108 protein-coding genes, 6 tRNA genes and 1 riboswitch (2 of these 115 only partly in view) are annotated in these 113,730 nt (G+C 62.4%); of the genes, 73 read left to right on the forward strand and 41 right to left on the reverse strand.

Translation table 11 applies throughout. From position 1 onward, the window contains the following. Positions 1-162 carry the end of a TIGR02452 family protein gene (locus tag C1717_RS03440; protein ID WP_102371860.1) on the forward strand. 780 nt of this gene lie to the left of the window's left edge, so only the last 162 of its 942 coding nucleotides appear in the window; the start codon falls outside the window, past its left edge; it ends in the stop codon at positions 160-162. Positions 163-182: 20 nt separating this feature from the next. Here the strand turns inward: C1717_RS03440 and C1717_RS03445 are convergent, their stop codons facing one another. Further along, positions 183-773: an HdeD family acid-resistance protein gene (locus C1717_RS03445; protein WP_102371861.1), complete on the reverse strand. Its 591-nt coding sequence runs from the start codon at positions 771-773 to the stop codon at positions 183-185. Between the two features lie 130 nt (positions 774-903). Between C1717_RS03445 and C1717_RS03450 the strand changes: the two genes are divergently transcribed. Both C1717_RS03450 and C1717_RS03455 read left to right on the forward strand, forming a co-directional pair. Further along, positions 904-2,010: an IS110 family RNA-guided transposase gene (locus tag C1717_RS03450; protein ID WP_102371612.1), complete on the forward strand. Its 1,107-nt coding sequence runs from the start codon at positions 904-906 to the stop codon at positions 2,008-2,010. Between the two features lie 490 nt (positions 2,011-2,500). Then, the gene (locus C1717_RS03455; RefSeq protein WP_146003654.1) at positions 2,501-2,959 is read left to right on the forward strand and encodes a hypothetical protein; all 459 of its coding nucleotides are present in this window, start codon (positions 2,501-2,503) and stop codon (positions 2,957-2,959) included. A gap of 12 nt (positions 2,960-2,971) precedes the next feature. Here the strand turns inward: C1717_RS03455 and thiD are convergent, their stop codons facing one another. Continuing rightward, the gene (thiD, locus tag C1717_RS03460) at positions 2,972-3,787 is read right to left on the reverse strand and encodes a bifunctional hydroxymethylpyrimidine kinase/phosphomethylpyrimidine kinase (RefSeq protein WP_102371863.1); all 816 of its coding nucleotides are present in this window, start codon (positions 3,785-3,787) and stop codon (positions 2,972-2,974) included. Between the two features lie 358 nt (positions 3,788-4,145). Between thiD and C1717_RS03465 the strand changes: the two genes are divergently transcribed. Next, positions 4,146-5,657, forward strand: a complete 1,512-nt coding sequence (locus C1717_RS03465; RefSeq protein WP_102371864.1) for a YfcC family protein — start codon at positions 4,146-4,148, stop codon at positions 5,655-5,657. Positions 5,658-5,865: 208 nt separating this feature from the next. On the opposite strand, the gene thiE is transcribed toward C1717_RS03465, so the two are convergent. The 3 genes from thiE to thiC form a co-directional block, all read right to left on the reverse strand. Next, a complete protein-coding gene (thiE, locus tag C1717_RS03470; RefSeq protein ID WP_102371865.1) occupies positions 5,866-6,558 on the reverse strand; it encodes a thiamine phosphate synthase in 693 nt (230 codons plus the stop codon). A gap of 1 nt (position 6,559) precedes the next feature. Next, positions 6,560-7,393, reverse strand: coding sequence for a hydroxyethylthiazole kinase (thiM, locus tag C1717_RS03475; protein ID WP_102371866.1), 834 nt, complete (start codon positions 7,391-7,393; stop codon positions 6,560-6,562). A 130-nt stretch (positions 7,394-7,523) separates the two neighbouring features. After that, positions 7,524-8,903: a phosphomethylpyrimidine synthase ThiC gene (thiC, locus tag C1717_RS03480; protein ID WP_245859409.1), complete on the reverse strand. Its 1,380-nt coding sequence runs from the start codon at positions 8,901-8,903 to the stop codon at positions 7,524-7,526. After that, positions 8,893-9,009, reverse strand: a riboswitch (TPP riboswitch). (Overlaps the previous gene by 11 nt.) 206 nt (positions 9,010-9,215) lie before the next feature. Here thiC and C1717_RS03485 point away from each other — a divergent pair. The 19 genes from C1717_RS03485 to C1717_RS10680 all read left to right on the forward strand — a co-directional run bounded on the left by C1717_RS03485 (position 9,216) and on the right by C1717_RS10680 (position 27,882). Further along, entirely contained in the window at positions 9,216-10,004 is a 789-nt protein-coding gene (locus C1717_RS03485; protein WP_102371867.1) for an ADP-ribosylglycohydrolase family protein, read from the forward strand. Positions 10,005-10,110: 106 nt separating this feature from the next. Continuing rightward, the gene (locus tag C1717_RS03490) at positions 10,111-10,302 is read left to right on the forward strand and encodes a hypothetical protein (RefSeq protein WP_102371868.1); all 192 of its coding nucleotides are present in this window, start codon (positions 10,111-10,113) and stop codon (positions 10,300-10,302) included. A gap of 1,141 nt (positions 10,303-11,443) precedes the next feature. Next, positions 11,444-12,085, forward strand: a complete 642-nt coding sequence (locus tag C1717_RS03500; RefSeq protein WP_102371870.1) for an IS3 family transposase — start codon at positions 11,444-11,446, stop codon at positions 12,083-12,085. A gap of 45 nt (positions 12,086-12,130) precedes the next feature. Further along, positions 12,131-12,640 (forward strand): ATP-binding protein, encoded by a 510-nt coding sequence (locus C1717_RS03505; protein WP_102371871.1) that lies wholly within the window; start codon positions 12,131-12,133, stop codon positions 12,638-12,640. 355 nt (positions 12,641-12,995) lie between these two features. Next, positions 12,996-14,336, forward strand: coding sequence for an IS3 family transposase (locus tag C1717_RS03510; protein ID WP_425430938.1), 1,341 nt, complete (start codon positions 12,996-12,998; stop codon positions 14,334-14,336). Between the two features lie 447 nt (positions 14,337-14,783). After that, positions 14,784-16,862: a type I restriction-modification system subunit M gene (locus tag C1717_RS03515; RefSeq protein ID WP_219722268.1), complete on the forward strand. Its 2,079-nt coding sequence runs from the start codon at positions 14,784-14,786 to the stop codon at positions 16,860-16,862. Then, a complete protein-coding gene (locus tag C1717_RS03520; protein ID WP_102371873.1) occupies positions 16,859-18,151 on the forward strand; it encodes a restriction endonuclease subunit S in 1,293 nt (430 codons plus the stop codon). Before C1717_RS03515 ends, C1717_RS03520 begins: the two co-directional genes overlap by 4 nt. A gap of 9 nt (positions 18,152-18,160) precedes the next feature. Continuing rightward, positions 18,161-21,166 (forward strand): type I restriction endonuclease subunit R, encoded by a 3,006-nt coding sequence (locus tag C1717_RS03525; RefSeq protein WP_102371874.1) that lies wholly within the window; start codon positions 18,161-18,163, stop codon positions 21,164-21,166. A 20-nt stretch (positions 21,167-21,186) separates the two neighbouring features. Further along, a complete protein-coding gene (locus C1717_RS03530) occupies positions 21,187-22,017 on the forward strand; it encodes a GIY-YIG nuclease family protein (protein WP_102371875.1) in 831 nt (276 codons plus the stop codon). Between the two features lie 190 nt (positions 22,018-22,207). Further along, a complete protein-coding gene (locus C1717_RS03535; protein WP_102371876.1) occupies positions 22,208-23,398 on the forward strand; it encodes an AAA family ATPase in 1,191 nt (396 codons plus the stop codon). Positions 23,399-23,407: 9 nt separating this feature from the next. Next, complete coding sequence (locus tag C1717_RS03540) at positions 23,408-23,989, forward strand: RloB family protein (RefSeq protein WP_180965828.1); 582 nt, start codon at positions 23,408-23,410, stop codon at positions 23,987-23,989. A gap of 94 nt (positions 23,990-24,083) precedes the next feature. Further along, positions 24,084-24,476, forward strand: coding sequence for a hypothetical protein (locus C1717_RS03545; protein WP_102371878.1), 393 nt, complete (start codon positions 24,084-24,086; stop codon positions 24,474-24,476). 26 nt (positions 24,477-24,502) lie between these two features. After that, positions 24,503-24,679, forward strand: coding sequence for a hypothetical protein (locus C1717_RS03550; RefSeq protein WP_245859412.1), 177 nt, complete (start codon positions 24,503-24,505; stop codon positions 24,677-24,679). Positions 24,680-24,683: 4 nt separating this feature from the next. Beyond that, on the forward strand, positions 24,684-25,025 hold the full coding sequence (locus C1717_RS03555) for a hypothetical protein (RefSeq protein WP_102371879.1): 342 nt from the start codon (positions 24,684-24,686) through the stop codon (positions 25,023-25,025). 50 nt (positions 25,026-25,075) lie between these two features. After that, positions 25,076-25,351 (forward strand): putative minor capsid protein, encoded by a 276-nt coding sequence (locus C1717_RS03560; RefSeq protein WP_245859414.1) that lies wholly within the window; start codon positions 25,076-25,078, stop codon positions 25,349-25,351. After that, on the forward strand, positions 25,348-25,668 hold the full coding sequence (locus tag C1717_RS03565) for a hypothetical protein (RefSeq protein WP_102371880.1): 321 nt from the start codon (positions 25,348-25,350) through the stop codon (positions 25,666-25,668). Before C1717_RS03560 ends, C1717_RS03565 begins: the two co-directional genes overlap by 4 nt. A 239-nt stretch (positions 25,669-25,907) precedes the next feature. Further along, on the forward strand, positions 25,908-26,621 hold the full coding sequence (locus C1717_RS03575) for a phage distal tail protein (protein ID WP_102371882.1): 714 nt from the start codon (positions 25,908-25,910) through the stop codon (positions 26,619-26,621). Next, entirely contained in the window at positions 26,621-27,247 is a 627-nt protein-coding gene (locus C1717_RS10675) for a hypothetical protein (RefSeq protein ID WP_219722270.1), read from the forward strand. The genes C1717_RS03575 and C1717_RS10675 overlap by 1 nt, the downstream gene beginning before the upstream one ends. Then, the gene (locus C1717_RS10680) at positions 27,163-27,882 is read left to right on the forward strand and encodes a leucine-rich repeat domain-containing protein (protein ID WP_219722271.1); all 720 of its coding nucleotides are present in this window, start codon (positions 27,163-27,165) and stop codon (positions 27,880-27,882) included. The genes C1717_RS10675 and C1717_RS10680 overlap by 85 nt, the downstream gene beginning before the upstream one ends. Positions 27,883-27,946: 64 nt before the next feature. Here the strand turns inward: C1717_RS10680 and C1717_RS03585 are convergent, their stop codons facing one another. The 4 genes from C1717_RS03585 to C1717_RS03600 all read right to left on the reverse strand — a co-directional run bounded on the left by C1717_RS03585 (position 27,947) and on the right by C1717_RS03600 (position 30,020). Then, entirely contained in the window at positions 27,947-28,366 is a 420-nt protein-coding gene (locus C1717_RS03585) for a MerR family transcriptional regulator (protein ID WP_102371883.1), read from the reverse strand. Continuing rightward, positions 28,363-28,674 (reverse strand): hypothetical protein, encoded by a 312-nt coding sequence (locus tag C1717_RS03590; protein ID WP_102371884.1) that lies wholly within the window; start codon positions 28,672-28,674, stop codon positions 28,363-28,365. Before C1717_RS03590 ends, C1717_RS03585 begins: the two co-directional genes overlap by 4 nt. 271 nt (positions 28,675-28,945) lie before the next feature. Next, positions 28,946-29,020 (reverse strand) — tRNA-Val (locus tag C1717_RS03595). A gap of 73 nt (positions 29,021-29,093) precedes the next feature. Next, complete coding sequence (locus C1717_RS03600; RefSeq protein WP_102371885.1) at positions 29,094-30,020, reverse strand: putative ABC transporter permease; 927 nt, start codon at positions 30,018-30,020, stop codon at positions 29,094-29,096. A gap of 177 nt (positions 30,021-30,197) precedes the next feature. Here C1717_RS03600 and C1717_RS03605 point away from each other — a divergent pair. Continuing rightward, positions 30,198-30,273 (forward strand) — tRNA-Gly (locus C1717_RS03605). Positions 30,274-30,314: 41 nt separating this feature from the next. Continuing rightward, a tRNA-Cys gene (locus tag C1717_RS03610) sits at positions 30,315-30,388 on the forward strand. Between the two features lie 112 nt (positions 30,389-30,500). Here the strand turns inward: C1717_RS03610 and C1717_RS03615 are convergent. Further along, positions 30,501-31,823 carry an L-cysteine desulfidase family protein gene (locus C1717_RS03615; protein ID WP_102371886.1) on the reverse strand — a complete coding sequence of 441 codons (1,323 nt, stop codon included), beginning with the start codon at positions 31,821-31,823 and terminating at the stop codon, positions 30,501-30,503. A gap of 162 nt (positions 31,824-31,985) precedes the next feature. Next, positions 31,986-32,771 (reverse strand): HAD family hydrolase, encoded by a 786-nt coding sequence (locus tag C1717_RS03620; protein WP_102371887.1) that lies wholly within the window; start codon positions 32,769-32,771, stop codon positions 31,986-31,988. A gap of 363 nt (positions 32,772-33,134) precedes the next feature. Here C1717_RS03620 and rpsA point away from each other — a divergent pair, with 363 nt between their 5' ends. From rpsA to C1717_RS03635, 3 genes are all read left to right on the forward strand, one after another. Then, positions 33,135-34,298: a 30S ribosomal protein S1 gene (gene rpsA / locus C1717_RS03625; protein ID WP_102371888.1), complete on the forward strand. Its 1,164-nt coding sequence runs from the start codon at positions 33,135-33,137 to the stop codon at positions 34,296-34,298. A 174-nt stretch (positions 34,299-34,472) separates the two neighbouring features. Continuing rightward, positions 34,473-35,165 (forward strand): HAD hydrolase-like protein, encoded by a 693-nt coding sequence (locus tag C1717_RS03630; RefSeq protein ID WP_102371889.1) that lies wholly within the window; start codon positions 34,473-34,475, stop codon positions 35,163-35,165. A 38-nt stretch (positions 35,166-35,203) separates the two neighbouring features. After that, positions 35,204-36,631 (forward strand): Sapep family Mn(2+)-dependent dipeptidase, encoded by a 1,428-nt coding sequence (locus C1717_RS03635; protein ID WP_337955150.1) that lies wholly within the window; start codon positions 35,204-35,206, stop codon positions 36,629-36,631. A 278-nt stretch (positions 36,632-36,909) separates the two neighbouring features. Here the strand turns inward: C1717_RS03635 and C1717_RS03640 are convergent, their stop codons facing one another. Then, positions 36,910-38,751: an ABC-F family ATP-binding cassette domain-containing protein gene (locus C1717_RS03640; RefSeq protein WP_102371890.1), complete on the reverse strand. Its 1,842-nt coding sequence runs from the start codon at positions 38,749-38,751 to the stop codon at positions 36,910-36,912. Between the two features lie 455 nt (positions 38,752-39,206). Here C1717_RS03640 and C1717_RS03645 point away from each other — a divergent pair, with 455 nt between their 5' ends. Further along, positions 39,207-39,974, forward strand: a complete 768-nt coding sequence (locus C1717_RS03645; protein WP_102371891.1) for a Cof-type HAD-IIB family hydrolase — start codon at positions 39,207-39,209, stop codon at positions 39,972-39,974. A gap of 80 nt (positions 39,975-40,054) precedes the next feature. Here C1717_RS03645 and C1717_RS03650 read toward each other — a convergent pair whose 3' ends face one another. From C1717_RS03650 to C1717_RS03690, 7 genes are all read right to left on the reverse strand, one after another. After that, a complete protein-coding gene (locus tag C1717_RS03650; protein WP_102371892.1) occupies positions 40,055-40,684 on the reverse strand; it encodes a DedA family protein in 630 nt (209 codons plus the stop codon). A gap of 95 nt (positions 40,685-40,779) precedes the next feature. Then, on the reverse strand, positions 40,780-41,832 hold the full coding sequence (locus C1717_RS03655) for an acyltransferase family protein (protein ID WP_102371893.1): 1,053 nt from the start codon (positions 41,830-41,832) through the stop codon (positions 40,780-40,782). An 85-nt stretch (positions 41,833-41,917) separates the two neighbouring features. Next, on the reverse strand, positions 41,918-43,822 hold the full coding sequence (locus tag C1717_RS03660) for a heavy metal translocating P-type ATPase (protein ID WP_102371894.1): 1,905 nt from the start codon (positions 43,820-43,822) through the stop codon (positions 41,918-41,920). A gap of 173 nt (positions 43,823-43,995) precedes the next feature. Continuing rightward, positions 43,996-44,214 (reverse strand): cation transporter, encoded by a 219-nt coding sequence (locus C1717_RS03665; protein ID WP_102371895.1) that lies wholly within the window; start codon positions 44,212-44,214, stop codon positions 43,996-43,998. A gap of 47 nt (positions 44,215-44,261) precedes the next feature. Next, a complete protein-coding gene (locus tag C1717_RS03670; RefSeq protein ID WP_180965829.1) occupies positions 44,262-44,600 on the reverse strand; it encodes an ArsR/SmtB family transcription factor in 339 nt (112 codons plus the stop codon). A 185-nt stretch (positions 44,601-44,785) separates the two neighbouring features. Then, positions 44,786-45,274, reverse strand: a complete 489-nt coding sequence (locus C1717_RS03675; protein ID WP_102371896.1) for a SixA phosphatase family protein — start codon at positions 45,272-45,274, stop codon at positions 44,786-44,788. A 964-nt stretch (positions 45,275-46,238) separates the two neighbouring features. After that, positions 46,239-46,988 carry an acyl-[acyl-carrier-protein] thioesterase gene (locus tag C1717_RS03690; RefSeq protein WP_245859416.1) on the reverse strand — a complete coding sequence of 250 codons (750 nt, stop codon included), beginning with the start codon at positions 46,986-46,988 and terminating at the stop codon, positions 46,239-46,241. A 153-nt stretch (positions 46,989-47,141) separates the two neighbouring features. On the opposite strand from C1717_RS03690, the gene C1717_RS03695 reads away from it, so the two are divergent. Then, the gene (locus tag C1717_RS03695; protein WP_245859418.1) at positions 47,142-48,023 is read left to right on the forward strand and encodes a class I SAM-dependent methyltransferase; all 882 of its coding nucleotides are present in this window, start codon (positions 47,142-47,144) and stop codon (positions 48,021-48,023) included. Here the strand turns inward: C1717_RS03695 and C1717_RS03700 are convergent. Further along, the gene (locus tag C1717_RS03700) at positions 48,020-48,988 is read right to left on the reverse strand and encodes a 3'-5' exonuclease (RefSeq protein ID WP_102371898.1); all 969 of its coding nucleotides are present in this window, start codon (positions 48,986-48,988) and stop codon (positions 48,020-48,022) included. The two genes, C1717_RS03695 and C1717_RS03700, sit on opposite strands and share 4 nt — an antisense overlap. 187 nt (positions 48,989-49,175) lie before the next feature. Between C1717_RS03700 and C1717_RS03705 the strand changes: the two genes are divergently transcribed. Continuing rightward, a complete protein-coding gene (locus C1717_RS03705) occupies positions 49,176-50,210 on the forward strand; it encodes a putative manganese transporter (RefSeq protein WP_102371899.1) in 1,035 nt (344 codons plus the stop codon). Here C1717_RS03705 and C1717_RS03710 read toward each other — a convergent pair. The 3 genes from C1717_RS03710 to serC form a co-directional block, all read right to left on the reverse strand. Beyond that, on the reverse strand, positions 50,187-51,458 hold the full coding sequence (locus C1717_RS03710) for a DUF1015 domain-containing protein (protein ID WP_102371900.1): 1,272 nt from the start codon (positions 51,456-51,458) through the stop codon (positions 50,187-50,189). The genes C1717_RS03705 and C1717_RS03710 overlap by 24 nt on opposite strands. Before the next feature lie 117 nt (positions 51,459-51,575). Beyond that, positions 51,576-52,739 (reverse strand): phosphoglycerate dehydrogenase, encoded by a 1,164-nt coding sequence (locus C1717_RS03715; RefSeq protein WP_102371901.1) that lies wholly within the window; start codon positions 52,737-52,739, stop codon positions 51,576-51,578. A gap of 21 nt (positions 52,740-52,760) precedes the next feature. Continuing rightward, positions 52,761-53,855, reverse strand: a complete 1,095-nt coding sequence (gene serC / locus C1717_RS03720) for a 3-phosphoserine/phosphohydroxythreonine transaminase (RefSeq protein ID WP_102371902.1) — start codon at positions 53,853-53,855, stop codon at positions 52,761-52,763. Between the two features lie 169 nt (positions 53,856-54,024). On the opposite strand from serC, the gene C1717_RS03725 reads away from it, so the two are divergent. Next, positions 54,025-54,864 (forward strand): metallophosphoesterase, encoded by an 840-nt coding sequence (locus C1717_RS03725; protein ID WP_102371903.1) that lies wholly within the window; start codon positions 54,025-54,027, stop codon positions 54,862-54,864. A gap of 63 nt (positions 54,865-54,927) precedes the next feature. Here the strand turns inward: C1717_RS03725 and C1717_RS03730 are convergent, their stop codons facing one another. Then, positions 54,928-56,433, reverse strand: coding sequence for a lipopolysaccharide biosynthesis protein (locus tag C1717_RS03730; protein ID WP_245859420.1), 1,506 nt, complete (start codon positions 56,431-56,433; stop codon positions 54,928-54,930). 338 nt (positions 56,434-56,771) lie between these two features. Between C1717_RS03730 and pckA the strand changes: the two genes are divergently transcribed. The 4 genes from pckA (at position 56,772) to C1717_RS03750 (ending at position 59,990) form a co-directional block, all read left to right on the forward strand. Further along, positions 56,772-58,361: a phosphoenolpyruvate carboxykinase (ATP) gene (gene pckA, locus C1717_RS03735; protein ID WP_102371904.1), complete on the forward strand. Its 1,590-nt coding sequence runs from the start codon at positions 56,772-56,774 to the stop codon at positions 58,359-58,361. Positions 58,362-58,608: 247 nt separating this feature from the next. Further along, positions 58,609-59,337, forward strand: coding sequence for a B3/B4 domain-containing protein (locus C1717_RS03740; protein ID WP_102371905.1), 729 nt, complete (start codon positions 58,609-58,611; stop codon positions 59,335-59,337). A gap of 8 nt (positions 59,338-59,345) precedes the next feature. Next, positions 59,346-59,672 carry an MGMT family protein gene (locus C1717_RS03745; protein WP_273384388.1) on the forward strand — a complete coding sequence of 109 codons (327 nt, stop codon included), beginning with the start codon at positions 59,346-59,348 and terminating at the stop codon, positions 59,670-59,672. 99 nt (positions 59,673-59,771) lie between these two features. Next, positions 59,772-59,990 carry a DUF6485 family protein gene (locus C1717_RS03750; protein ID WP_102371906.1) on the forward strand — a complete coding sequence of 73 codons (219 nt, stop codon included), beginning with the start codon at positions 59,772-59,774 and terminating at the stop codon, positions 59,988-59,990. A gap of 339 nt (positions 59,991-60,329) precedes the next feature. On the opposite strand, the gene C1717_RS03755 is transcribed toward C1717_RS03750, so the two are convergent. From C1717_RS03755 to C1717_RS03765, 3 genes are read right to left on the reverse strand one after another with little or no spacing between them, the layout of a single operon-like run. Then, positions 60,330-61,172 carry a Cof-type HAD-IIB family hydrolase gene (locus C1717_RS03755; protein ID WP_102372297.1) on the reverse strand — a complete coding sequence of 281 codons (843 nt, stop codon included), beginning with the start codon at positions 61,170-61,172 and terminating at the stop codon, positions 60,330-60,332. A gap of 40 nt (positions 61,173-61,212) precedes the next feature. Next, positions 61,213-62,262 (reverse strand): tryptophan--tRNA ligase, encoded by a 1,050-nt coding sequence (trpS, locus tag C1717_RS03760; RefSeq protein WP_102371907.1) that lies wholly within the window; start codon positions 62,260-62,262, stop codon positions 61,213-61,215. Positions 62,263-62,264: 2 nt separating this feature from the next. Next, the gene (locus C1717_RS03765) at positions 62,265-63,455 is read right to left on the reverse strand and encodes a glycosyltransferase family 4 protein (protein WP_102371908.1); all 1,191 of its coding nucleotides are present in this window, start codon (positions 63,453-63,455) and stop codon (positions 62,265-62,267) included. Positions 63,456-63,953: 498 nt separating this feature from the next. Here C1717_RS03765 and C1717_RS03770 point away from each other — a divergent pair, with 498 nt between their 5' ends. The 12 genes from C1717_RS03770 to C1717_RS03825 all read left to right on the forward strand — a co-directional run bounded on the left by C1717_RS03770 (position 63,954) and on the right by C1717_RS03825 (position 72,827). Next, positions 63,954-64,322 carry a hypothetical protein gene (locus tag C1717_RS03770; protein WP_146003656.1) on the forward strand — a complete coding sequence of 123 codons (369 nt, stop codon included), beginning with the start codon at positions 63,954-63,956 and terminating at the stop codon, positions 64,320-64,322. A gap of 70 nt (positions 64,323-64,392) precedes the next feature. Then, positions 64,393-64,527 (forward strand): hypothetical protein, encoded by a 135-nt coding sequence (locus tag C1717_RS10895; RefSeq protein ID WP_281255271.1) that lies wholly within the window; start codon positions 64,393-64,395, stop codon positions 64,525-64,527. 174 nt (positions 64,528-64,701) lie between these two features. Further along, positions 64,702-65,205: a MarR family winged helix-turn-helix transcriptional regulator gene (locus C1717_RS03775; protein WP_102371910.1), complete on the forward strand. Its 504-nt coding sequence runs from the start codon at positions 64,702-64,704 to the stop codon at positions 65,203-65,205. Beyond that, positions 65,202-66,113, forward strand: coding sequence for a transporter substrate-binding domain-containing protein (locus C1717_RS03780; protein ID WP_102371911.1), 912 nt, complete (start codon positions 65,202-65,204; stop codon positions 66,111-66,113). Before C1717_RS03775 ends, C1717_RS03780 begins: the two co-directional genes overlap by 4 nt. Continuing rightward, the gene (locus tag C1717_RS03785) at positions 66,113-66,901 is read left to right on the forward strand and encodes an amino acid ABC transporter permease (RefSeq protein WP_102371912.1); all 789 of its coding nucleotides are present in this window, start codon (positions 66,113-66,115) and stop codon (positions 66,899-66,901) included. The genes C1717_RS03780 and C1717_RS03785 overlap by 1 nt, the downstream gene beginning before the upstream one ends. Then, positions 66,882-67,616: an amino acid ABC transporter ATP-binding protein gene (locus C1717_RS03790; protein WP_102371913.1), complete on the forward strand. Its 735-nt coding sequence runs from the start codon at positions 66,882-66,884 to the stop codon at positions 67,614-67,616. The genes C1717_RS03785 and C1717_RS03790 overlap by 20 nt, the downstream gene beginning before the upstream one ends. Next, positions 67,616-68,590 (forward strand): ATP-grasp domain-containing protein, encoded by a 975-nt coding sequence (locus C1717_RS03795; RefSeq protein WP_245859422.1) that lies wholly within the window; start codon positions 67,616-67,618, stop codon positions 68,588-68,590. The genes C1717_RS03790 and C1717_RS03795 overlap by 1 nt, the downstream gene beginning before the upstream one ends. Positions 68,591-68,722: 132 nt before the next feature. Then, on the forward strand, positions 68,723-69,406 hold the full coding sequence (locus C1717_RS03800) for a 4Fe-4S binding protein (protein ID WP_077071245.1): 684 nt from the start codon (positions 68,723-68,725) through the stop codon (positions 69,404-69,406). A 198-nt stretch (positions 69,407-69,604) separates the two neighbouring features. Beyond that, positions 69,605-69,680: transfer RNA gene (locus tag C1717_RS03805), tRNA-Ala, on the forward strand. A 193-nt stretch (positions 69,681-69,873) separates the two neighbouring features. Next, positions 69,874-70,332, forward strand: coding sequence for an IS200/IS605 family transposase (gene tnpA / locus C1717_RS03810; RefSeq protein WP_077071246.1), 459 nt, complete (start codon positions 69,874-69,876; stop codon positions 70,330-70,332). A gap of 292 nt (positions 70,333-70,624) precedes the next feature. Next, positions 70,625-71,083, forward strand: coding sequence for an IS200/IS605 family transposase (gene tnpA / locus C1717_RS03815; protein ID WP_102371427.1), 459 nt, complete (start codon positions 70,625-70,627; stop codon positions 71,081-71,083). Between the two features lie 856 nt (positions 71,084-71,939). Continuing rightward, positions 71,940-72,827: a DegV family protein gene (locus C1717_RS03825; RefSeq protein ID WP_102371915.1), complete on the forward strand. Its 888-nt coding sequence runs from the start codon at positions 71,940-71,942 to the stop codon at positions 72,825-72,827. Positions 72,828-72,929: 102 nt separating this feature from the next. Here the strand turns inward: C1717_RS03825 and C1717_RS03830 are convergent, their stop codons facing one another. Further along, positions 72,930-73,454, reverse strand: coding sequence for a nitroreductase family protein (locus C1717_RS03830; protein ID WP_102371916.1), 525 nt, complete (start codon positions 73,452-73,454; stop codon positions 72,930-72,932). A gap of 129 nt (positions 73,455-73,583) precedes the next feature. Between C1717_RS03830 and C1717_RS10570 the strand changes: the two genes are divergently transcribed. Beyond that, the gene (locus C1717_RS10570; RefSeq protein WP_180965830.1) at positions 73,584-73,745 is read left to right on the forward strand and encodes a hypothetical protein; all 162 of its coding nucleotides are present in this window, start codon (positions 73,584-73,586) and stop codon (positions 73,743-73,745) included. An 11-nt stretch (positions 73,746-73,756) separates the two neighbouring features. Here the strand turns inward: C1717_RS10570 and C1717_RS03835 are convergent, their stop codons facing one another. From C1717_RS03835 to C1717_RS03855, 5 genes are all read right to left on the reverse strand, one after another. Further along, the gene (locus C1717_RS03835) at positions 73,757-74,809 is read right to left on the reverse strand and encodes an RsmB/NOP family class I SAM-dependent RNA methyltransferase (RefSeq protein WP_102371917.1); all 1,053 of its coding nucleotides are present in this window, start codon (positions 74,807-74,809) and stop codon (positions 73,757-73,759) included. A 36-nt stretch (positions 74,810-74,845) separates the two neighbouring features. Beyond that, complete coding sequence (locus tag C1717_RS03840) at positions 74,846-75,592, reverse strand: energy-coupling factor transporter transmembrane component T family protein (protein ID WP_102371918.1); 747 nt, start codon at positions 75,590-75,592, stop codon at positions 74,846-74,848. Continuing rightward, positions 75,585-77,390, reverse strand: a complete 1,806-nt coding sequence (locus C1717_RS03845; RefSeq protein ID WP_102371919.1) for an ABC transporter ATP-binding protein — start codon at positions 77,388-77,390, stop codon at positions 75,585-75,587. The genes C1717_RS03840 and C1717_RS03845 overlap by 8 nt, the downstream gene beginning before the upstream one ends. 79 nt (positions 77,391-77,469) lie before the next feature. After that, complete coding sequence (locus C1717_RS03850) at positions 77,470-78,039, reverse strand: hypothetical protein (protein WP_102371920.1); 570 nt, start codon at positions 78,037-78,039, stop codon at positions 77,470-77,472. Positions 78,040-78,661: 622 nt separating this feature from the next. Then, on the reverse strand, positions 78,662-79,582 hold the full coding sequence (locus C1717_RS03855) for a diacylglycerol/lipid kinase family protein (RefSeq protein WP_102371921.1): 921 nt from the start codon (positions 79,580-79,582) through the stop codon (positions 78,662-78,664). A gap of 99 nt (positions 79,583-79,681) precedes the next feature. Here C1717_RS03855 and rnd point away from each other — a divergent pair, with 99 nt between their 5' ends. From rnd to C1717_RS03910, 11 genes are all read left to right on the forward strand, one after another. Next, on the forward strand, positions 79,682-80,815 hold the full coding sequence (gene rnd, locus C1717_RS03860) for a ribonuclease D (protein WP_102371922.1): 1,134 nt from the start codon (positions 79,682-79,684) through the stop codon (positions 80,813-80,815). 82 nt (positions 80,816-80,897) lie between these two features. After that, the gene (xseA, locus tag C1717_RS03865; RefSeq protein ID WP_102371923.1) at positions 80,898-82,364 is read left to right on the forward strand and encodes an exodeoxyribonuclease VII large subunit; all 1,467 of its coding nucleotides are present in this window, start codon (positions 80,898-80,900) and stop codon (positions 82,362-82,364) included. Positions 82,365-82,493: 129 nt separating this feature from the next. After that, the gene (gene xseB / locus C1717_RS03870; protein ID WP_102371924.1) at positions 82,494-82,760 is read left to right on the forward strand and encodes an exodeoxyribonuclease VII small subunit; all 267 of its coding nucleotides are present in this window, start codon (positions 82,494-82,496) and stop codon (positions 82,758-82,760) included. 132 nt (positions 82,761-82,892) lie between these two features. Continuing rightward, positions 82,893-83,228, forward strand: coding sequence for a histidine triad nucleotide-binding protein (locus C1717_RS03875; protein ID WP_102371925.1), 336 nt, complete (start codon positions 82,893-82,895; stop codon positions 83,226-83,228). Positions 83,229-83,312: 84 nt separating this feature from the next. Then, positions 83,313-84,479, forward strand: a complete 1,167-nt coding sequence (locus C1717_RS03880) for an acetate/propionate family kinase (RefSeq protein ID WP_102371926.1) — start codon at positions 83,313-83,315, stop codon at positions 84,477-84,479. Positions 84,480-84,587: 108 nt separating this feature from the next. Further along, the gene (locus C1717_RS03885; RefSeq protein WP_102371927.1) at positions 84,588-85,532 is read left to right on the forward strand and encodes a radical SAM protein; all 945 of its coding nucleotides are present in this window, start codon (positions 84,588-84,590) and stop codon (positions 85,530-85,532) included. Positions 85,533-85,776: 244 nt separating this feature from the next. After that, positions 85,777-86,214, forward strand: coding sequence for a hypothetical protein (locus C1717_RS03890; RefSeq protein ID WP_102371928.1), 438 nt, complete (start codon positions 85,777-85,779; stop codon positions 86,212-86,214). A gap of 78 nt (positions 86,215-86,292) precedes the next feature. Further along, complete coding sequence (locus tag C1717_RS03895) at positions 86,293-87,807, forward strand: nicotinate phosphoribosyltransferase (protein ID WP_102372299.1); 1,515 nt, start codon at positions 86,293-86,295, stop codon at positions 87,805-87,807. Positions 87,808-87,839: 32 nt separating this feature from the next. Continuing rightward, positions 87,840-88,964 carry a glutamate 5-kinase gene (gene proB, locus C1717_RS03900; protein WP_180965831.1) on the forward strand — a complete coding sequence of 375 codons (1,125 nt, stop codon included), beginning with the start codon at positions 87,840-87,842 and terminating at the stop codon, positions 88,962-88,964. A 121-nt stretch (positions 88,965-89,085) separates the two neighbouring features. Continuing rightward, complete coding sequence (locus C1717_RS03905; protein ID WP_102371929.1) at positions 89,086-90,372, forward strand: glutamate-5-semialdehyde dehydrogenase; 1,287 nt, start codon at positions 89,086-89,088, stop codon at positions 90,370-90,372. A 104-nt stretch (positions 90,373-90,476) separates the two neighbouring features. Then, positions 90,477-91,427 carry a carbohydrate kinase family protein gene (locus tag C1717_RS03910; RefSeq protein ID WP_102371930.1) on the forward strand — a complete coding sequence of 317 codons (951 nt, stop codon included), beginning with the start codon at positions 90,477-90,479 and terminating at the stop codon, positions 91,425-91,427. Here C1717_RS03910 and C1717_RS03915 read toward each other — a convergent pair. Next, a complete protein-coding gene (locus C1717_RS03915; RefSeq protein ID WP_102371931.1) occupies positions 91,416-92,030 on the reverse strand; it encodes an HD family phosphohydrolase in 615 nt (204 codons plus the stop codon). The genes C1717_RS03910 and C1717_RS03915 overlap by 12 nt on opposite strands. Before the next feature lie 82 nt (positions 92,031-92,112). Further along, positions 92,113-92,484 carry a heavy-metal-associated domain-containing protein gene (locus tag C1717_RS03920; RefSeq protein WP_180965832.1) on the reverse strand — a complete coding sequence of 124 codons (372 nt, stop codon included), beginning with the start codon at positions 92,482-92,484 and terminating at the stop codon, positions 92,113-92,115. A 125-nt stretch (positions 92,485-92,609) separates the two neighbouring features. Between C1717_RS03920 and gpmA the strand changes: the two genes are divergently transcribed. Together gpmA and C1717_RS03930 are read left to right on the forward strand one after the other, a co-directional pair. Continuing rightward, complete coding sequence (gene gpmA / locus C1717_RS03925; RefSeq protein ID WP_219722272.1) at positions 92,610-93,398, forward strand: 2,3-diphosphoglycerate-dependent phosphoglycerate mutase; 789 nt, start codon at positions 92,610-92,612, stop codon at positions 93,396-93,398. 42 nt (positions 93,399-93,440) lie between these two features. Then, the gene (locus C1717_RS03930; protein ID WP_102371934.1) at positions 93,441-93,890 is read left to right on the forward strand and encodes a GNAT family N-acetyltransferase; all 450 of its coding nucleotides are present in this window, start codon (positions 93,441-93,443) and stop codon (positions 93,888-93,890) included. Between the two features lie 96 nt (positions 93,891-93,986). Here the strand turns inward: C1717_RS03930 and C1717_RS03935 are convergent, their stop codons facing one another. The 3 genes from C1717_RS03935 to C1717_RS03945 form a co-directional block, all read right to left on the reverse strand. Then, complete coding sequence (locus C1717_RS03935) at positions 93,987-95,219, reverse strand: ATP-binding protein (protein ID WP_219722273.1); 1,233 nt, start codon at positions 95,217-95,219, stop codon at positions 93,987-93,989. Between the two features lie 343 nt (positions 95,220-95,562). Then, the gene (locus tag C1717_RS03940) at positions 95,563-97,338 is read right to left on the reverse strand and encodes an ABC transporter ATP-binding protein (RefSeq protein ID WP_102371935.1); all 1,776 of its coding nucleotides are present in this window, start codon (positions 97,336-97,338) and stop codon (positions 95,563-95,565) included. Beyond that, positions 97,339-99,228: an ABC transporter ATP-binding protein gene (locus C1717_RS03945; protein ID WP_102371936.1), complete on the reverse strand. Its 1,890-nt coding sequence runs from the start codon at positions 99,226-99,228 to the stop codon at positions 97,339-97,341. Between the two features lie 79 nt (positions 99,229-99,307). On the opposite strand from C1717_RS03945, the gene C1717_RS03950 reads away from it, so the two are divergent. Then, complete coding sequence (locus tag C1717_RS03950; RefSeq protein WP_146003657.1) at positions 99,308-100,285, forward strand: helix-turn-helix domain-containing protein; 978 nt, start codon at positions 99,308-99,310, stop codon at positions 100,283-100,285. Between the two features lie 72 nt (positions 100,286-100,357). Here the strand turns inward: C1717_RS03950 and C1717_RS03955 are convergent, their stop codons facing one another. Next, positions 100,358-100,861 carry a CarD family transcriptional regulator gene (locus C1717_RS03955; protein WP_102371938.1) on the reverse strand — a complete coding sequence of 168 codons (504 nt, stop codon included), beginning with the start codon at positions 100,859-100,861 and terminating at the stop codon, positions 100,358-100,360. A 169-nt stretch (positions 100,862-101,030) separates the two neighbouring features. Here C1717_RS03955 and argS point away from each other — a divergent pair, with 169 nt between their 5' ends. From argS to C1717_RS03970, 3 genes are all read left to right on the forward strand, one after another. Next, a complete protein-coding gene (gene argS / locus C1717_RS03960) occupies positions 101,031-102,875 on the forward strand; it encodes an arginine--tRNA ligase (RefSeq protein WP_102371939.1) in 1,845 nt (614 codons plus the stop codon). A 386-nt stretch (positions 102,876-103,261) separates the two neighbouring features. After that, positions 103,262-105,433 (forward strand): transcription termination factor Rho, encoded by a 2,172-nt coding sequence (gene rho, locus C1717_RS03965; protein ID WP_245859521.1) that lies wholly within the window; start codon positions 103,262-103,264, stop codon positions 105,431-105,433. Between the two features lie 138 nt (positions 105,434-105,571). Continuing rightward, entirely contained in the window at positions 105,572-106,546 is a 975-nt protein-coding gene (locus C1717_RS03970; RefSeq protein ID WP_102371941.1) for a magnesium transporter CorA family protein, read from the forward strand. A gap of 66 nt (positions 106,547-106,612) precedes the next feature. On the opposite strand, the gene C1717_RS03975 is transcribed toward C1717_RS03970, so the two are convergent. Beyond that, positions 106,613-107,389 carry an SDR family NAD(P)-dependent oxidoreductase gene (locus C1717_RS03975; protein ID WP_102371942.1) on the reverse strand — a complete coding sequence of 259 codons (777 nt, stop codon included), beginning with the start codon at positions 107,387-107,389 and terminating at the stop codon, positions 106,613-106,615. Between the two features lie 334 nt (positions 107,390-107,723). Between C1717_RS03975 and C1717_RS10465 the strand changes: the two genes are divergently transcribed. From C1717_RS10465 to C1717_RS04000, 4 genes are all read left to right on the forward strand, one after another. Further along, positions 107,724-108,977: a hypothetical protein gene (locus C1717_RS10465; RefSeq protein ID WP_146003658.1), complete on the forward strand. Its 1,254-nt coding sequence runs from the start codon at positions 107,724-107,726 to the stop codon at positions 108,975-108,977. A gap of 1 nt (position 108,978) precedes the next feature. Beyond that, on the forward strand, positions 108,979-109,461 hold the full coding sequence (locus C1717_RS03990) for a VanZ family protein (RefSeq protein ID WP_245859427.1): 483 nt from the start codon (positions 108,979-108,981) through the stop codon (positions 109,459-109,461). A gap of 171 nt (positions 109,462-109,632) precedes the next feature. Then, positions 109,633-109,709, forward strand: a tRNA-His gene (locus C1717_RS03995). A 13-nt stretch (positions 109,710-109,722) separates the two neighbouring features. Next, positions 109,723-109,798, forward strand: a tRNA-Lys gene (locus C1717_RS04000). 355 nt (positions 109,799-110,153) lie between these two features. Here C1717_RS04000 and C1717_RS04005 read toward each other — a convergent pair. Beyond that, entirely contained in the window at positions 110,154-111,260 is a 1,107-nt protein-coding gene (locus tag C1717_RS04005) for an IS110 family RNA-guided transposase (RefSeq protein WP_102371612.1), read from the reverse strand. Positions 111,261-111,566: 306 nt separating this feature from the next. On the opposite strand from C1717_RS04005, the gene C1717_RS04010 reads away from it, so the two are divergent. The 3 genes from C1717_RS04010 to C1717_RS04020 form a co-directional block, all read left to right on the forward strand. Continuing rightward, positions 111,567-112,307: a coenzyme F420-0:L-glutamate ligase gene (locus tag C1717_RS04010; protein WP_102371946.1), complete on the forward strand. Its 741-nt coding sequence runs from the start codon at positions 111,567-111,569 to the stop codon at positions 112,305-112,307. 173 nt (positions 112,308-112,480) lie between these two features. Continuing rightward, the gene (locus tag C1717_RS04015; protein ID WP_102371947.1) at positions 112,481-113,215 is read left to right on the forward strand and encodes an iron-sulfur cluster assembly scaffold protein; all 735 of its coding nucleotides are present in this window, start codon (positions 112,481-112,483) and stop codon (positions 113,213-113,215) included. Positions 113,216-113,233: 18 nt separating this feature from the next. Continuing rightward, positions 113,234-113,730: the beginning of a GGGtGRT protein gene (locus C1717_RS04020; RefSeq protein ID WP_102371948.1), read on the forward strand. 508 nt of this gene lie beyond the right edge of the window; the window shows 497 of its 1,005 coding nt (coding positions 1-497); the start codon lies at positions 113,234-113,236; the stop codon falls past the right edge of the window.

Genomic DNA, 113,730 nt, shown 5'->3' on the forward strand with positions numbered 1-113,730 from the left:
AACCTCCCCAAGTTCGAACATGCATTCAGCGCGCTCCCCGAGGCTCCCGCCGTCACCTACGCTGAGGAGCGCGCTGCCCAAGAGGCTGAGCGCGCTCGCGATGCGGCAGCTGCCGCTGCTCAGGACGACGACGAGGATGACGATTGGCGAAAGTACCTCTAGGTGCGACGTCCTAACGAAGCTTATCGATCGATGCGCTTGATGGAGATGCTCTCTACGATGAGGGTGGCGCCTGCCACGATGAGGTATCCGGCGATGAGGTACACGAGCGCGAAGCTCGTCATCATGGGCATGAGCAGAAAGAGGATGCCGAGGATGATGTTGATGACGCCGGTCGCGGTGCCGGCGGAGGATGCGGGAATCTGGTAGAAGCTTAGCTGGCGAGCGAACGTCACGCGCTCGATGCCGCTTACGATGAGTACGAGGGCGAGCATGAACACGAGCGCGCTCGCGGTAACGAGGCTGGGCAACGCGATCAACAAGACGCCGATCAACGCGTTCAGGACGCCTGATGCCATCATCGTGCCATTTCGGAAGAACTCAGGTGTTTGGAAATAGCCTGCTATCTGCGTGATTCCGTGGACGATGAGCACCGCCGCGGTGATGGATTGAATGATTGCGTACAGGCTGAAGGGCGATAGCGCGGCGGCGATGCCGGCCACAACGAGCGCGATGCCAAGGACGACCATCCAGGTTTTCGCGTGACGAACCTTCCTGTTCCAGGCGTCGATATACTCCTCGATGTAATCGCGATTGGGGTCGAAGCTACTCATAACGAGGCCTCCTTAGAGACGATATGAGCTGAACATTGAGCCCCTCCTCCTGTCGCAGGTCCGTGGGTCGGGCGACAATGGTCGTATCCCGCAACCGTGGCCGCGCGCCACATACGACAGAGGAGGGGCCATGTCCCATTATGTCACAGCCATCGGTCTCGACGTCCACGCCCGCAGCATCAAGGCCTTCGCCCTGAACCCGATGACAGGCGAGGCCGAGCGGGCCTCGTTCGGCTACGACCCGGCGGCGGTCGCCGAGTGGGCGCTCGGCTTCGAGTCCCCGAGGGCCGTCTACGAGTCCGGGGTCACCGGCTTCCACCTCTGCCGCGCCCTGCGCGCGCTCGGCCTGGACTGCGTCGTGGGCGCCGTCTCCAAGATGCAGCGGCCCGCCGCCGACAGGGGCAGGAAGACCGACAGGCGCGACGCCGAGTTCCTGGCGCGCCTGCTCGCGACCAGGAACGTCGTCGAGGTGTGGGTCCCCGACGAGCGCACCGAGGCCGCCCGCGACCTGTCGCGGGCCCTCGCCGACGCGCGCGACGACCTCCAGCGCGCCAAGCAGCGGATGTCGAAGTTCCTGCTGCGCCACGGCCACGTCTTCGACGAGTCGACGCCGACCGGGCGCAGGAGGGGCAACTGGACGCGCGCGTACTGGAAGTGGGCCGACGCGATCGAGTTCGACGAGCCCGATGACGCCGCCGCCTACGAGCACTACCGCGACTGCGTGAGGCGCTGCCAGGAGGCGCGCGACGAGCTGGCGGGGAAGGTCGCCGAGTCGGCCGGGAGGCCGGAGTGGAGGCCCGTCGTCGACGCCCTCAGGTGCGTGAAGGGCTTCGACGTCGCCACGGCGTTCCTGCTCGCCTGCGAGGCGGGCGACTTCTCCCGCTTCCCCACCGCCCCGTCCTTCGCGTCGTGGTGCGGCCTCACGCCCTCGGAGCACTCGAGCGGTGAGACGTCGTCGAAGGGCGGGATCACGCGGGCGGGCAACGCCCACGTGCGCTCCGCCCTCGTCGAGGCCGCCTGGCACGTGCCGATGTCCTCGCGCGACCCGAAGCCGCTCGCCCCGGGCCAGGAGGTCGCCCCCGCGGTGAGGAGGCACGCGACGAAGTGCAACCGCAGGCTCATCGACCGCAGGGAGGCGATGGCGGGGGCCGGCAAGCGCCCCGTCGTCGCCAACTGCGCCACCGCGCGCGAGATGGCGTGCTGGGCCTGGGCGATAGCGAGGATGGCCGCGGAGTAGCGGCCGCCCGAGCGAAACAGGGTCCGACCCCGGGGCCCGCCGCGTTCGAGGCCGTTGGGAGGCCACTCGAGTCTCTTTTTATGGGCAGCGGGGAACCGCCACGCCCGCCATACAGACTTCGGCCGAGGCCCCCAGCCGTAGCAACGAAATGCGCAGCCGACGAGGCCACGCGCGGATATTAGAATGCCGAACGTGCGTCGAACAGACACGCCCTCAAGCGGCGGCGCCCCCGGGTGAAGATAGGTAGGCCCGACCGGTCGCGGTAGCTCCGCGGGCGGTCGGGCCGGTTTTGCCTCTTGACAATGTTCAGCTCATATTAGAAAAGCCCCGACCGCGGACCGGTCGGGAGCACGTTGTTAATTCTCTTCTACCCAGGACATGACGCGGTAGACTGTGAATCGCGTGATGTTTTGCTTAAGAGCTTGGCTGGACGATGACGAAGGGCGTGGTGCAGATGATGGGGTCGAGCTGCCAAAGCAGCCTATGGTTCATGTTGGCGGTTGCTCTTTCGGTGGTAAGGGCTGTTCTCGCGGTTCTCGATCCCGGAATCGGGATCTTTGCGCTGTTCGATGTGATCGCGCTGTTCATCACGGTCGTGTTCTACATAGCGATACGCTCGCGCATCAAGTACCTTGGTCGTGATGCTGCGAAGGCGCGGGCGATGGGCTGGGACCGCTACGGTGCCCGTGGCGCCCGCTACATGAGCGCGAAGGCTACGGTCTGGCTGTTCGTCATCATGCTCTCGCTGGTGGTTGTGGTTTCAAGCGCGGCGCTCGTCCTCGTCGCCCTGCTTGCAGTCTATCAGGGGCGCTGCATGCTCCCCGTTCAGCTCCTGCCCTTCGAGACGGCGATTCCGCTTGCCGTGGTCCATCTGCTCCTCGCAGCACCGGTCTTGGTCTGCCTTGTGCTCCTTGGACGTGCTTTGCTTGCGGAAGTAGACGGGGTCTGAGCAGGACCGCTCCTAATACTCCCACATATGGTTGACGGGGCCGGAGCCGTGGCCGAGGTCGAGGCCTGCGGCGAGTGCGCCGGTGAGATACTCCTTGGCCTGGTTAACTGCCTCGGGTAGCGTTCGGCCCTGGGCGAGCGCGCAGGCGATTGCCGAGGAGAGGGTGCAGCCGGTGCCGTGGGTGTTCTCGGTCTCGACCCGCTTGTGGCGGAACCACGTGATGCGCGGGGCGTCATCTTCATGGGCTACGGGCTCGGCTAGCACGTCGTTGGCGTCGTTCACGTTGTGCCCTCCCTTGACGAGCACGGAACAGCCAAAGCGCCGAACGAGCTCGGCGGCGACCACCTCCTGATCATGAGCGGATCCGATCGCGTGGCCGACGAGGGCCTCCGCCTCCTTGATGTTGGGCGTGATGACGGTCGCGAGCGGGAAGAGGCACTCGGTTAGCGCGGACACAGCGCCCTCGTCTATGAGACGCGCGCCCGAGGTTGCGACCATCACCGGGTCGACCACGATGTTGATGGCTCCCCAGTGCGCAAGGCGCTCGGCAATGGCCTCGATGATGGGGGCAGAGGATACCATGCCGATTTTCACAGCTGCCGGTGGAATATCCTCGAAGACGGCATCGAGCTCATCGGCTACAAAGGCGGGCGTTGCGTCGAGCACCGAGCGCACTCCGAGCGTGTTCTGTGCAGTGAGCGCGGTGATGGCAGTTTCCGCAAAGAGTCGATGCGCGGTGATGGTTTTGATATCCGCTTGGATTCCCGCGCCACCGCTCGAATCCGAACCGGCGATGGACAGGACGGCGGGTACGGTCGTGACGTTCATGCATACCTCGATTCCTCGATACGTTCCGCTTGGGGGCAGCTTTCTGGGTTTTTCCTTCGGCTCAGTCGGCCATCGGCTATGCGCCGCCAGCATCTCGCCATGCGGCGGCACCCTGCGCGGTTGCTTGGGTAGCTTTACCCGTTTATCGGCATGTGTAAGCATTCGGGCACGGTGGGTCGGTGTATCGATGGAAGCGCGGGTCGCCCCTCTCATCAAAACGCTCTTGAGTATTTGAAATGCCGAGGTAGAGGCCATTATTCCCAGCGGAATGACAACTTGTATCCCCATGCTCTGTTTCAATTTGCGAATAAAACGGATACCATGATGCACGTTTTGTCCAAAGTGGTTAGGAGCACGCATGTCTCAAAACCAAACCGATTCGAGCTCTGAGGCGCTCGAGCCGAAGGAGGGTGGCCAGGCCAAGCAGAAGGTCATGATCTCCTCGTACACGATTCTTGTGATCATTACCCTCATCGTAGGCGTGGCTACCGTGTTCTTGTCGCGAGTGCTTCCCGGTGTCACTGCGGCGTCGCTCTCCGACATCCTGGCTTCTCCCGTCATGGGCTTCCTCGACGGTATCGAGGTCTCGCTCTTCCTGCTCATCCTGGGTGGTTGCTTGGGTATCGTGAACAAGCTGGGCGCACTCGATGCGGGCATCGCCGCGCTCGTCCGTGCGCTCCACGGCCATGAGACGGTGCTTATCGCCGCGATCATGGCGATCTTCGCGCTGCTTGGTTCGACCTACGGCTTCTGCGAGGAGACCATTCCGTTTTACGCGCTGCTCTCGGCGACGTTGTTCGCTGCGGGCTTTGACACGATGGTTGCCGCCGCGACGGTTCTCCTGGGTGCCGGCGTGGGCTGCTTGGGCTCCACGGTCAATCCGTTTGCCGTCGGCGTCGCCATCGACTCGCTCGCGAGCGTGGGCATCGAAGCGAATCAGGGCATCGTGATCGTGCTCGGGTTCATCCTCACCGTGGCGAGCTACGCCATCTCGCTCTTCTTCATCCTGCGCTATGCCAATCGCGTGCGTAGGGACAAGGGGTCGACCATCCTGTCGCTCCAGGAACAGGCGGCCGCCGAGGAGGCGTATGGCAAGGATGCCACGGAGAAGGTCGAGACGCTTGAGTTCACCGGCAAGCGCAAGCTTGCGCTCGCATTGTTCGGCATCTCGTTCGTGGTCATGATCTGCGGCTTCATCCCCTGGGAAGACTTCGGTGTGAGCGTCTTCACCGCCGGTGGCGTTTACGACGCTGCGGAGGAAGCTTGGACCACCATGCCGTGGAGCGGCATCATCACCGGCAACCCGGTGGGCGAGTGGTACTTCAACGACGCTTCGATCTGGTTCTTCCTCATGGCCATCGTTATCGGCGTGCTCGGCGGCCTGCGCGAGAACGAGATCGTCGACGCCTTCCTTTCCGGTGCAGCCGACATGATCGGCGTGGCGCTCATGGTGGGCCTCTCCCGCGCCATCTCGATCTTGATGGGCGAGACGGGCCTCGATATCGTGATCCTGAACGGCGCCTCGGCAGCTCTGGCTGGTACGAGCGCGTTGGTCTTTGGACCGCTGTGCTACCTGGTGTACCTTGGTCTATCCGTGGTTATCACGTCGACCTCGGCCTTGGCCACCATCTCCATGCCCATCCTGGGGCCGCTGGCGGCGAACCTCGGCTTCTCGCCCGAGGTCATCATCGCCATCTTCTGTGCGGCGAACGGCCTGGCGAACCTTTTCAGCCCGACGGCGGTCTTCCTTCCGGGCCTGCTGCTCGCACGAGTGCAGTATCCTACCTGGCTCAAGTGGGCGCTCGTGCCTATCTTGACCATAGCTGTTGCGAGCGTGGTGATCACCACCGCCGGGCTGCTCGTGCTGTAGCGGGAGGCGTGGCTGCGTATCGCGTGGGGCTATACCGCGCGAACACTCGGCTCGAAATCGCATGAAAAAGGGGCTGACGGTCGATGTCGTCAGTCCCTTTTTCATATCGTCGCTGGCTAGGTCAGCGCTTTCTCAGCGCTGTCGGTTCAGCTCAAGGTTTCGGCTGCGGTGGTCGGAGCGGCTCGCGCAGAGGGCCTCGAAACCGCGCCTATCCAAGTGCGGCATGCAGCGCTGCATCGAGCTCGCGAACGGAGCCCGCGATGTCGTCCGAGGCAAAGATGGCCGAGACCACTGCCGCACCGTCCACGCCGGAACCGCTGAGCACCTTTATCGTGTCAGCATGCAGCCCGCCGATTCCTACCACGGGAATCGATACCGCGCTGCAGATGCGTGCAAGTTCCTCTGAGGTCACATCGACGGCATCCGGCTTGGTGGGAGTGGGGATGAGCGCTCCGACGCCGAGATAATCCGCGCCCGCCGCCTCTGCGGCGAGCGCCTCATCGACGGTTTGGGCGGAGACGCCGATGATCGCATCGGGGCCTAAGATGCGACGGGCTTCGGCGCATGCCGTGTCGCTTTGCCCCACATGGACCCCGTCTGCACCCGAACGCAGAGCGGCTTCAACATCGTCGTCGATAAGGAAGGGGACGCGGGCTGCGCGGCAGATGGGCTGGATGGTGCCGGCGAGCTCCACGATTCGGTCCGTGTCGAGATGCTTCTCCCGCAACTGCACGCAGGTGGCGCCGGCATCGACGGCATCGCGCACGCAGGAAGCGAGGGTGCGCCCATGGAGCCAGGCGCTATCGGTGACCGCGTAAAGCCACATCGCCTGGCGTATGTCCTTCGGGCTCCAAGGTCCGCGAGCCGCCTGCGTGGCGGCGCGGGCAACAGCTATTCCCATGCTACAGCTCCTCCACGCGCGCACCGTTTGCGAGCTGGTCTGCAGCCATGTTGAACGCTGCGTCGATGAGGTAGGTGCGGAAGCTCGCATTGCCGTCGAGCTCGCCCATGCGATCCTCGGCTACCTCGCCCGCGAGGCCCCAGCCGGCGATGGCGGCAACGGTGGCTTCGAGGGCGTGGTCGGGATTCGCCACGACGTAGGCGGCGATGATGGTATCGAGCATGCAGCCGGTGCCGGTGATCTTGCCCATGATGGCACGGCCGTTGCGGATGGCTACGGCTCGTTCGGCGGTCGCCACGAGGTCGATCGCGCCGGTGACGGCGACGATGCAGCCGAGCTTGCCGGCGAGCTCGCGCACGATCGCGGCGACTTCGGCAAGGTTATCCTCGGTCACGGCGTCGTCGGGGTTGGCGTCGACGCCGCGCGTGGCCGCCGCGGCACCGGTGAGCGCCTTGATCTCGCTCATGTTGCCGCGCACCACGGTGATGGGCAGCTCGTCGATGAGGGCTGCGGCGGTATCGGTGCGCAGGGGGCTCGCGCCGGCTCCAACTGGATCGAGCACAATCGGGTGTCCAAGCTCGCCGGCGACCTTGCCCGCAGCATGCATGGTCTCGATGGTGCGCGCGTTCAGCGTGCCGATGTTCAGCACGAGTCCTCCGCAGATGCGAGTGATGGCCGGGGCGTCGTCTATATCATCGGCCATGATGGGGCTGCCGCCGCAGGCGAGCAGGGCATTCGCGCAGTCGTTGACGGTAACGTAGTTGGTGATGCAGTGCACGAGGGGCGTCGTTGCACGGACGTTCTCGAGTGCTGAGGACAAAAGCTTGCTATCCATGGAAGGGTTCCTTTCTAAATGGGACTCGGCCGACGGGAGTCGGCACGAAACGGGAGTGTTGATACCGGAGCGCCGCACGAGGGCGGCATAGCTGCTCGAGCTGTGCCGCTTGGGCAACGTGTGGGAAAGGTTACTGTGCGTCGAGATCGATCGTGGTGCCTTCGAACACCTTGTTCACCGTGCGGACGGCGCACATCTTGCCGCACATGGTGCAGGTTCCCTCGGTAGATGCGGGAGAAGCCTCATAGCGCGCCTTCGAGGTTACGGGGTCGAGGGCGTATTGCCACATCTCGTCCCAGGCCAGGCGCCGGCGCGCATCGCCCATGCGGTTATCGGCCTCTTGCGCGCCGGGCACGCCCTTGGCGATATCGGCAGCGTGGGCGGCGATGCGCGTGGCGATGAGGCCGTCGAGCACGTCTTGCGCATTGGGAAGGCAGAGGTGCTCGGCGGGGGTGACGTAGCACAGGAAGTCGGCTCCGGCGCTCGCGCTGATCGCGCCGCCGATAGCGGCGGTTATGTGGTCGTATCCCACGCCGATATCGGTGACGAGCGGGCCGAGCACGTAGTACGGCGCACCGTGGCACAAGCTCTTCTCCATGCGCACGTTCGCTTCGATCTCGTTGATGGGCATGTGGCCGGGGCCCTCGATCATGACCTGTACGCCGGCGTCCCATGCGCGGCGGGCGAGCTTGCCCAGCTCTATCATCTCGGCCGTTTCCACGGCGTCGTTCGCGTCGTACAGGCAGCCCGGCCGGCACGAGTCGCCCAGCGAGATGGTTACGTCGTACTCGTGGCAGATCGCGAGGATCTCGTCGTAGTACTCGTAAAACGGATTCTCGTTGCCGGTGACCTCCATCCAGCCGAACAGCAACGAGCCGCCGCGGCTCACGATGTTCATGAGGCGTCCGGTCTCTTTGAAGGTCTTGATGACGCTCTTGTTGATGCCGCAGTGGATGGTGAGGAAGTCCACGCCATCTTCCGCATGAGCGCGCGTAACCTCCAAGAGGTCCTCGACGGTGAGCTTGACAAGCGGCTTTTCCATATAGCCGATGGCGTCGTACATGGGGACGGTGCCCACCATGAGCGGGGTCTTTTGGACGAGCTCCTGGCGGAAGAACCTCGTTTTGCCTGAGTTCGAGAGGTCCATGATGGCGTCCGCGCCGAACGCCTCGGCGGTACGGACCTTTTCCCACTCCACGTCCGCGTCGGCGACGTCGCCGGAAATGCCTAGGTTGACATTAACTTTGGTGGAGAGTCCCTCTCCTACGCCGCGTGGCTCGAGTCCGCATGCGAGATGGCGGATGTTCGCCGGGATGGCGATGCGGCCGGCTGCAACACCCGCGCGGATGAACTCGGGGTCGCGCTTCTCGCGCTCGGCGACGGCGAGCATCGCGGGTGTGATCACGCCGGCGCGCGCGAAATCGATCTGCGTGATGCAGGGCGTCCCGTCGGGGCGGACGGGCGCGGTGCCCGGAGATTCGGTTGCGGTGGCAGCTTGCTGCGTATCCATACGCACTCCCTTCGTTGGCATTACCCATATCAGGTTCCGCGGGTCGGGGCGGGCGCGCCCCCTCTCAGCCTGCCGTCCTGTCCTGCAAGCTCCCCGTTATGTTGATGCGCCCTGTGCAAGGCGCCTGTGTTGGATTATAGCGCGGTGGAGTCGCCATGGGGGATCCTCGTGCGGCTTGTTATGAAATCGCAAATCGCGGCACCTCGACTGACGGGCGCATGCCGAAGCTGGGGCGTCCATTCCATGGCGACTCCCATCCGATTTCACGATGGTAAACTTACGAGAAATCGACATCGTGCGAGGAGGGATCCCATGCCGGGCACATTGCGAGATTGCCTATACGGCCAGGCGGTGGCCGATGCTCTCGGCGTGCCTTTCGAGTTCAAGCGCCGGGGCACATTTACGTGCAGCGACATGGTGGGCTATGGGAGCCATGGCCAGCCGGCAGGCACTTGGAGCGACGACACCTCGATGTCGCTGGCCATCTGCGACAGCTATCGCGAGCTGGGGCATCTTGATTGCGAGGATATCCGCGCGCGGTTCTGCGCCTGGTACCGGGATGACGCATACACGGTTGATGGGCTGTTCGACATCGGCGGTGCCACAGCACGCGCGCTCGATCAAGGTCATGGGTGCGCCGGCCCGCGCGACAACGGCAACGGTTCCCTTATGCGCACGGTGCCGCTCGCTTTCACAGACGCTACGGACAGCGAGGTCCGCGCGGTCTCGGCGATTACCCATGCGCACCGCATCTCCACCGAGGCCTGTGTGCGCATGGTGCATATCGCCCGGGCACTTGCTGCCGGCGAGCCGTTCGAGCGCGCTATTCCAGGGTGCGCCGAGCTCTCCGCCCGCGAGTCTTCCCAAGTGCCTTCGACCGGTTTCGTCGAGGATACGTTCAATGCGGCTCTTTGGTGCCTGACGACCACTTCGTCATATGAAGAGTGCGCATGCGCTGCGGTGAATCTAGGCGACGATACCGATACCACAGCGGCTGTCGCCGGCGCCCTTGCGGGAATCGTCTACGGGATCGACGGGATTCCACAGGAATGGCTTGAAAAGCTGCGCGGCAAAGACGTCATCGAGCGATGCCTGTTTTAGCGATTGCTTGCGATGCCCCAGATAGTCCGCGGGGTATCGAATCGATGCATTCAAAGGCGATGCCAGTTCTTGTGGATTGTCGCGAAGCGCCGCGAAGGGGGGATCAATGGAGGACGGGATTTTGATCGATGTCAATCGTTTGCGCATGGCGCTTATCGATGACACGGGTTCGGCGATGTTTGTCGCGTCACCTTGGGCGGTCATGGATCTATCTGATCTTGAGCACGCTTCCGCCAGGGAATTGGTGCACGAGGCGGAGCGTCGCGGCTGGGATTTGCGGCGCTTCGAGATGCGTTAACGGGTAGTGCTAAATCGATATCTCAGGCCGAAGATCGGTTTTCCTTCTCAGTTGAGCTGCGTTACGAGAATGCATAGCACCACCCTTTTTGCCAGCTTTGCCACTTCGAGCGTCTTGGCGGTGGTAGTTTGGCAACATGGGAAGTAATCCGCGTTCTACGTGTTGTAAAACCCCATTTAGATGTATTGCGTCTATGGGGTCTACTCGGCAATCATTCGGAAAACCACCGCCAAGACGCTCGAATGTTGCGACAAGCGGTTTGTGGGGCCTACGGTGACAGCTTTCGCCATGGAGCCGGCGCGGGGTGCAGGGGATGCATTGATACCGCTACCATAAAAATCGGCAGTTAGGCTACCGCATCCCGTCAGTCGCGCTACCGCATTCTCGACATCGGCGCTACCGCGCTTTCGCCAACCGCGCTACCGGAAATATGCTTGCCCCCAACAATGGAGCCGTTGGGAGGAGCACGGTTGGAGAGGAGCGTCATGGGAGAGCTGAATTTGAATCTCCCCCGTTTCCGTTGACGCATCGAGTTCCGTTTGGGCATGATGCCGTAAACGGGGAAGGGGGGCATGGGATGGGGCATCCGTCGCCCAGGCGTCCGGCAGAGCTCGAGCAGCGGGCGGTGAGGCTGCACGGGGAGCGGGGCGGTACCTACGCGGAGACCGCCCGCGAGCCCGGCGTCGACCCGGGGGGCCTGCCGGACTGGGTCAGGAGGGCCGGCGCCGCGCGGGCGCCGGCAGGGGACAGCCCCTTCCAGATGGCGGGGGACCTCCGCGGGCCGAGGCGCGAGGACGAGCGGCTGAGGAGGGGGAACGGGATGCCTTTGAAAGCGAGCGCCCCCTCCGCCGGCAGGCGGCCGTAGGCTCGCAGGCGGAGGGGGCTAAGTCCGCGTTCGTCAAGGCCAGCGAGGGGGCCTGGACGGTCTCCGAGATGTGCTCCGCCCCCGGGGTCACCAGGCAGGGCTACCGCGCATGGAGGAAGCGGCCGCCGAGCGCGCACGACCTGCGCGACGCCGAGCTGGCCGCGGCGATCTCCGAGATATGCACCGCCAGCCGCGGCACCTACGGCGCCCCCAAGGTCTTCGCCGGGCTCGGGCGCTCCGGCGAGCGCGCGTCGCGCAAGCGCCCAGGCGCGCATCATGCGCGAGAGCGGGTGGGCCGGCGCCACCGGGGGCGGCGCCGGGCGCCCGAGGAGCGCGGCCGAACCGGCCGCCCCGCAGGCCAACACCGCGCCCGACCTGGTGCGCCGGGAATTCTGCGTGGACGGCCCGAACCGCGCGTGGTTCGCCGACATCACCTATGTGAGGACCCATCGGGGCTGGATCTACCTGGCGGTCGTCATGGACATATGGTCGCGCAGGATCGTCGGCTGGTCCATGGCGCCGCGCATGGCCGCCGAGCTCGCCGACGACGCGCTCAGGATGGCGATCGCGAGGCGGCGCCCGCCAAGGGGCTGCATCCACCATTCGGACCACGGCTCCCAGCACGCGTCGCTCCTGCTCGGGAAGACGATGCGCGCCGCGGGCATCAGGCCCTCCATGGGCTCGATATCGTCGCCGTGGGACAACGCGGCCACGGAGTCGCTCACGGGGCTCATCAAGGCCGAGCGCGTGCACGCGCGCACCTTCGAGAGCCGAGAGCGGGCGGCGCTCGAGATCTTCGAGTACATCGAGTGCTCCTGCAACAGCGTGCGGATACGCTCCGCGCTGGGGAACCTCAGCCCCGAGGAGTTCGAGCGGGCCAACCGGCCCGGGGAGGGCCGCCGACCGATGGCGGCGTAGGGGTGTAAACGGAATCGGGGTAGATTCAGATTCAACTGGCCGGCGGTGTCGTGGCCCGAGGGCCTCGGGAGAGACGACCTGCCCTCGCTCGCGTTCCTCGAGCGTCGCGAGGACCTGGTGCTGATGGGCGACGTGGGCACGGGCAAGACCCACATGGCGAGCGCGCTGTGCCAGCTCGCGTGCGACAGGAAGATCGAGGCGCGCTTCTTCACCGCCTCCTCGCTCGTCATGCGCCTGCGCCGCGCCCGGGAGGAGGGCAGGCTCGACCGCGAGATGTCGCAGATGGCGCGGGCGCGCCTGCTCGCGATCGACGAGCTGGGGTTCCTGCCGCTCGACGCCGACGGCGCGCGCCTCGTCTTCCAGGTCTTCGCCGACGCCTACGAGAGGCAGAGCGTGGTCATCACCACAAACCTGGAGTTCTCGCGCTGGGGAGGCGTCTTCGGCGACGACCAGATGGCCGCCGCCGTCATCGACCGAGTCGTCCACCACGGCAGGCTCATGCAGTTTAGAGGGGAGTCGTACCGGGTGCGCCATGCGCTCATGAAGGAGGGGTAGCCGCTCGAAAACCACCGCTCGAATCGCATGCCCATGCTGCTCGATTCCTAATGCACATTCGGGACTGCGGTGGGAATCCTGGACCAAGGCGGGACAGGAGGAGAACCGCATGTACAGCCAGGGGCAGAGGAAGCGCGCGATAGAGACCTTCATCAAATTCGACCATAGCTACGCCGACACCGTCGCAGAGTTAGGATATCCGACGAGAGCCTGCCTGCGTAACTGGTGGAACGAGTACAAGAAAACCGGTGAGGTGCCCGAGAGCAAGTTCGCCACCGATCCGAGGTACACCGCAGAGATGAAGCAGCGCGCCGTCGAGCACTACCTCGAGCATGGAAAGAGCCTGGTGAGGACGATGAGGGCGCTGGGATATCCCAAGAGCCGCGAGGTGCTCGGCGACTGGATCGACGAGATAGCGCCCGGGCAGCGCAAGTATAGGGGCCCGAACCCAAAGACGCCGCCGATTCCAATCGAGAAGAAGGTGCAGGTGGTGGCGGAGCTGGAGGCGAGGACTGGGCCCGCCGCGGTGATAGCCGAGCGTCACGGCGTGTCGAGGACCGCACCCTACTTCTGGCGCAGGGAGATGATGGGCGATAATAACGGGGGACCCGAGAAGAAGGGAGAACCCGTGAGCAAGGAGTTCGACGACCTGCCCGATGACATCGAGCAGCTTCAAGATATGCTGCGAGAGGCGAAGATGCAGCTCAGAAAGGTGCAGCTTGAGCTCGACGTACGCCAGGCGACCCTCGAGATAGTAAAAAAAGACCCGGGCGCCGACCCGGACCGCCTGGCCAACGCGGAGAAGGCGGCGATGGTGACGGCGCTGAGGACCAAGTATAAGCTCTGCGAGCTGCTCCCCGTGGTGGGCATGGCCAAGAGCAGCTACGAGTACGCGAGGAACGTGCAGCTCAAAGGCGAGACCGAGGAACACGCGTCCGCCAGGGAGGCGGTAATAGCGGCGTTCGAATCCAGCGGCGGCACCTACGGCTACAGGCGCATCGTCGCCGAGGTCAACGCCGGGTCTGGATCTGAGAGCCGAGTCGGCGAGTGGACCGTGCGTGCCATTATGGCCGAGGAGAACCTGGTCGCATGCGCCGCCAAGAAGAAGCGGCGCTACAGCTCCTACGAGGGCGAGACGTCCGCAGCGCCTCCGAACCTACTGCTAGACGAGCGGGGAAAGCACCACTTCCGCGCCGACAGCCCGAACGAGACATGGATAACGGACGTCACCGAGTTCCGCATCCCCGCCGGCAAGGCCTATCTCTCGCCAATCGTCGACTGTTTCGACGGAATGCCGCTGAGCTGGTCGATCTCCACGTCTCCCGATGCCGAGATGGCGAACTCCTCGCTGCTCGGAGCGTGTGAGTGGCTCGACGAGGGCGACCACCCGGCCGTGCATTCGGATAGAGGCGGTCATTATCGCTGGCCAGGCTGGATAAAGATATGCGAAGAGAACGGCCTGGTCAGATCGATGTCGAGGAAGGGCTGCAGCCCCGACAACGCGAGGTGCGAGGGCTTCTTCGGAAGGCTCAAGGTGGAATTTTTTTACGGACGCGACTGGGATGGGGTTACAATCGAGGAGTTCATCACCATGCTCGACGCGTATCTGAGATGGTATCGTGACATCAGGATCAAGAGCGACCTGGATTACAAGAGCCCCATGCAGTACCGAAGGGATTTGGGACTAGTCGCATAGGATGGATTTGGTCCAGGATTCCCACCGCAGTCCCTTCTGCTCAAATTACTTGACTAAACACAGGCTGCTGTAGGCGCGTATGCGAAGACCGACCGAAGCCGACGGCTGGCCGTACGGGAGACTCCCATGGGCGCGTGGGCTGCGTGTGGCACGAACGGCCCGAGCGCACACCCGGAGCGTGGGCGGCCGGGCTGCGGACAACTCGAGGTTGGTAGCGCACGGCCAGGCCAGCGGCCAGGGATGGCGGCAAAATAAACTCGAGAAGAGCAGACGCGCTTGTTTTGCTGGCTCACCAGCAGCGGATTATCCCGCCTGTGGAATCGCTAGTATAACCCGCCTATTGCCCTCATTCTCATCGATTCTTCTCGCTGGTAAAATGGTTTGGTTATACTTATTGGTTTCTGCTTGCCTCTGCGGCAGCAGTCTGTTATGGGAAGAGCGAGAGCAGTGGCAAGCGCGAGCTCCATCGACGTCAAGCGGCAGGTAGATGCCGTATTCAGCATAGCGAACAGTCTTCGTGGAACATACCAGTCGGACAAGTACAAGGACGTCATCATTCCGATGATTATCATCCGTCGACTGGAATGCGCCATGGCGGATACGCGAGACGCCGTCTGCTCCGCATACGAGAAGAACAAGCACACACCCGATGCGGTTCTACGGAAGATTTCGGGATTCCCGTTCTACAACTACAGCCGCTGGACGCTCGCCAAGCTCTTGGCTGAGCCGCAGTCGCTTGCGCGAAACTTCAAGAGTTATCTTGACTCTTTCTCGCCCAACATCAAGCAGATCATCAGCGACCTCGACTTCAAGAAGCAAATTGACAAGATGGCGAAGGGGGCCAAGCTCACGGGAGTGGTACGCAAATTCGCAGACCTCGACCTCGACCCCGATACCGTGAGCAACGTGGCCATGGGATACATGTTCGAGGAGATCATCCGACGCTTCTCTGAGAACGCTGAGGCTGGTGATCACTACACTCCGCGCGAGATCGTGCGACTCATGGTTCGCCTTGCCCTTGCCGAGGGATGCGACGACCTAACCGAACCTGGCAAGAACATCAATGTGGGGGATTTCGCCTGCGGAACGGGCGGAATGATTTCCTGCGCCCAGGAGAAGCTCGCCGAGATGTGCCCCGATGCGACGGTCTATCTGTACGGTCAGGAGGTCAACCCTGAATCGCATGCCATCTGCCTTGCCGACATGCTCATCAAGGGACAGCGCGAGGACCGCATCAAGCTTGCGGACACCATGAAGGAAGACTGTTTCCCAGGCGAGTTCATGCGCCTGTCGCTCATCAATCCTCCGTTTGGACAGCCGTGGGGCGGCAAAGATGCCTCTCAGGGCGTGGAGAAGGCCGTGGAGAAGGAGCACCTTAAGCCCAACGGGAGATTCCCGGCGGGACTTCCCGCGAAGGGCGACATGCAGCTCCTTTTCATGCAGCACGTAATTTACAAGCTCGATCCGCAATACGGGCGTGCGTGCATCATCTCGAACGGCAGCCCGCTCTTCTCGGGAGGAACGACATCGGGCGAAAGCCAGGTGCGCCGTTGGTTGCTGGAGAACGACTACGTCGAAGCCATCATCGGCATGCCGACCGACCTCTTCTACAACACCGGCATCGGCATCTACATCTGGGTTATCTCACGCAACAAGCGGGCGGAACGTCGCGGCAAGGTGCAACTCATCGATGCAACCGACATTTGGGAGCCGATGAGGCGTTCGCTCGGCAAGAAGCGCAAGTTCATTTCAGAAGAGCAGGCCGAGGAGATCACGGGGCTCTATCACGCCTTCGAGGAAAACGAGCGCAGCCACATTCTCCCCTGCGAAGAGTTCCTTTACAAGGAGTATGCGGTCTACCAGCCTCTTCAGCGAAGCTACTGCATCTGCGACGAGCGCATTGATGCTATGTGCGAAGGGCAGTTCATGCGCGCCATGCACGACCCTGCGAAGATGGAAGAACTGCGACTCATCGACGAGGCGGATCGCAAGGACAAGGAAGCAAAACTTCTAGCCGATCTCGAAGCGGCCGAGCCGGTCTTCGAACAGATGGTGCAGATTCTACGTGACAACGTGAGTGATGAAGTTTGGTACGACCACAAGGCGTTTGAGGCACACCTGAAAACGCTCTTTGCTGACGTGCCGGACTATCGAAAGGGCGAAACGTCCGCCCAGCGCAAGGCCGTCATAGAGAAGGTCATGTTTGCCCTCTCGGTCATCGACAAGGAGGCGCCGCTTCGGTACAAGCGCGATGGCAGCGTCGAGTACGATCCGGCGACCAAGGACACAGAGATTGTCCGCCTGGCTGAGCCCGTCGAAGACTACTTTGCTCGCGAGGTTTACCCGTACGTGCCTGACGCCCAATGGTTTGACGAGGAAACGCCCAAGGTCATACGGACTGGAGCGGAGTTTCCGTTCACGCGCTATTTCTACCAGTACGAAGCACCACGACCGTCCGAGGAGCTACTTGACGAGTTCCTGCAGCTGGAAGACGAGCTTGAAGAGCTGGTTGGTGAGCTGAAGTGAGTGAGCGGAAGAAACTATGGTCGGGCGATGTCCCTGAAACTTGGAAGGTGGCGCCGCTCAAGCATTGTATTGCGTTCCGCTCCGACTCGCTTTCGGAAGGTACCAATCCGGATTACTGGTTTCGTTATGTGGACATAGGCTCGGTGACCGCAAGTAGTGGCATCACTGGTTATGCGGAAATGGCATTTCGCGATGCGCCCTCCCGGGCGCGTAAACGTGTGCGACGCGGCGACACAATTGTCTCAACGGTAAGAACATACCTGAAGGCCATCGCACGCATTGAGGATGATGAAGACGTCATTGTGTCCACGGGTTTTGCCGTGCTTGATCCTTGCGAATTTGATTCCTTATATCTTACGTTCCTGATGAGCAGCGACTTGGTTTGCGAAGAAATCAAGCGACGGTCCTGGGGTATAGCCTACCCAGCCATTTCAGAGACATCGATGAGTTCAATCGTTGTGCCAATACCGCCACTTTTAGAGCAGCAACTGATTGCTGGCTACCTGCGAAGGGCCTGCACGAAACTCGATAGTGCTTGCTCGGTGCTAGAACGGCAACTACAAACTCTCGACGACTACCGAAAGTCCCTGATTCAGGAGGCGGTCACCAAAGGGCTTAATCCCAATGCAGAGATGAAGTCAAGCGGAATCGATATCGTCGGCGCTATTCCTGCGCATTGGTCAACAAGTAAGTTAAGGCACGTATGTACGCGAATATTCGATGGACCGTTCGGTTCAAACTTGACAGGTGACGATTATTCAGACGAAGGCGTTCGAGTTGTTAGGTTAGAGAACCTCAAATACCTCGAGTTCGATGACTCAAAACAATCATTTGTATCCGAAGATAAGTATCGAAGCATTTCTGCTCACACCGTTTATCCAGACGATCTAATATTGGCTACGTTTGTCGAAGACGACATTAGCGTATGTAAGCTTCCCGAATACATCGGTTATGCAGTTAATAAGTCCGACTGCGTTGGCTTGAGACTCAAAGGCGCTGTAAGCCAGGATTACCTTCACTACTACCTATCATCAAACTCCGTATGGCAGTTCCTTTGCTCGCAGCTCCACGGCGCGACTCGAGGAAGGGTTAACACGACACAGATAAAGCAAATTCCTGTTGTATTGCCCCCATTCAACGAACAAGCTGCGATAGTTGAGCATCTTAATTCCAGGATGGTCACGATTGACCGTCTTATCATCGGCAAGCGCAAGCAACTCGAAACCCTTCGTGCCCAGCGCCAGTCTCTCATCTACGAATACGTTACCGGTAAGCGCCGCGTTGTTTAGGATGCGCCCATGACTGTACAGAACCCACTTACCGAGAAAGACTTCCAGCAGCTCGTTTATGACGGGCTGGAAATGAATGGCTACATCAAACGCGGCAACTTCGAGTTTGATGCCAAGCGCGCGATGGACCCCGGCATGCTCATGGCGTTCATCGAGGACACGCAGCCCGAGACGTTCGAGAAGCTCTGGAACCTGTTCGACGGCGACATCGAAGAGGGCATCTTTAATCGCGTCGCCACCGATATTGGCAGGCGTGGACTCATCCGCGTGTTGTGGGACGGTGTCGACTTCGATGGCGTAGCCACGCTTGATCTCGTGTATCCGAAGCCGTCTGCCGTATTCGACCCCAATGCTGTCAGGCTCTTCGAGGAGAACGACCTCTCGGTGATGCAGGAGGTCTGGCACAAGGAAGACGAGCGGATTGATCTCGTAATCTTTCTGAACGGCCTGGCGATATTCACTATCGAGTTGAAATGTAACTCTGCCGGAACCAGTTGGGACTATCGCGAGGCAATACGCCAGTACAAGGAGGATCGCGATTGCACAACGAGGCTGCTCGACAGCAAGGCAGGCGCTCTCGCGCACTTTGCCGTAGACCTGAACGAGGTCTACGTATGCACCGAGCTGAGAGGCAAAGAATCGTCGTTCCTGCCGTTCAACAAGGGCTATAACGAGGGTGGCGATGCTCATGCGACCGGCCCTGGTAATCCGCCGAACCCGCGAGGGCCAAGGTCGGCGTATCTCTGGGAGGAAGTTCTTACCAAGGACTCCGTCTTCAACCTCATCTACGACTTTATCTACATGGCGACCAAGCGCAACAAGCAGGGCAAGAAGATTGGCGAGACGCGCATCTTCCCGCGCTATCAGCAGCTTCGCGCCGTTCAGAAGGTTGTCGATGACATCTCGCACAACGCTACCGCACGAAACTACCTGATAGAGCATAGTGCAGGCTCGGGAAAGACCAATACCATCGCATGGCTATCGCATAAGCTGGCGGCAACGTATCTGCCGGGCACCGATTCACCGCTGTTCGACAAGGTGGTCATCGTGACGGACCGTCGGGTCGTCGACAAGCAGCTCCAGGATACCGTGCTCGATACGGCTAAGGAATCCGCCATCGTGTGCGTAATGGACAAGGGTAAGACCTCGGCCGACCTCGGGCGTGCGTTGCATAAAAGCTATCGCATCATCGTGACGACCATGCAGAAGTTCCTGCATCTTGAGCCGGGCACCTTCGAGGGCGAGGGCAGTCACTTTGCCGTGCTCATCGACGAGGCCCATGGATCAACTTCAGGCAAGACGATGCAGGCCGTGAACAGCACGCTCGCAGAGGGCATCGAAGAGGATTCGTCGCTCGACGAGCTCTCCGCATTCGTCGCAAATGACATCGCACGTTCTGGCAAGCAGCCGAATGTCACGCTCATCGGCTTCACTGCGACACCGACCGGCAAGACGCTGCAGCAGTTTGGGCAAACCGACGCATCTGGCCAAAAGGTGGCGTTCGATCTGTACTCCATGAAACAGGCCATCGAGGAGAGATTCATCCTGGATGTGACCTCGAACTACGTGACCTACGATTCGTATTGCAGGGTCGTGAAGGCGATTGATGACGATCCCGAGCTGGAATCTAAGGCCGCAAAGCGACAGCTGGCGCGCCTCATCTCGGTCGCACCGGGAACCATCGAGGGCAACCTTTCCGTGATGGTCGACCATTTCGCATCAACGGTTGCCATGACACTTGGTGGCAAGGCGAAGGCGATGGTGGTGACCGCTGGACGCGAGGAAGCCGTACGCTACTACCTCGCCTACGAGGGGATGCGGAGGGCCCACATGCAGACTATGGGCTCGTACCGCGCCCTCGTGGCGTTCACTGGCTCTGTTTCTGTTGACGGGACGGATTACACGGAGGTCGGCATCAACGGTTTCGCCGAGGAGAAGCTGCCCGACTATTTCGATACCGATGACTACCGCATACTGTTCGTCGCCGACAAGTACCAGACGGGCTTCGATCAGAATCTCCTTGCGGCAATGTATGTGGACAAGCGGCTATCGGGCATCACCTGCGTGCAGACGCTTTCGAGGCTCAACCGTATCTGCCCGCCATACGAGAAGCGCACCTTCGTGCTCGATTTCCGAAACAGCTACGATGACGTGAGGAAATCGTTCGCCCCTTATTACGAGGACACGTTGCTCACCGAGCCACTGGCCATCGACGATGTGAGGGAGACCGAGCGCAGGCTCCTCGGCTATGGCATCCTCGACCTCGATGACGTCGAAGAGTTCAACACGCTGCTCGCGAAGGCTCATCGGACCAACAGCGAGAAGGGCCGCATGTGGGCGCTACTCGACACTGCCGCCACGCTGGTCAGGGCTATGGAGGAGGACGAGGCAGACGAGGTCAGGCGCGTCATCAGGAACTTCATCAAGCAGTACGGATTCCTTCTGCAGGCTGCGCCGTTCGTGAACAAGAACATGCACATGGAGTACAACTTCTGCGTGTCGCTCATTCGCGAGATTGACTCCGGTCATGGTGGTGGGAACGATTTCAACATCGCCGATAAAGTCTCGCTCGAAGACTTCACGGTCGAGAAGTCGGGCGAACACGTTGGTGTCCCACTTGAGCCCGAGCCTGAGGTTCATATCCCGAAGGGAACGGGCACCGGTCTTGCCGAGGACCAGTACGAGAAGCTTTCGCGCATTATTGAGGAGTGGAATGCCAGATTCGGGTTGACGCTCGATCCCGTGGTGCATGCGGGGTCGCTTGTCTCGTTGCTTGACACGCTCCGCGCCGATCCGAAGGTGCAGCAAAGTGCGAGGGTCAACACTGCCCGCGACTTCCGCAACACGGTGGATGACCGCGCTGAGGACGCGTTGGTCAAAGACTACGACCAGGACAACGAGTGGTATGGCTTCCTCTTGAACAACGAGGAGGCTCGCAGGCAGCTGGTTCATGCGTTTGTCGATGACGTGTATCGGAGCCTGCACGGCGCTGGCGATAACTCGCCGCAGGAATAGAATCTGATAAGGGGCGCAATATGGCACGACTGAAGACCATGACGACGCAGTTCATCGACGGTGAGCCCAACGGGGTACGCATCTGCCGCTGCACGCTTTCCACCATGACCACGGTCTTCGTGCCTCGGCCGTTGCTCTCGCGCGCCAAGCAGATAGCCGATTTGCCTATGCGCGGCATCTACTACCTCATCAACGACGAGGACGGAGCCATCTCTCGTCTGTACGTTGGGCAAACCAAGCAGGGCATCGCACGGCTCGACGACCATAACGCCAAAAAGGACTTCTGGAACAAGGCGATACTGTTCCTCTCAGATGACATCCAGTCGTTCTCGCTCGATAACGTAAGCGCGCTTGAGAAGTATGCCATCGAGCAAGCGACCGCATCGAAGCGGTACACCGTAGAGAACAAGGTGGACCCGCGCTACGTGATCGACCAGTACCAGAAGCCCACCGTCGAGCAGATCTACGAGGAGATCGCTTTCGTGATGGGTACGTTCGGCTACCAGATCGAGGACAGCGACGACGCGTTAGCGGACGTGAAGCTGTTCTACACTTCGCGGCGCGGCGTGCGCGCGCGTGGTGTGTATACGGGCGACACGTTCGATGTGCTTGAGGGCTCTCCCGTTGACCTGAAGGTGAGACCTAAGCTCGACCGCTACGAGAAGCTTCGGCAGGAGCTGCTGGCGTCTGGCGACCTGGTCCAGGACGGCGATGGCGGACGACTGGTGAAGACAGTTTCGTTCTCTACGCCCAGCGGCGCTGCTGACTTCGTGTTGGGCGGGTCCAACAACGGGTGGATCGAGTGGAAAGACGGCGACAAGCAGACGCTGGATGCGCTGTATAGGAAGTAGCTAGTCTGCGGTATTCGGGAATCTCGCACTACAAGCCATCGGCTCTCTATCCGAACAACGCATCTCTGTCAGTGACACTAAATCTCATTCTGAAATGAATGAGTAAGGTCGCTTTTCGAAGAAAACTTGCAAAACCACTCGAAACTCATTATAATGGAGACTCCATTTTGAAGGGAAGGGAGTGCTGGGCATGTATAGGTTGCTATCGTTCACCATCGAGAACTTCCGATCGTTCTGCACCGCCCAGACCATTTCGCTCGACGGAGGTGACAAGCACTCGGTGACGGCCGTTTTCGGACCGAACGCGGGTGGCAAGTCCAACATCGCGCGCGCCCTATCGACCTTTGTTGCCTGCGTGCGAAACTCGTCGGAGGCAAATTGGAGGTTGCCCTACGAACCGTTTCTTCTCAAGGCAGGCATGGATGCCAGACCCACGTCTTTCTCAATAGAGTTTCTTCGCGATGGAAGGCGCTACGACTATACCTTCTCCTACCTGTTCAACAGAGTCGTCCGTGAGGAGTTGAAGGAAGAGTCCGCTCGTACGGGTCGGATGAACAAGGTGTTCGAGCGCACGGAGGAGGGACTCAACCCCTATGCGCGTCAGTTTGGCTTCGGTAAGAGGCTACTTGACCGCACGCGCGCGGAAACGCTGCTTGTGACCAAGGGCCGCGAGGACAACAACGAATACTCGAATATAATCTTCGACCTCTTAGACCATGTTACCGTGATTTCACCAAGTGCGGATCCGCTCGGCCCCCTCTTCGTCGACATGCTCAAGAACGATGTCGAACTGCGCAGAAAGACACTTGAGCTGCTCCGCAGCTGCGACTTTGCCATCCGCGACATCAAGTTCTCTGACGTGATGCTGCCCGAGGAGTTCTTCGACCAAATGCCCGTGCAACTTCCTCCCGATTTGAAGCGCGCCATCATGGAGAAAGGGTCAACGGCGTTCACCACTGTGCATGCGTTGCGAGACGATGATCGCTCGATTGTCGGTTACCGCGAGCTGGATTTCTGGAACCAAGAGTCTATGGGAACGCAGAAGTTCTTTGAGGTTGCGGTTCCCATCATTGATGCGCTCGAGAACGGGAAGGCGATCTTCATTGACGAGTATGGATCGTTCATCCACCCGACGCTCTCCGGGGCAATCCTTGCTCTTTTTGAGGGCAGGAAAGACAACGGGGCGTACATGATGCTCACGACCCATGACACAACGCTGCTCAGGGACCTTGACCGTAGCGAGATCGTGCTGGTCGAGAAGAACCATGCAGAGGAGTCGCTGATTACGAGCTTGGCATCTCTGGGAGTAAGAGACGGAGAGGCGTTCGAAAAGAGATACCTCTCCGGTATGTACGGCGCCATTCCCATCATCGAGCGGTAGGTGATGCGCATGATGATGCCGCCACTGCTCGTATGCTGCGAGGGAAAGACCGAGCAGAAGTACTTCCAAATCCTCCAACGCATTTACCGTCTCCCAGGGGCGAGGATATCGATCGTCGGCGAGAAGGGTCAGCACATGGCGCTCATCGAACGTACCGTCGAGGAGAGGGAGCAATTCTGCGCTAAGCAGGGATTCCGGCCTGACGAGGTGGAGTGCTGGGCGGTGTGCGATGATGACAACATGCCTTGGTCGTACAAGGAGCTGCTCGAGTACGCCAAGAAGAACAACGTGCATCTAGCGTTCTCGAGGCCACAATTCGAAGCCTACCTGTTGCAGCATTTCGAGCAGTCTGGCGAGTCCCACCAGAAGGTTCTTTACGAGAAGCTCGGTGCATACAAGACGGGCTTTGACGGAGCCGGCTACGACGAGAGCACCAAGGGCGATTTGGAATGGCTCAGGGAGGCCATCGACCAAAAGCCGAAGATTGTTGACACGGCAATTATCAACTCAAATCAAAGGAAGAAGCAGTCAGGGAAGGTATTTTTGACCGTACAGGCGCTTGTCGAGTGGATGCGCAAGTATAGGCGCTAGAAACAAGTACCTGTTGCTTATACAAGTTTGTGACGGCCCTTTAGCCTTGTAGCAGGTTAAGGGGCCGAATTCTTTGTCGGCCACGATACGAAAGGTGGCTGACACGGCCGGTGATAACCATGGCGACAAGACGCAGGAAGAGCCGCAAGCCCAGGAAGACCTCGGGCAGCAGCAGGCGGCGCAAGACAAGCCGCAGGTGAGTGGCAAGGACTGGGGGAAGGCCGTCGCCGAGCGCGACGAGAAGATCGCGGCGCTTGAGGCGCAGGTGGCCGAGGCTGCCAAGAATGCCGAAGCCGCCGAGCGACTGCGTGGCGAGATTGCGGAGCTGAAGGCCCAGGGCGAGTCCGATCGCATCGACTTCAGGCTGCAGCTCGCGGGCGTGCGCAACGTGAAGGCCGCGCGTGCGATTCTGGCAGACCACGGCGGCGACGAATACACGACCGTGGCGCCCCCACCAAGAGCGGGCTCGCGAGCTACTACGAGCTGAAGGGCGCAGGTGCCGACATCAACTTCATGGTCGTCGAGAAGTCGGCCGTGATCAAGTACGACAAGCACGTTGCTTCGCGCGTGTTCAGCCCCGACGAGCTGGAGGCGCTGGACTCCTACATGCTGAAATACCGCAAGTACGGCATCGTGAGCGTGCTGGAGAACAAGCTCGACGGCGTGTACGTGAGCGCGAGCACGGAGTAGCCCCGTGGCAGTAGCGGTGACATACCAGTTCTATAAGGACGTTTACGGGGGCGGTCTTTCTGAGGCCGCCTTCGGGCTTGCGCTGCCTGCGGCGTCGCGGCATGTTCGGTGGCTGGTGGGCGGACGCGAGCCTGGCGAAGACGAGCTCGATGCCTACCGGCGGGCCGTGTGTGCGGCCGTGGACGCCTTCGCGGAGTTCGGCGAGGGACAAGTCGGTGGCTTTGCGCTCGGTGACTTTAAGGTGACGCACTACGAGGACGATGGCACGACCGGCGAGGAGATCGCTACTGCCAATGCGTTGAAGGAGCTCGTCGGCACGTTGCTCGCGTTCTGCGGGGTGCGATGATGCGGGGTCTTCGGCCTATACCGCTGCGGCTGCTGGCCGAGGACGCCGTGGTGAGGGTGCCAGACGGCGCAGGCGGCTATGCCGAGGGCGTGGCCGTGTCGCACGTGCGGTTCGCGCGGACGCAGAGCGTCGTGGATGATGGGCACAGGAGCGCCGACGCTGGTGCCGGGAAGGTCTACATCGACGCGCTGAACAGCGGTTGCGTTTTCGAGGTTCCAGCTGGTTCGCGCATCGACATCGGCGGGCACTCCTACTACGTGGCCGAGGTGAAGCGGTGCGAGGACTTCAACGGGCATGTGCACCACTGGGAGCTGGTAGTGAGATGAGCTGCGCGGATTCGATTGCAAAAATGCTGGCAGACGCCCACTTCTCATGTTACTTCTCAAAAGTTTTGCCGTCGACGCTGGACTGTCCCGAGCCGATTGTCGTGCTCGAGGGCGCGTTCGAGCGGGAATCGCGGACGGCCGAGGAGGAGCGCGGTACTGTCTTGGTGACCGTGTTGGTGGTTCGCGAAGCCGCGGCTTACGCGGAGGACGTTGCTGTTGCCGCCGAGCAAGCCGTGAGGCGGACCGACTGGGGAACCATACGCAGATTCAGGTCATTACCGCATTGTGGGCATCGACACTACGGCGCCATCGTTTAAGGAGCGGGATTCGAGCGGGCGGTACGTGTGGTCCTTCTCGGTCGAATGCACGGTGGTGAGGGCATTATGAGAAAGACGGAGCGGGATTTCAGCGGGACGGCCGAGCGAGAACGCGACGTGCGCCAGCCGATGGCCGATGAGAAGCCCAGAGACGCACCTACGAGCCGTGTTTCCGTCGACGCCTACTCGCTGGCCAGTCAACGCCGCGCGATTGCCTACGGGCGCGCGAGGGGGCGCTCATGAGGTCGATAGCGTTCAACGGGTTGGACTTCTCCGACTTCTGCAGCGCGGAGGTCGTTGAGAAGGTCGCATTGCCGATCGCCGTGAAAACGATGGATGTGCCGGGACGTGCGGGCACGTTGCTCGTTTCCGGGCGCATTCCGCCCAGGCTCGTGCGGGTGCGGCTGTTCATTGATACGGGGTTCAGGCCCGGGGCTAACGGGCTGGCGGACATCAGGCATAGGGTCTACGCGGGACTGTGCTGTACGGCTGGTGGTACGCTGCGGTTGCCGGACGAGCCGGAGTACGAGTACCGCGATGCAGTGTGTACCGATGCTGGTGCGTGGTCGTCGCTCTTCGAGGACGGCAACGGCGAGCTTACTTTCGCGCTGCTCGATCCCGTGGCCTATGGACGGGAACGCTCAGAGATTGGCGAGACGTTCGAGGTCGGCGGAACATGGCCCACTTGGCCGAAGTTCGAGCTGACAGCGTCTGCGGGCTCTGCGGTGCAGGTTGGCTATGGTAGTGCGTCTGTTCGCGTCGAGCATGTTTTCTCGGGCGACGAAGCTATAGTCATTAACTGCGAGAGCGAGGGCGTGACGATTGATGGAGTCGACGCGCGTGCGGACGTAACGCTGAGCAGCGATTTCTTCTCCCTTGTTCCTGGTGATGTGACGTTGCGATTCTCAGGTTGCTCCGCCCATGCGACCGCCTTCTTCGAAAGGTGGCTGTGATGGCGGGTGCCGTGCCTACGATCTTCTGGTTCGACCGTTTCGACGAACGTATCGGCATCCTGCCCGTCGTGGGCGAGCTGATCCACACCGAGGAGCAGAACGGCGAGAGCACGCTCTACGCGCCGGGCGACATGGCAGCCTCCATCCTGGCGCTCGAATGGGACGTGGGCTACAAGATCCGCGCCTTGCTCCTGGACGACGGCACGCTGGAGATCAACTACTACGAGCGGCGCACCTCCGTCACCGGCGGGCGCATCGTGCAGGTCTTCGAGATCGACCCGGCGGGCTACTCGTCCGCGAGCGCACGCTCCTACGACTCGATAAAGCTACTGGTGAAGAAGGTCTACATCGACAGCACCATCGGGAGCCTGGGCCTGACGAACTGCAACTACTGGTTCAACGCGTTCTCGAACTGCACCGAGGTGAGGGGCTTCGAGAACCTGTCCGGCATGACGAGCGCGAACCAGATGTTCACGAGCTGCGGGAGCCTGGAGACGATCTACGCCACGAGCTACAGCAACTCGGGCTCTCGGGCTTGCTCATGTTCAACAGCTGCAACCGCCTGGTTGGCGGCACGGACGGCTTCGTGCCCTCAACGACGAGCGGGGCTTCCGTGTGCAAGCTAGGCGCGGGCGGCGTTCTGACCGACCCCAACGACGACCGGCGCACCTGGTTCTGGGCGCACTACTATGCGGACGGCGAGGGTGTGCTCACGGCCACCTCGACACCCGACGCCACGCGCGAGCTCGTCGCGTCCGGGCGGATCTGCGCCATCGGCAAGTACGTGGGACTGGGCTTCACGCCCTGGGACGGCGTCACCGGCCCGACGCACCGCCAGCATCTTACGAGCGCGACGTTCGCGGCGGACATGGCGACGTTCTCGTATCTGAACCTGAACTACCTGTTCTACTCGTGCACCAACCTGGCGAGTGTGGGCGGCTTGGGCAACCTCTCGGGCGTGCGCTCGATGCGCTACACGTTCAGCTCCTGCGCCTTCGCGACGATCGACTTCCGTGGGTTCGACCCGTCGACGCTCACGGACCTTTTCTACACGCTCTCGGGGTGCAGCAGGCTCACGACCATCCTGGCCGATGCAAGCTGGGCGCTGCCGACGAGCGGGATCACGGGCTCGCAGTGCTTCTACTCATGTTCGGCTTCTCTTGTTGGCGGCAACGGCACCGCATGGGCCAGTAACAAGACGGCGTACACGTACTTCCGCATCGACACGGCGAGCACGCCGGGGTACATCACGGTGTTATAAGGAATCTGAGAAAAGAGGGCGCACGGCCTAACCGAGAGCCATGCGCCTTTATGCCTGCCCTTAACTAACCGACCTTCCCGCTCTGTACATCAAAGATAGCCATGAACTTCTGTTTGGGCACGTACCAGCGATTGTTCTCCAGCTTAACAGCTGGAAGCGCCTGGTTCTTGAACATCGTGCGCACACGGCCGATGCTTAGACCAGTAATCTCCGCTATGTGCTTCGCAGTAAGCATGACGGGATAATCTGCGAGGTAGTCTGATGGCCGCGTTTGAATCTTGCCAGCCTCGACGTCATCTCGCGTGGTTGAGCATACATATGGCGGCCTGACAGCATAAGAGCCGTCTTCCCGCCTGATAACGCGATAACCGACCGCCTCAAGGGCTTCTACTGCGCTCTCAAGCCCCATTCGCTTGCGCTCGAGCAGGCGCTCAGCCGCCTGGGCACGGGCGTCATCGACGTTCGCAGGCTCACGGGCCGTCATCGTGCATCCTCTCCCACAAGCTGTGCCGGAGAGTCTGGCATTTCACCAAGCAACAGGTCTTTCCAGAACTCCTCCGACTCGCAGCCAGACGAGCACAACATGTCTAGGAGTTTGACCCGAAACTCCGGAGGCAGCGACTCAAAATCGGCCTTCATGGCGTCCTCAATCGCCTTGCTCGTGGACTCCATCTGCTCGCAGATCTCGCGCTTCTCGTCCAAGCTGAAACTCTCGGGGCTTCCCAGGCAGACGTCGGCCCTGAAATAGGCCATGGCCTCGTCCTCGATGAGTTCTTGCATGTTCTCAATCATCTTTGCGGCTCCTCTCCAAACTGCGACTTCCCGGACACCATGGCCCGTCCTGGGGGACACCACGCAGGACACCAAGCGCAACGTGGACACCATGGCCCCGACTTCAGGGTTGTTGATTCAGTCTGTCGATTGTTTGGTCAGATAACCGGCCGAAAGAGGAAAACACCCGACTTTTGACGAGACTCCCGTTTTTGGTGTCCTATTTGGTGTCCCGTTTAGTGTCCTAAACAAAAGCAGGTAGACGGTTTATGCCATCTACCTGCGTCTTTCGTGGTGGGCGTTACAAGATTTGAACTTGTGACCTCTTCCGTGTCAGGGAAGCGCTCTCCCCCTGAGCTAAACGCCCTTGTGCTTTTCAGCGATAGCTATACTACCATGACCGCGCCCGCTCGCCAACAACAATTTTCGAACTTTCAAATCTATGAGGTTCTTGGCTGCTTATCGCGTGAGAAGTTGAGGTTCTCGAATGTGTCTTCGATGAAGCGATCGTCGAAGTGCCGGTCGATGTATTCCTCGAATACGTTCTGCGGCGGTACGCCTTCTTGCCGTTTGCCCGAGCGGTAGAAGCACATGACGGTCATCATGATATCGAGAGCGATGAAGATGCTCAGCAGCGTGACGAGCACGACCTGCCTGCGCCTGGTGGGCTCGCCGATGCGGTAGAGCAATTCGGGCATGATGGCCTTGCACCATACGATGCCGAGCAACCCCCATGCGATAAGGAAGCGCCATGCCACCCATTGGGTGATGTGATCGGGGAAGTGCAGGTATGACCAAGACCACGCATGCATCACGGTCTGCATGCTCCAACCCGCAATCTGCTCGAGCAGTCCGCCGAGGGCTGCGGAGATGAGGAAGATCATCCATGCGGGCTGGTCGCGCAGGCGCCAGAGAACAACGGTTAGGAGCACGGCCCCGCATCCGTAAAGCGGGGAGAACGGGCCCCAGACGAGACCGACGCGGCTCTCCAGCACGCCGTAGAGGACGTACATCCAAACGGTTTCGAGCAAAAGCCCAAGCACCGAGGCGATGAGGAATAGCAATATATATTGGTAGAAGCCGGGTCTGTGGTCGTTGAGGAAGTCGTTGCGAAGCTCGATGCGCGCGGCGCGAATGACCCGGCGCTGCTCCTTGGAGATCTTCGGCCTGAGCTTGTGGCGTCCGAAGCGCTTCGTTTCCGTCCAGATCGCATCCTCGTAGACGCCTGCATCGATGCGGCCCTGTTTGAGCATGCGCTTGAACGCCTTGCCTGAGCCACGCCAGTCTTGGTACCAAGAGACCGCTCCGCGTATGAGTCGCACGATGAGGAACAGCGCAACGATTGCGATAGATATGGTGAAAAGCAAAGGTCTTCCAATCGAGAAGGGGCGGTGCGTACGTGAGATGTTGAGGTTGTGAAGAGGGATTCTGGCTCTTTACCAGCGGGAATTCCCTCGTTGGACCTCATCCATTGTACCCAAGGAATTATTTTTAAAAACAGGCTTGCACTCGGTAGGGTTCTCGCGTATATTATCTACCTGCAAGCGGACATGGCTCAGTTGGTAGAGCACAACCTTGCCAAGGTTGGGGTCGCGGGTTCGAGCCCCGTTGTCCGCTCCATCGCATGTCAAAGGCCGGATGCAAGTTCGGCCTTTTTCATCGGCGACGTGGCCAAGTGGTAAGGCAGAGGCCTGCAAAGCCTTTACCCCCAGTTCGAATCTGGGCGTCGCCTCCATAAACAATCGCTGGTAGAAGATTATTCTTCTACCAGCTTTTTCTTTTTTCGGATGCGGGCTCTCGATATGTGCCGAATGCGCGTCGAGCTTTCCTCGCGATCACGGATGCCGCTAGGCATCTACATCCGTTTTCCCGATCATGATGTTCAGAATCTCCACATCCGTGGGCTTCATGCCCACGCGACCCACGTAACCCATGCTTGCGATGGTCTCTTCTATGGTCTCTTGCACCAAGCCTTCACCGGCGTGGAAGCTTCGCCCCGCCATGGCCATGTCGTGTCCCAGTATCGCCGCGTCGACCGCAGCGGAGATCTTGGCGGCGCAGCTCGACTTGGCCCCATCGCACACGATGCCGCCCACATTCGCCAGGGTGTTGACGATCGTCGCGCCGATCTGCTCAAGGGAGCCTCCAGACATCCACGTGATGGCCGCGCCGGCACCGCAGGCGGCGCAGACCGCGCCGCAAAATGCTGAAAGAGCGCCGATATAGCTCTTAACATGGATCGAGACCAAGTCAGACAGGGCGAGGGCGCGTAGAAGGCGCTCCTCCTCAACTTCGAGCTTCTGGGCGTATTCCATGACCGGCAGGCTTGCTGTGATTCCCTGGTTGCCGGAGCCACAGACAATGACCACGGGAAGAGCGCAGCCGCTCATGCGCGCGTCGGAACCCGCTGCCGCCCGCGCGCGTGCACGGCACGAGGCGTCATCTGGGTAGGACGCGAGAATCGTGCGGCCAACCTCTGCTCCCCAGGGATGGGCAAGGCCCTCTCGAGAGATGGCGTCGTTGAGCGTCATCTGCCGGGTGAGGGCATCGCGCGCCGCGGTGATATCGCCGCTATCGGCGAACTCGACGATTCCCTTGAGCGAGAGCTGGGCGTCCTCATGGGCGCGTTCGGTAAAGTCGCATGCCTGAGCGGCGGCTTCGATCGATCCCTCGATCGCCTTGCCGTCGAGTGCACGGTACACGACATCGGTATGGTGCTCGGCGATCACAACGGTAGCCTCGTGCCCGCCAGCGGTGGCGACTACTTGAATATAGAGGTTGGGGACGCCTTCGGCGAGTGTCACCTGTGCGAAACCCGGCTGGGCCAGGCGCTCGCGCGCTCGCGCGCGGTCACGATCGGTGAGATTCTCGAGCACTTCGAGGGCGCTGTCTGCATCGCCTCCCATGCAGCCCAGTGCAGCTGCGGCTTCGATGCCGCGCATGCCGCCTGAGTTGGGGACCGTGACGCTCTTCACGTTCTTGATGATGTTGCCCGAGCAAGAGAGCTCGAGATGATCGGGCTCGCTGCCGAGCGTCTCGCGTGCGAGCGCTGCTGCATAGGCAACGGCGATCGGCTCGGTGCAGCCGAGTGCGCAGACGAGCTCACGGTTGAGAATCCCGCAGAAGAGCTCGTCGCGGGCGATGGGGGAGAGTTCGGACTCGCTAGGCATGAATGCGCTCCTGGGGCCGGACGGCTTGCTTTCATGCATAAGTCTAGACATGGAGTGCATATTATAGGGTGTGATATATGGATGTTCGGGAAACGGACTGGAATGAGCGGCGAAGGCCGCCGCCGGGCGATGGCGTTTGGCGGAATGGCTCTCGGCGCGAGGCTACTTCTCGCGTGAGGTGTCTTGGACGATGTCGAGCAGCCCGCGCTCCTGCCGTTCGTAGAACAGTTCCTCGATCTCGTCGAACTGCTCGGCGAATTCTGCCATGGAGCCGCACCAAGTGCTACGGACCGGCTTGCCCGAACCAACATAGGCAGTCTGGATTCCGCAATCAGGCGTGGGAAAGTCGCGTTTGGGGTCGTTGCCTACCATGAGCACTTCTGCGGGGGCGAGTCCCAGGGTGTCGAGTGATTCGAGGTAATAGCGGGGATCCGGCTTGCAGCGCGTGCTGTTCTCCATAGTGGTTACCAGCTCGAAGGGCATGTCGAGCATGCCGCCCCAGCCCATGCGGCATTCGATGCAAGCGCGGCTGAAGCTCGGGTTGGTGAGCAGCGCGATCCTGAGACCGCGGTCCAGCAGCGTCTCAACAGCTTCGTGCGCGCCCGAGCGGGGATGGGCGGCGATGATGCTGTCGTTGCGGCGGGGGAGCACTTCGCGCTCGTAGTACGTAAACGCATCCGCTATGACGGGGTCATCGAGCGGAACGCCGCTGCGCCGCTCGACGGTGTCGTTGAAGTAGGCGCGGTTGGTGCGGTCGTCATCGTCATCGCGGGCATTGTTGGTAAGGTTCAGTAGCGCGCTGCCGAACGTCGCGAATGCCGAGAACGGGTTCGTGCGGGCGATATCGGCGAGCAGGCGCGCCTCATCCATCATATACACAGCCAGAAATGCGCTCAGGTTGATGCTGAGCAACGTGTCATCCATATCGAAGACGACGGCTTTGAGCACGATATACTCCTTATGAGCACCGGGACGCGTGGACTATCTTGTCCACTCCTTGTACCCAAATTGGCAAGGGTGAACGCTGGCAAGGGAGCACATGGAAACAATCGATGCCGACAACGATGCATACCCCATAGGAAAGCAGCGAAGAATTAACTAATCACATTGAAAAATCCGCCGCTTGACCTTGAATTCGAGAGCGGTTCAACGTAACCTATAGGTCTGTGAACGCAAACGCGCTCACGTCCGTATCTGTCGGCCCCCGAGTGTTTTCCAGAGGGTGCGCGCGGGTTTTGGCGCAAGCCGATCACCCTGTGCATCTGCAAGGTCCTTGCAATCGGGGCCCCGTACTTCGAAAGGGGTCCACCTTTGAGTGAGATTCAGAACTCGTCCATCTTCTCGCTAGATGACATTAGCACCGAGGAGATGAACAACCTCATCGCTGAGAAGGATATCAACTTCGATGAGGGCGATCTCGTCAGCGGTACTGTGGTTAAGATCGAGAAGGACGAGGTCCTTGTTGATATCGGCTTCAAGTCCGAGGGCGTCATCCCGGTCCGCGAGCTCTCGATTCGCAAGGATGCCGATCCGTCCGACCTCGTTGCGCTTGGCGATCAGATCGAGGCGCTCGTGCTCCAGAAGGAGGACAAGGACGGCCGCCTCGTGCTTTCCAAGAAGCGCGCTGAGTACGAGCACGCGTGGAATCGCATCGAGGAGAAGTTCCAGTCCGGCGAGAACGTCGAGGGCGAGGTCATCGAGGTCGTCAAGGGCGGTCTCATCCTCGATATCGGCCTGCGCGGCTTCCTGCCCGCCTCTCTCGTCGACCTGCGCCGCGTGAAGGATCTTACCAGCTACTTGGGTACCGTCATCGAGGCCCGCGTCATCGAGATGGATCGCAACCGCAACAACGTGGTTCTGTCCCGTCGCGTGGTGCTCGAGGAGTCCCGCAAGGCTGAGCGCTCCGAGATCCTCTCCAAGCTCAAGCCCGGTATGCGCCTCAAGGGCACCGTGTCCTCCATCGTGGACTTCGGCGCCTTCGTCGACCTGGGTGGCATCGATGGCCTGGTCCACATCTCCGAGCTTTCCTGGAACCACGTCAACCATCCTTCCGAGGTCGTCAAGCAGGGCCAGGAGATCGAGGTCGAGGTGCTCGACGTCGACCTCAACCGCGAGCGCATCTCGCTCGGCCTCAAGCAGACCACCGAGGATCCTTGGCGCGCGCTCGTCAAGAAGTACCCCGTGGGCGCTATCGTCGAGGGCACCGTCACCAAGCTCGTTCCGTTCGGCGCCTTCGTCGACCTGGGCGATGGCATCGAGGGCCTGGTGCACATCTCCGAGATGGCCAAGCAGCATGTCGACCAGCCTTCGCAGGTCACGCATGTCGGCGCCAAGGTGCAGGTCAAGGTCATGGAGATCGATCTCGACCGTCGCCGCATCTCGCTTTCGATGAAGTCCGCTGCCGAGACCCTTGGCTTCGAGATCGAGGTCACCCCGCTCGAGAAGCCCGAGGAGAAGGCCGAGAACGCCGAATAGCCTCGCGTCTTGCATGAATGCGTGATAGGGGACCCCGGTGGCTGTGCTGCCGGGGTTCTTTCTTTGCGTCGGGTATCTGGCGAGCACCTGCTGGCTGCTGCTTGGTTTTGCGCTGGCAGATGCCTGCCGGTATGATGGACGAGTCGTTCGGTTACTGAGAAGGAGACTATGCCGATGTCCGGGTTGGCGAATGCCGGGATCGTCGAAACGCCCGTTGTGGTCTTCGATTTCGATGGAACGCTCGTCGATACGGGGCCCGCGATTCTGAAATGTGCCGCTCGCTCGCTAGAGGTCCATGGCTACGACCCGTCGGAGATGCATGACCTTAACCTCATCATCGGGCCACCGCTTGTGGACGGCTTCCGCCAGGTCGCGGATATCTCGCGCGAGGAGGCTCTACCACTGGTGGCAACGTATCGAGAGATCTTCGCTCGCGAGGTGGTTCCTTCCGATTATCCTCCGCTTCCCGGTATGCCTGAGCTGCTGCATGCGCTCCGCGCACAGGGGAGGCGCATCGCCGTGGCGACATCGCGGCTCGAGTCATCGGTGACCGAGATGCTTGCCGCGACCAGCTTGCCCACGTTCGATGCGATTGCGGGGCGTTTGGAGCCCGGTCGTGATACGAAGGCGGATTGCATCGCTGCCGTTCTTGAAGAGCTGGGCTGCGCTGGAGACCAGGCGGTCATGGTGGGAGATCGCAAGTATGATGTCGAAGGCGCCCATGCGCTTGGTCTAGCCTGCATCGGGATCTGCGGCGACGCGAGCGGTCGTACCGAGCTTGAGGCCGCCGGCGCCGACGCGCTTGCTGCGTCGGTGGACGAGCTTGCCGCACTGCTCGGCATCGAAGGCGTGCGGCCTAAGGCTTAAGGGGTGCGCCCGGGAGGCGCTTGACTGGAGGAGTACCTGTGAGCGATATCAACAGCATTGAACTTGAGGAACATATCGATGCGTATATCGAGGAGGTTTGGGACGAGCTGGTTGCCGACATCGCCGCGCTCGTTCGGTATCCCTCGGTTGCGGATGCCGGCAAGGCCGCGCCGGGGGCACCGTTCGGCGGCCCGGTGCGCGATGCCCTTGATTGCGCGCTTGATATCGCGCGTCGGTTGGGCTATGCGACCGACGAGGACGAAGGCTATGTTGGCTGGGGCGACATCGCCGGCAGCGAGCCGGGTCAGATTGCAACGATCGCCCATGTCGACGTTGTTCCTGCAGGTCCCGGATGGGGAACCGATCCTTTCGAGATGACGGTCCGCGAGGGATGGTTTCTCGGCCGCGGCGTGATCGACGACAAGGGCCCAGCGGTCCTGTCGCTCTATGCGGGCGCTTTTTTGCTGCATGAGGGCATTACGCCCCGCTATACATTCCGAGCGCTTCTTGGGTGCAGCGAGGAGTGCGGGATGACCGACGTGCATCATTATCTTTCCGGTCATGCTGCGCCCGATTTCCTCTTCACCCCCGATGCGGACTTCCCGCTCTGCAATGCCGAGAAGGGCTGCTTTAACGGAAGGTTCGTAAGCGGTCCCATCGAGGGAGGCAAGATCCTTTCCTGGTATGGCGCTGAGGCACCTAATGCGATTCCCAGCGAATCGGTGCTCGAGCTTGCTGTAGATGCGTCCGAGCTCCCTGCTCCCAAGGTTCATGCCGACCGTATCTCGGTCGAAGCGGTTCGGCCGGGCGTGTGCCGCGTTGGCGCTCAGGGTATCGGAGGCCATGCCTCAATGCCCGCGGGTACAGTGAACGCTATCGCCCTCATCGTTGAGTACCTGCGCGGATGCGATGTGCTCGATGGGGAGGAGCGGGCGTTTCTCGATCTGCTGTCCTGCGTGCTCGCCGATACGGCGGGAGACGCGATGGGCATCGCATGCACCGATGACACCTTTGGTCCGCTCACGATCAGCGGAGGAACCATCTGCGTGCGCGATGACGGCAGGGTTGCGATGAGCGTCGATGTGCGCTATCCCACGAGCACGGACAATGAGCGCTTGCTCGCCGTCTGCGAGGAGCTGGCGGCTCGTTTTGGCGCCGGATTCGAGATGGACTGGTACAAGGTCCCGTTCTTGGTAGGGGCCGAGCACCCCGCGGTCCGCGCCTTGCTCGACGTCTATCACGAGGTCACCGGCGAGGAGGCGAAGCCATTCTCCATGGGTGGCGGTACCTATGCGCGCAACTTCCCCTGCGCGGTTTCCTATGGGCCGGTTGGTCGCTGGACGACGGTGCCCTCTTGGGTAGGTCATATGCATGGCCCGGACGAGGGGGCGCGTGAGGTGGATCTCAAGCGAGCGCTCAAGATCTACATCCTTGCGATCATGCGCCTCATGGAGATCGATCTCTAGCTCTAACCGGTTGCTTGTTAGCAGGGGGCACCCTTCTTCTGCGGCAGGCTCGCATCCCCGAGGAGGGGTTACTCCATGGAACAGCTGATGTGGTTCGCAGTTATAGCGGCGGCGATGGTATTCGGTTGGTATTTGCACCAAAAGTATTCTGGCGGCGCAAACGGCTCAAAGGGTTCTGCCCCTGGGAAGGGGCAGGCTACGACGACGGTAGCGCGCCCTCGGCGTAAAAAGCGCCCGCGCAAGCGTTCCTAGCGGTGCCGGCATCCCCGTGCTTCCTACTACCCCTCGAGGCGGTCGGTAACCTCGAGCCAGCTCGTCTCGAGTTCATCGATAGCAGCGGCGGCCTCGTCGATGAGGCGCTGCTGCTCTTCGAGTGCTAGGTAGTCGGTGGGATCGATGTCGCCCATCGCTTGGCGCAGGTCTTCGGCGCGGCGCTGCTGAGTTTCGAGCTTGCGCTCGAGCGACGCCGCCTCTTTGCGCAGGCGTTGGCGCTCGGCGTTGGAGAGGCCATCCTTGCGGAGCGCGGAAGCGCTTGCGTTTTCCGGGTTGGGCTCGGATGCACCTTGCATGGCCATCTCGCGTCTGCCGGCGTTAGAGTCCCTGTCGCTGCCCTTTGCAACGAGCTCGAGATACTGGTCGACCCCTCCCGGAACATGGCGGAGGTGCCCATCGATAACCGCGAACTGCTGGTCGGTCACGCGTTCCATAAGGTAGCGGTCGTGCGTGACGAGGATGAGCGTTCCCGGCCACCCGTCAAGCAGGTCCTCGACGATGGCGAGCATGTCGGTGTCGAGGTCGTTGCCCGGCTCGTCTAGTATGAGCACGTTGGGCTCTCCCAGCAGGGTGAGCAGGAGCTGCAGCCTGCGCCGCTGGCCGCCCGAAAGATCGCCGATACGACTCCAAAGTTGCTCGGGCGTGAAGCCGAGTCGCTCGAGGAGCTTCTCGGGACTCGTCTCCTTGCCATCGACCACGTAGCTGCGATTATAGCCTTTGAGCACCTCGCGAATCGTTTCGCCCATGAGGGGGTCGAGCTCGTGCAGCTGCTGTGACAGTACGCCAAACCGGACGGTTTTGCCGATTCGCACCCTGCCCGCCAGGGGAGCGAGCTTCCCTTGGATGACTTCGAGCAGCGTTGATTTCCCCGCTCCGTTCTCGCCGAGCAGACCGAAGCGGTCTCCCGCCCCGATGAGCCAGGTAACGTCATCGAGCACCGCTTCTGCTGGGTTATCACCATAGCCGGCGGTGACGTCGACTACGTCGATGACCTGTTTACCCAAGCGAGCCACCGCGAGGCGCTTGAGTTCAAGCTCGTTGCGGAGCGGTGGGACGTCGGCGATGAGCTCTCGCGCTGCTTCGACGCGGAACTTGGGCTTGGTGCTACGGGCCTGCGCTCCGCGCGAGAGCCAGGCGAGCTCCTTGCGCGCCATGTTGCGCCGGCGCTCCTCGGCGACTTGGGCGAGGCGATCTCGCTCGACTCGTTGCAGGATATAGGCGGAGTAACCGCCCTCGAAGGGATCGACGCGGGCATCGTGCACCTCCCACATGGTGGTGCAGACCTCATCGAGGAACCATCGGTCATGGGTTACCATAAGCAGCGCTCCCTGGCCCTGCTGCCAGCGCTCTTTGAGGTGGCGCGCGAGCCAATTGATGGTGCCCATGTCAAGATGGTTCGTTGGCTCGTCGAGCAGCAGAGCGTCGTAGGTGCCTATGAGCAGGCGGGCGAGGTCGACGCGCCGGCGCTGCCCGCCGGAGAGCTCGCCCACCTTGCCCTCCCAGGGCACGTCAGCGATGAGCCCGCTTAAGATCTCGCGAATGCGCGCGGATGACGCCCACTCGAATTCTGGAATGTCGCCGACGACCGCATGGTGCACCGTGTCATCGTCGGCAAGGGCATCTCGCTGGCCGAGGAGGCCCACCGCGATGCCCCTCCGGTGCGTGACGCGGCCATCGTCGGGCTCGATGGAGCCGGCGAGTAGAGAGAGCAGCGTTGATTTGCCGTCGCCGTTTCGCCCCACGATTCCGATGCGATCTCCCTCGTAAACGCCGAGGGTGACGTCGCGCATGACACGTTTGGTGGGATAGTCGAGCGAAATATGATCGCAGCCGAGGAGGATGGCCATGGAGCTCCCTTTGACGATGCGGCCAATGCCATAACGCGGCGCTGGCTCCGTGATGCTGGGTGGTTGCCGGCATCCATCACAAGGGATTCGGCGCACCATAGCTATCCTAGCAGACGCGGGTATAGGGACGGAGCACGTTGCACGGCCTTCGAGCAGCTGGGATGAGTGGCACGGGGTTGCATTCTGCATGTAGTCGGCAAGATCCGGGTGATAACCCGCCTTCCGAGCGCCTCTCCCGCAAGGGGAAGGCATGAAGGCTGCGCTATACTGTGCCTGTTGAAAACTGCGAACGCATTCGGTTCGGAATTTGGTGAGAAGACCGGAGCAGGTCTTCGTGAACGCAAGGCGCACCTCTGCTGGCCTAGGTTTCGCATAGGGCCCGGATGGCTTTTGCGGTGCGTCACGAATACTCGCGTCAAATTCCAACCTTTACGTCAAACAAAGAGGGAGACCCGGTGATAAAGGCTGCTTTTTTCGATATCGACGGCACGCTGTTGAGCTTTGAGACCCACACGATGCCCGAGTCCACCAAGCGTGCCCTCGATCGCATGCGCGAGAGCGGTATCAAGACGGTGATCTCTTCGGGTCGACCGCCCTACCAGCTTCCTCCGAGCATCCGTGAGGGATTCGATGCGTACATCACGCTCAATGGCCAGCTCTGCTACGACTCCGATGATGTATTCCGCAGTTGCCCGATAGCCGAGGACGACGTGCGCGCCATCGTTGACCAGGTGCGCGCGGGCCTCTACGACGTGCTCGTGCTTCAGCGGAGCCGAGCTTTCGCCAACCGCCTATCGCAGCGCATCGTGACAAACGCCCGCGAGGTAGGGCTCGAATACCAGCAAGATGATATCGCTTGCGCCTTCGACGAACCCGTTTATCAATTCTGCGCCTACGTAGAACCGGGGGAGGAGCATCTCATCACGGATGCGACGCATTCGGTGGCGCACACGCGCTGGACCCATCTGTTTTGCGATGTGATCCCGCGCTCCGGTGGTAAGAATTTCGGTGTCAAGGCGGTGCTCGAGCGCTTCGGCATCGCGCCGGAGGAAGCGGTGGCGTTTGGCGACGGCGAGAACGACCTGGCAATGTTCGAGAGCGTGGGGACCAGCGTCGCCATGGGGAATGCGTGGGATTCCGTCAAAGAGCGGGCGACTTTGGTGACCTCGCATGTGGATGACGACGGCATCTACCGCGCCTGCGAACGCCTGGGAATCATCTAGCAGCCCGCTCGACAGCGGGGTGAGCCGCGGCTGCAGGCGGCACGGTGCCGTCAGCATGCCTGCGGGACATGTACGGAATCCTAGGCGCCCTTCTTCAGGTTGGGGATGATGCGCTTCCAGATCCAAACGATGGCGACCACAACCACAAGGGCGATGATCACGTACTTGACGATATCCGAGATCCATTCTGCCTGCTCGCTCACGGTCATCCAAGCGCTGCCAGCGGCAGCGCCGAGCGAGCACAGCACGGTATTCCAAACGGCAGAACCGAGCAACGTATAGCCGGCGAACTTCACCATGTTCATGCGCGCCACGCCGGCGGGGATGGAGATGAGGCTGCGGACGATGGGGACGAAGCGGCAAATGAGGACCGAAATCTGGCCGCGCCGATCGAACCAGTCGATTGCCTTGGCGATATCGTCGCCTTTGAAACCCAGAAGGCGCATGGGCTTGGTCTCGAAGAAGCGCATGAGTCGGTCGCGGTTGAGGATCCAACCGATGCCGTAGAGGATGTAGGCGCCCAGCACCGAGCCAACGGTGGCGGCGGCAATCACGCCGGGGAGCACCATGTTGGTCGTGGTGGTGAAGAAGCCGCCGAGCGGTAGGATGAGCTCGCTCGGAATGGGCGGGAAGATGTTCTCGATGAATATGAGCGCGCCGACGGCGAAATAACCGAACTGGTTGATGAAGTTGAAGAAGAGTTCTTCCATCATGGTCCCTTCAAACAAGCGGCCTCAAGGGGCAGTCGCATGTGCAGGGAAAAGTGTAGCCTATCGGGTCAGACGGGCGATATTCTCCATGGTACCTACGGATGTCTGTTGCCTTCGTGCAGCCTGCCGGGCAGCCACTCTTTTGCCATGAGCCGGGAGAACGGCATCGTGAACAGCCTTAGGGCGCAGAGTACAACCACGCCGCCCGAAAGCGCGAGGATTATCGCCGTCCCCCAGAGCGGGTCGAGGAGTATGGCCAGGTCGTAGAACGGGGTGCGAAACGTAAGAGCGGCGCGCAAGAGCCGGTGCAGCACATACACCTGCAGGGTCCGTTCGCCGAGTGTGGTGAGCTTCGAGTGCTCACGAGGGACAGCCTTAAGAACGGCAAGGGAGAACGCAACCGCGATGGCTATCGTTACCAGTTTCGCGGCGATTCCGGCGACAGCGCTCCCACGCGCGAGGCCCATCACGGAACCGGCGAGAGCGTAGGAGTTGTCGCCGTATACCATCTGGAAAAACCAGTCAAAGGCATGCGGATCGACGATGCGCAGCGCGGCGATTCCCGCTGCGGAAGCGACCGCCAGCCATAGCATCCGGCGATCCGCGAGCTTGCGCAAAGCATCGGGCGAGCAGTAGTAGCCTAGGGCGAAATAGGGGAGAAACGCGAGGGAGCGACTCACGGCGAGCAGGCCGTCCGACAGATCGACCATGCCGCCAGCCATCGCGGCGACAAGGCATGCAAGCATGCCGATCGGAGGAGCCATATGGGCGAGTAGGGGCGTGGCGAGATACCACCAAGCCATTCCGATGAGATACCACGGGGCGGAGGTGAAGAGCATCATGCGTTCCGGGTGCTCGACGAGCGCGCCGTTGATAGCGAGCAATGCCGCCTGGTAGGCGAAGCCGAGGACGAGAAACGAGATGATGCGGTTCACGTTGAGCCGCCCCTCCCGATAGGCCCCTTTAGCAAAGAGCCCGGAAAGGAAGACGAACAGCGGCATATGAAACAGGTAGATGATATCGAAAAGCGCGCTCATCACCTCGTTGTCGTTGTGGACGGGGTGCATGAAATGTCCCGCGACCACAAGGATGATGAGCAGCCCTTTGATGTTGTCGAATAGCGCGATGCGTGCGCGCGCGTCGCCCATAGTTCCCCCCACATATGATGCGACCTGTTGCAGCGCCTGTATCCTAGCGCAGCAACAGGTCGTTTGTGAAGGGGGCTGGGCGGGTCTAGCTGTCTACGCGCATCGCCCTCATGGCGTTGAGAATGGCGATCATCGCCACGCCAACATCACCGAAGACGGCGAGCCACATGTTGGCGATGCCGAGTGCGGCCAGCGCCAGGATGGCGATCTTGATCCCGATGGCGAAGATGATGTTCTGCCAGACGATGCGCATGGTCTTGCGTGCGATGCGCATGGCCCGTGCGATCTTCGAAGGCTTGTCGTCCATCAAGACAACGTCTGCCGCTTCGATCGCGGCATCTGAACCCATCGCTCCCATGGCGATGCCCACATCGGCTCGCATCAACACGGGCGCATCGTTGATGCCGTCCCCTACGAAGGCCAGTTTGCCGTCGCCTTTCTCGAATGCGAGGAGGTGCTCGACGGCGTTCACTTTGTCGCCTGGTAACAGCTGTGCGCGGATCTCGTCGATGCCGAGCTCGCTTCCTACCGCCTCGGCGACGTCTCGCCGATCGCCGGTGAGCATGACGCACTTCTTCACGCCGATTTCATGCAGCGAGGCGATGGTCTCCGCTGCATCCTCCTTCACCACGTCGGCGATGACGATGTGCCCGGCGTAGTCGCCGTCAACAGATACATGGAGGATGGTCCCGACGAGGTCGCACTCATGCCATGCGCTCCCGTGCTCGGCCATGAGCTTGTCGTTGCCGACGAGCACCACATGCTCGTCGACGGTCGCTTGGACGCCGTGGCCTGATTCCTCCTTCACGTCCTTGATGCGCTCCTGATCGATCGTGCCCGAGTATGCCTGCTTGATCGAGACCGCGATAGGGTGGTCGCTGAAGGCTTCGGCGTAAGCGGCGTTACTGAGCACATAGTCTGGGTCGACGCCTGCTTCTGGATGCACGGCGACCACGTTGAACGAGCCGGAGGTGAGCGTGCCCGTCTTGTCGAAGACCACGGTGTCTACCTTCGAGAGAAGCTCGAGGTAGTTGGAGCCTTTTACAAGGACGCCGATCTTGGAGGCGCCGCCGATGCCGCCGAAAAACGACAACGGCACCGAGATCACAAGCGCGCAGGGGCAGGAGACAACCAGGAAGGTGAGGCCGCGGAGCACCCAGTCGGTCCAAGGGCCGATGCCCAGGATGGGTGGAATGATGGCTAAGAAGATAGCGGCGAATGTGACGATGGGCGTGTAGACGCGTGCGAAGCGCGTGATGAAGTTCTCGGTCTTGGCCTTCTTCTCGCTGGCATTCTCCACAAGCTCCAGGATGCGCGAGACGGTTGACTCGCCGAAGGGCTTCGTGGTCTGGATGTGAAGGATGCCGGTCATGTTGATGCAGCCCGAGATGACGTCGGCGCCCACCTCAACATGGCGCGGGATGCTTTCGCCGGTGAGCGCTGCGGTATCGAGCTGCGAGGAGCCCTGCGTGACGGTGCCGTCGATGGGTACGCGCTCACCGGGTTTCACCACGATGACGTCGCCTACCTGCACCTCATCCGGATCGACCTCGACGAGCTCGCCGTCGCGCTCGATGTTGGCATAGTCGGGGGCGATATCCATCATGCTGCTGATGGATTTACGGCTCTTGCCCACCGCATAGCTCTGGAAGAGCTCTCCCACCTGGTAGAACAGCATGACGGCGCAGCCCTCCGCTGACTGCGGTTCCGTCTCGGGGAAGAAGATCGTAGCGAAGGCGCCGATGGTGGCGACCGTCATGAGGAAGGCTTCGTCAAAGGGATCGCCGCGACGAATATTGGCCCACGCCTTCCGCAGGACGTCGTGTCCTGCGAGAAGGAAAATCGCGAAGTAAAGGGCGAACGCGGCATAGGCTGCAGAAGCACCGAAGAGGGATGCGAGCGCGCCCGCCTTCTCGAGCATCATGGTTGCGAAGAAGAGCGCAATGGCGATGACGATGCGGTTGCGCCACTTCCTCTGTTTCCGATTCATGCTAGACTCCTCCAAAATGAATGTGCTGATGAACATATATTCATATAATCAGCAGGTAAATGGCCGCTCGGAGCGGCTGGAGCAAAGGATGCCGGGGGCATGGAGCAACCAGAGCGCCGGACGTTTGACCGGCCGCGCTCACGAACCCCCGCCTTTCCCTGATGGTTCGTTTGTTAGCGAACGACCTCGCAATCGGGCTCCATCTTCGCTACGAGGGCAAGGACGTCGTCGAGCACGGAGTCGAAGCAATCGTCTGCGGCGACAAGGGTCAGCTTCTGGGTCATGAAGTTGACCCTTGCATCGTCGACACCATCGATCTTCCTGATGGCATCCTCGAGCTTGAGGGCGCAGTTGGCGCAATCGATCTCATCGAGTTTGAATGACTTACGCATACAGGGTTCTCTCCTTGCTGCCTGTCTTCTGGCGTACTGCTGTCGGTTTATTCGCAGATGTGGCTCATACCTTGAGCGAGCATGGTGTGAACGTGGTCGTCAGCGAGCGAGTAGATGATGCTGCGACCGTCGCGGTCGAAGCGTACAAGCCGTGCCTGCTTCAAGATGCGGAGTTGATGCGAGACGGCGCTCTGAGTCGCTCCGATCGCCTCGGCGATGTCTCCCACGGAGCGCGGTCCATCGTAGAGCGCATACAGGATCTTGATCCGCGTGGTATCGCTGAAGGTCTTGAAGAGGTCGGCGAGATCATAGAGGAGCTCCTCGTCGGGCATTTCCTCGGGAGCATCGACTACGGGTTCCTCAACCGGGTGGTTGCTCGATGCCATGGTGCTACCTCCTCTCATATGAGCAAGTGTTCATATTTTCATCTCCGATTATATGAGCACATGCTCATATGTCAACAATAAAGTCGCGAGCGGCAGATTATCGTTCGAGAGGAGCCTCGGAGATTCCGCCGCTCGCCGATTATCCGGCAGGAGGCCATGGGGAGGATGCGTCGCTTTGAAGCGGCCTACTTTGCGCACGGTCCCTGCACGAACCAGAGCAGCTTGGACTCGCAGGCGTCGAGGGCATCATCGAGTTCGATGGCGGCTGCTGCGCCGGGGGAGAAGTCGAGCTGCGAGCCGCAGAGGTATTCGGTCATGCGCTCCACAAAGGGGACATGTCCCACGATAACGGTCGTATGCTCGTTCGATTGCGCGAGCTCCTCAAGAAACGCCTCGGTATTCTGGGAGAAAAGATACGCGCGTTCCTCGATTTCCTTGCACTCGAGTACGCCTGCCGCTATCTCGGCCGTCTGGCGAGCCCTGCAGGCACTGCTTGCAATGAGTCGTGGGCGCGCCCGCTCCTCATCGTCGAGCAGCGCTAGCGTGCGGCTGAAGCCGCATGGACCCTCGAGAGCCGCGCGTCCTGAAAGAGTAAGCTGCCGCGCCTCGTCGGTAAGGTCGTCACGGGCTGGTTCCGCCTTGCCATGGCGGATAAGGACCAAGGTGCGCGTCATGGTTGCTCCCTTCTTCGTACGCCATATCAGCATACTATGGCGATGAAACGGCGGGGAGCTTTGGTGAGCGGCGAACGGCATCGTGCAAGCGGTGATTGCGGGCGCTGCCGATGGATGATGAGAGCGCCGGAATCAGATTCAACTGCGACGCTTGAAGCAAGATGCGCGGGATAAGTTGAGGGCGCTACTCCTGCTCGTTGACGTATCCTTCGAGCTTGGAGGTGCAGTGCGGGCAGCGCGTTGCATCGTCGGCGATTTCCTGCTTGCAGAACGGGCAGGTGCGCGGGGCTGCTCCCACTTCCTCCTCCTTGGCAACGCCGCGGACGGCCGGTCCTCCCGCTCATGGGGCCATCGGGCCTTCCCGGTCCATCAGGGGCCCATCCGTCGGAAAGATGAACAGCACCATTTCCCCGAGCGCCCATTCGATGGAAAAATGAACTCCTTCGCCCCCTGAACGCCCACTCGTTGGAAAAGTGAGCGGCTTTTTCGTGCTCAAAAAATGCGCGAATGGGATGCCGTCGGAATAACCGCAGGTAGCCGGGTTGCCCGCCATCCGCTCCAGGTGGTTTTTCCGCGCACTTTTCGAGCGGATGGTCGCGAGGCCCCCATCGGCCCATATTCTGCATGGTTTCCAGCGCCCGCCCACCCATCCGGCGTTCAAATGATCGCCGAGTGGGAGGCGGGAGCCCATCCGACGTTCAAATGATCGTCGAGTGGGGGCCTTCCGATGCCTGGAAGGTTCCCGCCGCGACGCATGGCTGACCTTCCGCGCCTTCACGTGCGCTAATGAGGACCCCTGCACGTCCTTGCGGAACATCGGCTTTGTGTTGCGGCAGGCCAAAAAGATAAGTGAGCCAGAACCATGTGTCATCGAGCGCTCGTGTCGTTGTGCGAGACGCGGGTCCGTTACGGCAACCGGGATGCGGATCCGCGCTTTTTCAGCGCTCGTCTTCGCGCGCCAAGCCTAGAACGTGAACTCGACCACCGCGTACGGTGCGCCCGAGCTGTCATCGAGCGCGACGACAACCATCGTCTCGCTGCACGTCATGCGAGGATAGACGACGTCTCCAAGCACCGCCGCGCGCTTGTAGTCGACGCGCACCTGAGTGGGAGAGGCCTCGTCAGGAAGCACGTCGAGGGCCATCTGTACATATTGGCAGTTGTTGACGTGCTCGTTGGTATCGATCTGGTAGCGCTGGATGGTGATGGGCTCGCACGGTTCGAGGCTTTCGGGAATCGCGACCCGTCGGCTCTCGGGCGGCATGGGGAAGGGCTCGGCAGTGCCGAAGGGAGCGATCTGCTCGGGTTCGGGCCGTACCAAGCGCCCGCGCTCGATATCCATGAACGCCCAGGTCGAGCGGGCCCGCGCGATGAGCGCTCCTTCGCTGTCGCGCAGGTAGAAGCAGCGGTTTGCGGTGAGCCCCTTGAAGGAGCAGGAGTAGGTGCCCACGGTGACGGGTTCGGCGAGGGCGGGGTAGCGATCGATGACGATCTGCCAGTGGGTGAGCACCCAAGCGCGGTGCTTCGCCTTGAGCTGAGCCATGCCTAGGCCGAGCTTCTCTGACTGGAAGGTGCTGCAGTCTTGGAAGTAGTCGATGAGCGCCGGGAGCTTGAGCACGCCGCGGTGATCGACCTCGCTGTATCTGATGTGCGCATCGAACTCGAACGCCGTGCTCGGCATCTCAACGCACATCTGGTCTCCCGCCTCGTTCATCGCGCGCCTCCTTGCATCGTCTCGTGTCAAATGAGGATAGCACGCGCGAAGGTGGGTGAGCGGATGACTGGGGCGATTGCGCGAATGCCGCAATTAGGGGAATCGCCTCGCGGTGCGGGCGGTTACAATGGCGGAGGTATCGAAGGGGGGCATATGGCAGGGCATGAAGCGAGTGCCGAAGGGTTGGGTGCGATGAGCGCGCCGCTTGCGGGGGAAGCTTCCTCCGTAGCTACGGCGTCTGCAGGGGCATCGGGTCCTGCTGCGGCGATAGCCTGCGTCGTCGAGGACCCGGGCGCCGCTCCCGGTGCCGCCGCTCGACTTTCGCATCGCCTTGGCGTACCTCTGGAGCACGGTCTGGCGCAGGTCGATCAAGGAGCCGCTGCCTTGCTGGTCGATGGCCAAGGCGTCTCCCTCGTGCGCGACGGCATGCGCCTTAAGGGCGACCTCGAGCGCATGGCTCGCCGCATCCGACCCGACGCGCTCGGGCGCGAGCTTCTCGTGCGTGCCGCGCGCATCAAGGGGGGTTCGGAAAGCCTTACCGCCGTGGATGCGACGGCCGGGCTCGGCGAGGATGCGCTCTTGCTTGCAGCCGCAGGCTTCTCGGTCACGCTTTGTGAACGCGACCCGGTCATCGCAGCGCTCTTACGCGACAGCCTCGATCGTGCTGCGGCCTCCGCGGTCCTTGCTCGGGCGGTCGAGCGCATGCGGCTGGTTGAGGGGGATAGCGTCGATGTGCTCCACAGGCTCGACGCGTCGCCGGACGTCGTGTTGCTCGACCCGATGTTTCCCGGTGGAAAGCGCGCCGCAGCGAAGAAGAAGCTCCAGCTCATCCAAACGCTCGAGGCGCCTTGCGATGACGAGGGGAAGCTCGTCGCGGCTGCCATGGCAGCTGGCCCGCGCAAGGTGGTTATCAAGCGGCCGGCAAAGGGACCTTGGCTGGCGGGTATCGAACCCGATTACTCGCTCTGCGGCAAAGCCGTTCGCTACGACTGCCTTGTCGCGCCGTGCTACGGCAGACATAGGGGCGCCTGCTAGTCGCCGAACATGTTCTTGCGCTTGAACTCCGCTTGCACCGTGCGCAGCATAAGGTCCGTGTCCGCCAGGCCGAGATGGCGCTCTTTCTCGTCCGCTGCAAGCGTGCCGCGGCGCCGCGCCCAGTTCTCCAGGCTCGCGGGCGACGACTCGCGTGGCAGCGTCGCGACCTCGCCGTCGAGCTTGCGGCAGATGTCGCGGGAGTCGATGACGACGATCTCGCCTGCGCGGCGCGCCTCGGCATAGCCGTCAAGATGGAGCATGAACCAGGAGTCTTCGAATGCGGCGTTATGCGCCATATAGGGGTAGTGCTTCATGAGCTCGAGGATGCCCGCCTGCGCCGCCTTGTCGTCGCGAAAGGGCGTTTTGCCTTCTACATCTCCCCAGGTGATGCCATGGATGTTGGTGAGCGGTACGCCCGATGCGCGATAGGGGTCCTCGGGTAGCCCGAAGAAGCGCTCACCACCGGCGAACGGCTCGGCATCGGCGGTGAGCTCCATAAGCTCGAGGCCGAGGTTGATGATATAACCGCGTTCCGGGGCGGTGCCCGTGGTCTCGATATCGATGCCGATCACCGTACCCTGCACGCGCTCCTTCACATAGGCAACGGCGAAGGCGTCGCGGTCTCCGCGCACCTCGCGCTCGACGTCCTCTACGGGTCGTCGCTGCAGGGCGGCGATGCCGCGGTAGAGGTCCTTGTCAGAAAGGCCGCGGGCAAGGGCCGCGCTGGAAACGTTGCGCAGTCGCGCCTCGCCGATTTGGTCGCAGATCTGGCGGTTGCGGTCGGCGAGCTCGCGTACCGTGTCGAAGGTGAAGCCGGGATCTTCCTCGTCGCGCCATGCCGATAGGAGCGCCCGCAGCGCCTCTTCCCCATGCTGGCGCTCCGACTCCATGGCATCGGGGTCGCCAAAGATGAAAAAGGGTATGAACGGCTGCATCGTGTACTCGAGGGCTTGGCTGACGTTCATGGGATATCCTTCCGACACAAGATGGAGGGCCCGATCGCTCGTTTGGGGATTTGGCGGGAACCCTTGCGCGGTCGTGTTCGCTCTGTGAAACTCGGCTAGGTACGATAGCGCATTGAGCGCCGCTGCTCGTACGGGCGCGGCGATGGGTATGAACCTTCCATAACCGAACAACCGAAGGGTCGCATACATGGAATTCTTGGAGCACACCGTGCTGCACGCGGTGGAGGATACGCTGCCGATCATACCGTTTCTGCTCATCACCTATCTGGTGCTCGAGGCACTCGAGCACGCTGCAAGCGATTCAGTGAACGCGGTGGTGAAGCGCGCGGGCGCTGCGGGACCGGTGGCGGGGGCGATCCTCGGCATCGTTCCGCAATGCGGCTTCTCCGCTATGGGCGCGACGCTGTATGCGGGGCGCGTGATCACGCTGGGGACGCTCGTCGCGGTTTTTCTGTCCACATCGGATGAGATGCTCCCGTTGTTGCTTGCCGAGCGCGTCGATGCTGCGGCAGTGGTGTCGATCCTGGCATCCAAGGCACTCATCGCGCTGGTTGCCGGCCTGGCAACCGATGTGGCGGTGCGCATGTTCAGGCGCAACGAGCGCGTTCACGCATTGCTGCGCCGCGGCGTCCTCGGCACCGCTGCCGGGGTTGCTTCGAGCGAAGACGGCACCCACGATGTACTAGACGGCTTTGCGGAGGCAGGAGAGGGCGCCGAGCACATCCACAGGCTCTGCGAGCACGATCATTGCGGTTGCGATGATGGCGTTGCTCAAGGCGGCCATGAGCATGGCGAGGGGCACGTCCACGATCACGCCGCTGGCGGTGGTGCGATTCGCTCGATCGTGAGAAGCGCCCTGTCGCATACCGTTCAGGTAAGCCTCTTCATCTTCCTGGTAACCTTTGCGCTCGTCGCGGTGTTCGAGGGCGCCGGCGAGGCGGTCATCACCGGGTTCTTGGCGAGTAACGGGGTCGTTGCCGTTTTTGGTGCCGCGCTCGTGGGCCTTATCCCCAATTGCGCCGCAAGCGTTGTGGTGACGCAGCTCTACCTCGAGGGCGTGCTTGCGTTCGGTCCCATGCTCGCGGGGTCCCTCGCAGGGGCGGGGGCCGGGTTTCTCGTCCTGTTCCGCACCAATCGCTCCGCGCGCGAGAACCTCGTCATCTTGGTGCTGCTCTACGCCATCTCCGTTGCGTGCGGGCTAATCGCCCTGCTGGTTGCCTGAAATCCGGTGGAGGAACAGGCCGCTTCTTAGCTTGGGCTCGAACCAAGTCGACTTGGGCGGCATGAGCAGGCCGGCATCCGCGACATCAAGCAGCTGCTCGATGCTTGTCGCATGCAGGGTGAATGCCACGCCCTCGGCGCTGGCGCGTTCTTCGAGCTCGCGTGTTCCGCGGATGCCTCCCACAAACGAGATACGGGGGTCCTCGCGCACATCGCCCACGCCCAAGATGGGGGCGACCACGCGTTCTTGCAGGATGGAGACGTCGAGGCGCTCTACGGGATCCGCGTCCTCGAGCATGCGGGCGAGCTCGTCTGCGATCGTCAGCGACCACCAGCATCCATCGGTGAACATGCCGAACGTCCCGGGCTTTGCCGGCATTACGGGAGCGTCCGCCCGCTCCACGATGAAGCCTGCCGCTTCGATGCGGCGGAGGAGCTCGTGTGATTCGAGTCCCGAGCGGTCGCGCACGACGCGATTGTACGGCAGGATGGTGAGCTGGCTTGCGGGGAAGAGGACCGCGAGGAAGAAGTTGAACGGCTCCCTGCCCGTGTACGTGCCTTGGGCTTTCGCCTCATCGCGCAGGCGCTCTGCCACCTTCGCCGCCGATGCGGTGCGATGATGGCCGTCAGCGATGTAGGCGCAGGGCACCTGGTCGAACATCGCACGAATCGCATCGACCGCCTCGGGGCGCGCGACCTCCCAGACGGTTTGATGCACCCCTGCGGCGTCTGTGAAGTCATAGATCGGCGTCGCCGTCTTCGCGGCGCCCAAGATGAAGTCGAGCACGGGTTGGTCGCGGTAAGCAAGGAAGATGGGGCCGGTTTGGTATCCGAGGGAGCTGATGTGCTCGATGCGGTCGCGCTCCTTCTCCGCGCGCGTGAGCTCGTGGCGCTTGATGGTTCCGCCTTCATAGTCGGCGACGGGGCACACGCCGACCACCCCGGTCTGCACATGGCCCTCCCAGGCGAGTTCGTAGAGGTAGTACGAGCGATTGCGGTCCTCGATGAAGGTTCCATCGTCGATGCGCTCGCGGAGCAGCGCGGCTCCGCGTGCATACACCTCGGGGGCGTACATATCCTGATCGGGAGGGAATTGGGTTTCCGGACGGTCGATGGCGAGGAACGAGAGCGGCTCCTCGGCCACTGCCGCGGCGGCTTCCGTGCGCGACACCACATCGTAGGGAAGGGCGGCGACTCGGGCTGCCACCGTCGGTGCGGGGCGCGTGCAGGGGAAGGGAAGGACTCGCATGGAAACTCCGATCTTTTGGTAGCAGCGGGATCGGTCGCTGGACCGGTCTGCCCGCATCCTGGTATTGTACCGCCCGCCTACCCGGTTCTCGGGTTTGCCCGCTTTGTGCAGCCGGACCTATTTGATCACGCGCACGCGGTACATAGAGGGAATGCGCTTCAGTGCGTCGATGGTGCTTTGCTCGAGATGCTCGTCGGTGTCGAACATCGTGTAGGCGTTTTCACCGGCGCTTTCGTTCACCATGCGCTGGACGTTCGCGTTATCGTCGGCGAGGATGCGGGTGATCTGGCCGATCATGTTCGGAACGTTGGCATGTAGGCAGCCGATGCGGCTCGCGGCGCGCGCCTTGCCCATCGAGCAGCTGGGGTAGTTCACCGAGTGCGCGATGTTGCCGTTCTCCAGATAGTCCTTGAGCTCGGAGATTGCCATGTCGGCGCAGTTGGCCTCGGCCTCTTCGGTGCCGGCACCGGAGTGCGTGGTGACGAAGGTGTTGGGCATGAGAACCGTTTTAGGCGTGGCGAAGTCGGTTGCGAACCACGCGAGCCTGCCGGTGTGCAGCGCAGCGTTCACAGCGTCCTCATCGACGATGGTCTCGCGTGCGAAGTTGATCAGAACGGCGCCGGGGGCTAGGAGGGCGATCTGCTCGTCACCGACCATTCCGATGGTATCGGCCTTCGACGGCACGTGCAGGGTGAGGTAGTCGCAGCCGCGGCACAGGTCCTCGAGCGTCCCGACCCGCTGAACGTCGCGCGAGAGCTCCCAAGCGTGCTCGACGGAGATGAACGGGTCATATCCGAAGACGTCCATACCCAGCGAGACGCAGGCATTGGCCACCTTGGATCCAACGTTGCCCAAGCCGATGACGCCCACGCGCTTGCCTCGGAGCTCGCGGCCCACAAATGCCTTCTTCACATGCTCGGCGCTCGTGTAGATGTCGGGGTCGGCGGCGTTGGCTCGTACCCATTCCATGGATTGCACGACACCGCGGCTTGCGAGCACCATCATGCAGATGACCATCTCCTTGACGGCGTTCGCGTTGGCTCCCGGCGAGTTGAACACGACCACGCCCCGTTTGGCATAGTCTTCGATGGGGATGTTGTTCACGCCGGCGCCGCATCGCGCGATGGCGCGGATGCCCGCGGGGAGGTCGTATCCGTGCAGATCGGTCGAGCGCATGAGTATAGCATCCGCCTCGGTGGCGTCATCGACGAAGGCATAGCCATCGCCGAAGGTGACCTGTCCATCTTTGGTGATGTCGTCGATGATCTTGATCTTGCGCATGGTGTGCTCCTCTTGCGTGCTTCAGCGGTGCTGAGTCTCGAATTCTTCCATGTAGTCGACGAGGGCTTGGACGTCCTCAAGGGATACGGCGTTGTAGATGCTCGCCCTCATGCCGCCAACCAGACGATGGCCCTTGATGCCCTCTATGCCGTGTGCCCGCGCGCCATCGATGAACGGCGCTTCGAGCTCGGGCTGGGAGCAGCGGAAGGTCACGTTCGCGATCGAGCGGGAGGAGCGCTCGGCGCAGGGGCGGAAGAGGGCGCTTCTGTCGAGCGCGCCGTAGAGCAGCTCGGCCTTGGTGCGGTTCAGATAACCCATCGCCGCGAGGCCGCCTTGCTGCTCAACCCATCGGAACACCTTGCCGCACAGGTAGATGCCGAAGGTGTTGGGCGTGTTGTACATCGAACCGGCATCCGCTTGGATGCGGTAGCTCAGGTACGTGGGGCACGAGGGAAGGGCGGGCCCATCGCCGATGAGGTCGTCCCGCACGATGACTACGGTTACGCCTGCGGGCCCGGCGTTTTTCTGCGCGCCCGCATAGATGAGGCCGTAGCGCTCGACATCGAGCGGCATGGAGAGGAAGCAACTCGACACATCTGCGACGAGCGGGATCTCGCCGCAGCGCGGCAGCTCGGTGAACATCGTGCCGAAGATGGTGTTGTTCTGGCAGATGTAGAGGTAATCGAGGTCGCCTGCTGCGCAGCGTTCGGCTATGGGAGCCAAGTCCGGAATACGGTCGAAACCAGATGGCTCGCTCGTTGCGACAAGCTCTGCGTCGCCGTAGCGCTGCGCCTCCTGCCAAGCTTTGCGCGCGAAATGGCCGCTCACCACGTATCCCGCGCGTCCTCGATGCATTAGGTTCATGGGGATGGCGGCGAACTGGAGTGTCGCCCCTCCCTGCAGGAAAAGCACGCGATACCGTTCGGGGATGTCGAGCAGGCGCCTGAGGGTGGCCTCGGCGTCGTCGATGATCTGCCGGTAGGGGGCGGAGCGGTGGCTCATCTCGAGGACCGACATGCCGAGGCCTTGGTAGTCGACGAGTTCACTGGCGACCTCGGTGAGGACGCTTTCGGGCAGTGCCGCAGGCCCCGCCGAGAAGTTATGCACGCGCGCCATACCGTACCTCCCCGCGCTGAATACAGGTTCGGTAACTCTATCATATGCGCGGATATCTGCGAAGATTCACCACCAGCCGCCGATAGAGTTAATCCCAGTGAAACACTCTGGATTAAGGTTCCAGATCTCACGGGGGTACAATGGGGAAAACCCCGCTGGAGGTGTTGGCATGGCTATCTATGTGACGTCCGATGCGCACGGTCATGTGCGAGCGCTCGACCGCGCGCTTGAGCTCGCGGCGCCCTTATCTGAGGATACGGTCTACGTGCTCGGCGATATGGTCGACCGCGGCCCCGACCCCGTGGGCGTCATCGGGCTGGTGCGCGGTCTTTCGAACGCGCGTGTGCTCATGGGCAATCACGAGCGGATGCTTCTCGATGTGCTTTGCAATACCGGCGAGATGGACGACATCACCTGGGCTCTCAACGGCGGCGGCACCACGCTTGCCGGTTTGGACGAGCTCGATCGCAATGCTTACCGCGAGCTCATGGATTGGCTGGCTGCGTTGCCGCTCTTCGATGTCGTCGAGGCGGGGAGCCGCACATACATCCTGGTTCATGCCGGCATCGATGCGATGGAGGCGCGGGGCTTCCTCGCGACGGCGGGCGTGGACTGCTCGGCTGGGCAGGGGGCTGCCGCTGCGTCGCATGAGCTTCTGCTCGATATGCTCGGTCGCCAGAATCCAGAGACCCTTCTCTGGACGCGTTGGGAGTTTTGGGGAGAGCCGACGGGGCTTGTGGGAGCGGACGGTTCGGGACCCGTCGTCGTGGCGGGCCATACCCCCTCCATCGCGCTTCCGGGCTACGCCGATCGAATGGACTGCACGCCGGAGGAGGCCAGCCGGCTTGGGCGGATCGTGCGCGTGGGGGCGTGCGATGACACCGCGGGCGTCGCGGACCGCATCGACATCGATTGCTCCGCTGCGGCAGGCTCGGGTAGAGGATGTGTGGGAATCATGCGCCTCGATGACGGCGCGGTGTGGTGCGTGCCTGTCGAAGAGGGGGAGTGAGCCGCGCGATCAGCCGCGATCAGCTGCGTCGGCGCGTGCCTCCTATTCGGCCGATGCGCGTGATCAGCTTGCGCGCCACCTGCTCCCCAGGAAGGGGTCGCGTTCCTTGCGGATGGCCTGGCGAATACGGATATATTCGAGCACGAGCAAGATAAGCAGCAGCGTCATGGCGCCGAGGTAGCTCACGACCGCCCCCGTAAGCCCCAAGAGGTTCACCAAGATAAGGGAGAGCACCGTCACGGCTGCGAATCCTGCAAGGTAGAGCTGCATGACCGCGCCCTGACGGCGGAGCACCGTGATGATGGCGTACAAGAAGTCGATCGCCGCGATGACGCCTCCCGCCACTACCATGAGGTAGCTAAGCGTGCGGAAGCGCTCGAAGTCCACACCGTACATGAAGCTTGTGAGCGGGATGCCGACGCTCGCCATGGCCATGCCCATGAGCACGGTGATGACCACGATGACAGCCATGACGGCGAGGATGATTAAATCGAAGCGGCGGCGCTTCTTGGGGTTCGACCAGATGCTCGCCAAGCGCAGCAGCTGGGGCTTGTAGATGAAGCCGATGATGATTTGGATGCTCTGCGAGGGGAAGTAGAGCGCGTTGAAGTAGAGCTGGTTCTCATATGCGAGCGCGCCCTCCATCACGAACTTGGGCATGGTCTCGATGAGGTTGAAGAGGAACAGCGCGCAGAACAGCGGAAAGCACTGCTTGAAGAGGTCGATGACTTCTTCAAGTTTCCAACGGCGCGATTTCTCGGTCTCGAGAAGCGCGAGCGGAAGCGTGACGAGGACGAGCGACGCCGCCGCGGCGATGCCCATGCCGATGGATGCCAGCGCGATGCTGCGCGTCACAAGCAAGATGATCGAGAAGATAAGGAAGACCCCGCCTGAGCGGACGGTCTGCGATATGCCGGCGAGGTAGAGCTTGTCCGCCTGCTGCAGGCGGCCCTCATAGACGTCGGCAACGCCGTCGACGAGCTTGAACAGGTACACGCCGGCACAGATGGTTGCCATGAGCGGTTGATAGTCGCGGATGGTGCAGTACAGAACGCCCATCACGAGCGCGCAGATGGTGGAAAGCCAGCGGTTCACCTGATAGGAGGAGAACGCATGCGTCTCGTCGATGTCCGAGACCTGGAAATTGCGTACGCCGTAGTTGGCGACGTACATGAGCAGCATGCCGGTCGAGAAGGCCATGGAGAACATGCCCGCTTGCTCAGTGCCGGCAAGCTGCGTGGCGACGATCGACAGGATGGGCAGCGACATACCCCATATCGTGGTACCGAGCGTGTTCCACACGTAATCGCGCGAGGCGCTATGAGATTCGTACTCGGCTTCCTGCTCGCTGAGAGAGCCCTTGTAGACGGCCTGCAGGAGCCTGGTCCACCAATCGTTGACAACGCGAGCGAGGAATGGCTGCTTCCGGCGCCGCCTTCGACTCGCGCGAGGTTCACCTGGATGAGCGCCGGTGCGCCGCAGGGCAGCGCTGCGCGCGGGACTCGCTGCGGGTTCACCGCGCCTTACCTCGAGCGATGCGCGGATTTTGTCGAGCGGGTTCACGAACACGAAGCTCCTGTCGGCTTGGGATGGATGCGATGGCACCGGGTATCGCGGCACACGGAATCCATTATAGCCGCATGCGAAGGCTGCGGGCCGCAGCGCTGACAGCAACCACATGCCATGCGGGAATGTTCGGCATACCAGTTCTTGTGCAAAAACGCGCGTTTGGAACGATGGGCTAGGCCGTTCCCCGATACGCCGGGGGAGCGTCCCCTCGGTTGCGGTATATTGCACTTCGAGTGTGTTGGGGCGCAGCTCCGCAGGGACGGCGCTCTTTTTGATTCGGGTTTTGAAAGTGGGTGCCGTAGTGCTGCCGCGGCGCCGTGTGAACGAAAGGTGACGGCATGATAGAGACCATATTGCTGGAGTCGGGCATCGACTGCGATTTCGACCGCGTGCACGTCGATTGGAGTCCGGCGAAGCTCATCGAGCACTCGATTTCCCACCATGAGGCGTATCTGACCTCGACGGGCTCCCTCTCCGTATCGACCGGTGCCTTCACGGGCCGTTCGCCCGAGAACCGTTACATCGTCGATGCGGGTGCTGCCGACGAGCAGGTCAACTGGAACAGCAAGACCAACAAGCCCATCGACGAGGCCACCTACAAGCGCGTCCGCAAGAACGTGACCCGCTACATGTCCCAGCGTCGCCACCTGTTCGTCATCCGTGGTTTCGCCGGCGCCGATCGCCAGTACGCGCGCAAGGTCATGGTCGTATGCGAGCGCGCGCATCAGGCGCTTTTCATCCAGAACATGCTCGTTCGTCCGAGCAAGGACGAGCTGGAGGTCTTCGGCCGTCCCGACATCATGGTCTTTGCCGCTCCCACCTACGTGTGCTCGCGCGACCGCGACGGCGTAGAGCCTGCCGCCGTCATGCTCGAGATGAACAAGAAGCAGATCATCGTGGCCGGTACCGGTTATTGCGGCGAGATCAAGAAGGCCGTCTTCACGATGATGAACTACCTGCTGCCGCTCGAGGATGCCGTGCTGCCCATGCACTGCTCCGCGAACGTCGACCCCGAGACGGGCAAGACCTGCATTCTGTTCGGTCTTTCCGGCACCGGTAAGACGACGCTTTCCGCAGACCCGCAGCGCCTGCTCATCGGCGATGACGAGCATGGTTGGAGCCCGCGCGGCGTCTTCAACATCGAGGGCGGTTGCTACGCAAAGACCATCGATCTTACCCGTGAGCGCGAGCCGGACATCTACGACGCCATCCGCTTCGGCAGCGTATCTGAGAACGTGAAGCTCGACCGAAAGAGCCGTGCGCCCATCTACTCCGATAGCTCCATCACCGAGAACGGCCGCGCCGCCTATCCGCTCGAGCACATCGAGAAGGTCGTGGAGTCCGGTACCGGCGAGACGCCGAGCGTCGTGCTCTTCCTCACGGCTGATGCCTACGGCGTGCTGCCGCCGATCTCCAAGCTCAACCGCGAGCAGGCTATGTTCCATTTCCTGACGGGCTACACCGCCAAGGTCGCTGGCACCGAGCTGGGCGTCAAGGAGCCGCAGCCCACGTTCTCGGCGTTGTTCGGCGAGCCGTTCATGCCGCTCGACCACATGGTTTACGCCTACCTGCTCGGAGAGAAAATCACGCAGAACAAGACGCGCGTCTACCTGGTCAATACCGGCTGGACCGGCGGCCCCTATGGTATCGGTCATCGCATTGCCCTCTACCATACCCGCGCCCTCGTAAAGGCCGCTCAGGACGGTTCGCTCGACATTGCGGGCTACACGCATAACGATGTCTTTGACGTCGACGTGCCCAATGAGTGCCCGGGCGTGCCCAGGGACCTGCTCGACCCGCGCGGTACTTGGGATGATCCGGCGGAGTACGACAAGGCTGCCGCCGATCTCGCTGCGAAGTTCAAGGAGAACTTCGATAAGCGCTACCCCAACGTGGACCTCAAGAGCATGACGCGCAAGCGCGTCTAAGCGGCTCCGTTTCCCAGGAGGGGCGCGGCTAGTTCGAGAGCCTGTGGGGCGGTGACCTTCTATGGCGCCGCCCCTTTGCTTTGACGAGCTGCTGCACTATGACTATCATGGGGCACATAGGAGCCTCATCCCCGGATGGGGCAGCGCATGCGCGTGCGTGCCAGCGTCGTAGGGCTTGAAGACGGCTGGCTGCCACGCGTTTTCTTTTCACGAGGCAAAGCGCCCGGGCGGCGCGGGAGGGATTGGCATGAAGCGCTTCATCACAGAGGATTCGTTCTGGGGCCTTTTCCCCGATGCGGTGATCGGCATCGTGGTCGCGGAGGGCATGAAACCGGCGGATGAGATTCCGCCTGAGGACGCGAGTGAGATCGAGCGCTTGCTCGACCGTGCCAACATCGCAGCTGAGCACCACCTCACGAGCGATACCATCTCCGAAAACGCTCCCGTCAAGGCATGGCGCGAGGCGTATCGCGCCTTCAAGACCAAAAAGGGTGCCCGCTGTTCCATCGAGAACTTGCTCAAGCGCGTGCTCAAGGGCAATCCGGTTGGCTCCATCACGCCTTCCGTCGACATCTACAACGCCGTGTCGCTCACCTATGCGCTGCCTGTGGGCGGTGAGGACATCGATACCTTTGAGGGAGACCTGCGCCTGGGTATCACCGAGGGCGGAGATGCCTTCCTTCCGCTCGGCGAGGATGCCCATGAGGACCCGACTCTTCCCGGCGAGCTGTGCTATTGCGATGACGCGGGGGCTGTGTGCCGCTGTTGGAACTGGCGCGACGGCGTGCGCACCGCGCTTACGGACACCTCGTCGAACGCCTTCCTCATCATCGAGTGCGTCGAGCCTGAGCGTGCAGACGACTGCCGCGCTGCGATCGATGAGCTCGCCCGCTTGGTCGAGCGCTATCTGGGTGCCACGATCAAGGTCAAGGAGCTTGTCACGTCTGACAACCGTGAGGTCGTGATCGCCTCGTGACGGGGGAGGTGCCTGCCCGCGAAGGCTTCTTCGAGCGGGTCTATGAGGTGGTCGAGCAGATCCCGCGAGGTATGGTCGCATCGTATGGGCAGGTTGCCAAGCTCGTTGGTGAGCCCCGCAAAGCGCGCTACGTTGGCTTTGCGCTGCACGCGAACCCGCGTCCCGGCGAGATTCCCTGCCACCGCGTGGTCTTTGCTGACGGGCGTCTTGCCTCGGGATTCATCTTTGGCGGCCCGGGAGCCCAGCGCGAACTCCTTGAGGCGGAAGGCGTTGCGTTCGTCGATGATGACCGGGTGGACATGGCCGCCTGTCGCTGGCCGGCAGGAGCTGAGTGAACCGTTCGCCGTACGGAAGGCGATGTCCATCGATGCGCTGAGATGCTCTGGTTCCGGTGGGCTACGATAATGCGGAATCTGACGAACAGGGAGGCTGCTATGGCAAACGTTCCGTTCTGCACGTGCACGGACAAGGCGTGCCCCAATAACCCCTGCAACCATAATTCCGGTTGCACGCCGTGCATCGCCAAGTGCTTGAAGCAAGGTGAGATCCCGACCTGCTTCTTCAGGGCGGTCTCTGCTGACGATCTACTCCCCGGAGACGAGCAGGACTGGACGTATAAGGGTTTTGCCGAGCACGTGCTCAAGTCGCGCTGACCCAAGCGCAACGCCCTGGTTCTGATCGGATCGCACTGGTTCGGGCGACATTCAGCGGCAATCTGCCTACAGTGAGCTTCGAGGATACAACACGGGAACCGCCCCGCCTCCATTTCTGGTGGCGGGGCGGTTCCCGTAGTACACCGTCGATCGCATAGAGGGGAGGGATGCGATGCCAACGTGACGAGGAAGGTATCTTATTTCATCGCCTGTACCTGTCTCGTCGTTGAGTTAACTATAGGAAACTTAGCGAGGGATGTCGAGCATCGAAACCGTGCTCACAAGTCTTCCATAAGTTAGCCTATGGTAATTATCATCCGACTTGGAAGGGCGGGTTGCTTAGGCTGTGCGATGTTCGGGTTCGATGACGCGCTCGACGAGCTCAGGAAGCGCGCCTTCGCCGCCGGTGGTGTTGAGTACGAGCCCGCAGTAGGGGCGCGCGTCGTCGGAGACGTTGGCAACCCCTACGCCCAAACCGGCTGCCTTGAGCATGTCGATGTCGTTCGCCGCGTCACCGAAGCCGATCGTTTGGGAGATATCGATATCGAGCAGCTCGGCGAGATGGGCAAGCCCCGTGCCCTTGTTGACACCGGCCGGGACGAACTCGACATAGCGTGCAGAGGAATAGGTGATATCGACCTTCGTGGGATCGATAACCGGCGCGAGTTCAGCACCGAGCTGCTTGCAGTGCGCGAAATCAGTATCCATGTAGAGAATCTTCACGAGCTGCTTGCCCTCGGCGAACGACAGGTCGGACACGTCGTCATCGAGGGGCACGACCCCCTCGATGGTGCGCACGTATTCATCTTCCTCGGGCGGGAGGAACTGCGTGAAGATGTCGTCTTGGTCGGTGTAGATATGCATGGCAAGGCGATGCTCGATGCCGTAACGGTAGAGGAACTCAACAGACTCACGGTCGATCAAGGTGCTGAGCAGCGGCTTTGAATCGCCAAAACGGTTGATGAACCCGCCGTTGTAGGAGATGACGTAGGTATCGCGCATCAGCTCGGGGTCGACATCGGCGAAATTCGCCATGATCGAGCGGTATGGTCTGCCCGAGCTGGGAACGAAGAGAACGCCGAGCTCGCGCAGGCGCTTGAGCGCCTCGACATTGGGAGCGGGGATGCGGTGCTCGCTATCGAGGAAGGTCTCGTCCATATCTGATGCAATGAGCTTGTACATCGTCATCTCCCGTATCTGCTCGAATCGGTGCCTTTGCTGCCTAGTACACCATACCCATAGCCTCGCGAACCTCTCCAAGGGTCTCCTCGGCAATCTCGTTCGCGCGGCGATTGCCCTCATGGAGCACGTCCTTGACGTAATCGAGATCCTGCTCGAAAGCATGGCGGCGCTCGCGGATGGGCTCGAAGTAGTCGTTCACGGCATCGGTGACGTACTTCTTGAGCGCACCTGCGCCGCCCATGCCGATCTCATCGGCGATCTCGCGCTCATCACGGCCGGTGCAGATAGCGGCAGTGGAGATGAGGCCGGAGACGCCGGGGCGGTTCTCGGGATCGAAGGTGATCATGCGCTCGGAGTCGGTCTGGCTCTTCTTGATGCGCTTCGCCGTCTCCTCGGCGGTCATGGAGATGGAGATGGCGTTGCCGTAGGACTTGCTCATCTTGCGCCCGTCGAGGCCCGGGAGAAGCGGCGTCGAGGAGAGCAGGGCATCGACCTCGGGGAATACATGTCCGTAGCGATTATTGAAACGGCGCGCGATGAGGCGGGTGAGCTCGATGTGCGGCAGCTGGTCGCGGCCGACGGGGACGATGTTGCCCTTGCAGAACAGGATGTCGCACGCCTGATGCACCGGATAGGTAAGTAGAAGCCCCGTGAGCTCGTGGCCGGAAGCCTCCATTTCCGCTTTCACGGTGGGGTTGCGCTGCAGCTCTGCCTCGGAGACGAGGGAGAGGAAGGGGAGCATGAGCTGGTTTGCTGCCGGAACCGCGGAGTGCGCGTAGATCATCGTCTTCGCGGGATCGACGCCGCAGGCGAGGTAGTCCATGACCATGTTGTAGACGTTGTCTTGGATGTGCTCGGTCGTATCGCGATCGGTGATGACCTGATAGTCGGCGATGAGGATGTTCGTCTTTACACCCATGTTCTGCAAATCGACCCGGCCCTTGAGCGTACCGAAATAATGACCCAGGTGAAGCCGGCCCGTAGGGCGGTCGCCGGTGAGCATGGTGTAGCTCCCGGGGTTGCTCAAAAGATCTTCGTGGATCTCGTTGCTGCGCTTGAGCGCGGTCTCATAGCTTCTCTCGTTAGGCATACTCACTCCTTGCCGTGCGCTTTCTTGTTATGCTCGGCCGCTTGCTCCTCTTCGGCGAAAGCGGGGTCATCGGGCGTCACGATTTCATCCTTATGGGTTTTGGGGTTGTAGTGATGGCGCAGCACCGGTTCGAACAGATGCAGCCGCATCGCGAACGCGATGGAGCAGGCGAGCAGCGCCGCGAAGATGACGATGCGCGCTTCGATGCCCACCTGGTTGATGGCTGCGGCGCCGAGCGCCAACAGGATGCACCAGAGGTAGATAAGGAGAACTGCCTGCTTCTGGTCGTACCCCTCCTGGATGAGGCGATGCTGGATGTGGCCTTTGTCCGCCTGCCCGATGCTCACATGCGCGCGCTTGCGGCGCACGATGGCGGCGAGCGTGTCCAAGATGGGCACACCGGCCACGATGAGCGGGATGAGCAGCGACGTGAGGGCAGCGGTGCGGCTGACCGAGAGCAGCGACACGGTGCCCAGCGCAAACCCTAGAAGCAGCGCGCCCGAATCACCGAGGAAGATGCTCGCGGGGTTGAAGTTGTATCGCAGAAAGGCGATGCAGGCGCCGAAGAGCGCGATCGAGAGCGCCGCGGCATCTCCGCGCCCCGCCAGCACGGCGAAGCTGAACATCGTGATGCTCGCGATGGCGGAGATGCCGGTCGCGAGCCCATCGAGGCCGTCGATGAGGTTGATGATGTTGGTGTACGCCACGAGATAGACCACGGTGATGGGGTAGGCGAGCCAGCCGAGGCTCAGGTATTCGCCAGACACGAAGGGATTCACGATGCTGCCTACGGTAAGGCCGCTCGACGCGGCGACGATGGCGGCGGCGACCTGCCCGGCAAGCTTGACTTTGGGCGTCAGCGTGAAGATGTCGTCTATGGCCCCGGTGAGCACGATGATGCAAAACGATACCCCGAGTAGGTAGTAATTGATGCTCATGCTGGGGTGGGGGACGAGCGCCGACGGCCAGCCCCACAGGATGGTGCCGGTGACCTGCAATGCGCAGGCAACGACGAGCCCGGCAAAGACGGCGAGACCGCCCATGCGGGGGATGGGCTTCGTGTTCACACGGCGCTTCGAGGGATAGTCGACCGCATCGACCAGGATAGCCAGCCGTTTGACAGGCGGCACCAGCACCAGCGTGGTGATAAAAGCTGCACCAGCGATGCAGATATAGGGAAAGTAAGAGTCCATACGGGAGCTACCGCCGTTGCTGGTCCGAATCGTGCGCAGTCGCGCCCTCGCTCGGCAAGGGCGCAGACTGATACATGATACTAAAGACGGGGCATGGGCGAAGCGCTCAAGTAGCGGTTATCACCGTCATAGCAGATATGCGAGGATCGAATCGTCCTAGGCAGACAAAAAGGACCGCACCCCGCTTCACGATAATGAACCCACCTCTACAAGGTGGGTGCCCTCATCGCCCGTTCCAGCTTCCTTAACAACGAAGGATGCCTGTACTAGGAACGACTGTGTGGGCTCCCTAAAAAAACGTGACGGTTCACCCAGTTGCTCCGCGGGGTGCGGAACACCTTCATCTTACCGTGCCGTATACCGAATACCAGTCTTGACTTATGGAACGAGTTGGTAGACGATGGGCGTGGTGATGCGACTCGCTCGCTATCCAGAATTCTCCCAGCTCAAAAACGAAATCGTTTGCATCGTGCGCGCTAGATCGTACGGCGAACAGCGGTGTCGTGGAAGCAGAACGCGTCGGGGCGATGCCTCGAGACGGTGTACTCGATCGCCTTGTGCATGCTCATCGCGGTCGTCATTCCCTTCGCGCTTACCCTCGTTGTCGGCAAGCGCCGGCTCTCCAGCAAGGAGCTTGGCACGGAGGAGCGCTCCGAGGCGCCCGATGCCGAGGCGTCGCCTGTCGATGTGCCTGCCGAGGGAATCGCCCGCGCACTCGTATCCCCGCTGAGCGGAACGGTCGCTCCGATCGACGAGATGCCCGATGCGGTGTTCCGGGGCTCCCAAGGTCATCGCCTACGAGTGAACGCACGACCACGCCCCAGCCGGCCAGCCGAAGCATCTCGTCGCGATATGCTCGTTCGATGACGAGCCGTGCCGTGCGGAGCTTTCATTGCGTCGGGATGGCGTGCGCGAATGCGCACCCGACGGGGAGGCGATGGCGGGGGACGCTTCGATCCCGTTTGTCATCCCGGCAGGCGCCAAGGTCCTCGCGGGAAACTATTCCGGCGTCATGTTCGATGGCGATGCCGTGTGCCTCAGGCCCTTCGAGGCGCTCGCGCTCGCATGGTAGGCGCGCCGCCGTTCGACGCTTCTGCATGCTCGAACGGCGGCTGCCCATTCTTGCTCACTCGATGCGATCTCGCCATCCCCTCTGCTGCTGGGGCGACGTACGCTACTTATAATTTGATGTCAAAATAATATGCTATACTGACATGCGGATTCCTCGTTCAAGGGAGTGCAGCGCATGCAGGATTTCGCATTCGAGATTTCCCGGACGCGAGCTCTCGTCAACCAGTTTCTGGCTTGCGAGCTCGCGCGAAGAGGCTATCCCGGTCTTGCGCCGTCGCACGGCGATATCTTGGCGCAGCTCTGCCACAGCGAGGGAGAGCGCATGTCCGAGCTGTCGCGGCGCATCGATCGCGATCCCTCTACGGTCACCGCGCTCGTCCGGAAACTCGTGAAGCTAGGCTATGCCGAGACCGCGCGCGATAAGGACGATGGCCGCGCCGTCGTCGTCTCGCTGACCGACCGCGGCCGCGCGCTCGAGCGAGATTTCACCGAGATATCCGACCTCCTGCGCTCCACATGGGTGGACGGTGTCGATCCGGGAGACCTCGATGCTGCCGTGCGTGTGCTTGCGGGCATGCGAGCTAACTTGCGTACCGCTATCGAGTCGGGATCCCGTCGCGCCCCCGACGAAGCGGCGCCTCCTTGCGATACATCACGGATGAAAGGATCGACCTCATGACTGAAGAAACCCGCTTTCCATTTTCCCGGCGCGCGCTGGTTGCTGGCGCCGTCGTCGCGGCGGCGTCTCTTACGGGATGTTCAGGCGGCACCGGCGCGACGGGTTCCGCTTCCGCTGACAGCGGGCGCGCGCTGCGCGTTGCCATGGAGCTCGCGTACCCTCCTTTCGAGGGAAAAGACGATGCCGGTAACCCGTCGGGTGTCTCGGTTAGCTTCATGGAGGATTTCGCGGACGCATACGGGTATGAGCTCTCGATCGAGAACATCAGCTTCGACGGCCTCATTCCATCGTTGCAGACGGGCAAGGCGGATGCGGTGATGAGCTCCATCACCATCACGCCTGAACGCGAGGAGGAGGTCGATTTCACCGATCCCTACGCTATGGCGCAGCTTGCGATCCTGGCTGGTGCTGATTCGGGGGTCGAGACCGCCGAGGACCTCAACCAAGCGGGTAAGACCGTCGCTGTAAAAACCGGTTCGACCGGAGACATCTACGCGACCAAGAACCTCGCCGAAGCGGAGATCCTGCGGCTGGCGGATGAGAGCGCCTGCGTGACCGAGGTCTCTCAAGGTCGCGCGGACGGCTTCATCTACGATCAGCTCACCATCTATCGCAACAATCTCGCCAATCCCGATACCACGCGCGCTGTCTTCATACCGTTCCAGGATCCAGAGTCGTGGGGCATCGCCGTTGCGTCGGGTAACGACGAGCTGCTCGGAGAGCTCAACGAGTTCATCGCCGAAAGCAAGGAGAACGGTGAGTTCGACCGGCTCACCGAGCAATATCTGGCAGAGGAGAAGGCTGCGTTCGACGAGCTCGGGTTCCGTTGGTTCTTCGATTTCGAGGACATGGAGGCGCAGGGAGCAAGCACCGGGGATGCTGGTGTCTCCACGGAGGCCGACTCCTGATGCGCAATCCATTCTCCGTGCAGCCCGACGAGCGGCCTCGCCCCGTGCAGGCGGCGTTCAACTACCTCGTCGTGTGCCTCCTCATCATCGGCTTCTTCTGGGTTTCGCTCATGCAAGTGGGCGTGGCACTCGACTTTGGGTTTGTGGGGCAGTATCGCGCGCGCATTTTCGACGGGCTGCTGCTCACGCTTCAAATTTCCGCGGGAAGCCTTGTGATGAGCCTGCTTATAGGATTGCCCGTCGCCGTGGGGAGGGGAAGCCGCATCCTACCCGTGCGCTATCTGTGCGACGTCTACGTCAAGCTCATGCGCGGCACGCCGCTTCTCGCCCAGATCTATCTCTTCTTCTACATAGTCGGCACGGCATGGGGCGTGGAGAATCGCCTCGTGGCGGGCATCATCATCTTGTCGATCTTCTCGGGCGCCTATATCGCCGAGATTGTGCGTGGAAGCTTGAACTCGCTGGATGCGGGGCAGCTCGAGGCGGCGCGCGCCGTCGGCTTCACCCGGCGGCAGACCCTGCGTTACGTGGTGGTGCCGCAGCTCGTTAGCCGAACCCTCCCCGCGCTCACGGGACAGCTGGCAAGTATGGTGAAGGATTCGTCGCTGCTCTCGGTCATCGCGGTCATCGAGCTCACGCAGACCATGCAGGAGATTAGCTCGGCGACGTTCAACCTGTTCGGCACCTATCTGTTCCTGGCAGGGGCGTATCTCGTCCTCACGTTGCCCATCATGTTTGCGAGTCGCTACTTCGAGAGGAGGCTGGATTATGCGCATGAAGATCGATGACCTGAAGCGAACGTTCGGCGATCGCACGGTACTCGATGGAATAGATTTCGATGACGAGGTCAACACGCTTGCGATCATCGGCCCCTCGGGTGGCGGCAAGTCGACGCTCCTGCGCATCCTGGGCGGCCTTCTTGAGCCGAGTGCGGGGCGCGTGGCTTTAGATGGCGAGCAGCTTCCAGTCGATGAGGCCGGCTTGGAGCGATACCGAGCGAGTTTGGGCTTCGTATTCCAGGACGGCGGGCTTTTCCACCATCTGAGTGCACGTGAGAACATCGCGCTTCCGCTGCGCGTCGTGCACGGCGTGCGCGAAAGCGAAGCTGCCGAGCGAGCGAATGCGCTGCTCGAGCGCTTTGGACTCGCCAGCGAGGGCAGCAAGCGACCTGCGCAGCTCTCGGGAGGGCAGCGCCAGCGCGTGGCGATCGCCCGCGCCGTCGCCCCTCGTCCTCGGATGCTTCTGCTCGACGAGCCTACTAGCGCACTGGACCCAGAGTACACCACCGAGGTGCTCGACCTGCTGCGTGACCTCAAAGACGAGGGGACGCGTTTCATCGTCGTGACGCATGAGATGGGCTTCGCCCGTCATGCATGCGATAAGGTTGCATTCCTAGCAGGCGGGAGGCTTCTGGAATACGGTTCCTCGGCAGAGGTGTTCGGCCGTCCCCGTACGCCGGAACTCAAGCGGTTCCTCGGCAAACTTCTGGAATGGAGCGTGTGATGGAGCACTCGACGGCAACAGCTGCTTGCGACCCGGCGGGCGAGGCACGCGATTCCGCGGTGTCGGCGGGGCGGGCCGCGTACGTGGATGACGGTCCTGCAGCGGGCGCTGCATGGGTGGGCGTTCTCTATGAGTCGAGCGAGTGGTCCGATTTCAAGCTCGCTCAAGAGCTCTCTGCGCTTGGTGTACCCGTTCGCATGATCGATATGGAGCGCGTCGACGCCGTAGAGGCTGCGCTTGCGTGCCGGCTTCTCGCGAGTCGCGTGTTCGCGAGCGCCCTCGCGCGCGGTCATGCGGCTTCGCATGCCCGGATGGCAGAAGTGATCGATCGGGCAGGGGAGCGCGGCGTCGTTCTCATCAACCGGGGGCGCGCGCACGCCTATGAGGTGAGCAAGCGCTTGGCGACCGAGACGCTTGGCCGGGAGGGCATCACGGTGCCCGCGGTGTATGCCAGCGCTGTACCCGGAGCCATCAATCCAGTGACGCTCCCATATCCCTGCATCATCAAGCCCGATTGCGGCGGGCGCTCGGCGCGAACGGCGATGTTGCGCGATGCGGGCGAGGCGCAGGCGTTCCTTGCGGCGGCGCCGTCTACAACCGTTTTCATCGTCGAGTCATTCGAGCGGGCGCGGGCGGGCTATCTCACACGCATTGAGATCGTGGGCGGACGCGTCGCGCATGCGCATAGACGCAGCGTCGCCGCCAACGGGCTCTCGTCCTATCACTTCGGCTCCACGTTCGAGCCCTATACCGACTGCCCGGATAGCGTCTGCACCGCCGCGGAGCAGGCTGCTGCGCTTCTGGGGTTCGAGCTGGGCAGCTTTGATGTCATCGAGACCGAGGCGGCGCCTGTGTTCATCGACGCCAACTCCGTCTCGAATGTCTCCGCTGATTGCGAGGAGCTTTTGGGCTACGACCTCATGGCGGAGCATGCCGCCTACATCGCCGGGCGATATCGAACTCTTTTCGGCTAACGCGGAAAAGCGGCAGAGCGTTAGCTGCTCGCGCAGCACGCCGCCCGTCCAACGTCGTTGTTGGCCGACTAGCCTGATTGCATCAAGCTCCGTCCTCATCGCCGGTCGGAGCGAGAGAAAGGGGTGTTGCAGATGAAGACCGTGGAAGAGGTATACAAGCTATTCGACGAGGTGGGATGCTGCAGTTTCGCCACGCTTGACGGTGCGGGAGGCGTTGACGCGCGCACCGCGCATTTCTTTGCCTTCGATGAGGACGGCCTCTACTTGCGTACCATGCGCGTGAAGCCGTTCTACCGCCAGCTCAAGCTCGGATGGCTCGCCGTGTCGGCGGAGCATACCGCCGGGCGCTGCGTCTGGGACGAAGACAACATGCCGCATTTTCAACCCGGATACATGGTGCGTGTGGCGGGCAGCGTCCGCGAGCTCACCCAAGCGGAGGTCGGCGCTAAGGCGGCGGCGAACCCGCTCTTCAACGTAGCGGTATACGACATCAAGAAGTATCCCGAGACGGTCGTTTTCGTGCTCGATCGCTTCCATGGCGAGCTCTACGACTACGATTTCAACATGGTCCATCGCGACCACAAGATCTTGCGTGAGCGCTTCGCCTTCGGCGGTGATGTGTTCGAGGAAGCGGGCCTGTCGATCGATCCGGATCTCTGCATTGCGTGCGGTGCCTGTACGGAGGCCTGCACGCACAAGGCGATTTTCCCCACAGGGGACGGAGCCGCTCTCCGCATTCTCGGCGAGCGCTGCGACGAGTGCGGCAACTGCTACCACGTATGTCCGGCGGGCGCCGTGCGGTCGAAGGGTTGCTGATTCGGACCCGCTGCCGCCCGTTTCGGAGTTGGATTCACGCATCCTTATCGCTAAAGCCCCGCTCGGGATGATGGCTTGATTCTCGCATAAGGTGCCCGTATTGTTCCGGCAGCCCGTACGAGCCACGAAGTTCGTTTTTCTGTTTGTAGAAATGACCGTTGACAGTCCGCGAGAGGTTGGTAGAATGTATCTCTGCTTGGGGACGTAGCTCAGCTGGGAGAGCGCTGCCGTCGCATGGCAGAGGCCGAGGGTTCGATTCCCTTCGTCTCCACCACAAGCATTGTAGAAGGACCTGCAGGCTAGCCTGCAGGTCCTTTTTCAAGGGTCATCAACCCTGTGGCGCGCGCAGCGCGCCACTGAAAACCACCCGCTACGCGGGTGGATCCCACTGATGCTACGCAACGGGCCGCCCTCCTCCTAGGATGGTGATTGTTCAGGTCGCCAGCCCCAAGAGGAGGGTGATAGCCATGGCGCAGAAGGCCAACAGCCTCGCGCACACGAAGTGGCTCTGCAAGTACCACATCGTGTTCACACCGAAGTATAGAAGGAAGGCGATATACAACCAATACCGCAAGGACCTCGGGGAGATCCTCAGGCAGCTCTGCCGCTGGAAGGGGGTGGAGATCATAGAGGGGCACCTGATGCCGGACCACGTGCACATGCTGGTCAGCATCCCGCCCAAGATCAGCGTGTCGAGCTTCATGGGCTACCTGAAGGGGAAGAGCTCGCTGATGATGTTCGACCGGCACGCGAACCTCAAGTACAAGTTCGGGAACAGGAAGTTCTGGGCGGAGGGCTACTACGTGTCCACCGTCGGCCTGAACGAGGCCACGATCGCCAAGTACATCAGGGAGCAGGAGGCCGCCGACATCGCGCTGGACAGGCTGAGCGTGAAGGAGTACGAGGACCCGTTCGGTAGGGGGTAGCGGCCCGCCCGTTCGACGGGCGTGCCACGAGTCAAGGGGCTATCGGGCCTGAACTTCGTTCAGGCCAGGGACTTGAGTCCCTGGCCTGGGCCCCTAGGGTTACACCCTAAGAGCAAACCACCCGCTATGCGGGTGGTCCTGATTTAAGGGTCATCAACCCTGTGGCGCGCGCAGCGCGCCACTGAAAACCACCCGCTACGCGGGTGGATCCCACTGATGCTACGCAACGGGCCGCCCTCCTCCTAGGATGGTGATTGTTCAGGTCGCCAGCCCCAAGAGGAGGGTGATAGCCATGGCGCAGAAGGCCAACAGCCTCGCGCACACGAAGTGGCTCTGCAAGTACCACATCGTGTTCACACCGAAGTATAGAAGGAAGGCGATATACAACCAATACCGCAAGGACCTCGGGGAGATCCTCAGGCAGCTCTGCCGCTGGAAGGGGGTGGAGATCATGGAGGGGCACCTGATGCCGGACCACGTGCACATGCTGGTCAGCATCCCGCCCAAGATCAGCGTGTCGAGCTTCATGGGCTACCTGAAGGGGAAGAGCTCGCTGATGATGTTCGACCGGCACGCGAACCTCAAGTACAAGTTCGGGAACAGGAAGTTCTGGGCGGAGGGCTACTACGTGTCCACCGTCGGCCTGAACGAGGCCACGATCGCCAAGTACATCAGGGAGCAGGAGGCCGCCGACATCGCGCTGGACAGGCTGAGCGTGAAGGAGTACGAGGACCCGTTCGGTAGGGGGTAGCGGCCCGCCCGTTCGACGGGCGTGCCACGAGTCAAGGGGCTATCGGGCCTGAACTTCGTTCAGGCCAGGGACTTGAGTCCCTGGCCTGGGCCCCTAGGGTTACACCCTAAGAGCAAACCACCCGCTATGCGGGTGGTCCTGATTGGTAAGGCTCTGTCACAGCACGCAGTTGATATATCGCGGGAACGCGCGGTGATCCCTGCCCGCCAGCGCGTGGAAGAGCTGGGAAACCGACCGTGTGATCCAACGGAGCCTATAAGTAAAACCATCGTGATGCGGGCGGATGGCGGTTCCGTGCCGGGGCTGAGCCCGGGGACGCCGATCCTGGCGACGGCGCTCCCCAAAGAGTTGCCGTGGATAGGGCTCCGGCCCCGGACCGGGGGCCGGGGCTAACCCGAGGCCCCCCGGGGCGGAAACGTCCATATCCCCGCATCTCGAGGCGGGCCCGGAAATCGAGATCCCGCCGGATGGACGGAATCGGCCTCTCCAGGGCCGAAACCGTCCGATCAGCGGGATCTCGGCGGGATGGGGCCGGATCCGGACGCACCGAGATGCGGGCGGATGGCCACTTTGGAGAAGGCCCTGCCGCGGCACACGGCCGATACGCCGCGAGAGAGCGCAAGGCCCCTGCCCGCCCGCACGTGGAGGTCCCGGGAAATCAGCTAAGTGCAGTGACAGAGCCTTTGGTAACACGCCTCAAACACCTCATCAGGAGAGGTGGCTTCCCGTTTCTTACAAATTCGCCAAACTGTCAAAATCCTTACATAGTGAGGCCCGTGCGGTGCGATAATGCACCTTGGTAACGTTTGGGTGCGATGCGTCGCATGTGCACCCGCCCCTACCAGATGGGAGCCTTATGAGCACATTTGCGCTTACGTGCGAGTCGACCGCGGACCGACCGCGGGAGTTCTTCGATGAACGCGACATTCGCGTCGTCTACTTCCACTATGAGCTCGACGGGGTCATGCACGAAGACGACCTATACCAGTCAATCTCGCCTGAGAAGTTCTTCGCCGATATCAAGGCCGGCGCGATGCCTAAGACGTCGCAGGTGAGCGTTGGCGAGTATGCGGAGTTTTGGGAGTCCATGCTCAAGGAGGGCAAGGACATCCTTCATGTGACGCTCTCCTCGGGGATCTCCGGGAGCTACGGGTCGGCATGCATCGCCGCACAGGACCTTGCCGAGTGCTATCCCGAGCGAACGATCCGCGTCATCGACTCGCTTGCCGCCTCCTCTGGTTACGGCCTGCTCATGGAGTACCTGGCTGACCTACGCGATGAGGGCAAGTCGCTCGAAGAGGTCGCAACGTGGGCCGAAGAGCACAAGCTCAACGTCCATCACTGGTTCTTCTCGACCGACCTCACGAGCTTCAAGCGCGGCGGCCGCATCTCGGCTACGAGCGCTCTTCTGGGAACGGCTCTTAAGATCTGCCCGCTCATGAACGTCGACAACCAGGGCAAGCTCATTCCGCGTGAGAAGATCCGCACCAAGAAGAAGGCCATGGCGGAGATGGTCAAGACCATGATGGCTCACGTTGACGATGGCGCGGAGTATACCGGAAAGTGCTGCTTCTCGCAGTCTGCGTGCCGAGAAGACGCCCAGGCGGTCGCTGATATGATCGTGCAGGAGATCCCGCAGCTCGCGGACAAGATCACCATCAACGATATCGGCACGGTGATCGGTTCGCATACGGGGCCGGGCACGGTCGCCCTCTTCTTCATGGGCGATAAGCGCGTCGATTAGTAGCACGGCACCCGTACCGTCGCGTCGCGTGGACCGAGCTCGAGCAGCCAAATGCACGTGCAAAATGCACTTTCCGGGAATCAGCACCGTGATGATGGTAGCCTATGCCTTGCTGAAGCTCTCGTAGGCTACCATCTCGTCAAGCGGGATCGATGCATCGTGCATCGGGCTCGGAGCGCTTGATTCTTCGGGATAGCCGATCGGCATAACCGAGACGATCTTGTGCGTGCGCGGGATGTCGAACTGGCGACGCAGTTCGGGCGGGTCTATGAGGCCCACCCAGCAGCTGTGGATGCCGAGCTCCTGCGCTTGCAGCATCATATGGGTCGCAGCTATCGAGGTGTCCACGATGCCGAAGTCCATCACGTCGGGACTGCGCGAGGCAAGCGTCATGTCGTAGGTGAGCACCAGGATGCATGGCGCTCCGAAGCGGCAGTTCGTGCACCGATCCATCTTGGCAAGTCCCTCCTCGCTCCTCACGACCAGGATGCGCTGGGGCTGGAGGTTGCGCGCGGTGGGGGCGACGCGAGCTGCTTCGAGGATCGCGTCCAGCTTCTCTTGCTCGATGGGACGCGGTGAGAACCTTCGCTCGGAGTACCGCTCGGTTGCAAGATCGATGAATGCCATGGTGCTCCTGTTCTTTTCGTTGCCTTGGGTGAGTGCATGCCCGTTCTGGTAAGCTTGCATATCTACAGTGTACTTCTCCGGGGCTGGTCGCGGACCGTATTTAAGCCTCGTTCTCTAGGCGGTGGAACTATGGATTTCTGGAGCATCATCGAGCCAGTCGGCATGATCGTCGGCGTGGTCGTTGCGGTGGCGGCGGTGTACTTCGTCATCACTGCCATCAAGGGCAAGATGCAGGAGCGCGAGGAACGTGCCGGGGGTTCGGGCCGCGGTGGCAGCCATATGAGACGCTAGGTGCGCTTTGCCTAGCGCAGCGTTCCGTCCTTCTGTATCAGGGCTACGTAGAAGCCCTCGAACAGACGCGTGGGGCACACGGTGACCGTGCCCTCGAGCCTGCTTGGCAGGGTGGGGATCTCGCCGCTCTCGATAGCGGTGATGACGTGTCGCGCGCTCTCGGCGAACGCGAAACGTTTGGCGTCTTCGCCTGCGGCGGAGTCATCCGAGCTGTTCGCTGCGTTCTTGTCTGCGCTGCTGGGTGCCGTGTTCGCCAGAGAGAGCGGAACGAGCTTGCAATCACGATGCCGCTTGAGGGCGGCGACAACCTGATCGTCGTTCTCGGCGGGTAGGATCGAGCATGTTGAGTAAACGAGGGTTCCGCCGGGTTTGAGCACGGTGAGCGCCCGATCGAGCAGGGCGCGCTGCGCTTTTGTGACCTTGGCAAGGAGCTTGTCCGTCATACGCTCCGTAGCGCGCTGGTCTCCGGCGCGATACGTGCCGGTTCCCGTGCAGAGTGCATCGAGCAGGATGCGGTCGAATGCGAAGAACTCATCCAGGCGCCGTGCGTCGCAGCGCATGACGTTGACGTTGCGCACTCCAAGCTTGTCCAGGTTGTATGCGAGTTTTTCGGCGCGAGGGGCATGGAGCTCGCAGGCGGTGAGGTGCGCACGGTTGCAGGCGAGGGCGGCGAGCTCGGAGGTCTTACCGCCGGGTGCGGCGCACATGTCGAGCACGTCCTCGCCGGCGCTCGGCGCGAGGACGAGCGGTGGCAGCATCGACGAGAGGCTCTGCAGGTACACGCTTCCCGTGCGATAGAGCTCCAGCTCCCAGATGGCGCGCTCACGCACATCGCTATCCAGCACGAAGGCGTCCGGATACCATGCAGCGCGCTCATAGGCGACGCCTGCCCCGTCGAGTGCGGCCGCTACGGTATCGGCGTCGCTGGCGAGCGCGTTCGCCCTTAGCGTGACCGGGCGCTCGACGGCCTCAACGTAACCGGTGCGGACGCGCTGGGCATCCGAGCTGCCAAGCATCTCGAGCGCTCGCTCGATGAGGACGGGGAGAGACGGGCTATCCTGCATGAGGTGGCCATCCTTTCTGTACGCGCCTGGGTGCCGCTAGAACGCGACGCCGAGCGCGATCAGCGCGACGCAGAGTGCAAGCACCGCGAAATCCGCCGCGGCGAGCGGGTAGCGCTTGAATGCGGAGGAGCGCGTCCGCAGATAGAAGCCGCGCTGCTCGGCAGCGAGCGCCGTGGCGTCGGTCTTGCCTACGCTCGAGATGAGCAGCGGCACGCACAGGGGCAACATGAGCTTGAGCTTCTTCAGCGGGTGCGGGGTGTCGTATTCCACTCCGCGCGCCGTCTGCGCTTCCATGATCGCGTTCATCTCCTGGCTGAAAACCGGTACGAAACGCAGCGCCGTGGTAAACGTGAACGCGTACTTGTAGGGAATGCGCAGCACCTCCACGCAGGCGTTGGAGAGGTCGTTGAGCTTGGTGACCGAGAGCATGAGCACGAGTGGCAAGGCGATGCCCAGGAGCCTGAGGGCCATCTTCGAGGCGCTCACGAGCCCTTCGTCGGTGATGAAGCCGAGCACCGGCGTGCCCGAGCGTACCAGCAAGGTTTGCAGAACGAGCATGATCGCCGCGAGCGGCACGAGCAGCTTGAGCAGCGACATGAGCCGTGGGACCGTGCGCGTGTAGGCAGCAAGCGCGAAGGTGAGCGCAAGCAGCCCGCCGAGCAGGGCATAGGTATCTGCAAGGAAGGTCGCCGCGATGATTGCCGCCGCGATGGCGAGTTTGGTGACCGGGTTCAACCGGTGCAGCAGCGTGGTGCCCGGCACATAGTCGATGACGTTAACCACGGCAGATCAGCTCCTTCGTAAGCGCGACCACGTCCGACACCTCGTGAAGGCCTTCGAATGCCGGCGACACCCTGCGGGCAAGCTCGTGCGAGAGCTCGATCACCTGCGGAGGCTCCATGGATGCCCGTTTCATCAGCTCCTCGCGCGCGAACAACGCATGCGTCTCTCCGCGGTCGAGAATCTCTCCATCTGCCATGACCACGAGGCGCTCGGCAAAGTCGCTCACCACCTCCATGTCGTGGCAGACCATGATGACGGCCGAGTCGGCGTCTGCCATCTCGCGTACGGTCTCCATGACGGTCATGCATTCGCGGTAGTCCAGACCGCTCGTGGGCTCGTCCAAGATGATGACATCGGGTTCGAGAACCACCACCGAGGCGAGGGCGACCATCTGACGCTGCCCACGGGAAAGGGAGAAGGGCGCTTCATCGAGCGGCAGGTCAAAGCGCTCTGCTGCAGCGCGTGCACGACGATGCGCCTCGTCGCGGGGGACGCCGGCGAGTTCGAGCCCAAAGGCCACCTCTTCGAGAACGGTGTTCTTGCAGATCTGGCGATCGGGATTCTGGAAGAGGGTGGCGGCGTGGCGAGCGATCTGGCTCGTGCGAACCTCGCGTGTGTCGAGGCCTGCCACGCGCACGCTGCCTGCCGAGGGTTTGAGGAGCCCGGTGATGAGCTTGGTGAGGGTTGTCTTGCCGGCGCCGTTCTGGCCGACCACGCCAACGAGCTCACCGGGATAGACTCGCATGGCGAGGTCGCGAACCGAGGCGCCGCCGGCAGGATAGGAGAAGTTCACGCCATCGAGCAGCACCACCGGCTCGACGCCTTCGGCCTTGGTCCGGGAGGGCCGGTGCGGGGAGGCGGAGCGCCCTCGTGTATTCGGGTCGTTGTCTTCGGGGTTCTGCCAGTCGGCGCTCGCGTCGCGTCGCTGCTCGGCATCGTCATAGATTCGCTCGATGAGCTCGGCTGCCTGCTCGACGTTCAGGCAGGGCTCACCGGGTGCGATGATGCCATCGCGCGCAAGGCTGTTGGAGATGCGGGCGACGCGCGGGCTGTCCACGCCGATGCGCTTGAGTTCCTCGCCATGGGAGAAGACCTCGTGCGGGGTGCCCATAAGGGCGATGCGGCCGTGGTCCATCACGGCGATGCGCCGGCAGTATTCCGAGAGGAGGGCGACCTTCTGTTCGATTACGACCACGGTGATACCCAGATCGCGGTTGATGGCAGATAAGGTATCGAAAACCATCTTCGAGCTCGCCGGGTCGAGCGCGGCGGTGGGCTCGTCGAGCACGAGCACGCGGGGCTGGAGCGCGAGGATCGCCGCGATGGCAACCTTCTGCTTCTGACCGCCGGAGAGCGTCGCGATCTCGCGGTGGCGCAGATCGGCGATGCCGACGGTCTCCATCGTGAGCTGCAACCGCTTCTCGATGGCCTCATGGGGAACGCCGAAGTTCTCGAGGCCGAATAAGAGCTCGTCCTCCACGTTCGAGGCCACCATCTGCGTGTCGATGTCCTGGAGCACGCTGCCCACGACTCGCGAGATGTCCGTGAGGCTGACGGTGCAGGTATCCTGCCCGCAAACGAGGGCCGTTCCAAAGAAGGCGCCGCCGAAGTGATGCGGGATCGCTCCCGAGAGCACGGCGGCAAGCGTGGACTTGCCGGCTCCCGAAGGGCCGATGACGCCGAGGAACTCGCCCTCCTCGATGGAGAGGGTGATACGGTCGAGCGCTCTTGGCGCCTCTGCGCTCCCGTAGGAGAACGAGACGTCGTCGAGCGATATGATTGCTGAGTCTGAAGCCATGGCTCGTCCTGTCGTGTTCCAGCAAGGTGCCGCGCGGTTGCGCGGCACCCATGGTAGCGGTCTTATGCGCGCTTCGCCACTAGTCGGCGAGCTTGAGGGCCTTCTTGATGGGAAGGTAAAGCGCGCTCACCAGCACGGCGTTGAATACCGCGGTCGCGAGCACGACGGGGAGCATGGCAACGACGAGCTGCTCGGCGCCACCCACCATGGCGATCTTGATCAGCATGAAGATGATGCCCGAGACCGCGGTGGTCACGAACGTGCCGATCAAGGGGACGACCTTCTTGGCGCTGCCGCGCATGCCGACCTGCACGATGACGGCCATGAGCATCGCGGCGATGCCTTCGGCTGCGAAGTCGATGAACGGGGAGGTGGTGGTGATCTGGATTACCGCGGCGCTGATGAGGCCGATGATGAGCGCTTGGCCAATATTGGGACGAATGGCAAGGATGGTAAGGCAGAAGGCGGAGATGATGAACTCGGGCGAGATGGCACCGCCGGTGATGCCGGAGATGGCGCGTCCGACGGTGAAGTTCAGGATGAAGCCTGCGGCGAGCAGGATGGCGAGCAGGACGAGCCCGCGGATGTCGAGCGTGCCGCGATCGACGGTGGAAACGGTGCGAGCCTGGGTGTTGGTGTTCTCGGACATGATGGAGACCTTTCTCACGGGTGCCGGAATCGGCGAAATTGCATTTGCTTCGAGAGACTGTGTGACGTTGCGGGGATACTAGAGCGGGGGCGCGTGATGCGCGTCGGGTGGGGCCTGAGCTATAGAAAAAGGCCCCCGGTCAAACCGGAGGCCCTATCATGCACAAACCTTGAGGCAGGCGTGAACGGCTACCGTCGACCAACCGTATTCGCATCACGCCACCACCAGTTGTTGAGTGAAATGTTCAGGACGTTCATCATGCTGGTGGCTCCTTTCGGTCAATCGAGGCAATCGGATTCTTTTCCAAGCGCCGTTGTTCTTGAGGGCACTATAGCATAGCGAAGTGCTCCGCGCACGACTTCTTGCGAAGATTGCCGTTCTGTTTCGAGCTCCATGTTTCATGCTGCTAGCTGCCTGCGCTTCCGAAGGATGCCTGCGTCATGTTTCGGCAGCTTGCCGCCTTCTTGTTGCTAGACGCTTTGCTTTGGCGCATGCGCTGTCGTCGCTGCAGCGCCCGGAGCCGTCCGGATTTGCGGCCGGATGTAGCCGTAGCAATGAGAGCTTTCTCTCAAGGTTTAGTATTGAGCTCGATTTAAATGGCCGATCTGTGGCCATTCCGAGTTCAGTCCGCCTTCAGGTTCGAGAAGTCGTCGACGATGAGCTTCAAGCAGCGAGGCAGAGCGCGTGCGCCGAAGATGCCGGTATTGTTGGGAATAACCTCGCCGTCGAACTGCATGCCAAGTGAGGGCGTGCAGGTGATCTTCGCCTGCTTTGCTTGGAATGTCTTGATTTGCGGGCGGCCGAGCCCCTTACCCGCAGGGTCGATGATCGCGGCGGCGACGGTGGGAAGCAGGCCCACAAGGGTCGTAGGCTCGATCACCGCGATGTCGATGAGGCCGTCGTCCATGCGGCAATCGGGGAAGAGGTTGATCTCGTTTTGGATCTGCGCGGTGTTGCCCACCATGCAGCTGATGCCGTCGAGTTCATCCACCTGGCCGTCGTGCTCGATTGTGAAGTGCGAAACCTGCGGCTCGGGCGTGGCAAGCGCCGAGAGCACGTAGGCGATCTCGCCGATCTCGTTCTTTTGGGGCGCAGCCTTCTGCATGATGGTGGCGTCAAAACCCGAACCAGCGATGTTGATGAAACCGTGTCGACGCGTGGCGCCCGCTTCATCGACCCAGTACAGCTCGCCCATATCGACGGTCGCGGTACGGCCTTTCCGGCAGGTGAGCGCGAGCGCCGCGGCGTCGGGCGCATTGCCGATGTTCGAGAAGTAGAGGTTCGCCGTGCCGGAAGGGAAGACCAGGATGGGCACATCGCAGCCGCGCAGGCGGTCGAGCACGCTCGCCACTGTACCGTCGCCGCCGCTTACCACCACGCGGTCGAAGCTCTTGACATCGGTGACTGCGTCTTCCGGCTCCATGCCCGACCCGATGCAGCGCATAACGACCTCGTCGCCGCTTGAAGCAAGCGCATGCATGAAGGTGAAGATCTCATCGGAATGCGGACCTGAGGCGAGGTTGTGGATGATGAGGCAGCGCATGTCCTAGGTTTCCGTTCTAGCCGAAGGCGAGTATAGTTACAGAGACGTTTTGCTATCCTACCCCGGTTGCCCCGGGATTCATCGAAACAACGGGGGAGCATGTATATTTCCACAGATGACCAACTGGCGGAATTCTGTACGCGGGCCAGCGCTTTCGACGCGGTCGCTGTTGATACCGAGTTCCTGCGCGAACGCACCTACCACCCCCGGTTATGCCTCGTGCAGGTCGCCACGCCCGACGAGTCCGTGGTTATCGACCCGCTCGCGGTGAAGAACCTGGCGCCGCTCGCGGAGCTCTTCCAGGATCCTGAGACGGTGAAGGTCTTCCACGCCTGCTCGCAGGATATGGAGGTGCTTCTCCAAGCGCTCGGCATCCTGCCTGCGCCCATCTTCGATACGCAGGTCGCGGCGACGTTCCTTGGCGAGCGCCTGCAGGTGTCCTACAACGGGCTGGTTCAGACCTTCTGCGGGGTGAACCTCCCAAAAAGCGAGTCGCTCACCGATTGGTCTCGCCGCCCGCTCACCCCTCAGCAGATCGAATACGCCGTTGACGACGTGCGCTACCTCATCCGCGCCTACCCCGTGATGCGTGAGCGCTTGGTGGAGCTCGGCAGGCTCTCCTGGGTTATCGACGAGATCAAACCGCTCGGCGATCGTTCGCATTACGAGGTGGACAAGCGCGAGGTATACAAGCGCGTGAAGCGCGTGACCTCCTGCACGCGTCGGCAGCTCGCCATCGCACGCGAGCTCGCGGCATGGCGCGAGAATAGGGCGGAGCGCCATAACATCCCCAGAAAATGGGTCATGTCCGACGAAGTCCTGCTCGCTCTCACCAAGCGCGCCCCGCGCGACGTGAACGACTTCAGGAGCATCCGCGGTACCGAGCAGCTTTCTGAAAACGACGTGGCCGCAGCACTTGTTGCCATTGAGCGCGGTGCGCGCTGCCCGGCGGATAAGCTCCCGCCGGCAAACCACGCTCGTAAGGCGCCGTCGAGCGACATGGAAAGCGTGACCGATCTCATGTACGCGCTCGTCCGCCTGGTGGCGGAGTCGTCTGGTGTGGCGACGGCAATGATCGCTTCTCGTGATGATTTGGCGGACTACATAGAGCATCCGGAACGCAGCCGCCTGCGCGAAGGCTGGCGCTTCGAGCTGTTGGGTAGCCGTCTGGACGATTTGCTCTCGGGTAACATGGGTCTTACGGTGAAAGACGGGCGCGTGGAGATCCTTTAGCGAGCTGCTGTCGTGTTGGAGTGGCGTGTCCGCCCGGTTTGCTAGACTCGTCATGGATGAGACTACGAGGAAAGACGGGCATATGAGCACATGGAATCTGACAGGAGCGCCGCGGTCCTTTAGCGGTGCGCGATCGCGCGCTCAGCGCGAGGCGCAGGGCGAGCTACCCTGGGAGCGCGCCGGTGCGTCGGCGGGGGATGGCGGCGAAGGGGCGGATGGCGCGCTCTCCGTCTCGCAGGCGGTCGCGCTCGCGGCCGGCGCGCTCGATGCGCTGCCCACGCTCACGGTCATCGGTGAGGTGACCGGTTTCAGGGGGCCCAACGCGCGCAGCGGTCACTGCTACTTCCAGATCAAAGACGATGCGAGCGCCGTCGACTGCATCATTTGGCGCGGCGTGTACAGCAAGCGCACCTTCGATCTTCGCGATGGCATGCAGCTTCAGCTCACGGGCAACTTCAATCTCTACAAGGCGACGGGCCGCATGAGTTTCGTCGCCAAGTCGTTCGCGCTTGCAGGCGAGGGCATGCTCCGCCAGCAGGTGGCAGCGCTTGCCGAGAAGCTTCGTCGCGAGGGCCTCATGGACGCCGCGCGCAAGCGACCCATTCCGGCGTTCTGCACGCGCGTCGCTGTGGTCACCTCGCTTTCCGGTGCGGTAATCGACGACGTGAAGCGCACGCTCAGGCGCCGTAACCCGCTCGTGGAGCTTATCTGCGTGGGCTCGAAGGTTCAGGGGGAAGGCGCTCCGGAGGAGCTCATCGAGGCGCTTGCCCGTGCGGCGGCTATCGAGCCTGCGCCCGATTGCATTCTGCTCGTGCGCGGCGGCGGCTCCTTCGAGGACCTTATGACGTTCAACGACGAGCGCCTCGCGCGCGCTGTCGCCGCTTGCCCCGTGCCCGTGGTGACGGGTATCGGTCATGAGCCCGATAATTCGATCTGCGACATGGTGGGCGACCGACGCTGTTCGACGCCCACTGCGGCGGCCGAATCCGTTGCGCCCGCTATCGGCGATTTGGAGGATTTGCTTGCATCTCGCGAACAGCGTCTTGCTGCGGCGACCTCGCATACCGTGCGGTCCGCGAGCGCGAGGATCGATGGTTGGGCACAGCGTATAAGGTCCGCGATGTCGACGCGCCTCGACCGCGCCGCCGTCGAGCTTGAGGCGGCAGCGCGCCGTCCGTGCCTGACAAGCCCGCGCGCCATCATCGAGGGGCGCCGTATGGAGCTCGCTCAGACGGCGGAGCGCTTTGCTGCGAGCACGTCTTCGTTCGATGCTCGCCGCCACATGCTCGATATGGCGCACGAGCGCCTTACGCATGGCGGTGCTGCCATTACGGCATCGCGTGCCACGGGGCTTGCAGCGCAGGCGGCAGCGCTCGATGCGCTCTCTCCTCTCAAGGTCTTGGCGCGCGGCTACGCCATCGCCTATGGCCCCCATGGTGTTGCGACGAGCGTCGCCGACGCGGCTCCCGGGGACGAGCTTCGCGTGCGTCTGGCAGATGGCGACATTCTTGGTACGGTGGCCAGCGTCGAGCCGGTGGCCGGCGCATGAGGTGACGCGCTGTGCAGGGAGGCGTTTCCCCGCCATGGCAATGAGGGCGCTCCGGCAACGGCCGCAGGTGCTTCTCGATATCTTCGGTAGGTTAGACGGCGTGATGCCGAGAGTGGAAAGGTGTTGGATATGACAGAGCGTAAACCCGTTGAGGAACTTACGTACAAGGAAGCCTCGCAGGAGCTCGAGCTCACGATACGGGCGCTCGAGTCGGGCGAGATGGAGCTGGAGGAGTCTCTCGAGAGCTACACGCGCGGCGTCGAGCTGCTCAAGAGCCTGCGTGCGCGCCTCGCCGACGCGGAGCAGAAGGTGAGCGTCCTGCTCAAGGATGCCGACGGCGGTGATGTGCTCGAGCCCGCTGCTGCCGCAGACACAAGCGACGATCTCAAGATATAAGGCCATACATGAGGTCCGGCGCACTCGGCTCGCTTCATGAATCCAAGCGGCCCGTGCGCTCACCAGCTCTGATAAGCTGGATATACATCGTCTTGTGAGAACCCGGGAGGGTTTCAGCGAAAGGGGCAGGCCATGTCTGACTGCATCTTCTGCAAGATTGCGAACCACGAGATCCCATCGACCATCGTGTACGAGGACGATCTCGTCATCGCCTTCGACGACCTTTCGCCGCAGGCGCCCGTCCACACGCTCGTTATCCCCAAGGCGCATCACGCCGACATTACCGATGGCGTGCCGGCGGAGACGCTCGCTGCTATGGTCCACGCCGTGGAAGAGGTCGCAAAGGCAAAGGGTCTCGAGAGCGGTTTCCGCGTGATTACCAACAAAGGGGCAGATGCCGGGCAGACCGTCATGCACTTCCATATGCATGTGCTGGGCGGCAAGAGCCTCGGAGAAGGACTGGTATAGAACACCTTGCGAAATCGTTTCGCGGTATCATACTACTGTTGGCTAAATGGTTCGCGGCGTAGCCGCCCAAGCAAAGGGAGTTCCATGAACGTTCTGGTCATCAACGCGGGAAGCTCGTCACTCAAGTACCAGCTGCTCGACACCAAGACCCGCGAGGTTTTCGCCAAGGGTAACGCCGAGCGCATCGGTATCGAGGGCTCGTTCATCGGGCACGAGGAGTACGGAAAGAAGGACAAGCTCGAGGTCGAGCTGCCCGATCACCGTACCGCCATCAAGCATATCTTCGACATCCTCGAGGCTGTCGAGGAGAAGCCCGAGGGTATCGGCCACCGCGTGGTGCAGGGCGGTTGGTATTTCCCCGAGTCCGCTGTCGTGACCGACGAGACGCTCGGTTGGGTGCGCGAGGTCGCCCCGCTGGCTCCTCTGCACAACTACGCTGAGGCCGACGTCATCGAGATCTGCCGCGAGATGTTCCCCGAGCTGGGCAACGTCATCGTGCCGGATACGGCGTTCCATTACAACATGCCCGAGCGCGCCTGGCGCTATGCCATCCCGCGCGACATCGTCGACAAGTACCATGTGCGCAAGTACGGCGCCCATGGCACGAGCCACCGCTACATCTGGCGCACGGTGAACGAGTTCATGGGCGGCAAGACCCATAAGCTCGTGAGCTGCCACCTCGGTTCCGGCGCGAGCCTGTGCGCCATCGAGGACGGCAAGTGCATGGACACCACCATGGGCTTGACCCCGCTTGACGGCCTGATCATGGGCACGCGCTGCGGTACCGTCGATCCGGCGACGGTGTTCTACCTCAACCGTGAGGCCGGCATGAGCATCGATGAGATCGATACCATGATGAACAAGAAGTCCGGAATGCTTGCCGTCTCCGCCCTGTCGAGCGACTCTCGCGACATCGAAGAGGGCATGAACAACGGCGATGCCAACTGCAAGATGGCGATGGAGATGTTCTGCTACCGCACCTCGCAGCTCATCGCCGAGATGGCCGCGTCCATGGAGGGCGTGGATACCATGGCCTACACCGCCGGTATCGGCGAGAACTCCGTGACGCTGCGTGCCGGCGTTGCCGAGAAGCTCGCCTGGCTCGGTGTTAAGATCGACCCTGAGCTCAACAAGGTGCGCTCGGACGATCCGCGCGTCATCTCCACGCCGGATTCCGCGATTACCGTCCTCGTGGTTCCCACGAACGAGGAGCTCATGATCGCCCTCGATGTCGAGGAGCTGTTGGGCTAACGCTATCAGCACGTCCACGCTCCTGCCGATAGCACATGCGGGGCCCTGCGGCGCACCTCGTCGCAGGGCCCCGCTTTGCGCTCAGACGACCTACCTAGAGGGGAATCGATGCTCAATCGCTTGCTTTCCGATGGGGCGCTCGAATCGTGCGCCCTCTGCCCGCGCGCGTGCGGTGCCCATCGTGTGCAGGGCGCGCGTGGCGTATGCGGCGCGACCAACCAGCTGCGCCTCGCTCGCGCCGCGCTTCATTTCTGGGAGGAACCGCCCATCTCTGGTGAGGCCGGATCGGGTACGGTCTTCTTCAGCGGCTGTCCGCTTGCCTGCATCTACTGCCAGAACCATGAGATCTCGACGGGTAACTTCGGCATCGATGTTCCACCTGAACGCTTGGCGGAGATCATGCTCGAGCTTCAGGACCAAGGGGCGCTCAACATAAACCTCGTCACCGCGACGCACTTCGCGCACCTGCTGCCGCGCGCCATCGCAGATGCGCGCGCCCGCGGCCTCGCGATACCCATTGTCTACAATACGAGTGGCTATGAGCTCACGGAGGCGGTGAGCGAGCTCGGTGACCTGGTGGACGTGTGGCTCACCGATTTCAAGTACGCCGACGCAGGCCTCGGCCGCGAACTCTCCCATGTGCCCGATTATCCCGATGTCGCACGTGCTGCGCTCAAGGCGATGGTAGGGGAGGTGCGGCGCCGAGGCGGCGTGCGGTATGACGAGGCGGGTATCATGCGTCGGGGCATAATCGTGCGCCACCTCGTCCTCCCGGGACATTCAGACGATTCTTGCCGGGTACTTGACATGATATGGGACGCCGTGGGCGATGTGCCCATTTCCGTGATGAACCAGTACACTCCGAACGCTGCCATGCGTTCCGCGGGCGGCGTTCTCTCGCGCGCTGTGAGCCATGAGGAGTACGAGCGCGTGCTCGACCATGCCGATGACCTTGGATTCACGCAGATGTTCTGGCAAGAGGGCGGTGCGGTCGACGAGAGCTTTACGCCGGCGTTTGATACGACGGGCGTCCTCAGGCGCGCTGACGGCTAGGGACCGCGGCGCTGCACGCTGCCCTCCTCGAAAATCCGCTTGTTGCTTCCGGCTGCGCGTCCCTAGCAGCTTGGTCCTCATTTGGTGTCCCGAAGCTGCTGGCCAGCGAAGTATCGCAGTCGCTCGATCTGCCGTGCAAGACCTGTTGAACTTCTCCCTTACGCAGGGCATGCGGCAATGGGTATGGGTATACTGTTGCGCAGATTTACCGCGCCCCTGGCGCATGAAGGGGAGGTTCCAACCCATGGCAGATTTAGAAACGAGCCCGCTCACAGAAGAGGAGCGCGCTGAGCTCGAAGCCCTGAGGGCAGAGAAGGCTCGCCGCGAACGTGCGGAGCTCGAGGCGCTCAGAGCGGAAAGCGCGGCTGCTACAGTTCCGGATGCTCGACGGGACGCCGCTTCAGATTTGCAGCCGGCTGCTCATCAGTCTGCGACGCCTTCTCACCCTGAGCCGTCTGCGCAGCCTCGGGTATCGCGGCAGGCGCCCAAAACCATCTCTGCTCTTGACGATGAGCCCGTGGTTGCAAAAGATCCCGCCCAGCGCACGTTCGGACAGCGCATGGTGCTCTCCGAAGCCGAAGACGGGGACGGTGTACCCGCCATGCCGCCTGCGCAGAAGATCATCATCGTGATCGCGCTCATCGCGGCTATATGTTTTGCGATCTATATGGCAACGAGATAGCCGGGCGCTCACCGGGCGCTGCCGGGTCTCGCACGTTGTGGACGGATGCCATCCGCCCCAGGAAAGGGGATGTACCCCATGGCTCTTACCGATACCACCTATCCCACCGACGTCGCGCTGCTCACCGACCTCTACGAGCTCACGATGGCCCAAGGTCTTTGGGAGAGCGGCAAGCTCGATGAAGAGGACTGCTTCACCGCGTTCTACCGCGACCATCCCTTTGGGAGCGCTTACGCTGTGATGTGCGGCACCGCCGACCTGCCCGAGCTTGTCGAGAACCTGCGCTTCACAGAGGAAGACCTTGAGTACCTCGCGTCGCTCGAGGCGCCGGCCGGCGGCAAGCTGTTCAAGGCTGGCTTCCTCGACTATCTGCGTGACTTCCGCGCCCGGGTCGATATCGACGCCGTGCCGGAGGGCGAGCTTGTTTTCCCGCGCGAGCCCATGGTCCGCGTCAAGGGCCCCTCCCTTGCCTGCCAGCTCCTGGAGACGGCGCTGCTTAACACGATCGGCTTTCAGACGCTCGTCGCCACCAAGACCGCGCGCGTGGTTCAAGCGGCGAAGGGCCGTCCCGTCGCCGAGTTCGGCCTGCGTCGCGCCCAGGGTCCCGACGGCGGCATGGCCGTGGCGCGTGCGAGCTACGTGGCGGGCTGCGCGTCGACCTCCAACGTGCTCGCGGGTCGCCGCTACGGCATCCCGGTCTTTGGTACGCATGCGCACAGTTGGGTCATGAGCTTTGACTCGGAGCTGGAGGCGTTCCGCGCTTTCGCCCGGACCTCCCCTAAGAACTGCACGTTGCTCATCGATACCTACGATGTGCGCGAGGGCGTCGAGAACGCCATCATCGTCGCGCGCGAGATGGAGCAGGCGGGTGAGCGCCTCGCTGCTATTCGCATCGACTCGGGCGACTTGGCCAAGCTCTCGACTTACGTGCGCGGTCGCTTCGACGAGGAGGGACTCGACTACGTCAAGATCTCCGTCTCGAACGACCTCGACGAGTACACCATCCAGTCCCTGCTCGACCAGGGCGCTCCGATCGACTCGTTCGGCGTGGGCACCAAACTTGCCACCTGCTATGACCAGCCTGCCCTTGGATGCGTTTACAAGCTCTGCGCCCATCGTGCGCGCGGCGCCGAGAGCTGGACGCCCGTCATGAAGCTTTCCGAGCAGCCCTACAAGCGCACCATCCCCGGCATCCAGCAGGTGCGCCGCTACGTCGATGATGCGGGCAGCCCCGTATGCGACATGATTTTGGACGAAGCCTACCTTGAGGGGGAGGGCGCCGACTGCGGGACCGTGCTCGTGGCGGTGAACGATGCGGCGCTGGTGACAAGCGTTGCCGGCATGGCTTATCGCGATGTGCTCGTCCCGGTCGTGAGAGATGGTGCGGCAGTTGCCTGCCGTGAGCCGCTCGAGCAGGCGCGCGAGCGCTGCAGCTCGGCGCTTGATGCGCTCGATCCCGCCTACAAGCGTTTCCTCTATCCGCAGTCTTACGTGGTGGGAATGGAGCGCGGCCTCGCGCGGGTGCGCGACGAGCTCGTTCGCGAGCGCATGGCGGCCACGTCCACGCTGCCTTGGAAGACCCCTAAGCGCTAAGGCGCACCAGGACGCAACCGGAGAGGAAGTAGATGACCAAGCGCATGAGAACGATGGTCGTGAAAATCGGCTCATCCACAGTGGTGGAGACCGGGCGCGGGGCGAACGATGCTTTCATAGGCAGCCTTGCGAGGCAGGCGGCCCGCCTGCGCGAGCTCGGGTGGAACCTCGTTGTGGTGAGCTCGGGTGCCATCGCGTGCGGCGCTCCCGTTCTCGGTTTCACGAGCCGTCCCAAGGATATGCCGAGCCTGCAGGCTTGCGCATCGGTGGGACAATGCGTGCTCTCCGCCGCCTATGACGAGGCATTCCAAGGCGAGGGACTGCTGACCTCGCTCGTCCTGCTCACGAGGCACGATACCGCTCGGCGCACCTCGTACTTGCACGCACGGGATACGCTCACGCGCCTCGTGGAGCTCGGCGTGGTGCCCGTGGTGAATGAAAACGATACGGTCACCGTCGATGAGATTCGCTTTGGCGACAACGATACGCTCGCCGCTCTCGTCGCATGCTTGGTCTCGGCGGATCTGTGCGTCACGCTCTCGGATATCGATGGGCTTTATACGGCAAACCCCGCGCTCGATCCCACGGCGCGCTTCATCCCGCGCGTCGACCATATCGATGCGCAGATCATCGCCTCTGCGGGCGATTCGTCGACCTCGGTGGGAACGGGCGGCATGATCACCAAGATTCGCGCGAGCCGCATCCTCATGACCGCAGGCATCCCGAGTGTCATCTGCAGCGGGGAGGACGCCGGAGTGCTTGCCCGCCTTGCTGCGGGCGAGGAAGTCGGCACGCGTTTCGAGCCGCCGCGCGAGCGATGCGAGATCGCTCCGCGCAAGCTCTGGATCGCCCTTGGGGACGCGGCGCATGGCCGTGTGACCGTTGACGACGGGGCTGCTCGGGCGCTCGTCGAGCGAGGTTCCTCGCTGCTGCCGGTGGGAGTTACGGCGGTTGAGGGCTCCTTCGAGGCGGGTGCGGTGCTCGACGTCTGCGATGCGAGCGGGTTCGTGCTCGCTCGTGGCATCTCCGAGGCGGGTTCGGACGAGCTCGCTCTCGCCGCCGGACGCCGCCAGGATGAGATTGCCGGCAACCACCTGCTCGCAGCGCTTGCTGGCAAACCCGCCATCCACCGCGACAACCTGATCGTGTTCGCCTAGGGGCGCCTACCGGGTTCGCGCCGCTGGCTCCGCATTCCCGCAGCGCATCGCTCAAGGGGCGTTTCGGAGCGCGTTGCCCGGGGTACATGATAGGGAACGCGCATAACGAGATTGGAGACCCATGATCGAGAACATCAGCGCCTACGTCGAGGAGCTCGCCCGCGCCGCCAAGGCAGCGAGCATCCCGCTCGGCCGCGCGTCGAATGTTGAGCGCATCGCTGCCGTGCGCGCCATGGCGCAGGCCCTGCGCGACGCCGCACCTTCAATTCTTGCGGCAAACGCTGAGGACATGGACGCGGCGCGCTCCGCGGGCACGAGCGCTGGCCTGCTCGACCGCCTGCTGCTCACGCCCGAGCGCATCGAGGGAATGGCGGCGGGGCTTGAGGCCCTTGCCGAGCTTCCCGATCCGGTGGGCCGCGTGCTCGAGCATCGTACCATCAGCGAGGGGCTCGACCTCACGCGCGTGAGCGTTCCGCTGGGGCTTGTCGCCATGGTGTATGAGGCGCGTCCCAACGTTACCTCCGACGCCGCGGGCATCTGCATTCGCACGGGTAACGCCTGCATCCTGCGCGGTGGATCCATCGCGCAGCGGTCCTGCGTGGCCATCGCGCATGCCATGGCCGATGCCGTCGAGGCGTGCGGATTCCCGCGCGAGGCCGTCTCCATCATCGAGACGACCGATCGCGCTGCCACGGGCTCCCTCATGAGCCTGCGCGGCGTGGTGGACGTGCTCATTCCGCGCGGCGGCGCCGGCCTCATCCAGCGCTGCGTTCGCGAGGCCCAGGTTCCCGTCATCGAGACCGGTACCGGTAACTGCCATATCTACGTGCATGCTTCAGCCGATTTTGGCAAGGCCGAGCGCATCGTGGTCAATGCCAAGACGCAGCGCGTGGGCGTGTGCAACGCGGCGGAGTCGCTGCTCGTCGATGCGGAGGTTGCCGAGGGGTTCCTGGTCGAGATGCTTCCCATCTTGAAGGAGCACGGTGTTTTCGTGCATGGTGACGAGCTGACCTGCTCGACCGCTCAAGGGCTCGGCTTTGCGGAGGGTTCCGATTTCGCTTCCGCCACCGAGGAGGACTGGGGCCGCGAATACCTTGCACTCGAGATGAGCATCAAGGTGGTGAGCGGGCTGGATGAAGCTATCGCGCATATCAACCGCTACGGCACGCACCACTCGGAAGCCATCGTTGCCGAGGATCCTGATGCATGCGAGCGCTTCCTTGCCGAGGTCGATGCGGCTGCTGTATACGCGAATGCCAGCACGCGCTTCACCGACGGCGGCGAGTTCGGTCTGGGTGCCGAGATCGGTATCTCCACGCAGAAGCTCCACGCGCGCGGCCCCTTCGCCGCCGAGGCGCTGACCACCTACAAGTATGTAGTCCGTGGAACCGGCCAGGTAAGGCCGTAACTGAGGGTTCTCTCGCGGATGCGCTGGTCGCTGGGTGCGCCGGCACACTCTAGCTCGTAGGGGTAATCGGTCGCGTGGTCGCGGCCTGAGGGGAAGGAGTGTCCATGTACGATGTGACGGCTTTGGGAGAATTGCTCATCGACTTCACCGAGGCGGGCGTCTCGGAAGCAGGGCAGGCGCTATTCGAGCGCAACCCGGGAGGCGCTCCGGCGAACGTGCTCGTGGCGCTTGAGCGCTTGGGCCATTCGACGGCGTTTTTGGGGAAGGTCGGCGACGACATGCACGGTGCGTTCCTGCGCGCCACGCTTGAGCACGAAGGCGTCGATTGCTCGGGGCTGATCAGCGATCCGGAGGTATTCACGACCCTCGCCTTCGTCGCGCTCGGCTCGGATGGCGAGCGGGCGTTCTCGTTCGCGCGCAAGCCGGGCGCGGATACCCGGATCGCACCCGAGGACCTTGCTTGGAACGTGATCGAGTCCTCGCGCGTCCTGCACGTGGGTTCGCTCTCGCTTACCGACGAGCCCGCCCGCTCCGCCACGCACGAGGCGCTCTCCTGTGCCCGCGCGGCGGGATGCATCCTCTCGTACGACCCCAACTACCGGGCGAATCTCTGGACTTCCGTCGATGCGGCAATAGAGCAGATGCGCTCGGTCGTGCCCCAGATGGACCTCATGAAGCTTTCTGACGAGGAGTGCGAGCTCCTGACCGGCACCGCAGATCCCGAGGAGGCGGCGGAGCGAATCCTTGCTTCAGGTCCCAAAGTCGTGGCGGTCACGCTTGGTTCGGCGGGAGCCTACGTGCGCTGCGCCGAGGGTGGCCGCGCAGTCGCAGGCTTCCCGTCCGAGGTCGTTGATACCACCGGTGCCGGTGACTCGTTCTGGGGCGGCTTCCTCGCTGCGTTCATCGAGAGCGGCCGTGCACTCGATGAGGTATCGCTCGATGATGCGGTGGCGTTCGCGCGCTTCGGCAACGCGGTGGCAGCGCTATGCGTGCGCGGACGCGGGGGCATCCCGTCGATGCCTGCGCGCGGCGATGTGGAGGCGTTACTCGGCTGATCCGTCCTTGCCAAACGTATCGCGGTCGGGAGCGAAGCTCTGCATGGCCTCGATGGTGCGTGCGAAGAGCTCATCCAGCTCCCAGCCGAGCATCTCGGCGCCGGAGCGGATGACGTCGCGGTTCACGCCGGCGGCGAAGCGCTTGTCCTTGAACTTCTTCTTGAGCGACTTCACGTTGAAGTCCATGACGCTCTTGCTGGGCCGCATCACGATGGCCGCGCCGATCAGCCCGGTCAGCTCTTCCGTGGCGAACAGGATCTTCTCCATCTGAAGCTCGGGCTTGGGCAGCTCGGGATTGAAGTCCGAGGTGTGGCTCTGGATGGCACGGACGAGCTCGGGAGTGCCGCCGGCCGCCTCGATGAGCGGGGTGGCGTAGAGCGTGTGCTTCTCGGGCTCGTCGTCGTGCTCCTCCCAGTCGAGGTCGTGGAGGAGTCCTACGATGCCCCAGAACTCCTCGTTCTCGGGGTCATACTCGTGCGCGAAGTAGCGCATGGTCTGCTCGACGGTCTCGCCGTGCTCGATATGGAAGGCGTCCTTGTTGTGATCGGTCAGGAGCGCGAACGCCTCGTCGCGCGTCATGCCGGCGGAAAGCTTTTCTGCCATGAGTCCCCCTTCGTCGTGTGTCGAGTGAGCCCATTATAGGACAACGTATGAAGGGGGATTGCCGGTTGGCGCGGGCGGCTGGCTATGCTGTAGCGTTGATTACCTCGTATCCTGCGTCACGCACTACCTTTGAGCACGCTTCCTTGTCGATCGGGTGCTTGCTGCGCACGATGACCGTGCCGGGTAGCTTCGCTTCCGCGATGACATCGAGCGGTTGGAGAGCGCCTTCGATACGACGGGCGCAATTCTCGCAGTGCATACCGCCTACTTGCAGCTCAAGCACATATGGATAGCGTTCCGCATCGATGCGGCGCGCACGGCGGCGCCTCCGTCGGGTGGTCTGGACTCCGCCCTCGCAGCCGCAGCCTCCGCCGCGTCCGATATGTACCACCCGCCGGACGAGAATGAAGATCGCGAGCGCCAGCGCAGCTCCAACGATAAGGTAATCGACCATGCATGCCTCCATGGTTCTTCATGTGCTCCCGAGAGCTGCCATGATATAAAGTAATCCAAGTCTAACATTATTGGGATAAGGGGTACACTCAGGATAGTTAGACGTAGCTATCTTTTGGAGGAACCATGCAAACATCGGCAGGAACCATTCGTACATCGCAGGAAGCCATGCAGCTCGTGCTCATCCGTCACGGTGAAAGCGAATGGAACCGTTTGAATCTCTTTACCGGATGGACGGACGTGGAGCTTTCTGAAACCGGCCGGGCGGAGGCTGCCGAGGGAGGCCGTGCGCTCGCGCGGGAGGGCTTCGATTTCGATATCTGCTACACGAGCCGTCTCAAGCGCGCCATCCACACGCTCGATATCGTGCTCACCGAGCTCGATAGGTCATGGCTTCCCGTCGTTAAGGCATGGGAGCTCAATGAACGCCATTATGGCGCGCTGCAGGGGCTCGATAAGGCGGAGACGGCGGCAAAATACGGCGATGAACAGGTGAGGATATGGCGGCGCAGCTTCGATGTCGAGCCGCCCGCGCTTAAGCCTGGCGACGAGCGCGATCCGCGCGGCCAGGAGATGTACCGTGATGTTCCGGCCGGTTGCCTTCCGCTTTCTGAGTGCCTTGCCACTACCGTCAAGCGCGCGTGGCCGTATTTCGAGCGCGAGATCATGCCGAGGATGCGCGCGGGTGAGCGCGTGCTCGTGGCGGCGCACGGGAACAGTCTGCGAGCGCTCGTCATGAAGCTCGAGGGCCTTACGCCCGAAGAGATTCTTGAGGTCAATATTCCCACCGGCGTGCCGCTTGTCTACAAGATTGACGCTGGGATGCGCGTGATCGAGAAGCGCTATCTTGGTGACCCCGCTACGGTTGCGGCCAAGATGGAGGCGGTGGCAAACCAGGGAAGGGCGCGGGGCTAACGCAAGGCGGCAGCGCTCAAGACGCGTTGGTACAATGGTGCCATGAACATTCGACGCGTCTCTGAGCGCTCCAAGCGCGACTACCTTCAGCTGCTCCTGCTCGCCGACGAGCAGGAGGATATGATCGACCGCTATCTGGCACGCGGGACCATGTATGCCCTTGATATCGAGGGAAAGACGGTCGGGGTCTGCGTGGTGACCGATGAGGGAGGGCGCGTGCTCGAGATCAAGAACCTTGCCGTGTACCCAGCCCATCAGCGCCGCGGACTCGGCCGCGAGCTCATCGAGTTCATCGCGCGGAACGCGAAGGGCAGCTACGACGAGCTGCAGGTGGGTACCGGGGACAGCCCGCTCACGGTACCCTTTTACGAGGCATGCGGCTTCGTGCGCCACCACCGCATCGAGAATTTCTTCATCGACAACTACGACCACCCTATCGTGGAGGCAGGCGTTCTACTCAAAGATATGGTTTACCTGCGACGTTGCCTGTAAAGAGATGGGCCCGGAGCTGCGGCGGAATGCCATCTCGCCGAGTGGGAGGCGGGGCTCTCCCGCTGGATGCGTTCCAGCCCCAAGATAGCGCGAGCGCTAGTCTTCACGTAGCCAGTCGATGAGATTAACGACTTGCACGCCCGTCTCGGTTGTACCGGTGCGGTAATGGTCGAGCGTGAGCACCAGCTTTGGGAACGAATCCGGTAGCGCCTCAAGCGGCCGAAGCTCCCGCTCGAAGGTCCGCTCATCTGTAATCGTCTCGCTCACCTGAACGTACAGCTTGCCGACGCGGCAGCTTGCCACAAAGTCAACCTCACCTGCCCGCAGCGCGCCGACTGCGACGTCGTATCCGCGCCGCACCAGCTCGTTGTACGCGACGCACTCCAGTTGAGCCCCGTAGTTCTTGGGTGAGAATCGCGTCATGAGGTTGCGCAGGCCCGTATCTACGGGATAGAACTTTCTCAAGGGGCGCAGCACCTGTTTGCCAGCCAACCCCGCTTGCGCACACCCGCTCAGCACGTAGGAAGCCTCGAGCGCGCGTAAGTAGTTGTCGACGGTATCGGCAGTCGTCCTTCTACCTGCGCTTGCCAGCGCGTTCACTACGCTTCTTGTTGAGAACAGGCTGCCTGATGTCGAGAACACGAAGCGAACGAGCTTGGCGAGCAAGTCCATATCGCCAATCCCCGCGTGCATGGTGACGTCGTTGAGGACGATGGTATCGTGGATGCCGTCGAGCAGGGAACCCATGCGCTCTTCATCGCGTTCGGGAAGATCGAACTGCGCGGGCATGCCACCGTAGCGAACATATTCGGCGAAGAGATCCTCCACGCCTGTTGCGGGCATACCGGCTTCATTCCAGAACGCCTCGAACTCGGTGAACGAGAGGGGCATCACATGCAGCTCAACGTATCGGCCGCCCAAGAGCGTCGCCAAGTCCGACGAGAGCACGTGTGCGTTTGAGCCCGTGAGATACACGTCGACCCTTTCGAGCGCATGCAGCCTGCGCACGAGCTTTTCCCAATCGGGAATGTCTTGAATCTCATCAAGAAGTACTGCCACGGGGCGTGCCGAATCGGCTCGTTCAAGTGCGGCGAGAAGCTCCCCCTGCAGCCATTCCGCCGTGGGATTCAACGGCACGCCAAACGTGTCCATTCGCCGGTAGAAGACGTTCCCCTCGCCCAGTTCCCGCGTCATTCTCTCTACAAGGTTTCGCATGAGTGAGGACTTCCCGCAACGTCGGACTCCGGTAATGACCTTGATATCGTTGGTGCCACGGTGGGCATCAAGCATACGTTCATATCGTGGACGGGAAATGTAGCGTCGCAGCATAAGGACTCCTAAATTGTCGAGTCATCCCGACAATTTACGCTATCAGAGCAAAAATGTCGAGTCAACTCGACATTTTGAATTATACCAGATGAATGAACCAAGCTCCGTTGCCTGCCTTCCAACCGGCTATCACTGCCAGCTTTCGACTGCCGGATTCCGCAAGGTGTGCCTTTCAGAACACGAGGCCTATCAGCAAGTGCTCGGGCTGCGTCGGCGTCGCGAGGCCGCGAGCCTCAGCCTAGCAGCGACCCGATGGCCGGGGCGGCGTACTCCACCGTCCCGGCCATTCGGCGATGCGAGCGCGCAGCTGAATGGGCGCGGCTCCATCGCCACATATAGCTTGCTACAGCGTCCAGTCGGTGCTTTCGCGCTGAAGCTTGACCATGCGGGCGAAGAGGCCGCCCGCCGCCATGAGCTCTGCGGGTGCGCCCTGCTCGGCCACGCGTCCACCTTCGAGCACCACGATCTTGTCGGCGGACATGACGGTGCGCATGCGGTGCGCGATCACGATGACCGTCTTGCCGGCGAGCAGCCGCGACAGGGCCCCTTGCACCTCGGTCTCGTTCTCCACGTCCAGGCTTGCCGTGGCCTCGTCGAGAAGCACCACCGGTGCACCCTTGAGCAGCGCACGCGCGATGGAGATGCGCTGGCGCTCGCCGCCGGAAAGGCGCGCGCCGTTCTCGCCGATCAGGGTCCCGTATCCCTGCGGCATGCGCGAGACGAACTCGTCGCAGTTGGCAGCCCGTGCCGCTGCGAGAACTTCCTCATCCGTGGCACCGCGCCTGCCCAGGCGGATGTTTTCCATGACCGTGTCATCGAAGAGCGTCACATCCTGGAATACCACGGAGAAGTCGGCGAGCAGCACTTCGGGGTCCACCGTGCTCACGTCCACGCCGCCCACGGTTACGCGGCCGGAGCTCGCATCCCAAAGCCTGGCGGCTAGGCGCGCGCAGGTGGATTTACCGCTGCCACTCGGTCCTACGAGCGCTGTGACCTCGCCCTCGCGCGCGGTGAAGGAAACGTCTTCCAGCACCTTCTCGCCGCCCTGCTCGTATGCGAAGCCCACGTGCTCGAAGACCACGTCGTGGCCGGCGGGGGCATATGCGGCGCCGCCGCCGGCCAAGGGTTCTTCGAAGAAGCTCTTCATGCGCGCCGCGGCGGTTCGCGCCGAGAACAGCTCGGCGATGAGCATGAGCGCCTGGTCGAATGGGGCGTAGATGCGGCTCACCACCAGCAGGAAGCAGAAGAGGGTGGGGAAGTCGCACGTGCCGTCGGCTATGAAGGCGGCGCCGGCGAGCAGCGTCGTCGCGAAGCCGAGGCGCAGCACGACCTGTGCCCCGTTCACGCATATGCCGGTTGCGACCTCGCCGCGGATGGCGGTGCGCTCTGCCGTATCCACGCTTTCGTAGATGTGCTGGAGGTAGCGATCCTCCTGGTTGGTGGCGCGCACCTCGCGCACGCACTCGAGCGCCTCCTGGATGTACTCGGAGGTTTTGAGCCCTGCCATGCGCGTCCTGCGCATGAGCGGTTGGAGCTTGGAGCGCACGCCGAAGAGCATCAGCAGCGCCACGGGGCCCGACCACATGGAGGCCACGGCAAGCCGCCAGTCAAAGGCGGCGAGGTACACGAAGGCGATGCCCATGGTGGCATAGGCGCCGTAGAGCTCGGGGAGCACATGGCTGTAGGCATGCTCGGTGGTCTTGACATCGCCCATGAGGGTCTCGGTGAGGTCCGCGAGGTCCCTGCGGCCGAAGAAGCCCAGGGGCAGCTTCCGCAGGCGTTCGGCGAGCGCGATGCGCTGCCTGCCGCTCTCTTTGTAGATGACGCCGTACTGGTAGTAGTATGCGAAGCGCTCGCATACGAAGAGGATGGCGAGATACGCGGCGATCAGGGCCGCCCATCCGGCAACGGGCACGGAGAGCGGGTCGAATCCGAGCTCGCCAAACGCTCCCAGCGTTACGGGCTCCCCCGTGAGACGCGCCATGAGCGCGCTCGCGATGACGTAGACGAATCCCACGCTTGCGAAGACCACCAGGTTGGTGACGGTGGTCCATATCGCTCCGAGCTTGACGTTTCTCACGCCTTCGTCGGTGAGGGCGTATTTCTCCTTGATGGACATCTATGCCACGCTCCCTTCGGCGAGGGCGGCGCGCTGGGCTTCGGCTTCATCGCGCTCGGTCGCGCTCCCCGTGCTCGTAATTCTCCAACTCACGGATCGTTCGTAGTCGGCCCACATGCGGGCGTAGAGCCCCTTTGCGGCAAGGAGCTCCTCGTGGGTGCCCTGCTCTGCTACGCGCCCCTGGTCGAGCACCACGATCTTGTCGGCGTTCCTCACGGTGGACAGCCGGTGGGCAACCATGAGGACGGTCCGCGGCGCGCCGTCTCGGCTGCGCGCGAGCCGTTTGAAGGCAGCTTGGATCTTCACCTCGTTCTCGGGGTCGGCGAAGGCGGTCGCCTCGTCGAGCACCACGATGGGCGCGTCCTTCAAGATCGCGCGGGCGAGCATGAGCCGCTGCACCTCTCCGCCCGAGAGATGGGCTCCATCGGTCCCATAGACGGTATCGACGCCCTGCGGGAGCTTCTCCAAGATGTCGCCGCACTGCGCGGCCTCGAGCGCGGCGAGCACCTCATCGCGCGTGGCGTCGGGTCGCGCCGCGCGCACGTTTTCCAGGATGCTCTGCGAGAAGAGCCTGTTTGCCTGGAACACGAAGGCCACGCGCTCCATGAGGTCGGCGGGGTCCACGTCGCGCACGTCGACGCCGCCCACGGTGACGCTGCCCGCGCTCACATCCCAGAAGCGCGGGACGAGGCTCGCCGCGGTGGTCTTGCCGCCGCCCGAGGGCCCCACGAGCGCCACGGTCGCACCGGCCGGCACATCGAAGGACACGTGGTCGAGCGCGGGCTCATCGGCCCCCTCGTACGTGAAGCTCGCATCGTCGAAGCGAATGGAATTGTCTTTCGGCGCGCGGGGATTGTCCGGCGGCTCGATCACGGGCGCGGCGAGCACCCCTTCCACGCGATTCACCGCATCTGCGGCAGACTGGAACGCTTCCGACATGAACATCACGCGCGTCATTGCCGTGGGGATCACGGCCGAGAAGATGGCGTAGAAGGCGAAGTTCGCGGCGAAGCGCGCTATGTCGTGCTCGCCCGGAACGGCGAGCACGGCCACCGGTACGAGAAAGACCGCTGCCGCGCTGATGACGGTGAGCGAGAGCGACTGCGGGGTTTGGCACCACTTCACGGCATAGTCCTGCGCGAGCACCGTGAACTCCTCGATGGCGTCATGGAACGCGCGGAAGGAATGGACCGTTTGCTGAAACACCTTCACGACGGGGATGCCGCGCACGTACTCGGTCCCCGTCTTGTTCATCTTCACGAGCGACTCCATGTAGCGTGTCATGAAGTCCATGCCGCGCCCGCCCATCATGTAGAACATGCAGGCAAGGCTTACGGCAACCGGTACGAGGCAGGCCACGCCCAGCCGCCAGTCGAAGATGAAGAAGAGGGTGAGCATGCCTATGATCATGGCGATGGAACCCGCCGTGTCCGGTAGCTTGTGGGCGAGCAGCCCCTCGGTCTCGAGGGCGCAGCCGTCCACCACGCGCCGAAGCGCACCCGAGGCATGGTTATCGAAGTATCCTAGGCTCGTGTGCATGAGGTGCTCAGTCGCGCGCTTTCGCATGTTCGAGGCGCAGCGGAACGCGGCGAGGTGCGTGCACATAAGACCCGCGAAGTAGAGCGCGATGGACGCTATCGCAAAGCCGAGCGCCCACCAGCCGTAGACGGCGATGCTCGTTGCTTCCTTCCAGTCGGGCGCTACGGCGATGAGGTCGCGTGCCGCGAACCAGATGCACACATACGGGCCGAAGCTCACGATCATCGATACGGCTGCGAGCGCACAGCCCAGATAGGTGAGGGCGCGGCGCGGGCCGGCGAATGCGAGCAGCCTTCCAACGGATCCCGTCGCATTGCCGGTCTGCGCGTCCTCAGCGGTTCGCTCTTCCATGGATGCCTCCGTTCTCTTGAACTGTTAGCAAACGCTAACTTATCATGGAGGCAATGCCTCGCGAAGCACGGGGGCGAGCTTGGCACGAATTCGAAAGCAGGGAGGTGCCACGGTGGCGGATCGGCTTGCCGAACTCTATGCTCCCCAGGTGGAGCAGTTCGGCATCATGCTCGAGGAGACGGGCGATGCGCTGATCGGCGCGGTTTCGGACGAGAGGGCGCGGGCGCGCGTGGCCGTCTATCGTTTGGAAGGGCTTTGCGTCGTGACCTCTCACCGCATCGAGGTCAAGCGCGACATGGCGTTTCACGAGCGCAGCGTGCCGGGCCTCTGCGTGTGCACGCTCTCGGCCGACAGCCTTTCGCTTTGCCCGGTGGCGCAGCCGATCCGTGCGCGGCGCGCTGGCAACGTGGCGGTCTTCGGGCATGGCGATGAGCCGCAGCGCTGCGTGCTCCATGCGGGGGAAGTGCATGATGCCATCTCCGTCACGTTTCTGCCCGAATGGTTCTCGCGTCTCGACGCATGCGAGCGCCGCTCGGCCTGGGAGCTTATCGAGGAGCCTGGGAGCGCCTGCGGCGAAGAGCTCGCCTGCGTGCTCGACCGGTGCCTCTGCGCCATGACACCGCTGTTCGGCGGCAAGCTCCTTGACGGTTCGTCCGCCTTGCGCGGTGCCGAAAGGGCGGCGCGGACGGCAATCGCATGGTTCGAGGAGCGGAGCCGCGCCGAGCGCGCGGCGGGCACGCGCGAGCAGGCGCGTCTCGTGCGGGCAGCGAAGCGCTTCGTCGCCCTGCATCTGGACCGGGCGCTTTCGCTTGACGAGCTGTCTCGCGAGCTGCTCACGAGCAGGACGCGCCTATGCGCGGCCTTTCGCCAGGAGACGGGGGAGAGCCTGGGGGCCTATGTTCGCAGGTCGAAGCTGGAGCGCGCGTGCCAGCTGCTCGAACGAAGCGGACTCAACGTGTCGGAAGTGGCTCATTGCGTCGGCTATCCGCGCGCATCGAGCTTCACCGTTGCCTTTGAGCGCGCATATGGAATCCCTCCCAGTGCTTGGAGGGATTAGCGGTGATGAGGTGAGGTCGGTCAGTGCGTCTCAAGGGTGCGATCGAGTAGCATCCCGACCCATCACCATCGTTTAGTTCAGGCTTGCATCGATGGCGGATTCTGCAGCAAGGAGACGCTGCTCGATATCGGCTTCGGAGCAGCCGATGGCAACGGCGAGTTCCTCGAGCGAGCGCCGGCGCGCCTCCTTGAGCACGCGCAGGTAGTAGCTGCTCGGTTTGCGCGACTGGCGCTCAGCGAGCCGGATGCGATGGTGCATGGTCTTGGCAACGCGCACCGTCTCGGGCGCGCCCTCTTTGATGAGCTGCTTGAAATGGGTCTCCTCAAGCGAGCTGTTGCGCTCGGTGAACGGGTCGCACTCGAGGTCGCCGTAGTGCTCGATGAGGCGCTCGGCATCTTCGCGAGAGATGGCCGGGTGAAGCCGATCGGATTGCGCGATTGGGTACATCATGCGCGTCTTGGCGTGACCCTGCTTGCATTCCAGGATGATCATGGGCTGCGGCGCGTCTTCGTCAAAGCCGATCACGGTGCAGACGCCTTGCCCTGGGTGGATAACGTGCTCTCCGATACTAAACATGCTTCCTCCGTCTCATAAGCTAGTCAACGTATCCAGAATACCACCATTACGTGGGCTTTTCCGAAAAATCCCTGCAAAACCTGCACATCTTTGCTGCGACGTGCTAAAGTGGTCAACGTATGCCCGCATCTAGGGGATGTGGATCTGTGGAACCTGAAGGAGGAAACCCATGCCCGAGAAGATCGAGGAGCTGGTTCGCACCGCTCTCGCCGAGGCCCAGCAGGCTGGTGATCTGCCCGCGTTTGAGCTTGAAGATTGTGGCATCGAGCGACCGGCTGACACGACTCACGGCGAGTGGACCTCTACCATGGCCCTCAAGTCGGCCAAGCTTGCACACCAGGCGCCGCGCGCCATCGCCGAGGCCATCACGAAGCATCTGCCCGCAAGCGACGTCATCGACCACGTCGAGATCGCCGGCCCCGGCTTCATCAACTTCTACCTGTCCACCGCCGCCAAGAACGCCGTCTTCGCCGAGGCTCGCGAGCAGGGGATGGATTTTGCCCGCTCGAACGTGGGCAAGGGCACCAAGACCCAGATCGAGTTCGTCTCTGCCAACCCCGTAGGCCCCATGCACGTTGGCCATGGCCGTTGGGCGGCGCTCGGCGACTCGATGTGCCGCGTCATGGAGCATGCCGGCTACGACATCGAGCGCGAGTTCTGGATCAACGACTACGGTAACCAGATGAACACGTTCGGCAACTCCATCTCCAAGCGCTACATGCAGCTCGCCGACATCATGGAGAAGCAGGGCTTGGACATCGACGCTGCCCGGGACTTCCTGGCTCAGGATCGCGACAACTTCGTTCAGGATGAAGCCGACGAGCGTCCCGACAGCCACCCCTACATGGACGAGTTCACCGCGGACCTGGGCAAGGACTCCTACGGCGGCACTTACATCATCGATGAGGCCGCTGCCTTCTGGAAGAGCGATGGCGACAAGTGGGTCGACGCCGATCCCCAGGAGCGCATGCTCTCCTTCCGCGAGCGCGGCTACCAGAAGATGCTCAAGGATATGAAGGACACCTGCCACGACGTCCGCTGCGACTTCGACGTCTGGATGAGCGAGCGCACCATGTACCAGAAGGACTGGACGGGGACCTCGCCGGTCGAGCGCGCCTACGCCAAGCTCGACGAGATGGGCTATCTCTACCGCACCGATGACGGCGCGCTGTGGTTCAAGTCGACCGAGTTCGGTGACGACAAGGATCGCGTCATCCAGAAGTCCAACGGCGACTACACCTATTTCTCGTCCGACATCGCCTATCACTGGAACAAGTTCCAGCGCGTGGACCTCGTTCTGGACATCTGGGGCGCCGACCACCACGGCTATATCGCTCGCGTGAAGGCGGTCTGCGACGCTCTCGGCTACCCTGGTCAGTTCGAGGTGCCGCTGGGTCAGTTCGTCAACCTGCTGCGTTCTGGCAAGCCCGTCCGTATGTCCAAGCGCAAGGGCACGATGATCACCTTCCGCGAGCTGATCGACGAGGTCGGTGCCGACGCCACGCGCTACACGCTCGTCTCGCGCTCCTCGAACCAGACGATCGACTTTGATATCGACGCCGTCAAGGAGAAGAGCCAGTCGAACCCCGTGTACTACGTGCAGTACGCGCACGCTCGCATCTGCTCCATCCTGCGCAAGGCCGCCGGCGTCACGCCCGAGCAGGCCGACCTCATGGGCATGGAGAACGTCGCTATCAAGGCCATCTACGGCGATGTGGACTACTCGCTGCTCACCGATCCCACCGAGCTCGCGCTCTCGCGCAAGCTCAATGAGCTGCAGGACCTTATTGCCGGTGCCGCTCGCGACCGCGCTCCCTTCCGCATCACGCATTATGTGGAGGACCTCGCTGCCGCGTTCCACAGCTTCTATGCTGCGTGCCAGGTGCTGCCGAGCGAGGGCCGTCCGGTCGATCCGGCGCTCGTCCGCGCGCGCCTCGGCGCTTGCGACGCGGTGCGCTCGGTTATCGCGCTGTGCCTGTCGCTCATCGGCGTGTCTGCGCCGACGCAGATGTAGGCTGCGCTTGCGCGCTTCAAAGCTCTACTGAGCTGTCTTGGCCCTCGGTGCCCTGCGGGCGCCGGGGGCCTTTTCTGTGCGTGGCACAAGGGATGCGGTGCGCGTATGGGGCTATGCCGCCTGTTCGCCATCTCGCAGCATGGGTGTCGTTGTTGTGCTACACTCTGCTGCATGCCGTACTGATATCGGCGCTTCGTGCAATCCCTCCTTATCAAACGCATCGGCTTAAACGGTCTTTCTATGCGTTCGCGACGTGCAGATCGTGCCGATGAGGAATTCGTGCGCGTGAATGACTTTGAGGAGTGTTCGGCCGCCCTGGGGCGCCGTCGTTATAACAGACCATGAAAGAGAGTTGGATAGGTATCGTGGCTGAAGAGAATGAGAACATGCCTGCCGAGGTAGCGCCTGAGGCGGCGAGCGCGCCGCGTCCACGCCGCCGCACGCGTACCGCTAAGGCGGCGGACACCGAGGCTGCTCCGGCAGCTGCTCCCGAGGCTGAGGCGGCCCCTAAGCGCCCTGCGCGTACCCGTCGTGCTGCGACGAAGAAAACCGCTGCTCCCGCAGAGCTCACTCCCGAGGTTGCTCAGGCCCGTGCGCTCGCGCAGATATCCCAAGCGTCCGTTGTTCGCAAGCAGCGCCGCGCTGCTGCGCGCGCCGAGCAGGCGCTCGTAGCTCCAAGCAATGAGGTCGAAGCAGCTTCCAACGAGGGTGCTGTCACCGCTCCGGAGGGCGAGTCTCGTCCGCGCCGTCGTGGCCGCAAGCCTAAGGCTCAGGTAGAAGCCGAGCTGGCTGCTGCGCAGGCGGCTGAAGCGGCAGCTGCGGCGTCCTCCGCCCTCGCAGCGCCTCTTCCCGATGCCGTCGCTCCTGAAGGCGCTGCCAGCGATGGCGTCAGCGCTGCCGAGACCGATGTGCGTCCCGGCCGCGCTCGTCGCGGCGCTACGACGAAGACCCGTGCGCGCGCCACTAAGGCCGCGACTGAAGGTGGCGAGCAGGTGGATGCGGGGCAGGTTGCCGAGGCAGCTTCCAAGGACCACGCAGTCGAAGCGGCGGAGCCCGAGCACGCAGTTCGCGCCCATGCCAAGGACAAGGTCGCCGAGCAGCGTGACGGCAAAGCGGGGGAGGCGTCCGACCTCAAGGCTGGCGAGCAGACATCTCCGCGTCGCCAACATGCCGCCGCCAGACGCGAGCATGTGGCGGGTGGCCAAGGCGAGCGCTCCAACGACAGGCGCAACAACCGTCAACAGCGCAAACAGCGCAACAATCGCTACAGCGCTCCCACCGAGCCCAGCCTCTCGCGCGAGGAGCTTGCGGCCATGAAGGTTGCAGAGCTGCGCACCAAGGCCAAGGAGTTCGATCTCGACACCACCGGCAAGAAGAAGGCAGAGCTCGTAGAGGAAGTGTACCAAGCCGCCGCACGCGCCGAAGGCTTCCGCGAGATCACTGGTATCCTCGATATCTCCAACGAGGGCTTTGGTCACATTCGTGCGCATGGATACATGCCTAGCCGCGAGGACGCCTTCGTCCCAGCGAATCTCATCCGTGCCGCGCGCCTGCGCCCCGGCGACCTCATCGAAGGCACGCTGCGCCCCGCCCGCCAGGGTGACAAGTTCCCCGGCCTCGCCAAGATCAAGACGATCAACGGCCTCGATCCCGAAGCGATTCGCAATCGCCCCAAGTTCAGCGACCTCACGCCCATCTATCCTAACGAGCTGCTCAAGATGGAGCACGGCAAGGATTCCATCACCGGTCGCGCCATCGACATCGTGAGCCCCATCGGCAAGGGCCAGCGCGGCCTCATCGTCTCGCCGCCCAAGGCCGGCAAGACCACGATTCTGAAGAAGATCTGCCAATCCATCGCAATCAACAATCCCGAGGTGCACCTCATCTGCCTACTTGTTGACGAGCGCCCCGAAGAGGTCACCGATATGGAGCGTTCCATCAAGGGCGACGTGGTGGCTTCGACCTTCGACATGCCGGCGGATAACCACACCCGCGTCTCCGAGCTCGTCATCGAGCGTGCGAAGCGCATCGTGGAGCTCGGTGGCGACGTCGTGGTGGTGCTCGATTCCATCACCCGCCTTGCGCGCGCCTACAACCTCGCAGCGCCAGCCTCGGGTCGCATCCTCTCCGGTGGCGTGGACTCCGCCGCGCTCTACCCGCCCAAGCGCTTCCTAGGTGCGGCGCGCAACATCGAGAACGGCGGCTCGCTCACCATCCTCGCCTCCGCCCTCGTGGATACCGGCTCCAAGATGGACGAGGTGATTTTCGAGGAGTTCAAGGGCACCGGCAACATGGAGCTCAAACTCGATCGCGAGCTCGCAGACCGCCGCATCTTCCCGGCCATCGATCCGGTCGCCTCGGGCACGCGCAACGAGGATCTGCTCATCTCCGAGCAGATGCGTCCGTTCGTGTGGGGCATTCGCCGCGTGCTCGCCAACATGTCGAATACCGAGCGATGCGCTTCCGCCTTCATCAAGGGCCTCAAGGGCACGAATTCCAACGAGGAGTTCCTCATCCGCTCGGCAAAGCGCGCGCAGGGCGCAGGCGATATGCTCTAGCATCGGTTCGCAACGTGTCCTATGTAAGGGCGCGGTCAAGGTTCTCGGGATTTCCCAAGGCGTTCGCGCGGAAGCGTGCGGACGCCTTTTCCATGAGGTATCATCCGCAGGATGCCCATGCGACGGAAGGGGTGCACGATGATCGAATTCCTCAAAACACAGACGCCTGGACGCGTCGAGCGCATCGAAGCTCCGGAGCCCGGCTGCTGGGTGAACGCCGTGGCACCTACGCCCGAGGAACGCATATGGCTCGAGCAGGAGCTCGGCGTGCTGCCGGAGTTCGTGAGCTCCGCCCTCGATGAGGAGGAGACGCCCCGTCTCGATTACGACGAGGACGCAAACCAGATCTTCGTGATCGTCGACTATCCCATCGCGCCGGGCGAGGGCGACATCCCAGCGGATGCCACATCGCGCATGTACGACACCATGCCGCTCTCGATGGTGTTCATTCCCGCAAAGAGCCTGTTCGTTACCATGGGGCTTTACGACAACACGCCGATCCGCGATATGGCGGAGGGTCGCGTGCGCGGCGTCGACACGCGCTTTCGCACCCGCTTCCTTCTGCAATTGCTGCTGCGGATAAGCCAGCTTTACCTTGTGTACCTGCGCAGGATAGATCGTCTCTCGTCGGCGACCGAGGAGAAGCTGCATGCCTCTGTTCAGAACGAGGAGCTCATCCAGATGCTCAACCTCGAGAAATCGTTGGTGTACTTCTCGACCTCGCTCAAATCGGACGAGGTGACGCTCAACAAGATCATGCAGGGGCGTATCATTCCGCTCTACGAGGATGACCAGGACCTGCTTGAAGACGTGCTCGTCGAGATCCATCAGGCAATCGAGATGGCGAACATCTACTCCAACACGCTTTCCGGCACGATGGACGCATTCGCGAGCATCATCTCGAACAACCTGAATATCGTGATGAAGGTCCTATCGGTCATCACCATCGTCATGGCGATACCCAACATCATCTTTGGGTTCTACGGCATGAACGTGAGCCTGCCCTTCGAAGGGGCAGCGCTTGTCGATAACTGGGCGTTCCCGTTGCTGCTTGCTGTGGCGTGCTGTCTTGTGGCAGCTTGGATCTTCAAGCGCAAGGGCATGTGGCACTAAGCCGTATGCGATGCGAGCCGGTGTCGAGCCGGCTCGCGCTAGATCTCACCGATTGTGATCAGTGTCCTAAATCGCGCCGATGAGGCGCTCGACGGCGAGTGCTAGGCGGTAGGGAGCGATCTTTGCCACAGCGTAGAGCGCCTTCATATCCAGCGAGGGGATGCACAGACTCTTGCCCGCCCGCGAATCCCTGAGGGCGCATGCCGCGACATCGGTGACGTTCTCGAACCCGATGACGGTCATGCGCTGCGCCGCAAGGGCATCGCCCGGCTTGTCGAGGAACTCGGTGTGCATGAACTTCGGGCAGAGCGCCATCACATGGATCCCCACCTCGCCGAGCTCGGCGTCGAGGGAGCGTGAGAGGTCGAGGATAAAGCGCTTCGCGGCTGAGTAGAGCGCGAGCTTGGGTTGCGGGATGAAGGCGGCGACGCTTGCGACGTTGATGATTCGCGAGCCCGGGCGCATGTAGGGCAACGTGCGGTAGATGAGCTCGACGGGTGCGCGCATGAGCAGGTTCGCCATCTGCGACGCCTTTCCCTCGCGCATGAGCGCGAACGACCCGAACGATCCGGCGCCGGCGTTGTTGATGAGGAGTCGCACGCCGGCATCGGTCTCCTCGGCGAGTGCCGCCTCGATGATGTCGAAGGAGACCGGGTCGGTAAGGTCGAGGCAGAACGGCCGCACCGTCGTCTTACAGGTGCGCACGAGCGCGTCGAGCTGGTCCGCGCGGCGGGCGATCACCCAGATCTCGTCCACCTGGCCGGCAGCTCCGCCGTCGATGAGGCGTACGAATTCACGGCCGAGGCCCGAGGATGCACCGGTGACGATGGCGATGGTAGACATAGCAGGCTCCAATCGATAACGGGCCAAACGCGAGATGATCGCGCAAGCGACACTTTCGATGCTTGTTCCCCAAAGGCGGGTGCGTCAAGCAGTGGGAGGCCAAACGGCCGCATACGGTCGCGAGCGGGTCACGAACGGGTTGAGACCTTGCAATATGCTGCTCCATCTCACATAATTACGGGTAACGAACGCGACGGAACATGCAGATGAAACGAACCACATCCGTTGCAGATGGGCGCAAGCTCGGCAACACCATTCATCGTATTCCCGTACGCGTCGCGTAAGGCGGCGGTTCCCGCCCGGCAAGGTTCGGGAGGGGAGACGGAGGTTTGCCATGGCGGCTTCACACTCGAATACCCGTGCGGTGCATGCGGGATTGTCGTGCGGCATCCTGTTTGCCATTCCGGTGGCGGCCTATGCGGTGACCCTGCCTTTCGAGGGGGCGAATGCGGTTGTGAGCGGCTGCGCGCTGCCGTTCGCGGTAGGCGCGCTCGCGGGCGTGGGAATCTACAATGCCGTGGGAATCGTCTCGGCACGCCTCGAGGAAGCCGAAGAGGCCCCAAGTGAAGAGCGCCAGAGCGTGCATCGCGCTCATGGCCGCGCTGCTGAGCGTTCCGATGCGAGCCGGTTCTTCGGATCGCGCGGTGTGCCCAAGGACGTGCCCGTGATCGCGCGCGCCCAGGGTGCTCTTTCCGAACAGGACGCTTGGGCGGATATCGACGCCATGCTTACCGAGGACTCGCCCATTAGCTGTGACGCCTCCCGCTCCAAGGACATCTACGAGATCGCACTCGAGGAACTGCGCCGCGAGGCTGCCGCTTCCACGCACGCGGGGCATACGTCCGCGTGGGCGGCCTCTGCGCCCGGTAACGCGTCCGTCCCTCGTCGAGCCTCGACTCCCAGCGCCGCACCTGCGGTCGCGAATGCGCCTACGACGGGAATGGCGTACGCCGAAGCTCCCGTGCAGGGGGTGGGCGCTGATACCACGGCGACCTATCTCTCGCTTGCCGAGCAGATGGCGGCAACCGGTCGTGTTGGGGATTTTGAGGAGCTCGATACCCAGGCTGCTCGCCAAGCGGCCCTGGACTCGCTCGACCACATGGACGAGACCTCATTCGATCAGGTGCAGGTGCCGGCTGCCCAACCCGTTTCGCCGTATCGCGCCGAGGCTTCGCGTCCCGTCGCGGTCCGAGAGCCAAGTGCTTCCGTTGCCGATGACGCAGCCGATCCGCTGGTTCCCATGGCAGATTACTCTGGTCATGAAGATATGTGGGCATCAGCTCTGGATGTCCTCGCCGAGGACGCTCCCGCACACGCCGTAGCGGGCGACCAAGGCTATATCGGCAAGCATGCTCGCGGGAGAACCTCCGCTACGACGATGCCGAGCATCATCCCGCCGAGCTCGGAGCGCGCGCGTGCCGTGGCGGAGGGCGCTCGCGTCACGCAGCGCCATCAGCATGTGAACGAGCTTATCGAAGAGGAGCTGGGCCATGCTCCTATCCAGAGCGTCCGCCGCTCGAGCCACGAGTACCTCCGCGTCATCCAAGGTGGAACCGCCTCGTTCCCTCGTTTCCGTGCTGAGGCGTAGCGTGCGACTACCCGCCCGCATCGAGATCTCGAAACCCTGGCTGGCGGCGACTTTCGTGGTCGCCGTCGCCATTTGGGCAAATTCTCTTGTGCCAGGGGTGAGCAGCGATGCTGCAAGCACCTCGGTCGCCTCGTCGCTCAAGGAGGCGATCGCGGCGCTTGGCTTCGCGGCCGAGTGGGTCTCGAACCTGCTCGTGAGGAAGATGGGTCACCTTCTCGAATACGCTCTGCTCGGTGCTGTGGCGATGCGGGCGTTCTCTCCGAGCGGGCGCCCACATGGAGCCGCGTCGCTCTGCCTCATCGCGCTCCTGGCAATCGTACCCGCGCTCGACGAAACGATCCAGCTCTTCGTGCCAGGAAGATCCGGGCTCGCGACCGATGTCCTGATCGATTGGTGCGGATGCGCATTCGGGGCGGCGGTGGTTTGGCTGCTTTTGCCCATCTGGTCCAAGCGTTCGAAGCGAAGGAACGCACCCAATCGATGAACTCAAGCAAATAGCAGCGAAAACGTGCTGAACTATGGATGGTGGGGTTGGGAGGAAGGGCGATGATGTGTGGTGCGCTGCACCGGCTCGCCACATTTTCAAAAAAGATACTTGCATCCGAGCCGCTGTGCTGTAATAATAATCAAGCGCTTTGGCGCACGTGGAAACATGGTGGGTGTAGCCCAGTTGGCTAGAGCGCCGGGTTGTGGTCCCGGAGGTCCAGGGTTCGAGCCCCTGTACCCACCCCACAGTTTTGACAACGGACCGGTAGCTCAGCTGGTAGAGCAGGGGACTCTTAATCCCAAGGTCCAGGGTTCGAACCCCTGCCGGTCCACCATTTGAATTTCGAAGCCAGGTTTATCGCCTGGCTTTTTAATATGAGCTGAACATTGTCAAGAGGCAAAACCGGCCCGACCGCCCGCGGAGCTACCGCGACCGGTCGGGCCTACCTATCTTCACCCGGGGGCGCCGCCGCTTGAGGGCGTGTCTGTTCGACGCACGTTCGGCATTCTAATATCCGCGCGTGGCCTCGTCGGCTGCGCATTTCGTTGCTACGGCTGGGGGCCTCGGCCGAAGTCTGTATGGCGGGCGTGGCGGTTCCCCGCTGCCCATAAAAAGAGACTCGAGTGGCCTCCCAACGGCCTCGAACGCGGCGGGCCCCGGGGTCGGACCCTGTTTCGCTCGGGCGGCCGCTACTCCGCGGCCATCCTCGCTATCGCCCAGGCCCAGCACGCCATCTCGCGCGCGGTGGCGCAGTTGGCGACGACGGGGCGCTTGCCGGCCCCCGCCATCGCCTCCCTGCGGTCGATGAGCCTGCGGTTGCACTTCGTCGCGTGCCTCCTCACCGCGGGGGCGACCTCCTGGCCCGGGGCGAGCGGCTTCGGGTCGCGCGAGGACATCGGCACGTGCCAGGCGGCCTCGACGAGGGCGGAGCGCACGTGGGCGTTGCCCGCCCGCGTGATCCCGCCCTTCGACGACGTCTCACCGCTCGAGTGCTCCGAGGGCGTGAGGCCGCACCACGACGCGAAGGACGGGGCGGTGGGGAAGCGGGAGAAGTCGCCCGCCTCGCAGGCGAGCAGGAACGCCGTGGCGACGTCGAAGCCCTTCACGCACCTGAGGGCGTCGACGACGGGCCTCCACTCCGGCCTCCCGGCCGACTCGGCGACCTTCCCCGCCAGCTCGTCGCGCGCCTCCTGGCAGCGCCTCACGCAGTCGCGGTAGTGCTCGTAGGCGGCGGCGTCATCGGGCTCGTCGAACTCGATCGCGTCGGCCCACTTCCAGTACGCGCGCGTCCAGTTGCCCCTCCTGCGCCCGGTCGGCGTCGACTCGTCGAAGACGTGGCCGTGGCGCAGCAGGAACTTCGACATCCGCTGCTTGGCGCGCTGGAGGTCGTCGCGCGCGTCGGCGAGGGCCCGCGACAGGTCGCGGGCGGCCTCGGTGCGCTCGTCGGGGACCCACACCTCGACGACGTTCCTGGTCGCGAGCAGGCGCGCCAGGAACTCGGCGTCGCGCCTGTCGGTCTTCCTGCCCCTGTCGGCGGCGGGCCGCTGCATCTTGGAGACGGCGCCCACGACGCAGTCCAGGCCGAGCGCGCGCAGGGCGCGGCAGAGGTGGAAGCCGGTGACCCCGGACTCGTAGACGGCCCTCGGGGACTCGAAGCCGAGCGCCCACTCGGCGACCGCCGCCGGGTCGTAGCCGAACGAGGCCCGCTCGGCCTCGCCTGTCATCGGGTTCAGGGCGAAGGCCTTGATGCTGCGGGCGTGGACGTCGAGACCGATGGCTGTGACATAATGGGACATGGCCCCTCCTCTGTCGTATGTGGCGCGCGGCCACGGTTGCGGGATACGACCATTGTCGCCCGACCCACGGACCTGCGACAGGAGGAGGGGCTCAATGTTCAGCTCATATCGTCTGTTTCCGCTCCTCAATGAGGAGCGGGCGGTTTGAAGGATGCCCCTTCACTTGGTCTACACGGCTGATTGCTTTTTTATTTGCTGAACAAGGACGGTATCCCATGGTGGCCCTGAGGTACTATGGTGGGGCAGCGCACGGAAAGTTGCCTTGCGCGCTGCAACGACCTTGTAGCTGTATCCGGGAGATGGATTATGCAAACAACGGATAACGAGTCCCGCACGCCCGAGGGCGGTCTGGTGGTCAACCCCAATAAGGAGGAGACGCGCGTCGTCGATGGCGTTACCTACAGCAGGTTTGGGGTGCGCACGCATGTGCTCGACCAAAGTGACGATATCTGCGAGGTAGCCCAGCGCTACGTCGGGCCGCTTATCGAGCCTGGCGATACGATCTTCCTGTCGGAAAAGGCGCTCGGATGCACGCAGGGTCGCGCCGTCAAGCTCACCGATATCCACCCGCGCCCCCTTGCGCGCTTGCTCAGCAGGTTCGTCACCAAGACGCCGGCGGGAATCGGCCTCGGTATGCCCGAAACCATGGAGATGGCCTTTCAGGAGGTCGGCACGGCGCGGATCCTGCTCGCCACGGTCGCCGCGGTGGCTGGGAAGCTTGTCGGCAAGCGCGGCTGGTTCTACCTTGTCGCGGGCCGCAAGGCGGCATCGATCGACGGTCCGTGCTCGTACACGCTGCCGCCCTATAACCAGTATGTCTCACTCGCGCCGGCTGAGCCTTCGCAAGCCTGCGAGGATATCGCCCGTGCGCTTGGCGGCGAGGTGTCGGTTGCGGTGATCGACCTCAACGACCTCGGCGGCGAGGTGCTTGGATCGTATGGCTTGCCGTATTCCCCGGAGACGCTCATCGAGATCTTGCGCGACAATCCGCTCGGCCAGGAATCCCAGTGCACGCCTTTCGGCATCATCAGGGCGCATAAGGCCTAGGAATCCCTCCCAAGCGCAGGGAACACCTGCGTCATTCCGTGCGCCTTGTTCGACATGGGCGCATTTACCGCTGTCTGCCGCTCTGTTTCGGGTTAAAATACTCTCTGCATGTCGGCTTCGGCTGGCCGTATCGCTATGGCTCGCCGGATACAAGCACAACAGAGAGGAGAGGCATGCAGTACTCAGCAGAAGTGGAGAACATGTGCCCCGTCGCCAAGGGCGCATACCACGGTCCTGCGCCCATCCCGGAGGAGGGCCAGTGGATCAAGGCGAAGGAGATCAAGGACATCTCCGGTCTCACGCACGGCGTTGGCTGGTGCGCGCCGCAGCAGGGCGCGTGCAAGCTCACGCTCAACGTCAAGGAGGGCGTCATCGAGGAGTGCCTCGTCGAGACCCTCGGCTGCTCGGGTATGACCCACTCCGCGGCCATGGCCTCCGAGATCCTTCCCGGTAAGACCATCCTCGAGGCTCTTAACACCGACCTCGTGTGTGACGCCATCAACGTCGCCATGCGCGAGCTGTTCCTCCAGATCGTGTACGGCCGCAGCCAGACCGCGTTCTCCGAGGGCGGCCTGCCCGTGGGCGCCTCCCTCGATGACCTCGGCAAGGGCCTGCGCTCGCAGATCGGCACCATGTTCGGCACCAAGGCCAAGGGTGCTCGCTACCTCGAGCTTTCCCAGGGCTATGTCACCCGCATGGCGCTTAACGACAAGAACGAGATCATCGCATTCGAGTTCCTGAACCTCGGCAAGTTCACCGATGCCCTCAAGAAGGGCGTGGCTCCCGAGGACGCCATCAAGGGCGCCATGGGCCATTATGGCCAGTGGGAAGCCGCTGCTAAGTACATCGATCCGCGCACGGATGAGGAGACGCACACCGTCGAGTCCGTGTTCCCGGTTCACGAGTAGAAAGGGAGGGACTGAATCATGGCTGTTAGCTTCGAAGGTTACGAGCGCCGCATCGACAAGATCAATGCATGCCTCGCCGAGAACGGCATCTCCTCCCTCGAGGAGGCTCTCCAGATCTGCCAGGACAAGGGCATTGACCCGCGCGAGATCGTGGCAGACGTCCAGTCCATCGCGTTCGAGAACGCCAAGTGGGCCTACACCCTCGGCTGCGCGCTGGCCATCAAGAAGGGTGCCAAGAGCGCGTCTGAGGCTGCTGCGATCATCGGCGAGGGCCTGCAGGCCTTCTGCGTGCCCGGCTCCGTTGCCGAGGACCGCAAGGTCGGCCTTGGCCACGGCAACCTGGGTGCCATGCTCCTTGGTGACGACACCGAGTGCTTTGCATTCCTCGCCGGTCACGAGTCCTTCGCTGCCGCTGAGGGTGCCATCGGCATCGCGATGAACGCCAACAAGGCCCGTAAGAAGCCGCTGCGCGTCATCCTCAACGGTCTTGGCAAGGATGCTGCCCAGATCATCGC

It is taken from the genome of Enorma phocaeensis (genome assembly GCF_900186505.1).
In the GTDB taxonomy this organism is placed as follows: domain Bacteria; phylum Actinomycetota; class Coriobacteriia; order Coriobacteriales; family Coriobacteriaceae; genus Enorma; species Enorma phocaeensis.

Bases quoted from the DNA above. Each gene is read 5' to 3' on its own strand.
- C1717_RS03445 (WP_102371861.1), bottom strand. From the start codon at position 773: ATGAGTAGCTTCGACCCCAATCGCGATTACATCGAGGAGTATATCGAC.
- C1717_RS03450 (WP_102371612.1), top strand. From the start codon at position 904: ATGTCCCATTATGTCACAGCCATCGGTCTCGACGTCCACGCCCGCAGC.
- C1717_RS03455 (WP_146003654.1), top strand. From the start codon at position 2,501: ATGTTGGCGGTTGCTCTTTCGGTGGTAAGGGCTGTTCTCGCGGTTCTC.
- thiD (WP_102371863.1), bottom strand. From the start codon at position 3,787: ATGAACGTCACGACCGTACCCGCCGTCCTGTCCATCGCCGGTTCGGAT.
- C1717_RS03465 (WP_102371864.1), top strand. From the start codon at position 4,146: ATGTCTCAAAACCAAACCGATTCGAGCTCTGAGGCGCTCGAGCCGAAG.
- thiE (WP_102371865.1), bottom strand. From the start codon at position 6,558: ATGGGAATAGCTGTTGCCCGCGCCGCCACGCAGGCGGCTCGCGGACCT.
- thiM (WP_102371866.1), bottom strand. From the start codon at position 7,393: ATGGATAGCAAGCTTTTGTCCTCAGCACTCGAGAACGTCCGTGCAACG.
- thiC (WP_245859409.1), bottom strand. From the start codon at position 8,903: ATGGATACGCAGCAAGCTGCCACCGCAACCGAATCTCCGGGCACCGCG.
- C1717_RS03485 (WP_102371867.1), top strand. From the start codon at position 9,216: ATGCCGGGCACATTGCGAGATTGCCTATACGGCCAGGCGGTGGCCGAT.
- C1717_RS03490 (WP_102371868.1), top strand. From the start codon at position 10,111: ATGGAGGACGGGATTTTGATCGATGTCAATCGTTTGCGCATGGCGCTT.
- C1717_RS03500 (WP_102371870.1), top strand. From the start codon at position 11,444: ATGCGCGAGAGCGGGTGGGCCGGCGCCACCGGGGGCGGCGCCGGGCGC.
- C1717_RS03510 (WP_425430938.1), top strand. From the start codon at position 12,996: ATGAGGGCGCTGGGATATCCCAAGAGCCGCGAGGTGCTCGGCGACTGG.
- C1717_RS03525 (WP_102371874.1), top strand. From the start codon at position 18,161: ATGACTGTACAGAACCCACTTACCGAGAAAGACTTCCAGCAGCTCGTT.
- C1717_RS03530 (WP_102371875.1), top strand. From the start codon at position 21,187: ATGGCACGACTGAAGACCATGACGACGCAGTTCATCGACGGTGAGCCC.
- C1717_RS03535 (WP_102371876.1), top strand. From the start codon at position 22,208: ATGTATAGGTTGCTATCGTTCACCATCGAGAACTTCCGATCGTTCTGC.
- C1717_RS03540 (WP_180965828.1), top strand. From the start codon at position 23,408: ATGATGATGCCGCCACTGCTCGTATGCTGCGAGGGAAAGACCGAGCAG.
- C1717_RS03550 (WP_245859412.1), top strand. From the start codon at position 24,503: ATGGTCGTCGAGAAGTCGGCCGTGATCAAGTACGACAAGCACGTTGCT.
- C1717_RS03565 (WP_102371880.1), top strand. From the start codon at position 25,348: ATGAGCTGCGCGGATTCGATTGCAAAAATGCTGGCAGACGCCCACTTC.
- C1717_RS03575 (WP_102371882.1), top strand. From the start codon at position 25,908: ATGAGGTCGATAGCGTTCAACGGGTTGGACTTCTCCGACTTCTGCAGC.
- C1717_RS10675 (WP_219722270.1), top strand. From the start codon at position 26,621: ATGGCGGGTGCCGTGCCTACGATCTTCTGGTTCGACCGTTTCGACGAA.
- C1717_RS10680 (WP_219722271.1), top strand. From the start codon at position 27,163: ATGTTCAACAGCTGCAACCGCCTGGTTGGCGGCACGGACGGCTTCGTG.
- C1717_RS03585 (WP_102371883.1), bottom strand. From the start codon at position 28,366: ATGACGGCCCGTGAGCCTGCGAACGTCGATGACGCCCGTGCCCAGGCG.
- C1717_RS03590 (WP_102371884.1), bottom strand. From the start codon at position 28,674: ATGATTGAGAACATGCAAGAACTCATCGAGGACGAGGCCATGGCCTAT.
- C1717_RS03615 (WP_102371886.1), bottom strand. From the start codon at position 31,823: ATGCCTAGCGAGTCCGAACTCTCCCCCATCGCCCGCGACGAGCTCTTC.
- C1717_RS03630 (WP_102371889.1), top strand. From the start codon at position 34,473: ATGTCCGGGTTGGCGAATGCCGGGATCGTCGAAACGCCCGTTGTGGTC.
- C1717_RS03640 (WP_102371890.1), bottom strand. From the start codon at position 38,751: ATGGCCATCCTCCTCGGCTGCGATCATATTTCGCTCGACTATCCCACC.
- C1717_RS03650 (WP_102371892.1), bottom strand. From the start codon at position 40,684: ATGGAAGAACTCTTCTTCAACTTCATCAACCAGTTCGGTTATTTCGCC.
- C1717_RS03655 (WP_102371893.1), bottom strand. From the start codon at position 41,832: ATGGGCGACGCGCGCGCACGCATCGCGCTATTCGACAACATCAAAGGG.
- C1717_RS03660 (WP_102371894.1), bottom strand. From the start codon at position 43,822: ATGAATCGGAAACAGAGGAAGTGGCGCAACCGCATCGTCATCGCCATT.
- C1717_RS03665 (WP_102371895.1), bottom strand. From the start codon at position 44,214: ATGCGTAAGTCATTCAAACTCGATGAGATCGATTGCGCCAACTGCGCC.
- C1717_RS03670 (WP_180965829.1), bottom strand. From the start codon at position 44,600: ATGGCATCGAGCAACCACCCGGTTGAGGAACCCGTAGTCGATGCTCCC.
- C1717_RS03675 (WP_102371896.1), bottom strand. From the start codon at position 45,274: ATGACGCGCACCTTGGTCCTTATCCGCCATGGCAAGGCGGAACCAGCC.
- C1717_RS03690 (WP_245859416.1), bottom strand. From the start codon at position 46,988: ATGAACGAGGCGGGAGACCAGATGTGCGTTGAGATGCCGAGCACGGCG.
- C1717_RS03695 (WP_245859418.1), top strand. From the start codon at position 47,142: ATGGCAGGGCATGAAGCGAGTGCCGAAGGGTTGGGTGCGATGAGCGCG.
- C1717_RS03700 (WP_102371898.1), bottom strand. From the start codon at position 48,988: ATGAACGTCAGCCAAGCCCTCGAGTACACGATGCAGCCGTTCATACCC.
- C1717_RS03705 (WP_102371899.1), top strand. From the start codon at position 49,176: ATGGAATTCTTGGAGCACACCGTGCTGCACGCGGTGGAGGATACGCTG.
- C1717_RS03710 (WP_102371900.1), bottom strand. From the start codon at position 51,458: ATGCGAGTCCTTCCCTTCCCCTGCACGCGCCCCGCACCGACGGTGGCA.
- C1717_RS03715 (WP_102371901.1), bottom strand. From the start codon at position 52,739: ATGCGCAAGATCAAGATCATCGACGACATCACCAAAGATGGACAGGTC.
- serC (WP_102371902.1), bottom strand. From the start codon at position 53,855: ATGGCGCGCGTGCATAACTTCTCGGCGGGGCCTGCGGCACTGCCCGAA.
- C1717_RS03725 (WP_102371903.1), top strand. From the start codon at position 54,025: ATGGCTATCTATGTGACGTCCGATGCGCACGGTCATGTGCGAGCGCTC.
- pckA (WP_102371904.1), top strand. From the start codon at position 56,772: ATGATAGAGACCATATTGCTGGAGTCGGGCATCGACTGCGATTTCGAC.
- C1717_RS03740 (WP_102371905.1), top strand. From the start codon at position 58,609: ATGAAGCGCTTCATCACAGAGGATTCGTTCTGGGGCCTTTTCCCCGAT.
- C1717_RS03750 (WP_102371906.1), top strand. From the start codon at position 59,772: ATGGCAAACGTTCCGTTCTGCACGTGCACGGACAAGGCGTGCCCCAAT.
- C1717_RS03755 (WP_102372297.1), bottom strand. From the start codon at position 61,172: ATGTACAAGCTCATTGCATCAGATATGGACGAGACCTTCCTCGATAGC.
- trpS (WP_102371907.1), bottom strand. From the start codon at position 62,262: ATGCCTAACGAGAGAAGCTATGAGACCGCGCTCAAGCGCAGCAACGAG.
- C1717_RS03765 (WP_102371908.1), bottom strand. From the start codon at position 63,455: ATGGACTCTTACTTTCCCTATATCTGCATCGCTGGTGCAGCTTTTATC.
- C1717_RS10895 (WP_281255271.1), top strand. From the start codon at position 64,393: ATGGCGGGGGACGCTTCGATCCCGTTTGTCATCCCGGCAGGCGCCAAG.
- C1717_RS03775 (WP_102371910.1), top strand. From the start codon at position 64,702: ATGCAGGATTTCGCATTCGAGATTTCCCGGACGCGAGCTCTCGTCAAC.
- C1717_RS03780 (WP_102371911.1), top strand. From the start codon at position 65,202: ATGACTGAAGAAACCCGCTTTCCATTTTCCCGGCGCGCGCTGGTTGCT.
- C1717_RS03785 (WP_102371912.1), top strand. From the start codon at position 66,113: ATGCGCAATCCATTCTCCGTGCAGCCCGACGAGCGGCCTCGCCCCGTG.
- C1717_RS03790 (WP_102371913.1), top strand. From the start codon at position 66,882: ATGCGCATGAAGATCGATGACCTGAAGCGAACGTTCGGCGATCGCACG.
- C1717_RS03795 (WP_245859422.1), top strand. From the start codon at position 67,616: ATGGAGCACTCGACGGCAACAGCTGCTTGCGACCCGGCGGGCGAGGCA.
- C1717_RS03800 (WP_077071245.1), top strand. From the start codon at position 68,723: ATGAAGACCGTGGAAGAGGTATACAAGCTATTCGACGAGGTGGGATGC.
- tnpA (WP_077071246.1), top strand. From the start codon at position 69,874: ATGGCGCAGAAGGCCAACAGCCTCGCGCACACGAAGTGGCTCTGCAAG.
- tnpA (WP_102371427.1), top strand. From the start codon at position 70,625: ATGGCGCAGAAGGCCAACAGCCTCGCGCACACGAAGTGGCTCTGCAAG.
- C1717_RS03825 (WP_102371915.1), top strand. From the start codon at position 71,940: ATGAGCACATTTGCGCTTACGTGCGAGTCGACCGCGGACCGACCGCGG.
- C1717_RS03830 (WP_102371916.1), bottom strand. From the start codon at position 73,454: ATGGCATTCATCGATCTTGCAACCGAGCGGTACTCCGAGCGAAGGTTC.
- C1717_RS10570 (WP_180965830.1), top strand. From the start codon at position 73,584: ATGGATTTCTGGAGCATCATCGAGCCAGTCGGCATGATCGTCGGCGTG.
- C1717_RS03835 (WP_102371917.1), bottom strand. From the start codon at position 74,809: ATGCAGGATAGCCCGTCTCTCCCCGTCCTCATCGAGCGAGCGCTCGAG.
- C1717_RS03845 (WP_102371919.1), bottom strand. From the start codon at position 77,390: ATGGCTTCAGACTCAGCAATCATATCGCTCGACGACGTCTCGTTCTCC.
- C1717_RS03850 (WP_102371920.1), bottom strand. From the start codon at position 78,039: ATGTCCGAGAACACCAACACCCAGGCTCGCACCGTTTCCACCGTCGAT.
- C1717_RS03855 (WP_102371921.1), bottom strand. From the start codon at position 79,582: ATGCGCTGCCTCATCATCCACAACCTCGCCTCAGGTCCGCATTCCGAT.
- rnd (WP_102371922.1), top strand. From the start codon at position 79,682: ATGTATATTTCCACAGATGACCAACTGGCGGAATTCTGTACGCGGGCC.
- xseA (WP_102371923.1), top strand. From the start codon at position 80,898: ATGAGCACATGGAATCTGACAGGAGCGCCGCGGTCCTTTAGCGGTGCG.
- xseB (WP_102371924.1), top strand. From the start codon at position 82,494: ATGACAGAGCGTAAACCCGTTGAGGAACTTACGTACAAGGAAGCCTCG.
- C1717_RS03875 (WP_102371925.1), top strand. From the start codon at position 82,893: ATGTCTGACTGCATCTTCTGCAAGATTGCGAACCACGAGATCCCATCG.
- C1717_RS03880 (WP_102371926.1), top strand. From the start codon at position 83,313: ATGAACGTTCTGGTCATCAACGCGGGAAGCTCGTCACTCAAGTACCAG.
- C1717_RS03885 (WP_102371927.1), top strand. From the start codon at position 84,588: ATGCTCAATCGCTTGCTTTCCGATGGGGCGCTCGAATCGTGCGCCCTC.
- C1717_RS03890 (WP_102371928.1), top strand. From the start codon at position 85,777: ATGGCAGATTTAGAAACGAGCCCGCTCACAGAAGAGGAGCGCGCTGAG.
- C1717_RS03895 (WP_102372299.1), top strand. From the start codon at position 86,293: ATGGCTCTTACCGATACCACCTATCCCACCGACGTCGCGCTGCTCACC.
- proB (WP_180965831.1), top strand. From the start codon at position 87,840: ATGACCAAGCGCATGAGAACGATGGTCGTGAAAATCGGCTCATCCACA.
- C1717_RS03905 (WP_102371929.1), top strand. From the start codon at position 89,086: ATGATCGAGAACATCAGCGCCTACGTCGAGGAGCTCGCCCGCGCCGCC.
- C1717_RS03910 (WP_102371930.1), top strand. From the start codon at position 90,477: ATGTACGATGTGACGGCTTTGGGAGAATTGCTCATCGACTTCACCGAG.
- C1717_RS03915 (WP_102371931.1), bottom strand. From the start codon at position 92,030: ATGGCAGAAAAGCTTTCCGCCGGCATGACGCGCGACGAGGCGTTCGCG.
- C1717_RS03920 (WP_180965832.1), bottom strand. From the start codon at position 92,484: ATGGTCGATTACCTTATCGTTGGAGCTGCGCTGGCGCTCGCGATCTTC.
- gpmA (WP_219722272.1), top strand. From the start codon at position 92,610: ATGCAAACATCGGCAGGAACCATTCGTACATCGCAGGAAGCCATGCAG.
- C1717_RS03930 (WP_102371934.1), top strand. From the start codon at position 93,441: ATGAACATTCGACGCGTCTCTGAGCGCTCCAAGCGCGACTACCTTCAG.
- C1717_RS03935 (WP_219722273.1), bottom strand. From the start codon at position 95,219: ATGCTGCGACGCTACATTTCCCGTCCACGATATGAACGTATGCTTGAT.
- C1717_RS03940 (WP_102371935.1), bottom strand. From the start codon at position 97,338: ATGTCCATCAAGGAGAAATACGCCCTCACCGACGAAGGCGTGAGAAAC.
- C1717_RS03945 (WP_102371936.1), bottom strand. From the start codon at position 99,228: ATGGAAGAGCGAACCGCTGAGGACGCGCAGACCGGCAATGCGACGGGA.
- C1717_RS03955 (WP_102371938.1), bottom strand. From the start codon at position 100,861: ATGTTTAGTATCGGAGAGCACGTTATCCACCCAGGGCAAGGCGTCTGC.
- argS (WP_102371939.1), top strand. From the start codon at position 101,031: ATGCCCGAGAAGATCGAGGAGCTGGTTCGCACCGCTCTCGCCGAGGCC.
- rho (WP_245859521.1), top strand. From the start codon at position 103,262: ATGCCTGCCGAGGTAGCGCCTGAGGCGGCGAGCGCGCCGCGTCCACGC.
- C1717_RS03970 (WP_102371941.1), top strand. From the start codon at position 105,572: ATGATCGAATTCCTCAAAACACAGACGCCTGGACGCGTCGAGCGCATC.
- C1717_RS03975 (WP_102371942.1), bottom strand. From the start codon at position 107,389: ATGTCTACCATCGCCATCGTCACCGGTGCATCCTCGGGCCTCGGCCGT.
- C1717_RS10465 (WP_146003658.1), top strand. From the start codon at position 107,724: ATGGCGGCTTCACACTCGAATACCCGTGCGGTGCATGCGGGATTGTCG.
- C1717_RS04005 (WP_102371612.1), bottom strand. From the start codon at position 111,260: ATGTCCCATTATGTCACAGCCATCGGTCTCGACGTCCACGCCCGCAGC.
- C1717_RS04010 (WP_102371946.1), top strand. From the start codon at position 111,567: ATGCAAACAACGGATAACGAGTCCCGCACGCCCGAGGGCGGTCTGGTG.
- C1717_RS04015 (WP_102371947.1), top strand. From the start codon at position 112,481: ATGCAGTACTCAGCAGAAGTGGAGAACATGTGCCCCGTCGCCAAGGGC.